The sequence below is a fragment of the Streptomyces sp. NPDC053541 genome (genome assembly GCF_044544705.1).
GTDB lineage: Bacteria > Actinomycetota > Actinomycetes > Streptomycetales > Streptomycetaceae > Streptomyces.
In genome coordinates, this window is the sequence record NZ_JBITXM010000002.1 from 339,434 (window position 1) to 454,776 (window position 115,343).

Annotated in this window: 90 protein-coding genes, 2 pseudogenes and 1 riboswitch (2 of these 93 running past the window's edge); of the genes and pseudogenes, 48 read left to right on the forward strand and 44 right to left on the reverse strand. The window is 72.9% G+C overall.

The window, feature by feature from the left end; all coding sequences use genetic code 11:
* Positions 1-852, reverse strand: the 5' portion of a protein-coding gene (locus tag ACIGW2_RS05665) for a DMT family transporter (protein WP_391652550.1). It extends 90 nt beyond the left edge of the window; the window shows 852 of its 942 coding nt (coding positions 1-852); its start codon is at positions 850-852; its stop codon lies off the left edge, out of view.
* Between the two features lie 221 nt (positions 853-1,073).
* Between ACIGW2_RS05665 and ACIGW2_RS05670 the strand changes: the two genes are divergently transcribed.
* The 3 genes from ACIGW2_RS05670 (at position 1,074) to ACIGW2_RS05680 (ending at position 5,292) form a co-directional block, all read left to right on the forward strand.
* A complete protein-coding gene (locus tag ACIGW2_RS05670) occupies positions 1,074-1,922 on the forward strand; it encodes a 3-hydroxyacyl-CoA dehydrogenase family protein (RefSeq protein WP_391652551.1) in 849 nt (282 codons plus the stop codon).
* A gap of 194 nt (positions 1,923-2,116) precedes the next feature.
* Complete coding sequence (locus ACIGW2_RS05675; RefSeq protein WP_265868495.1) at positions 2,117-2,440, forward strand: STAS domain-containing protein; 324 nt, start codon at positions 2,117-2,119, stop codon at positions 2,438-2,440.
* A gap of 206 nt (positions 2,441-2,646) precedes the next feature.
* Positions 2,647-5,292, forward strand: coding sequence for an ATP-binding protein (locus ACIGW2_RS05680; protein WP_399841308.1), 2,646 nt, complete (start codon positions 2,647-2,649; stop codon positions 5,290-5,292).
* 79 nt (positions 5,293-5,371) lie between these two features.
* Here ACIGW2_RS05680 and nucS read toward each other — a convergent pair whose 3' ends face one another.
* Entirely contained in the window at positions 5,372-6,043 is a 672-nt protein-coding gene (nucS, locus tag ACIGW2_RS05685) for an endonuclease NucS (protein ID WP_356064129.1), read from the reverse strand.
* A gap of 275 nt (positions 6,044-6,318) precedes the next feature.
* Between nucS and ACIGW2_RS05690 the strand changes: the two genes are divergently transcribed.
* Entirely contained in the window at positions 6,319-6,711 is a 393-nt protein-coding gene (locus tag ACIGW2_RS05690; protein WP_356064132.1) for an SCO5389 family protein, read from the forward strand.
* 97 nt (positions 6,712-6,808) lie between these two features.
* On the opposite strand, the gene ACIGW2_RS05695 is transcribed toward ACIGW2_RS05690, so the two are convergent.
* The gene (locus ACIGW2_RS05695) at positions 6,809-7,843 is read right to left on the reverse strand and encodes an LLM class flavin-dependent oxidoreductase (protein WP_391652553.1); all 1,035 of its coding nucleotides are present in this window, start codon (positions 7,841-7,843) and stop codon (positions 6,809-6,811) included.
* Between the two features lie 220 nt (positions 7,844-8,063).
* Here ACIGW2_RS05695 and ACIGW2_RS05700 point away from each other — a divergent pair, with 220 nt between their 5' ends.
* Positions 8,064-8,390: an ATP/GTP-binding protein gene (locus tag ACIGW2_RS05700; protein ID WP_356064136.1), complete on the forward strand. Its 327-nt coding sequence runs from the start codon at positions 8,064-8,066 to the stop codon at positions 8,388-8,390.
* A gap of 30 nt (positions 8,391-8,420) precedes the next feature.
* Here the strand turns inward: ACIGW2_RS05700 and ACIGW2_RS05705 are convergent, their stop codons facing one another.
* The 7 genes from ACIGW2_RS05705 to mce all read right to left on the reverse strand — a co-directional run bounded on the left by ACIGW2_RS05705 (position 8,421) and on the right by mce (position 18,436).
* On the reverse strand, positions 8,421-9,275 hold the full coding sequence (locus tag ACIGW2_RS05705; RefSeq protein ID WP_399841312.1) for an ABC transporter permease: 855 nt from the start codon (positions 9,273-9,275) through the stop codon (positions 8,421-8,423).
* Positions 9,272-10,366, reverse strand: coding sequence for an ABC transporter ATP-binding protein (locus ACIGW2_RS05710; RefSeq protein ID WP_391652555.1), 1,095 nt, complete (start codon positions 10,364-10,366; stop codon positions 9,272-9,274). The genes ACIGW2_RS05705 and ACIGW2_RS05710 overlap by 4 nt, the downstream gene beginning before the upstream one ends.
* Before the next feature lie 156 nt (positions 10,367-10,522).
* On the reverse strand, positions 10,523-11,302 hold the full coding sequence (locus ACIGW2_RS05715) for an ABC transporter permease subunit (protein WP_391652556.1): 780 nt from the start codon (positions 11,300-11,302) through the stop codon (positions 10,523-10,525).
* 3 nt (positions 11,303-11,305) lie between these two features.
* On the reverse strand, positions 11,306-12,286 hold the full coding sequence (locus ACIGW2_RS05720) for an ABC transporter ATP-binding protein (protein ID WP_391652557.1): 981 nt from the start codon (positions 12,284-12,286) through the stop codon (positions 11,306-11,308).
* 76 nt (positions 12,287-12,362) lie between these two features.
* Entirely contained in the window at positions 12,363-13,298 is a 936-nt protein-coding gene (locus ACIGW2_RS05725; RefSeq protein WP_356064150.1) for a cellulose-binding protein, read from the reverse strand.
* A 114-nt stretch (positions 13,299-13,412) separates the two neighbouring features.
* Complete coding sequence (gene scy, locus ACIGW2_RS05730; RefSeq protein ID WP_399841697.1) at positions 13,413-17,771, reverse strand: polarized growth protein Scy; 4,359 nt, start codon at positions 17,769-17,771, stop codon at positions 13,413-13,415.
* A gap of 212 nt (positions 17,772-17,983) precedes the next feature.
* The gene (mce, locus tag ACIGW2_RS05735) at positions 17,984-18,436 is read right to left on the reverse strand and encodes a methylmalonyl-CoA epimerase (protein WP_361579527.1); all 453 of its coding nucleotides are present in this window, start codon (positions 18,434-18,436) and stop codon (positions 17,984-17,986) included.
* Positions 18,437-18,573: 137 nt separating this feature from the next.
* On the opposite strand from mce, the gene ACIGW2_RS05740 reads away from it, so the two are divergent.
* Positions 18,574-19,776, forward strand: a complete 1,203-nt coding sequence (locus tag ACIGW2_RS05740) for an acetyl-CoA C-acetyltransferase (protein WP_361579529.1) — start codon at positions 18,574-18,576, stop codon at positions 19,774-19,776.
* Between the two features lie 25 nt (positions 19,777-19,801).
* Positions 19,802-20,758, forward strand: coding sequence for a methylmalonyl Co-A mutase-associated GTPase MeaB (meaB, locus tag ACIGW2_RS05745; protein ID WP_356068216.1), 957 nt, complete (start codon positions 19,802-19,804; stop codon positions 20,756-20,758).
* 116 nt (positions 20,759-20,874) lie between these two features.
* On the opposite strand, the gene ACIGW2_RS05750 is transcribed toward meaB, so the two are convergent.
* The 4 genes from ACIGW2_RS05750 to ACIGW2_RS05765 all read right to left on the reverse strand — a co-directional run bounded on the left by ACIGW2_RS05750 (position 20,875) and on the right by ACIGW2_RS05765 (position 23,514).
* Positions 20,875-21,351, reverse strand: coding sequence for a MarR family transcriptional regulator (locus ACIGW2_RS05750; RefSeq protein WP_361579533.1), 477 nt, complete (start codon positions 21,349-21,351; stop codon positions 20,875-20,877).
* Positions 21,352-21,431: 80 nt separating this feature from the next.
* A complete protein-coding gene (locus ACIGW2_RS05755) occupies positions 21,432-22,202 on the reverse strand; it encodes an AIM24 family protein (protein WP_356068288.1) in 771 nt (256 codons plus the stop codon).
* A 23-nt stretch (positions 22,203-22,225) separates the two neighbouring features.
* Positions 22,226-22,876: an AIM24 family protein gene (locus ACIGW2_RS05760; RefSeq protein WP_361579535.1), complete on the reverse strand. Its 651-nt coding sequence runs from the start codon at positions 22,874-22,876 to the stop codon at positions 22,226-22,228.
* Positions 22,876-23,514 carry an AIM24 family protein gene (locus ACIGW2_RS05765; RefSeq protein WP_265864803.1) on the reverse strand — a complete coding sequence of 213 codons (639 nt, stop codon included), beginning with the start codon at positions 23,512-23,514 and terminating at the stop codon, positions 22,876-22,878. Before ACIGW2_RS05765 ends, ACIGW2_RS05760 begins: the two co-directional genes overlap by 1 nt.
* A gap of 115 nt (positions 23,515-23,629) precedes the next feature.
* Here ACIGW2_RS05765 and ACIGW2_RS05770 point away from each other — a divergent pair, with 115 nt between their 5' ends.
* Both ACIGW2_RS05770 and ACIGW2_RS05775 read left to right on the forward strand, forming a co-directional pair.
* Complete coding sequence (locus tag ACIGW2_RS05770) at positions 23,630-23,974, forward strand: DUF3817 domain-containing protein (protein ID WP_356068222.1); 345 nt, start codon at positions 23,630-23,632, stop codon at positions 23,972-23,974.
* Positions 23,971-24,264 (forward strand): MTH1187 family thiamine-binding protein, encoded by a 294-nt coding sequence (locus ACIGW2_RS05775; protein WP_361579539.1) that lies wholly within the window; start codon positions 23,971-23,973, stop codon positions 24,262-24,264. Before ACIGW2_RS05770 ends, ACIGW2_RS05775 begins: the two co-directional genes overlap by 4 nt.
* A gap of 33 nt (positions 24,265-24,297) precedes the next feature.
* Here ACIGW2_RS05775 and ACIGW2_RS05780 read toward each other — a convergent pair whose 3' ends face one another.
* Positions 24,298-24,738 carry a MarR family winged helix-turn-helix transcriptional regulator gene (locus ACIGW2_RS05780; RefSeq protein WP_399841323.1) on the reverse strand — a complete coding sequence of 147 codons (441 nt, stop codon included), beginning with the start codon at positions 24,736-24,738 and terminating at the stop codon, positions 24,298-24,300.
* 93 nt (positions 24,739-24,831) lie between these two features.
* Here ACIGW2_RS05780 and ACIGW2_RS05785 point away from each other — a divergent pair, with 93 nt between their 5' ends.
* The 3 genes from ACIGW2_RS05785 to ACIGW2_RS05795 all read left to right on the forward strand — a co-directional run bounded on the left by ACIGW2_RS05785 (position 24,832) and on the right by ACIGW2_RS05795 (position 29,293).
* Positions 24,832-25,317, forward strand: coding sequence for a MarR family winged helix-turn-helix transcriptional regulator (locus tag ACIGW2_RS05785; RefSeq protein ID WP_391652560.1), 486 nt, complete (start codon positions 24,832-24,834; stop codon positions 25,315-25,317).
* Positions 25,318-25,423: 106 nt separating this feature from the next.
* A complete protein-coding gene (locus ACIGW2_RS05790) occupies positions 25,424-27,304 on the forward strand; it encodes a glycosyltransferase family 2 protein (protein ID WP_399841326.1) in 1,881 nt (626 codons plus the stop codon).
* A gap of 3 nt (positions 27,305-27,307) precedes the next feature.
* Positions 27,308-29,293 (forward strand): galactose oxidase-like domain-containing protein, encoded by a 1,986-nt coding sequence (locus tag ACIGW2_RS05795; RefSeq protein WP_399841329.1) that lies wholly within the window; start codon positions 27,308-27,310, stop codon positions 29,291-29,293.
* Between the two features lie 3 nt (positions 29,294-29,296).
* On the opposite strand, the gene ACIGW2_RS05800 is transcribed toward ACIGW2_RS05795, so the two are convergent.
* Both ACIGW2_RS05800 and ACIGW2_RS05805 read right to left on the reverse strand, forming a co-directional pair.
* Positions 29,297-30,319, reverse strand: a complete 1,023-nt coding sequence (locus tag ACIGW2_RS05800) for a glycoside hydrolase family 6 protein (RefSeq protein WP_399841332.1) — start codon at positions 30,317-30,319, stop codon at positions 29,297-29,299.
* A gap of 75 nt (positions 30,320-30,394) precedes the next feature.
* Positions 30,395-31,396, reverse strand: coding sequence for a DUF5937 family protein (locus tag ACIGW2_RS05805; protein ID WP_391652563.1), 1,002 nt, complete (start codon positions 31,394-31,396; stop codon positions 30,395-30,397).
* Positions 31,397-31,524: 128 nt separating this feature from the next.
* Between ACIGW2_RS05805 and ACIGW2_RS05810 the strand changes: the two genes are divergently transcribed.
* The 4 genes from ACIGW2_RS05810 (at position 31,525) to ACIGW2_RS05825 (ending at position 35,845) form a co-directional block, all read left to right on the forward strand.
* Complete coding sequence (locus tag ACIGW2_RS05810; RefSeq protein ID WP_399841335.1) at positions 31,525-33,153, forward strand: MFS transporter; 1,629 nt, start codon at positions 31,525-31,527, stop codon at positions 33,151-33,153.
* Between the two features lie 20 nt (positions 33,154-33,173).
* A complete protein-coding gene (locus ACIGW2_RS05815) occupies positions 33,174-33,683 on the forward strand; it encodes a MarR family winged helix-turn-helix transcriptional regulator (RefSeq protein WP_123455446.1) in 510 nt (169 codons plus the stop codon).
* Positions 33,684-33,738: 55 nt separating this feature from the next.
* On the forward strand, positions 33,739-34,071 hold the full coding sequence (locus ACIGW2_RS05820) for a DUF3817 domain-containing protein (RefSeq protein WP_356068235.1): 333 nt from the start codon (positions 33,739-33,741) through the stop codon (positions 34,069-34,071).
* Positions 34,072-34,144: 73 nt separating this feature from the next.
* Positions 34,145-35,845, forward strand: a complete 1,701-nt coding sequence (locus tag ACIGW2_RS05825; RefSeq protein ID WP_356068236.1) for a methylmalonyl-CoA mutase family protein — start codon at positions 34,145-34,147, stop codon at positions 35,843-35,845.
* Between the two features lie 100 nt (positions 35,846-35,945).
* Here the strand turns inward: ACIGW2_RS05825 and ACIGW2_RS05830 are convergent, their stop codons facing one another.
* Positions 35,946-36,575 (reverse strand): TetR/AcrR family transcriptional regulator, encoded by a 630-nt coding sequence (locus ACIGW2_RS05830; RefSeq protein WP_361579557.1) that lies wholly within the window; start codon positions 36,573-36,575, stop codon positions 35,946-35,948.
* 259 nt (positions 36,576-36,834) lie between these two features.
* On the opposite strand from ACIGW2_RS05830, the gene ACIGW2_RS05835 reads away from it, so the two are divergent.
* From ACIGW2_RS05835 to ACIGW2_RS05860, 6 genes are all read left to right on the forward strand, one after another.
* Positions 36,835-37,800, forward strand: coding sequence for a tetratricopeptide repeat protein (locus tag ACIGW2_RS05835; RefSeq protein WP_391652564.1), 966 nt, complete (start codon positions 36,835-36,837; stop codon positions 37,798-37,800).
* Between the two features lie 589 nt (positions 37,801-38,389).
* Entirely contained in the window at positions 38,390-39,058 is a 669-nt protein-coding gene (locus tag ACIGW2_RS05840) for a DUF6230 family protein (protein ID WP_399841339.1), read from the forward strand.
* Positions 39,059-39,181: 123 nt separating this feature from the next.
* Positions 39,182-39,775 (forward strand): DUF6114 domain-containing protein, encoded by a 594-nt coding sequence (locus tag ACIGW2_RS05845; RefSeq protein WP_399841342.1) that lies wholly within the window; start codon positions 39,182-39,184, stop codon positions 39,773-39,775.
* Positions 39,765-41,066 (forward strand): hypothetical protein, encoded by a 1,302-nt coding sequence (locus ACIGW2_RS05850; protein WP_399841344.1) that lies wholly within the window; start codon positions 39,765-39,767, stop codon positions 41,064-41,066. The genes ACIGW2_RS05845 and ACIGW2_RS05850 overlap by 11 nt, the downstream gene beginning before the upstream one ends.
* A 598-nt stretch (positions 41,067-41,664) precedes the next feature.
* A complete protein-coding gene (locus ACIGW2_RS05855; RefSeq protein WP_399841700.1) occupies positions 41,665-46,389 on the forward strand; it encodes a ricin-type beta-trefoil lectin domain protein in 4,725 nt (1,574 codons plus the stop codon).
* Between the two features lie 12 nt (positions 46,390-46,401).
* Positions 46,402-47,007, forward strand: coding sequence for a hypothetical protein (locus tag ACIGW2_RS05860; protein WP_399841347.1), 606 nt, complete (start codon positions 46,402-46,404; stop codon positions 47,005-47,007).
* Positions 47,008-47,120: 113 nt separating this feature from the next.
* Here the strand turns inward: ACIGW2_RS05860 and pyk are convergent, their stop codons facing one another.
* The 3 genes from pyk to pta form a co-directional block, all read right to left on the reverse strand.
* Positions 47,121-48,551 (reverse strand): pyruvate kinase, encoded by a 1,431-nt coding sequence (pyk, locus tag ACIGW2_RS05865; RefSeq protein WP_361579566.1) that lies wholly within the window; start codon positions 48,549-48,551, stop codon positions 47,121-47,123.
* Between the two features lie 82 nt (positions 48,552-48,633).
* Positions 48,634-49,881 carry an acetate kinase gene (locus ACIGW2_RS05870; RefSeq protein WP_399841350.1) on the reverse strand — a complete coding sequence of 416 codons (1,248 nt, stop codon included), beginning with the start codon at positions 49,879-49,881 and terminating at the stop codon, positions 48,634-48,636.
* The gene (gene pta / locus ACIGW2_RS05875; RefSeq protein ID WP_391652570.1) at positions 49,878-51,959 is read right to left on the reverse strand and encodes a phosphate acetyltransferase; all 2,082 of its coding nucleotides are present in this window, start codon (positions 51,957-51,959) and stop codon (positions 49,878-49,880) included. The genes ACIGW2_RS05870 and pta overlap by 4 nt, the downstream gene beginning before the upstream one ends.
* Before the next feature lie 326 nt (positions 51,960-52,285).
* On the opposite strand from pta, the gene ACIGW2_RS05880 reads away from it, so the two are divergent.
* The gene (locus ACIGW2_RS05880) at positions 52,286-53,311 is read left to right on the forward strand and encodes an ATP-dependent 6-phosphofructokinase (RefSeq protein WP_356068253.1); all 1,026 of its coding nucleotides are present in this window, start codon (positions 52,286-52,288) and stop codon (positions 53,309-53,311) included.
* Between the two features lie 166 nt (positions 53,312-53,477).
* On the forward strand, positions 53,478-54,611 hold the full coding sequence (locus ACIGW2_RS05885; protein ID WP_399841355.1) for a helix-turn-helix domain-containing protein: 1,134 nt from the start codon (positions 53,478-53,480) through the stop codon (positions 54,609-54,611).
* A 10-nt stretch (positions 54,612-54,621) separates the two neighbouring features.
* Here ACIGW2_RS05885 and ACIGW2_RS05890 read toward each other — a convergent pair whose 3' ends face one another.
* The 4 genes and pseudogenes from ACIGW2_RS05890 to ACIGW2_RS05905 all read right to left on the reverse strand — a co-directional run.
* On the reverse strand, positions 54,622-55,374 hold the full coding sequence (locus tag ACIGW2_RS05890; protein WP_391652573.1) for a tyrosine-protein phosphatase: 753 nt from the start codon (positions 55,372-55,374) through the stop codon (positions 54,622-54,624).
* A gap of 4 nt (positions 55,375-55,378) precedes the next feature.
* Positions 55,379-55,993 (reverse strand): helix-turn-helix domain-containing protein, encoded by a 615-nt coding sequence (locus ACIGW2_RS05895; RefSeq protein WP_391652934.1) that lies wholly within the window; start codon positions 55,991-55,993, stop codon positions 55,379-55,381.
* A 223-nt stretch (positions 55,994-56,216) separates the two neighbouring features.
* A complete protein-coding gene (locus tag ACIGW2_RS05900) occupies positions 56,217-56,924 on the reverse strand; it encodes a response regulator (RefSeq protein ID WP_391652574.1) in 708 nt (235 codons plus the stop codon).
* Between the two features lie 518 nt (positions 56,925-57,442).
* Positions 57,443-59,122 (reverse strand): annotated as a pseudogene (locus tag ACIGW2_RS05905) (ATP-binding protein); the annotation flags it as partial.
* A gap of 164 nt (positions 59,123-59,286) precedes the next feature.
* Between ACIGW2_RS05905 and ACIGW2_RS05910 the strand changes: the two are divergent.
* Positions 59,287-60,645, forward strand: a complete 1,359-nt coding sequence (locus tag ACIGW2_RS05910) for a cation:dicarboxylate symporter family transporter (RefSeq protein ID WP_391652575.1) — start codon at positions 59,287-59,289, stop codon at positions 60,643-60,645.
* 128 nt (positions 60,646-60,773) lie between these two features.
* Here the strand turns inward: ACIGW2_RS05910 and ACIGW2_RS05915 are convergent, their stop codons facing one another.
* Both ACIGW2_RS05915 and ACIGW2_RS05920 read right to left on the reverse strand, forming a co-directional pair.
* A complete protein-coding gene (locus tag ACIGW2_RS05915) occupies positions 60,774-61,685 on the reverse strand; it encodes an aldo/keto reductase (protein ID WP_399841359.1) in 912 nt (303 codons plus the stop codon).
* Positions 61,685-62,602: an NAD-dependent epimerase/dehydratase family protein gene (locus tag ACIGW2_RS05920; RefSeq protein ID WP_361579584.1), complete on the reverse strand. Its 918-nt coding sequence runs from the start codon at positions 62,600-62,602 to the stop codon at positions 61,685-61,687. The genes ACIGW2_RS05915 and ACIGW2_RS05920 overlap by 1 nt, the downstream gene beginning before the upstream one ends.
* A gap of 45 nt (positions 62,603-62,647) precedes the next feature.
* Here ACIGW2_RS05920 and ACIGW2_RS05925 point away from each other — a divergent pair, with 45 nt between their 5' ends.
* Complete coding sequence (locus ACIGW2_RS05925; RefSeq protein ID WP_361579586.1) at positions 62,648-63,163, forward strand: Lrp/AsnC family transcriptional regulator; 516 nt, start codon at positions 62,648-62,650, stop codon at positions 63,161-63,163.
* 11 nt (positions 63,164-63,174) lie between these two features.
* Here the strand turns inward: ACIGW2_RS05925 and thrS are convergent, their stop codons facing one another.
* Entirely contained in the window at positions 63,175-64,479 is a 1,305-nt protein-coding gene (gene thrS / locus ACIGW2_RS05930) for a threonine--tRNA ligase (protein WP_391652578.1), read from the reverse strand.
* A 359-nt stretch (positions 64,480-64,838) separates the two neighbouring features.
* On the opposite strand from thrS, the gene ACIGW2_RS05935 reads away from it, so the two are divergent.
* Positions 64,839-67,076, forward strand: coding sequence for a HelD family protein (locus ACIGW2_RS05935; RefSeq protein ID WP_399841364.1), 2,238 nt, complete (start codon positions 64,839-64,841; stop codon positions 67,074-67,076).
* On the opposite strand, the gene glgB is transcribed toward ACIGW2_RS05935, so the two are convergent.
* From glgB to ACIGW2_RS05960, 5 genes are all read right to left on the reverse strand, one after another.
* A complete protein-coding gene (gene glgB, locus ACIGW2_RS05940; protein ID WP_399841367.1) occupies positions 67,063-69,330 on the reverse strand; it encodes a 1,4-alpha-glucan branching enzyme in 2,268 nt (755 codons plus the stop codon). The two genes, ACIGW2_RS05935 and glgB, sit on opposite strands and share 14 nt — an antisense overlap.
* Positions 69,331-69,481: 151 nt before the next feature.
* The gene (locus ACIGW2_RS05945; RefSeq protein WP_391652582.1) at positions 69,482-70,831 is read right to left on the reverse strand and encodes a maltokinase; all 1,350 of its coding nucleotides are present in this window, start codon (positions 70,829-70,831) and stop codon (positions 69,482-69,484) included.
* A 211-nt stretch (positions 70,832-71,042) separates the two neighbouring features.
* The gene (treS, locus tag ACIGW2_RS05950) at positions 71,043-72,755 is read right to left on the reverse strand and encodes a maltose alpha-D-glucosyltransferase (RefSeq protein ID WP_391652583.1); all 1,713 of its coding nucleotides are present in this window, start codon (positions 72,753-72,755) and stop codon (positions 71,043-71,045) included.
* The gene (locus ACIGW2_RS05955; RefSeq protein WP_361579596.1) at positions 72,752-74,746 is read right to left on the reverse strand and encodes an alpha-1,4-glucan--maltose-1-phosphate maltosyltransferase; all 1,995 of its coding nucleotides are present in this window, start codon (positions 74,744-74,746) and stop codon (positions 72,752-72,754) included. The genes treS and ACIGW2_RS05955 overlap by 4 nt, the downstream gene beginning before the upstream one ends.
* Positions 74,747-74,991: 245 nt before the next feature.
* Complete coding sequence (locus ACIGW2_RS05960) at positions 74,992-75,642, reverse strand: dihydrofolate reductase family protein (RefSeq protein ID WP_391652935.1); 651 nt, start codon at positions 75,640-75,642, stop codon at positions 74,992-74,994.
* Positions 75,643-75,791: 149 nt separating this feature from the next.
* Here ACIGW2_RS05960 and glgP point away from each other — a divergent pair, with 149 nt between their 5' ends.
* Positions 75,792-78,359 (forward strand): alpha-glucan family phosphorylase, encoded by a 2,568-nt coding sequence (glgP, locus tag ACIGW2_RS05965; protein ID WP_391652584.1) that lies wholly within the window; start codon positions 75,792-75,794, stop codon positions 78,357-78,359.
* Between the two features lie 200 nt (positions 78,360-78,559).
* Here glgP and ACIGW2_RS05970 read toward each other — a convergent pair whose 3' ends face one another.
* The 5 genes and pseudogenes from ACIGW2_RS05970 to ACIGW2_RS05990 form a co-directional block, all read right to left on the reverse strand.
* Positions 78,560-80,071 (reverse strand): sensor histidine kinase, encoded by a 1,512-nt coding sequence (locus ACIGW2_RS05970; protein WP_399841374.1) that lies wholly within the window; start codon positions 80,069-80,071, stop codon positions 78,560-78,562.
* A 244-nt stretch (positions 80,072-80,315) separates the two neighbouring features.
* A pseudogene (locus ACIGW2_RS05975) lies at positions 80,316-80,963 on the reverse strand (response regulator); the annotation flags it as partial.
* A 118-nt stretch (positions 80,964-81,081) separates the two neighbouring features.
* Positions 81,082-83,112 carry a M4 family metallopeptidase gene (locus tag ACIGW2_RS05980; protein ID WP_391652586.1) on the reverse strand — a complete coding sequence of 677 codons (2,031 nt, stop codon included), beginning with the start codon at positions 83,110-83,112 and terminating at the stop codon, positions 81,082-81,084.
* Between the two features lie 469 nt (positions 83,113-83,581).
* Positions 83,582-85,513 carry an ABC transporter ATP-binding protein gene (locus tag ACIGW2_RS05985; RefSeq protein ID WP_399841377.1) on the reverse strand — a complete coding sequence of 644 codons (1,932 nt, stop codon included), beginning with the start codon at positions 85,511-85,513 and terminating at the stop codon, positions 83,582-83,584.
* Positions 85,510-87,351, reverse strand: coding sequence for an ABC transporter ATP-binding protein (locus ACIGW2_RS05990; RefSeq protein WP_399841380.1), 1,842 nt, complete (start codon positions 87,349-87,351; stop codon positions 85,510-85,512). The genes ACIGW2_RS05985 and ACIGW2_RS05990 overlap by 4 nt, the downstream gene beginning before the upstream one ends.
* Before the next feature lie 125 nt (positions 87,352-87,476).
* Here ACIGW2_RS05990 and ACIGW2_RS05995 point away from each other — a divergent pair, with 125 nt between their 5' ends.
* Positions 87,477-88,721 carry a hypothetical protein gene (locus tag ACIGW2_RS05995; RefSeq protein WP_399841383.1) on the forward strand — a complete coding sequence of 415 codons (1,245 nt, stop codon included), beginning with the start codon at positions 87,477-87,479 and terminating at the stop codon, positions 88,719-88,721.
* A 7-nt stretch (positions 88,722-88,728) separates the two neighbouring features.
* Here the strand turns inward: ACIGW2_RS05995 and glgX are convergent, their stop codons facing one another.
* Positions 88,729-90,927 (reverse strand): glycogen debranching protein GlgX, encoded by a 2,199-nt coding sequence (gene glgX / locus ACIGW2_RS06000; RefSeq protein WP_391652591.1) that lies wholly within the window; start codon positions 90,925-90,927, stop codon positions 88,729-88,731.
* Between the two features lie 158 nt (positions 90,928-91,085).
* On the opposite strand from glgX, the gene ACIGW2_RS06005 reads away from it, so the two are divergent.
* From ACIGW2_RS06005 to ACIGW2_RS06030, 6 genes are all read left to right on the forward strand, one after another.
* Positions 91,086-92,306, forward strand: a complete 1,221-nt coding sequence (locus ACIGW2_RS06005) for an Ig-like domain-containing protein (protein WP_361579613.1) — start codon at positions 91,086-91,088, stop codon at positions 92,304-92,306.
* A 194-nt stretch (positions 92,307-92,500) separates the two neighbouring features.
* Complete coding sequence (locus ACIGW2_RS06010) at positions 92,501-93,751, forward strand: Ig-like domain-containing protein (RefSeq protein ID WP_361579615.1); 1,251 nt, start codon at positions 92,501-92,503, stop codon at positions 93,749-93,751.
* Positions 93,752-93,837: 86 nt separating this feature from the next.
* Positions 93,838-94,605 (forward strand): enoyl-CoA hydratase/isomerase family protein, encoded by a 768-nt coding sequence (locus tag ACIGW2_RS06015; RefSeq protein ID WP_391652592.1) that lies wholly within the window; start codon positions 93,838-93,840, stop codon positions 94,603-94,605.
* A gap of 161 nt (positions 94,606-94,766) precedes the next feature.
* Positions 94,767-95,270: an ATP-binding protein gene (locus ACIGW2_RS06020; protein ID WP_391652593.1), complete on the forward strand. Its 504-nt coding sequence runs from the start codon at positions 94,767-94,769 to the stop codon at positions 95,268-95,270.
* Positions 95,271-95,658: 388 nt separating this feature from the next.
* Positions 95,659-96,426 (forward strand): polysaccharide deacetylase family protein, encoded by a 768-nt coding sequence (locus ACIGW2_RS06025; RefSeq protein ID WP_391652594.1) that lies wholly within the window; start codon positions 95,659-95,661, stop codon positions 96,424-96,426.
* On the forward strand, positions 96,426-97,607 hold the full coding sequence (locus ACIGW2_RS06030; RefSeq protein ID WP_391652595.1) for a YncE family protein: 1,182 nt from the start codon (positions 96,426-96,428) through the stop codon (positions 97,605-97,607). Before ACIGW2_RS06025 ends, ACIGW2_RS06030 begins: the two co-directional genes overlap by 1 nt.
* Positions 97,608-97,651: 44 nt before the next feature.
* On the opposite strand, the gene ACIGW2_RS06035 is transcribed toward ACIGW2_RS06030, so the two are convergent.
* Entirely contained in the window at positions 97,652-98,290 is a 639-nt protein-coding gene (locus tag ACIGW2_RS06035) for a GNAT family N-acetyltransferase (protein ID WP_391652596.1), read from the reverse strand.
* Positions 98,291-98,364: 74 nt separating this feature from the next.
* Between ACIGW2_RS06035 and ACIGW2_RS06040 the strand changes: the two genes are divergently transcribed.
* Together ACIGW2_RS06040 and ACIGW2_RS06045 are read left to right on the forward strand one after the other, a co-directional pair.
* Positions 98,365-98,580 carry an EF-hand domain-containing protein gene (locus ACIGW2_RS06040; RefSeq protein WP_356068135.1) on the forward strand — a complete coding sequence of 72 codons (216 nt, stop codon included), beginning with the start codon at positions 98,365-98,367 and terminating at the stop codon, positions 98,578-98,580.
* Positions 98,581-98,681: 101 nt separating this feature from the next.
* Positions 98,682-99,590 (forward strand): CopD family protein, encoded by a 909-nt coding sequence (locus ACIGW2_RS06045; RefSeq protein ID WP_399841389.1) that lies wholly within the window; start codon positions 98,682-98,684, stop codon positions 99,588-99,590.
* A 39-nt stretch (positions 99,591-99,629) separates the two neighbouring features.
* Here the strand turns inward: ACIGW2_RS06045 and ACIGW2_RS06050 are convergent, their stop codons facing one another.
* The 4 genes from ACIGW2_RS06050 to gcvT form a co-directional block, all read right to left on the reverse strand.
* Complete coding sequence (locus tag ACIGW2_RS06050) at positions 99,630-101,000, reverse strand: L-serine ammonia-lyase (RefSeq protein WP_391652598.1); 1,371 nt, start codon at positions 100,998-101,000, stop codon at positions 99,630-99,632.
* 148 nt (positions 101,001-101,148) lie between these two features.
* Complete coding sequence (glyA, locus tag ACIGW2_RS06055) at positions 101,149-102,408, reverse strand: serine hydroxymethyltransferase (RefSeq protein ID WP_356068140.1); 1,260 nt, start codon at positions 102,406-102,408, stop codon at positions 101,149-101,151.
* A 24-nt stretch (positions 102,409-102,432) separates the two neighbouring features.
* Entirely contained in the window at positions 102,433-102,810 is a 378-nt protein-coding gene (gene gcvH / locus ACIGW2_RS06060) for a glycine cleavage system protein GcvH (protein ID WP_391652600.1), read from the reverse strand.
* 136 nt (positions 102,811-102,946) lie between these two features.
* On the reverse strand, positions 102,947-104,071 hold the full coding sequence (gene gcvT / locus ACIGW2_RS06065; protein ID WP_361579633.1) for a glycine cleavage system aminomethyltransferase GcvT: 1,125 nt from the start codon (positions 104,069-104,071) through the stop codon (positions 102,947-102,949).
* Between the two features lie 172 nt (positions 104,072-104,243).
* A riboswitch (glycine riboswitch) is annotated at positions 104,244-104,344 on the reverse strand.
* Between the two features lie 166 nt (positions 104,345-104,510).
* On the opposite strand from gcvT, the gene ACIGW2_RS06070 reads away from it, so the two are divergent.
* The 11 genes from ACIGW2_RS06070 to ACIGW2_RS06120 form a co-directional block, all read left to right on the forward strand.
* Positions 104,511-105,215 (forward strand): AAA family ATPase, encoded by a 705-nt coding sequence (locus tag ACIGW2_RS06070; RefSeq protein WP_361579635.1) that lies wholly within the window; start codon positions 104,511-104,513, stop codon positions 105,213-105,215.
* A gap of 92 nt (positions 105,216-105,307) precedes the next feature.
* Entirely contained in the window at positions 105,308-106,045 is a 738-nt protein-coding gene (locus ACIGW2_RS06075; protein WP_361579637.1) for an enhanced serine sensitivity protein SseB, read from the forward strand.
* A 76-nt stretch (positions 106,046-106,121) separates the two neighbouring features.
* On the forward strand, positions 106,122-106,913 hold the full coding sequence (locus tag ACIGW2_RS06080) for an enhanced serine sensitivity protein SseB C-terminal domain-containing protein (protein WP_356068149.1): 792 nt from the start codon (positions 106,122-106,124) through the stop codon (positions 106,911-106,913).
* Between the two features lie 226 nt (positions 106,914-107,139).
* Entirely contained in the window at positions 107,140-108,810 is a 1,671-nt protein-coding gene (locus ACIGW2_RS06085) for an ABC transporter substrate-binding protein (protein ID WP_391652601.1), read from the forward strand.
* A gap of 93 nt (positions 108,811-108,903) precedes the next feature.
* The gene (locus ACIGW2_RS06090; protein ID WP_361579641.1) at positions 108,904-109,899 is read left to right on the forward strand and encodes an ABC transporter permease; all 996 of its coding nucleotides are present in this window, start codon (positions 108,904-108,906) and stop codon (positions 109,897-109,899) included.
* Positions 109,899-110,858: an ABC transporter permease gene (locus tag ACIGW2_RS06095; RefSeq protein ID WP_391652602.1), complete on the forward strand. Its 960-nt coding sequence runs from the start codon at positions 109,899-109,901 to the stop codon at positions 110,856-110,858. Before ACIGW2_RS06090 ends, ACIGW2_RS06095 begins: the two co-directional genes overlap by 1 nt.
* A 2-nt stretch (positions 110,859-110,860) precedes the next feature.
* Positions 110,861-111,853, forward strand: coding sequence for an ABC transporter ATP-binding protein (locus tag ACIGW2_RS06100; protein ID WP_356068157.1), 993 nt, complete (start codon positions 110,861-110,863; stop codon positions 111,851-111,853).
* On the forward strand, positions 111,850-113,145 hold the full coding sequence (locus ACIGW2_RS06105) for an oligopeptide/dipeptide ABC transporter ATP-binding protein (protein WP_399841395.1): 1,296 nt from the start codon (positions 111,850-111,852) through the stop codon (positions 113,143-113,145). The genes ACIGW2_RS06100 and ACIGW2_RS06105 overlap by 4 nt, the downstream gene beginning before the upstream one ends.
* Positions 113,146-113,224: 79 nt before the next feature.
* Complete coding sequence (locus ACIGW2_RS06110; protein WP_391652604.1) at positions 113,225-113,905, forward strand: trimeric intracellular cation channel family protein; 681 nt, start codon at positions 113,225-113,227, stop codon at positions 113,903-113,905.
* A gap of 41 nt (positions 113,906-113,946) precedes the next feature.
* Entirely contained in the window at positions 113,947-114,822 is an 876-nt protein-coding gene (locus ACIGW2_RS06115) for a thioesterase family protein (protein ID WP_391652936.1), read from the forward strand.
* Between the two features lie 183 nt (positions 114,823-115,005).
* Positions 115,006-115,343, forward strand: the beginning of a protein-coding gene (locus ACIGW2_RS06120) for a cysteine desulfurase family protein (RefSeq protein ID WP_391652605.1). Its footprint extends 826 nt past the window's final position; the window shows 338 of its 1,164 coding nt (coding positions 1-338); it begins with the start codon at positions 115,006-115,008; its stop codon lies off the right edge, out of view.

Here is a 115,343-nt window from a genome sequence, read left to right on the forward strand (position 1 = left end):
GGCGTCCGGCGCGCCGGTGCCGGTGCCGACGGCGGCACCCACGACGCACAGCACGGCGGCCCACTGGGCGGCCGAGAGGTGCTCGCCGAGCAGGGCGAGGCCGGCGAGCGCGGCGACGACCGGCTCGACGGTGGAGAGCACGGCGAAGACCCGGGGCGGCAGCCGGCGCAGCGCGGCGAACTCCAGGGAGAACGGGATCACCGTGGTCAGCACGGCCACGGCGAGCGCGGTGCCGAGCACGGCCGGCTCCAGGAGGGTGCCGGGCGGCGGGATGCCGAGCAGCGGGGCGGCGGGCAGCGCGAGCACGGCGGCGACGGTGAGCCCGAGGGCCAGGCCGGCGCCGCCCGGCACGGCCCGTCCGACCCGGGCGCCCAGCAGGATGTAGCCGGTGAGGGCGGCGCCGGTGAGCAGCGCGGCGGCGAGCCCGACCGGGTCGTCCAGGCCCCGGGTGCCGCCGAGCACGAGCAGTCCGGCGGCGGCGAGCAGCACCCACAGGCGGTCGAGGGCGCGGCGCGAGGTGAGCGCGGCCAGCAGCAGCGGCCCGCTGTACTCGACGGTGACGACCACGCCGAGGGGGAGCCGGGAGGTCGCCTCGTAGAAGGCGAACTGCATCACGGCGAAGACCGCCCCGTACGGCAGGAGCAGCCGCCAGTGACTCCGCAGCAGCCGCACGGCGGGCCGGGAGAGCAGACAGAGCAGGACGGCGGAGATCAGCAGCCGCAGCAGGGTCGCGGCGTGCGGGCCGGTCTGCTCGAAAAGCGTCTTGGCGAAGGCCGTGCCGCACTGGAGGCTGACCATGCCGGTCACCAGCAGCAGCGGCGCCGGGACGGCACCCGGGGCGAACCGGCGCATGGCGCTCCCCTCCCGTTCGTCACTCGACTCCCACCCGACTCTATACCCCTGGGGGGTATATGGCGACGCGGATCCGGCCAAGCCGGGGGTGTCGCGCGTGTGACGTCCGTCAAAGCGGGCGTGACGTGCCTTACTTAGCGGTCACATGGCGCCCGCCGCCCGCTAATCTCCGCCGAAGAGCCGTACGTGAACAGCCGTCAAGGCGATGAGGGGTGGAAGAAGTGGCCAGGAAGCTCGCCGTCATCGGGGCCGGACTCATGGGGTCCGGCATCGCGCAGGTCTCGGCCCAGGCAGGCTGGGACGTCGTGCTGCGCGACGTCACCGACGCCGCGCTGGCCCGGGGCACCGACGCCGTCAAGGCCTCCTACGAGCGCTTCGTCGCCAAGGGGAAGATGACCGCCGACGAGGCCGAGGCCGCGCTCGGGCGGATCACCGCCACCACCGAGCTCGACGCCGTCGCCGACGCGGACGTCGTGGTCGAGGCGGTCTTCGAGAAGCTGGAGGTCAAGCACGAGATCTTCCGCTCCCTCGACAAGATCGCCAAGGACGGCGCGGTCCTCGCGTCCAACACCTCCGCGATCCCGATCACCAAGATCGCCGCGGTCACGCAGCGCCCGGAGTCCGTCGTCGGCGTCCACTTCTTCTCGCCCGTGCCGATGATGCAGCTCGTCGAGCTGGTCCGCGGCTACAAGACCAGCGACGAAACCCTCGCCACCGCGCGGGAGTTCGCCGAGTCCGTCGGCAAGACCTGCATCGTCGTCAACCGCGACGTGGCCGGCTTCGTCACCACCCGCCTCATCTCGGCGCTCGTCGTCGAGGCCGCCAAGCTCTACGAGTCGGGCGTGGCCACCGCCGAGGACATCGACACCGCCTGCAGGCTGGGCTTCGGGCACGCCATGGGCCCGCTCGCCACCGCCGACCTCACCGGCGTCGACATCCTCGTCAACGCCACGAACAACATCTACACGGAGTCCCAGGACGAGAAGTTCGCGCCGCCGGAGCTCATGCGCCGGATGGTGGACGCGGGTGACATCGGCCGCAAGAGCGGGCAGGGCTTCTACACGTACTGACACGCGACCGACCCGGCGCCGGGGAGACGGACCGATTCCGCACAGGGGTCCGACCGCCCCGGCGCCATCGCCCCCAGGGGTGAATTTCGATATCGGTTCGCTTACAAGGCGCAACGCTTCTGCCGATGCGGCAGTCAGACAGTCAAGCGTTGCGAAGACGGGCACACGACACGGAGCACTCTCGGGGAGCGCATATGCACATCAGGGGCGACGACGCCGAGCTGGTCGTCGGGGGCCGCCTCGACGTCCGCAGCGCGGCGGACGCCCGAACGGTCCTGCACACCGCCGTCGACGACGGAGTCGGCGACCTCGTGCTCGACCTGACCGGCCTCGACTCCTGGGACGCCACCGGACTCGGCGTCATCATGGGCGCCCACCGCCGGGCCGGCCGCTGCGGCCGCCGGCTCGTGCTCCGCGGGGTGCCCCCGCAGATGCAGCGCCTCCTCGTCGCCACCCGGCTGCACCGCATCCTCGCCATCGAGGGCGGACTCGCCGCCGAATCGCTTCCGCGGGTCTGACCGGGCCGGGCCCGGAACACCGCGCGACGCGCAGGTCACGGCCGCGACACGCGGCTGTGAAGCACCTGTGCGAACCAGGCGTCACACCCAATCCTCACAAGACCGTGACGTCTTGGTCTCCACCGCACCCCGGATGTTCCCGAGGCCCGGACAACCGTCTAGGGTCGGCTCGCCTGCACATCGCCCGCCGCTTGGGAGCTTGGACCATGGACCCGATCAACCGGGGACCGGAGGAGTACGGTCACGCCGCCGAGGGCGAGGACGCCCGCCCCGGCCCCGCCGCACCCGCCCCCGTGTCCACCGCCCCCGCCCGCGTGCGCACCGCCCGGCTCGTCTCCGGCGGCCTCCTGCTCACCGTCAACCCGCTCGACGGCAGCGAGATCGAGACCTGCCCGCCCGAGGAGCAGCCCGCGGCCCCGCGTCGGCGCACCCCGCAGGAGCGCGCCGAGACCGCCCGCGCCGCCGCCCCGCCCGTACCACCGGGCCCCGCGGCCCCCGCGCTGCCGCTCCTCGAACGGCGAGAACAGCACGACACCCTCGTCCAGCACCTCACCCGAGGCCGCTCCGCCCGGCTCACCGGACCCGCCGGCTCCGGCCGCTCCCGGCTCCTCGACGCCGTCGCCGCCGACTGCGCCGAGACAGCCCCCGACGGCGTCGTCCGCCTCTCCGGCCTCCAGCGCACCCCCACCGACCTCCTCTACGAGCTCTTCCACGCCGTCCAGCACGCCCCCGGCTTCCGCCCCGACCGCGAGGAACTCCTCCTGGAGGTCCGGCGCATCGGCGCCATCGTCGTCGTCGACGACCTGGAGTTCGGCGGCGCCGCCCTCGACGAGCTGCTCGCCGCCACCCCCGACTGCGCCTTCCTCTTCGCCGCCACCCCCGACACCCCCGCGCCCTCCGCCGAGGCAGGCCTCGAAGAGGTCGCCCTGCCCGGACTCGGCCGGGCCGCCGCCGTCGAACTCCTGGAGCACGCCACCGGCCGCGCCCTCACCGACGACGAGGTCAACTGGGCCGGCGACCTCTGGTTCGAGTCCGAGGGCCTGCCGCTCCGCTTCGTCCAGGCCGGCGCCCTGCTCCGGCAGCGCGACCGACTGCGCGTCGGCCCCGCCGAGTTCGACGCCTTCGGCGCCCTGGAGGAGGCCTTCGGCAGACCCGGCACCGGAACCGGCACCGTCACCGGCGGCACCCCGGCCGCCGCCGACGACCCCGACGTCGAACTGCGCGAGGTCCCCCTGCCCAGCCTCGGCGAGGGCGCCGCCCCCGCCGTCCTCCTCGCCTCCCGGCTCAGCCGCGCCGCCCAGGACACCCTGCGGCTCGCCGTCGCCCTCGGCGGCGAGGTCCCGCACCAGGCCCACCTCCCCGCGCTCGTCGGCGACACCCACGCCGACGCCGCCGTCGGCGAACTCATGGCCTGCGGACTGCTCTCCCCGGCCGGACCCCGCTACCGCCTCGCCGCCGGCGTCCTCACCCAGCTCGTCGCCCAGAACTACGAGCCCGACCCGCTCGGCCGCGCCCACGCCGTCGCCCAGCACTACGCCTGGTGGGCCGGCCACCCCTCGGTCACCCCCGAACGCGCCACCGCCGAGGCCGACTCGCTGCTCGCCGCCCTCACCGCGCTGCTCCCCGGCACCGCCTCCGAACACCCGGCCACCGCCGTCCTGCTGGCCCGCGCCGCCGCCCCCGCCTTCGCCGCCGGGCTGCACTGGAGCGCCTGGGAGCGGGCCCTACGCGGCGGCCAGGGCGCCGCCCGCCAGGCCGGCGAGGTCGCCGAGGAGGCCTGGTTCCACCACGAACTGGGCATCCTCGCGCTCTGCCGCGGCAGCCTCCAGCGGGCCCGCGCCGAACTGGAGGCCTCCATCGGCATGCGCGGCGCCCTCGCCGACAAGCGCGGCACCGTCGCCGGCCGCCGCGCCCTCGCGCTGGTCGCCGACCTCACCGGCGAGACCGCACCGGCCGACGCCGCGCCCGCGGCCCCGGCCGAGACCTCGCCGTTCACCACGACCGCCCCCGTGCCGCAGCCCGGGCAGTCCGGCCGGACCGACCCGGCCGCCCGCACCGTCGCGCTCCCGCGCCGGGAGGGCCCGCGCCGCGAGGGCCCGGCCTCGCCGCCGCGCGGCATACCCGCGGCCGCCCCGCTGCCCGTGAAGCCGGCCTTCCCCGACCTCGCCCCGCCTGCCCCGGTGCGCCCCGCCGCCACCGCGCCGGCCTCCCTCGACGCCTTCGCGCCCTTCACCGACGAGCCCGCGACCGTCGTCGGCCCGCCCGCCGGCGACCGGGAGCCCGACCGGCGCGGCGGCCTGCGCAAGGGCGTCCTCACCGGAGCCCGCCGCAACCTCGCCGCCGTCGGCGCGGGCGCCGTGCTCGTCGCCGTCCTCGGCACCGTGGTGACCCTCGGCCTCACCTCCGGCGACGCCGAGGACCCCGGCACCGGCACGGTCACCTCCGACAGCACCGCGACCCAGGACCCCGGCACCGACGACGGCGGCGAGGACACCGAGCCCACCGACCCCGCCACCACCGGCCCCGCCGACCCGTCCTCGCCCACCCCGACCGGCACCCCGAGCCCCGGCGAGACCGCCACCGGCAGCGCGACCACGTCCCCGAGCGACTCGCCGTCGGCGACGGGCAGCCCGACGCCGACGGGGACGACGACGAAGCCGACGGTGCCGAGGCCGACGCTGTCGCCGACCCGGACGACGCCGCCGAGCCCGACGAAGACCTCGCCGCCGCCGACGACTACTCCGTCCACGACGCCGCCGACGACGACCACCCCGCCCACGACGGATCCCACCGGCACGGCGGAGGGCCCCAGCAACTCCGCCTCCACCGACTCCACCGTCCCCACCGTCTGAGCGGGTACGCCGAGGGCCCGGGCGCGATCCACGCACCCGGGCCCTCGTCCGTACCGTACGGAAGGCGGCGGCACCCGCCTCAGAACAGACGCAGCTTGTCGTCCTCGATGCCCCGCAGCGCGTCGTAGTCGAGCACCACGCAGTCGATGCCGCGGTCGGTCGCGAGCACCCGGGCCTGCGGCTTGATCTCCTGCGCGGCGAAGATGCCCTTCACCGGCGCCAGGTGCGGGTCGCGGTTCAGCAGCTCCAGGTAGCGGGTCAGCTGCTCCACGCCGTCGATCTCGCCGCGCCGCTTGATCTCCACCGCGACCGTGGCGCCGTCGGCGTCCCGGCACAGGATGTCCACGGGGCCGATCGCCGTCGGGTACTCGCGGCGGATCAGGGTCCAGCCCTCGCCGAGGGTCTCGATGCGGTCGGCGAGCAGCTCCTGGAGGTGCGCCTCCACGCCGTCCTTGATCAGACCCGGGTCGACGCCCAGCTCGTGCGAGGAGTCGTGGAGGATCTCCTCCATCGTGATGATCAGTTTCTCGCCCGCTTTGTTGATCACGGTCCAGGTGCCCTCCTCGCCGTCGACGCCCTCCTTGAGGGTGCACGGCGGGGACATCCAGTTGAGCGGTTTGTACGCCCGGTCGTCCGCGTGGATCGAGACGCTGCCGTCGGCCTTGACCAGGATCAGACGGGGGGCGGAGGGCAGGTGGGCCGTGAGCCGGCCCGCGTAGTCCACGGAACAGCGGGCAATGACGAGACGCATGGTCCGCAACGCTACAAGACGGACGAGCCTCCACGCGATTCGGGCGCCGGGCGGGCGCCGGGGGTCCGCCGGCGTCCGCCCGGCGCCCGCGCCGTGTGCGCCCAACACCCGTCACTTATTGGCCGGTTGTGCGCCCATTCTCCTGGTGCGGGCAGGACCCGGCGCTTAACGTGGAGGACAGGAGGTCGTCGTCCGTGCACGCTGCGTGCGCGACGTCTGCCGCCCGTCCCTGCCCGCAAGACCCCGCCGCCCGCGGGGTCGCGAGAGGAGAACCCATGTCGCTCGACGTCTCACCGGCCCTGTTGGAACAGGCCGAGCGAGGCGAGGTCGACGAAGCCGCCTTCGTCGACTGCGTCCGGACCTCCCTGCCCTATGCCTGGGAGATGATCAGTTCTCTGGTGGCCCAGCTGAAGGTCGACGGCGGAGACTTCGCCGACAACCAGACGCCGCCGCCGGACGAGCAGGCACGTGGTCAGCTGCTGCGCGCGCTCGCGAGCGATGCCATCCGTGGTGCGCTGCAGCGGCACTTCGGGGTACGCCTCGCCTTCCAGAACTGCCACCGCGTGGCGGTCTTCCCGCTGGACCCGTCGGTCGACGAGCGGCTCGCCCGCTTCACGTCCGTACGGGCGCAGCTCCTCAACCAGTCGCCCGAACTGCGCGACTGCTGACAGGCCTGGTGCCGTCGCTCCGCGTCGCGGGAGAGCGTCACTGATCGCGGAAGCGGCGGCACGGTCGGCACCCCCGGGAGTCACCTCGCAGGACATGTCAGACGAGCAGCGGAAGCACCTCGGAGCCGAGCCGCCGCAGGTTCTCCTCCGTGGCCGCCAGGTCGCCGGAACCCTCGGCGAGCAGCGCGAAGCGGGTGATGCCCGTGCGCTCCGCCGTCGCCGCGAGCCGGTCCGCCGCGAGCCGGGGGGTGCCCACCGGGTGCAGCCCGCAGAGCAGCTCCGTGTACGCCACGGGGTCGCGCATCGAGCGGAAGCGCCCGTCCACCGTCACATGGGCGTCGAGACCCTGTTTCAGCCAGCCCGGCATCGCCTTCACCAGGGCCTCCGAGGCCTCCTCCGGCCGGTCCGCCAGCTGGACCACGCCCGCCGAGACATGGCCCGCGCCGATCCGGGCGATCTCGTCCGGGCGGTGCCCGGCCGCCCGCGCCGCCCGCGTCCAGCAGGCCACCATCTCGGCCTTCTCCTCGTCCCCGCAGTGCATGCCGAGCAGCATCGGCAGCCCGCGCGCGGCCGCCAGCTCCACGCTGCTCCTGGAGGTGCAGGCGACCACGACCTCCGGGGCCGCCGGACCGCCGATCAGCTCGCCGGGACGCGGCACGACCGCCACCTCGCGGAAGGAGAACCGCTCGCCTTCGACCCCCACGCGGGGCTCGGTGAGCCAGCGCAGCAGCAGGTCGAGGGACTCGGGGAAGCCCTTCTCGTACGCGGCGAGGCCCGCGCCGAACACCTCCAGGTCGATCCACGGGCCGCCGCGGCCCACCCCGAGGGTGAACCGCCCGCCCGAGGTCACGTGCAGCAGCGCGGCCTGCTCGCCGAGCGCCACCGGGTGGACACTGGGCAGCACGCTGACCGCCGTGCCCACCCTGATCCGGCGGGTCCTGCCGAGCAGCAGGGCGGCCAGGGTCACGGCCGAGGGACACACCCCGTACGGCACGAAGTGGTGCTCGGCCAGCCAGACCGAGTCGAGGCCCGCCTCCTCGGCGACCTCGGCGCTCCGCACCGCCCGGTGCAGTGCCTCACCCTGGCCCTGCCCGGGGAACTGGGCGGCCAGCACGAACGTACCCACGCGCATCGCTTCTGCCTCCTCGCGGCCGGCGCGGTCTCCCTCGCGGACGTGGCCCGCGCCCCCTCGTACCGGCATCAACGTCTGACACGTGCCAAAGGCAACGGCCCCGCATGAAGTTCTTGCGATTTTCCGTTGATCCGCCACCGGCCCCGTGCCGGGCCACCCCGTCGCGGCCCGTACGCTGGACGGAACCGTCCGTGTCCCCGAGCCCGAGCGAGGTGCCGAAGTGTCCCCGCGCCACAACCGCCCCCGAGGCGGCGCGAAGCCCGACCGCCCGGTCGAGCAGGGCGACCGGTACGGCGGTGTGCAGAGCACCGAGACCTGGCAGGGCGAGGAGTGGTACGTGCGCCACGTGGCCGGCGCCAGCGCGCCCGGCAAGCACTACCGCTGCCCCGGCTGCGACCAGCCGATCCCGCCGGGCGCCCCGCACCTGGTGGCCTGGCCCGAGTACGGCGGCGTCGACGACCGCCGGCACTGGCACAAGGCCTGCTGGAACGCGAAGGACCGCCGCACCACCCGGGTGCAGCGGTCCCGCAACGCGCCCCGCTACTGAGCGGGCGCCGCCGTCCGGCGCCGGACGGTCTCAGACGTCCCGGCTGCCGAGCAGCGCGAACGCGCCGCCGAGCACGGCCGCCGTCAGTCCGAACAGGATCAGCACCGGCTCCCAGCCGGCCGGGCCCCTGCCGTCGAACGGGGCGGTCTCGCTGTAGAGCGCGATCATCTGCGAGGGCAGCGCGTACGTCAGCAGTGCCTCCTGCACCGAGCGCAGCGCTTCCGAGAACATGAACATCGCGGCCACCAGCGGCAGCAGCAGCACACCGATCATCACGGTGATGGCGCCCGCCGAGTGCCGCACGATCGCGCCGACGCCCATCGCCAGCAGCCCGAGCAGCGACAGGAAGAGCCCGGCGCCCACGGTGGACCGCAGCCACTCGCCGCCGGACGGCTCGACCGCCTCGACCATCGCCACCTGCGCTGCGCCGACCACCGCCGCGAGCAGCGTCACCAGCGAGAAGACCAGCACGAAGAAGACGATCGCCTTCGCCGCGAGGACCCGGCCGCGGCTCGGGCACGCGGTCAGCGTGGTGCGGATCATGCCCGTGCCGTACTCGGAGCTGATGGTCAGCACGCCCAGCGTGATCACACAGATCGAGGCCGGCAGCATCCCGAAGAAGCCGAGCCCCAGCACCGGCTCCTCGGACATCTCCGGCGTCGAGGCGGCGGCGATCGCGCCGACCGCGAGCCCGATGCCGAGCAGCAGCAGCACCATCACCCCCAGCGTCCACATCGTGGAGCGCACCGAGCGGATCTTGGTCCACTCCGAGGCGAGCGCGTCACCGAGGTGCGCCCGGCGGACCGGGATGGGGGAGACGTAGGCGTACGGGCCGGGCGTCGGGCCGCTCGTCGTCGGTCCGCTCATCGGCGTGGGGCTGCTCATCGGGGGTCCTCGGGGTTCGGCCGGCTCGGGGGCTCCTGCGCGTACGGGTTCTGACCGGGCGGCGGCGGGGCGTACCAGCCCTGCTGCGGCACCTCCGGGACCACGTACTGCGCCTGCGGGTCCGGCGGCAGCTGGTGCGGCGGCAGCGGCGGCTGGAGGTGCGCGAGCCGGTCGTCGGTGGAGCGGTAGTCCACGGCGCCCTGGGTCATCCGCATGTACGCCTCCTCCAGGGAGGCCTGGTGCGGGGAGAGCTCCCACAGCCGGACGTCCGCCTCGTGCGCCAGGTCGCTGATCCGGGGGAGCGGCAGGCCGGTCACCCGCAGCGCTCCGTCCGGCTCCGAGAGCACCCGGCCGCCCGCCTCGGTGAGCACGGCGGTCAGCTTCTCGCGCTGCTGCGGCTCGGTCTGCGGGGTGCGCACCCGGGCGAAGTCCGCCGAGTTCGCCGAGATGAAGTCCTTGACGCTCATGTCCGCGAGCAGCCGGCCGCGGCCGATCACGATGAGGTGGTCGGCGGTCAGCGCCATCTCGCTCATCAGATGGCTGGAGACGAAGACGGTCCGGCCCTCGGCGGCCAGCTTCTTCATCAGGTTGCGCACCCAGAGGATGCCCTCGGGGTCCAGGCCGTTGACCGGCTCGTCGAAGAGCAGCACCTGCGGGTCGCCGAGCAGCGCCGCCGCGATGCCGAGGCGCTGGCCCATGCCGAGCGAGAAGCCCTTGGAGCGGCGCTTCGCCACCTCCTGGAGGCCGACGACACCGAGCACCTCGTCGACCCGCTGGGCCGGGATGCCGGCCAGCTGGGCGAGCGAGAGCAGGTGGTTGCGGGCGCTGCGCCCGCCGTGCACGGCCTTCGCGTCGAGCAGCGCGCCGACCTGCCGGGGCGCGTTCGGCAGCTGCCGGAAGGGGTGCCCGCCGATCGTCACATGGCCGGAGCTGGGCATGTCCAGACCGAGGATCATGCGCATGGTGGTCGACTTGCCCGAGCCGTTGGGGCCCAGGAAGCCCGTGACATGGCCGGGTCTCACCTGGAAGGAAAGGTTGTCCACGGCCGTCTTCGCGCCGTAGCGCTTGGTCAGGCCGACTGCCTCGATCATTCTCCAGCCCCATCGACAGGTCAGGTCGCGTCGTCGGGGCGTCCAGGCCGGCGGCCGGAGCCCCCCGTACGAGCGAAGAGCTTATCCAGCCGTTTACGGTTCCGCCGAAGCGGAATCGAGACCTAGGGGTCGGTTCGGGGAAAAGTCAGGGACCGGTCAGGCATCGCGCCGCTTCAGGACCAGATAGCCGCCGAGCAGCGCCACCGCCACCCACAGCACCATGATGCCGAGGCCGCCCCACGGCCCGTACGGTGCCTTCTCCGAGCCCAGCGCGTCCGGCACCACCTGCATGATCTTCGAGCCGGCCTGGTCCGGGAAGTAGCGGGCGACCTCCTTGGCCTTCGGCACCGCCGACAGGATCTGCGAGATCAGGAAGAAGAACGGCACGAGGATGCCCAGCGACAGCAGCGAGGAGCGCAGCATCGTGGCCACGCCCATCGAGAACAGGGCGATCAGGGCCATGTAGAGGCCGGCCCCGACCACCGCCCGCAGCACATTGTCCGCGCCGAGCGTGGTGCGGTGCTCGCCGAGCAGCGCCTGCCCCAGGAAGAAGGACAGGAAGCTGGTGACCAGACCGACCACCAGCGCGAGGGCGCCGGCCACCGCGATCTTCGAGAAGAGGAAGGCGGCCCGCTGAGGGACGGCCGCCAGCGAGGTGCGGATCATGCCCGAGGAGTACTCGGTGCCCACCACGAGCACCCCGAACACCACCATCGCCAGCTGACCGAGCACCATCCCGGAGAAGCTCACGAAGGTCGGGTCGAAGGTCTCCCGTTCCAGCTCGGACAGGTCGTCGAAGGTGGACCGGAACAGCGCGGACAGCGCGGCGCTCATCGCCACCGTCACCACCAGCGCGCTCGCGAGCGTCCACACCGTCGACGAGACGGTGCGGATCTTCGTCCACTCCGAGCGCAGGACCGCGGATGCCGCCGCCATGGATCAGACCCCCTCGTAGCTCTCGCCCCAGCGCGGCCCGGCCGGCCCGCTGCCTCCGGGGCCGCCGCCCCGCGCGTCCGTGCCGTGCGCGTGGTACTCCACCGCCGCCGCCGTCATCTGCATGAAGGCCTCCTCCAACGAGGCCTGCTGGGCGCTCAGCTCGTGCAGCACGATCTGCTGCGAGGCCGCCAGCTCGCCCAGCTTCTCCGTGGTCGCGCCGTCCACCTCCAGGGCCCCGCCGCCGACCTCGACGGCGACGAAACCATTGGCGTGCAGCACGTCGAGGAGGCGCTCCCGCTGCGGCGAGCGCAGCCGCACGTAACTCCGGGAATTCTGCTGGATGAAATCGGCCATCGAGGTGTCCGCGAGCAGCTTTCCCTGCCCGATGACGATCAGGTGATCGGCCGTCAGCGCCATTTCACTCATCAGATGACTGGAAACGAAGATCGTCCGGCCCTCGGCGGCCAGCGCCTTCATGAGATTGCGGATCCAGTGAATTCCCTCGGGGTCCAGACCATTGACGGGTTCGTCGAACATCAGGATCTCCGGATCGCCCAGCAGCGCCGAGGCGATTCCCAGCCGCTGGCCCATACCGAGCGAGAAGCCCTTCGACTTCTTCCGCGCCACCGGCGTCAGACCCACCAGGTCGAGCACCTCGGCGACCCGCTGCTCCGGAATCCGGTTGGACTGCGCCAGACACAGCAGGTTGTTGTACGCGGAGCGCCCGCCGTGCATCGCCTTGGCGTCCAGCAGGGCGCCGATGTACTTCAGCGGCTCCTGGAGCTCCCGGTAGTGCTTGCCGTCGATCCGGACCGTGCCGCTCGTCGGGTTGTCCAGGTCGAGCATCATCCGCATCGTCGTCGACTTGCCCGCCCCGTTCGGACCGAGGAAGCCGGTGATCATCCCGGGCCGCACGGTGAAGCTGAGGTGGTCGACCGCCGTCTTCGCTCCGTAGCGCTTGGTGAGGCCCTCCAGCTCGATCATGCGTACCAACCTAAGGGCACGCGAAACCCCCCGCCACCGGAGTGACGGGGGGTCTCGTACGGGTGTGGGGCCGGGCTCAGCGGGTCTGCTGGGCCGGGACGCCCGCGGTGCGCTCGTCGTCGATCGGCGAGCCGGCCGCCGCCACCGCGGCACCGGTCAGCGTGGCCAGCATCTCGCGGACGTTGGTCAGCTGCGCGTTGATCGAGTCGCGGCGGTTCGTCAGCGCCGCCAGCTCGCGCTCCGATTCCGAACGGATCCGGTCCGCCTTGGCGTTCGCGTCGGCCACGATGTCCTCGGCCTGGCGCTGCGCGGTCTCCACGGTCTGGCGGGCCCGGCGCTCGGCGTCCGTGCGCAGCTTCTCCGCCTCCAGGCGCAGCTGCTCGGCGCGGTGCTCGATCTCCGCGAGGCGCTTCTCGGCCTTGGCCTGACGGGAGGCCAGGTCGCGCTCGGACTGCTCGCGGCGCTTGGCCAGGTTGGTCTCGAAGTCCGCGGCGGCCTGGGCGGCCTTGGCGCGGGTCTCCTCGAAGAGGGCGTCCGCCTCCTCGCGCTTCGACTGCGCGTCCTTCTGCGCCTCGGCGCGCAGCGAGTTGGCCTCGCCCTGGGCCTTCTCGACGATCCGGACGCCCTCGTCCTCGGCCTTGGCCTTGCGCTCGGCCGCGAACGCCTCGGCGTCGTTGCGGACCTGCTGGGCCGCCGACTCGGCGAGCTCACGGTGCTGTTCGGCGGCGCGACGGGCCTCCTCGCGCAGGTCCTTCGCCTCCTCCTCGGCCAGCCGGAGGATCTTCTCGACGCGCGCGCCGAGACCGGCGTACGACGGCTCGGCGTCGGAGACCTGGGCCTGGGCGTTCTGCGTCTCGAGGTGCAGCTCCTCGATGCGCTTTTCCAGAGAGGTGATTCGGGCCAGAGCACTGTCACGGTCGGCGACGAGCTTGGTAATGCGGTCGTCCACCTGACCGCGGTCGTAACCACGCCGCACGAGCTCGAAGCCGAAGGGGGAGGAAGTGTCGCTCATGGGGTTCCTGTCGAATGAGACCGGTGAGGTGTTAGGGGGAATCCTAGGGGTCGAAGCGGCGTGTCATCGAGCGTATGCCCGTTTGATCTGGAGAATGTCCAGCCTTTTGAGTGGCTAGCTCCCGGAGGACTTGCCCCCCGATCGGGTGGACCCCGTCGAAGCGCCCGCCTTCACCCCGTCCCGGCCGTCGGACTTCCCGCCGGCCGACGGGGTCTCGAAAGACTCCAACGCCTCCAGAACGTCCTGGACACGGGAGATCTCGGCATTGATGTTCTCCCGCCGGCGCACCAGGACGTCCAGCTCGCGCTTGCCCTCGGCGACGGTCCGCTCGGCCTCCCGCTCGGCCTCGGCCTTGATCCGCTCCGCCTCCGCGACCAGCGAGGCCTTCTTCTGCTCGGCCTCCTTGAGCAGCGCCTCGGCCTTCTTCACCGCGGCGATCCGGACCTTGCTCGCCTCCGAAGTCGCCTCCGACACCAGCTGCCTGGCCTTCTCCTCGGCGTCCGCGCGCTGTTCCTCGGCGGCCTTCACCAGCTTGTCCACGCGCTCGCCGGCCGTCTTCATCTGCTCGGCCGTCTCGCGCCGCGCCCGCTCGTGCAGCTCCTCGATCTCGCCCTCGATCCGGCCGCGCAGCTCCTCCGCCCGCTCCCTTATCGCGGTCGCGTCCGAGCGCGCGCCGACCAGCAGCTCGTCGGCGTCCGTCCGGGCCTTCTCCACCAGGGAGTTGCCCTCGATGGTGGCCTCGGCGACGATCCGCTCGGCCTCCTTGCGGGCCGCGCCCACCATGGTGTCCGCCTGCTCCTCGGCCTCGGTGGTGGCGCGCAGCGCCTCCTCCTGGGCCTTGGCGATCAGCTGGTCGGCCTGCTCGGCGGCGTCCGCGCGCTTCTTCGCGCCCGCCTCGCGGGCCTCGTCGAGCGTGCGGTCGGCCTCCGCGCGCGCCTCGGAGCGCATCTCCTCGGCCGCCGCCTCGGCGTCCGCCCTGACCCGGGCCGCCTCGGCGGCGATCCGCTCGGCCTCGGCCGTCGCCTCGCCGACCAGGGTGTCGGCCTGTTCGGCGGCGTCGGCGCGCCGCTTGTCGGCGGCCTCGCGGGCCTCGTCGAGGACCTGCTCCGCCTCGGCGGCGATCCGCTCGGCCTCCGCGCGGGCCTCGCCCACCAGGGTGTCGGCCTGCTCGGCCGCGTCGGCGCGCCGCTTGTCCGCGGCCTTGCGGGCCTCGTCCAGGATCCGGTCGGCGTCCGCGAGCGCGGCACTGCGCAGTGCCTGCGCGTGCGCCTCGCCGTCCACCTTGACCTGCTCGGACTCGGTACGGATCCGCTGCGCCTCCTGCTCGGCCGCGTCCAGCAGCTCCGTCGCCTCGGTGACGATCCGCTCGGCCTCGGCGCTCGCCTCACCGACCAGGGTGTCGGCCTGCTCGGCGGCGTCCGCGCGCCGCTTGTCCGCGGCCTTGCGGGCCTCGTCCAGGACCTGCTCGCCGTCGGCCCGGGCGGCCGCCCGCAGCGCCTCCGCCTCGGCCTCGCCCTCGGCCTTGACCTGCTCGGCCTCGACCTTGAGCCGCTCCGCGTCCGCGGTGAGCCGCTCCGCCTCCGCCGTCGCCTCGCGGACCAGGGTGTCGGCCTGTTCGGCGGCGTCGGCGCGCCGCTTGTCGGCCGCCTTGCGGGCCTCGTCGAGGACCTGCTCCGCCTCGGCGCCGATCCGCTCGGCCTCCGCGCGGGCCTCGCCCACCACGGTCTCGGCCTGCGCGGCCGCCTCGGAACGAATGCGGTTGGCGTCCTCGCGGGCGTCCGCGCGGGTGCGGGCGGCGTCCTGCTCGGCCGAGGCCAGCGCGTCCGTCGCCTCGGTCCGTACCCGCTGCGCGTACTCGGCGGTGTCCGCGCGCAGCTTCTCCGACTCGGCGAGCGCGTCCGTGACCGTCCGCTCGGCCAGCGCCTTGGCGGCCTCGGACTCCTCCTGGGCCCGCTCGCGGACCCGGGCCGCGTCCTCGGACGCGCGCTCCCGCTCCTCGTACGCGTCGGCGCGGACCCGGTCCGCCTCCTCCTGTGCCTCCGTGCGGGTGCGCTCGGCCGCGTGCTCGGCGGCACTGCGCAGCCCGGCGATCTCCTCCTCGGCCGTCTCGCGCAGGCCCGCGACCGAGTCCCGCACCTCCTGCGCGGTGGTCTCGGCCGCCGACACCATCTCGGTGGCGCGGGCGTCCGCCTCCTCGACCAGGCGGTGCGCCTCGGCCTGGGCCTCCTCGACCCGCTTGCGGGCGGCGGCGAGCAGCTCCTCGCTCTGCTCGCGGGCGAGTTCGCGCTCCCGGCCGGCCTCGCCGCGCGCCGACTCCAGGGTCTCCTCGGCCTCCCGGCGGCGCCGGTTGGCCTCCTCCTGGGCGGCGGCCAGCGCCTCGGCGGCCTCCTGGGCGACCCGCTCGGCCGCGGCGGCGGCCTCGGCGCGCACCCGGTCGGCGGTCTCCTGGGCCTCGGACCGGAGCCGCTCGGCCTCCGTCTCGGCCTCGGCGCGCAGCGCGCCGGCGGCCGACTCGGCCTCGGTCCGGGTCGTGGTCGCGTCGGCGGCGGCCTCGGCGCGCAGCCGCTCGGCCTCCTTCTCGGCCTGGGCCTGGAGGGTCCGGATCCGCTCGGCGGCCTCGGCGCGCAGCCGCTCGGTCTCCTCGGCGGCCTCGCGCCGGATCCGCTCGCCCTCGGCGCGGGCGTCGGTCAGCTCCTCGCCGGCCGAGGCGAGCTTGGCCTCGGCCTCGTCGTGCAGCCGGGTCAGCTCCTCGGCGGCCTCGGCACGGCGGGCCGCGGCGGCCCGCGCGGCCTCCTCGCGGGTCTCGGCCGCCTCGCGGTCGGCGGCGGCCCGGAGCGCCTCCGCCTGCTCCTCGGCCTCGGCGCGCAGCCGCTCGGCCTCGGCCCGGGTGCGCTCCAGGGTCTCCTCGGCCTGGGCGCGCAGGGTCTGCGCCCGCTCCATGGCCTCGGAGCGCACCCGCTCGCTCTCCGCGCTCGCGCTGCCGCGCAGCTCGTCGGCGTCGGTGCGGGCCTTGGTCAGCAGCTCCTCGGCGGTCTTCGCCGCCTCCTCGATCTGGCCGACGGCCTCGCGCCGGGCCTCGCCGCGGATCCGCTCGCCCTCGGCGATCGCCTCGGCGCGCAGCTGCTCGGCCTCGCCGCGCAGCCGGCGGGCCTCCTCCTGCAGCTCGACCGTCTTGGCGCGGTACTCCTTGGTGTCGTCCTTCGCCGAACCGAGCAGCTCGTCGGCCTGCTCCTCGGCGGTGGACCGCAGCCGGTCGGCCTCGGCCTCGGCCTCGCGGCGGATCCGCTCGGCCTCCTCGGCGGCCTTGCGGGTGGTCTCCTGGGCGTCCGCGGAGGCCTTGGTCAGGACCTCCTCGGCGCTGCGCGCGGCCTTGGCGAGCGCGGCGGCGGACTCCTCGGCGGCGACCGTACGGGCCTTCTCGGACGCCTCCGAGACCAGCTTCTCGGCCGCCGCGGTGGCCTCGCGCAGCTGCTCCTCGGCCTGCTCCTTGAGGGCCTCGGCCTCCTTGGTGGCCTCGCCGACGAGCCGGGCGATCTCGGCCTTGGCGGTGCGGGTGCGCTGCTCGTTGACCGACTCGGCGCTCGCCAGCTGCTTGGCGGCGGCCTCCTTGGCCTCGGCGAGGGTGCGCTCGGCCTCGACCCGGGCCTCGCGCAGCCTGAGCTCGGCCTCCTGGACGCGCACCTCGGCCGTACGGGACAGCTCGGCGGCCTCGCGGCGGGCCTGGTCGGTCTCGGCGGTGGTGCTGCTGCGCAGCCGCTCGGCGTGGCTGGTGGCCTCCTCGGCCTGGCTGGAGGCGGCGGCCAGCATCCGCTCGGCGTCCTTGCGGGCGCGCAGCAGAATCGCTTCGGCCTCGGCGCGCGCGGTCTCCGCCTCGGTGCCGGCCCGGCGGCGGGTCTCCTCGGCGATCCGGGTGGCCTCGGCGCGGGCGGCGGCCAGCGCCTGCTCGGCCTCGGTGCGGGACTCCTCCAGGAGGCGGCGGGCCTGGGACTCGGTGCGGGCGCGCAGCTGTTCGGCCCAGGCCACGTTCTCGTTGACGTGGGCCTCGACGGTCTGCCGGCGCTCGTTCAGCTCCTGGTCGAGCTGCTGGCGGCGCTGCACGGCCTCGTTGTGGAGCTCGGCCTGGAGCCGGGCCTGCTGCTCGGCGTGCTCCTGGAGGATCCGCTGCGTCTGGGCGCGGGCCTCGCGCAGTTCGCGCTCGGCGTCCTGGCGCATCTGCTCGGCCTGCATCTGCGCGTTGCGCAGCAGCTGTTCGGCCTGGTAGCCGATGTCCGCGCTGTCGTACGCGGGCCTGGACGCGATGGTGCGGCGCGCCTCGTGGAGCTTGGCGCGCAACACCTCGACCTGGTAGCCGAGGTCCTCCGCGTGCTGGACGGCCTTCTCTCGCTCCTTCTTCAGCCGGTCCATCTCGGCTTCGAACCGCGAGAGATGGTCGTCTTCAGCTCGGTGGCTCTCCTGGCGTTCGTAGCCCCGCACTGCGCGGTCCATCCTTCCCCGAGCTCTGCGAGCAGGGGAGACCCCTAACCCTGGTCGCGACTTTCCGACGACCGTTCACCGGACAGAACGGCCCCCCGGGGAATCGTGGCAGATCGGACGACCCCGACATCCCGACTTCGCAGCCGCGCGCGGACGGCCCCGACCGGCCCCGGCCCGGAGTTGCCCACTCTACCGGGCCGGGAATCCGGAGGTCAGTGCTCCGCTGAGGAGTGGTCAGCCGCGGACGGTGCCGAGGTGACCAGTTCCGTCAGGACGCCGTGGCAGTCCTTGGGGTGGAGGAAGGTGATCCGGGATCCCATCGAGCCGATCCGCGGCTCGTCGTAGAGCACCCGCACGCCCTTGCCGCGGATGGCCTCGGCGTCGCCGTCGACGTCCGCGGTGCCGAAGGCGATGTGGTGGACGCCCTCGCCGTTCTTGGCCAGCCACTTGCCCACGGCGGAGTCCTCGCGGGTGGGCTCCAGGAGCTGGAGGTAGGAGGCGCCGCCGTCGGAGGTCTCGTTGATCTTGAGCATGGCCTCGCGCACGCCCTGCTCCTCGTTGACCTCCTCGTGGAACACCTCGAAGCCGTAGGTCGCCCGGTAGAACTCCACGGTCTCGTCGAGGTTCCGGCAGGCGATCCCGATGTGGTCGATACGCGTCAGCATGCCTCCAGTGCAGCGCCGAAGGGATGGTTACGCAACGTGCGCGCCGTCACACCGGCAGGCCGGTGACCCGGTGCGCCACGGCTCAGTACATTGGCGGTAAACCCTCGTTCACTCCTCATCCCAAGGGGCCGTGCCTCATGTCTGGAACGACCGGTACCACCTCAGTGATCGTCGCGGGCGCCCGCACGCCCATGGGCCGCCTGCTCGGCTCGCTCAAGTCCTTCTCGGGCGCCGACCTGGGCGGATTCGCCATCAAGGCGGCCCTGGACCGGGCCGGCATCGGCGGCGACCAGGTGCAGTACGTGATCATGGGCCAGGTGCTCCAGGCGGGCGCCGGGCAGATCCCCGCCCGCCAGGCCGCCGTCAAGGCCGGCATCCCGATGAACGTGCCCGCCCTCACCATCAACAAGGTGTGTCTGTCGGGCCTGGACGCCATCGCGCTGGCGGACCAGCTGATCCGCGCGGGCGAGTTCGACATCGTCGTGGCCGGCGGCCAGGAGTCCATGACGAACGCCCCGCACCTGCTGCCGAAGTCCCGCGAGGGCTACAAGTACGGCGCCATCGAGATGCTCGACGCCATGGCGCACGACGGCCTCACCGACTCGTTCGAGGGCATCGCGATGGGCGAGTCCACGGAGAAGCACAACACCCGCCTGGGCATCCCGCGCGACGTCCAGGACGAGATCGCCGCCCTGTCGCACCAGCGCGCCGCCGCCGCCCAGAAGAACGGCATCTTCGAGGCCGAGATCACCCCGGTCGAGATCCCGCAGCGCAAGGGCGAGCCGGTCGTCTTCTCCCAGGACGAGGGCATCCGCGCCGAGACCACCGTCGAGTCCCTCGGCAAGCTGCGCCCGGCCTTCGCCAAGGACGGCACCATCACCGCCGGCACCTCCTCGCAGATCTCCGACGGCGCCGCCGCCGTGGTCGTGATGAGCAAGGCCAAGGCCGAGGAGCTGGGCCTGGAGTGGATCGCCGAGATCGGCGCCCACGGCAACGTGGCCGGCCCGGACAACTCGCTCCAGTCGCAGCCGTCCAACGCGATCCTGCACGCCCTCAAGAAGGAGGGCCTGGAGGTCGCCGACCTCGACCTGATCGAGATCAACGAGGCCTTCGCCGCCGTCGCCCACCAGTCAATGAAGGACCTCGGCGTCACCTCCGAAAAGGTGAACGTCAACGGCGGCGCCATCGCGCTCGGCCACCCCATCGGCATGTCCGGCGCCCGCGTGGTGCTGCACCTGGCCCTGGAGCTCAAGCGCCGCGGCGGCGGCGTGGGCGCGGCGGCCCTGTGCGGCGGCGGCGGCCAGGGCGACGCCCTGATCGTGAAGGTCCCCGGCAAGTAATCCGTCACCTCAAGGAGCAGCGCACATGGTGGACGTCCCCGCACTGGTCGACCAGGCACGGGAGGGCCGGCCGCGCGCCGTGGCCCGGCTGATCTCGCTGGTGGAGGGGGCGTCCCCGCAGCTGCGCGAGGTGATGGCGGCGCTGGCCCCGCTGACCGGCAACGCCTACGTGGTGGGCCTGACCGGCTCGCCCGGCGTCGGCAAGTCGACCTCGACCTCGGCGCTGGTGGCCGCGTACCGCCGGGCCGGCAAGCGGGTCGGCGTGCTCGCCGTCGACCCGTCCTCGCCGTTCAGCGGCGGGGCGCTGCTCGGCGACCGGGTGCGGATGTCGGAGCACGCCTCCGACCCGGGGGTCTACATCCGCTCGATGGCGACCCGCGGGCACCTCGGCGGCCTCGCCTGGGCCGCCCCGCAGGCCATCCGGGTCCTGGACGCGGCCGGCTGCGAGGTGATCCTGGTGGAGACCGTCGGCGTCGGCCAGTCGGAGGTGGAGATCGCCTCCCAGGCCGACACCTCGGTGGTGCTCCTCGCCCCGGGCATGGGCGACGGCATCCAGGCCGCCAAGGCGGGCATCCTGGAGATCGGCGACGTGTACGTGGTCAACAAGGCCGACCGGGACGGCGCGGACGCCACCGCCCGCGAGCTCAACCACATGCTGGGCCTCGGCGAGGCCCGCGCGCCCGGCGACTGGCGGCCCCCGATCGTCAAGACCGTGGCCGCCCGCGGCGAGGGCGTCGACGAGGTCGTGGAGGCCCTGGAGAAGCACCGCGCCTGGATGGAGGAGCACGGGGTGCTCGCGGAGCGCCGGCGGGCCCGGGCCGCCCGAGAGGTCGAGACGATCGCCGTCACGGCCCTGCGGGAGCGGATCGGCGACCTGCGCGGCGACCGCCGGCTCGACGCGCTCGCGGAGCGCATCACGGCCGGCGAGCTCGACCCGTACGCGGCCTCCGACGAACTGATCGCGAGCCTGACCGGCCACTGAGCCGGCGGCGCACCGACGGAGAGGGCCCGGCACCTGGTTCAGGTGCCGGGCCCTTCCCGTACGGTCGTGACGCGGGTCCGGTCGGGAGGCGCGGGTCCGGGGGCGGGAGGTGCGGCCTACGGCTTGCCGCGCAGGCCGCGCAGCTGCTCCGCCACCGGCTTGAGCGAGTCGTGGAGGTCGGTGAGCGCCTCCGGGCCGATCTGGTCGATGAAGTGCCGGCGCACCGAGGCGACGTGGTGCGGGGCGACCTTGTGCATGGTGGCCATGCCCTCGTCCGTGAGCACGGCGTAGAGCCCGCGCCGGTCGGACTCGCAGTTCTCCCGGCGCACCAGGCCGGCGTTCTCCATCCGGGTGATCTGGTGGGAGAGCCGGCTCTTGGACTGCAGGGTGGCGGCGGCCAGGTCGCTCATGCGCAGCCGCCGCTCCGCCGACTCCGAGAGGTTCACGAGGATCTCGTAGTCGTTCATCGTCAGGCCGAAGGGCTGGAGGTCCTTCTCCATCTGGTACGTCAGCATTCTGTTGACGTCCAGGTAGGTGCGCCAGGCGCACTGCTCCGCGTCGGTGAGCCAGGGGGTGGCGGTCTCGGTCTCCATGTATGGATTCTACCTAAGAAGTTGAATACTTGACGAGTTCTGGGAGTGTGTTCGAGGCGTCACGCTCCGCAGACTACCGCTCACAGACCGAAGCGACGCTGCAGGTCTCCCAGCTGTCCGGGAAGGCGCGGTACCGAACCCAGCGGTCCCTGGCCGGAACCGTGCGCCCCCGGCACCCCGTGACCGGCACCCGGCACGCCCGGACCCGCCCCCGGCGCGCCGATCTCCCGCTCCGGCATCAGCAGCTCCGTGGACTGCAGCAGCACCGTACCCGCGCCCACGAACTCGAACTGGTGCTCCTCGCCCGACGAGCCGCCGATGCCCGTGAGGGCGCGCACACCGCCCATCACGCCGGTCAGGTACCCGTGATCGTAATGGTGACAGGGGGACGGGCAGTCCGCCCAGCCGACCAGCGCCTGCGGGTCCACCCGCAGCGGCGGCTCCATGAACACCACCGGACCGTTGGACGCCGCCACGAACTTGCCCGTGCCGATCAGCGTCACGAAGCCCGGCACGATCGACTGCTTCAGCGCCAGCGAGGGCTGGTAGGCCAGCAGGTTCCCCGAACGGATCGTCAGATTGCCCTCGTCCAGGTCGTACGAGTTCACGTCGAAGGCCCGGTCGGCCAGCAGCATCTTGCCGCTGCCCTCCGCCACCACCCAGTCGCTCGCGTGCAGCGGCGAGTGGAACGAGGTCCGCACCAGCCGGTCGAGCCGGCCGTGCCCGATCCCGTTGAACTCGATCCGCCCGTAGTAGGCGATCATCTTCCCCTTCTGCAGGAACCACTGGGAGCCCTTCAACTCCACGCAGAAGGTGTACGGATTGACGTTGTCGTCCGAGGGCAGCGACATCGGGTCGTGGATCACAGGGGTGCTCACAGCTTCTCCTCCGAGGCCTGGACGTAGACCGCGCCACTGCCGCTCAGCTCCAGCTGGAACGCCTCGCCCGAGCCGCGGCCCACCATGTCGCGCCAGCCCAGCGCGGTGGACAGCTTGTTGCGCACGTCGCCGTGGTGCGCCACGTACGCCTGCGGGTCGACGTGCACCGGACGGCCCGGCGTGATCGGCAGCTCGATCACCCCGCCGTGCGCCATCACGGCCACCGAGCCGTGGCCCTTGAGGGTCGTGGTGAACAGGCCCTGGCCGGTGACCTGGCCGCGCACCAGGCCCATCACGCCGCCCTGCGAGCCCATGAACATCGTGCCCTGCTCCAGGGTGCCGTCGAAGGCGAGCAGCCGGTCCGCCTCCACGTAGAGGGTGTCGCCGGTCAGCGCGATCACCTGGATGTGGTGGCCGCCGTGCCCGAACATCACGGTGCCGCTGCCCTCGACGGTCATCAGCGGCGTCGCCTCACCGGCCACCCGGCGCCCGATCATCGACATGAGGCCGCCCTGGCCGCCGGCGATGTTCGGCGTGAAAGTGACCTCGCCGCGGTACGCGAGCATCGCGCCGCGCTGGCTGAAGAGCCGCTGCCCCGGGATCACCGTGGCCTCGACCATCTTGGAGTTGATCTCCCGGAACGGCATCAGACGTCGCCCCCGATCGTGTTCCGCTCGGACGGCTGGACGTACACGAGTCCGTCACCTTCGAAGCGGATCTGGAAGGCCTCGCCGCCGCCCTCGCCCAGGAAGGTGCGGAAGGTCACACCGGACTGGAAGCTCTGCTGGAGGTTGCCCTGGTGCGCGATGTACGCGCCGGGGTCGACCGACAGCGGGTACTGCGGGCTCACCCGGAGCACCACCGCCGGACCGTCCGACATGATCGCGGCCTGGCCGGTGCCCTCCACGGTCGTCGTGAACAGCCCGTTGCCGGTCGCGCCGCCGCGCAGCCCGGTGAAGGTGGTGCCGGTGCGCAGCCCGGCGTCGGTGCAGAGCAGATTGCTCGCCTCCACCCACAGCTTGTCGCCGTGCAGCTGCACGAGGTTGATCTCGGAGGCGCGGTCGGCGAACCAGCAGGTGCCCTGCCCGCGGACCTCCATCACCTCCATCTGCTCACCGGTCAGCCGGCGCGTCACCATCCCGCGCAGGCCCTCACCGCCGCCGGACATCTTCTTGAAGGCCATCTGCCCGTCGTACGCCACCATCGACCCGTTCTTCGCCTTCACGGCGTCACCGGTCATGGTCACGGCGAGCACTTTGCTGCCCTGGAGTCGGAACGTTGCCACGGAAGGAAGGTACTGGGGCCCCGGATAAAGAGACAGCAAAGTCGCCGTGCACAATGGAACGGCCCTTGTGCATCCGTTCACAAGATCCAGGATCCGAACGAAGGTGACCCCTCCCGTGGACATCAAGACCGCCTCCTCCCTGCACCGGCTCCGGCTCGTCTCCGCACCGGAAGCCGTCTCGTTCCTGCTGCTGCTCGTCTGCTCGGTGCTCAAGCGGACGACGGACTTCAACGCGGTGCCGGTGATGGGCGCGGTCCACGGCATCCTCTTCGTCGTCTACGTCCTCTTCTGGCTGGACGCCTGGAACAAGACCAAGTGGAGCTTCGGCACCGCCGCGCTCTACTTCGTCCTCTCCGTGCTGCCCTTCGGCGGCTTCGTCGCCGAGCGCAGGCTGAAGCGCGAGGCCGAGGCCGCGGTCATCGCGTCCCGCGCCCGTCGCGAGGGCGTGGTGAACGCATGATCCTCGCGTTCTCGGTGACCCCGCTGGGTGTGGGGGAGGAGGTCGGCGAGTACGTCGCCGACGCGGTGCGGGTCGTGCGCGAGTCCGGGCTGCCGAACCGCACCGACGCCATGTTCACCTCGATCGAGGGTGAGTGGGACGAGGTCATGGACGTCGTGAAGCGCGCCGTCGCGGCCGTGGAGGCGCGCGCCCCGCGCGTCTCGGTGGTGATGAAGGCGGACCTCCGTCCCGGTGTCACGGACGGCCTGACGAAGAAGGTCGAGACGGTCGAGCGGCACCTGGCCGGCTGAGCGCGCGAGCGCCCGTCACGGAGCCCCGGACCCTCACGCGGTCCGGGGCTCCGTCGCGTCCAGGTGCTCCCCGACCCGCCGCAGCAGGCTCATCAGGGTGCCGAACTCCTCCGGGGTCAGGCACTCCGTCGCGCGGGTGCGCAGTGCGGTGACCCGGGCCGCGAGGCGGGTGTGGGCGGCGCGGCCCGCCTTGGTCAGGGCGACGGTGCCCCCGGGCCCGGCGGCGGCCCAGCCGCGGTCGACCAGGTCGTCGACGTACGGGCGGAGGGTGGGCTCCTCGGCGGAGCGGAAGGGGGCCAGCAGCTCGTCGACGCGGTCCGGGGCGGCCGGCTCGTACGCGAGGGCGTTCAGGACCTGCCAGCCGCGCCGGCTCAGGCCGTCGGCGGCGAACAGGCGGGCCATGCCCCCTTCGAGCGTGCGGTCGATGTGCTTGAGCCAGTACCCGAACGGGCGCTGGGTGCGGACGTCTTCCATGGTGTCCCCCTGACGGATCCGTGCCGCGGGTGTGCCACCCGGCCGCGCGGCACTCGATACATGTATTCTTACAACAGTTGTACGCTAGCATGCATGCCCGACAAGCAACAGCAGGACGCCCTCACCGCCGTCGAGCGCGCCATGGTCGCCATCCGTCGCAGCCAGACCCGCCGCTCGCTCGGCCGGCTCGCCCCGCCCGGCGAGGAGCGCCCGGTCGACCCCACGCTCTTCGGCGTGCTCGACGCCGTCGAGGACCGCGAGGGGACCTGCTCCGTCACGGACGTCGCCGCCGCCCTCGGGGTGGACCAGCCGCGGGCCAGCCGGCTGGTGCTGCGGGCGGTCGAGGAGGGCTGGGTCAGCCGCCGGCCCGACCCCGCCGACGCGCGGCGCGCGCTGCTCGCGCTGACCGCGGACGGCCGCGAGCGGGTCGACCGCACCCACCGCTTCCGGCAGCAGGTGTTCGCGCGGGCGATGGCGGGCTGGCCGGAGGCCGACCGGGTCGAGTTCGCCCGGCTGCTCACCGCCTTCGTCGAGGGCTTCGGGCGCGAGACCAACTCGGGTGCCGGGCAGGCGGATTGAGGGGCCGTGGGGCGGGCCGCCGGGGGCCCGCCGTCACCCGTTGCGCGTAAGGGGCCCTCCTCCGGAAAAACCCTCACTCGGACGCTTCCAGTCGACACGCCGATGAATGTCCCCTTTTGTGGGGCTATCGACAGGTTCGACGACAGCTGGAGGCACCGTGCGGCCGGGAGGCTACGACTACGACACCTACAGCCGACTCGCCGGTCCCCTCACGGAACCGGATCGGGCGGACGGGCCCTACCAGGTGCAGTACCGCAGTCTGCTCTCGAAGGAGCCGCACCGAATACGAGCCGTCCTCCTCATGGGCCTCGCCCCGCTGCTCTCGGCCCTGCTGCTGGCCTACCTCGTCTGGCCCACCCACTGGACCGTGCGCGAGGGCGACGACGTCTGGCGGGTGCCGTACGACACGGTGATGCTCGTCGCGATCGGGCTCATCTGCTTCTTCATGCTGGTGAACGTCACCTCGATCGCGCACGCCACCCTCGTCGCCCGCGACCCGATACCCGTCCACCCCGCCCCCGGCACCCGGGTCGCCTTCCTCACCACCTACGTCCCCGGCAAGGAACCCCTCTCCATGGTCCGGGCCACCCTCGAAGGCGCCGTACGGCTCCGGCACGACGGGCCGCTCGACGTGTGGCTGCTCGACGAGGGCGACGACGCCGACGCCAAGGCGCTCTGCGAGGAGCTCGGCGTCCGGCACTTCACCCGCGCCGGCGTCCCCGAGTGGAACCGCCGCAAGGGCGCCCACAAGGCCCGCACCAAGCACGGCAACTACAACGCCTGGCTCGCGATGCACGGCGACGCCTACGACTTCTTCGCCTCCGTCGACACCGACCACGTGCCGCTGCCGAACTTCCTGGAGCGGATGCTCGGCTACTTCCGCGACCCCGACATCGCCTTCGTCGTCGGCCCGCAGGTCTACGGCAACTACACCTCCGCCGTCACCAAGGCCGCGGAGTCCCAGCAGTTCCTCTTCCACGCGCTCATCCAGCGGGCCGGCAACCGCTACCGCGCCCCCATGTTCGTCGGCACCAACAACGTCGTGCGGATCTCCGCCCTGAAGCAGATCGGCGGCCTGTACGACTCCATCACCGAGGACATGGCCACCGGCTTCGAGCTGCACCGCCGCAGGAACCCGCTGACCGGCCGCTTCTGGCGCTCCGTCTACACCCCCGACGTGCTCGCGGTGGGGGAGGGCCCGGCCTCCTGGACCGACTTCTTCACCCAGCAGCTGCGCTGGTCCCGCGGCACCTACGAGACGCTCCTCAAGCAGTACTGGAAGGCACCCTTCCGCACCCCGCCCGGGCGGCTCCTCAACTACACGCTGATGCTCGTCTACTACCCGATGACGGCCGTCAACTGGCTGCTCGGCATCCTCTCCTGCGTCCTCTTCCTGTGGCTCGGCGCCTCCGGCACCCAGGTCTCCTCCTCGGTCTGGCTGATGATCTACAGCGACGCCGTCGCCCTCCAGATCGGCCTCTACCTCTGGAACCGCCGCCACAACGTCTCGCCGCACGAACCCGAGGGCTCCGGCGGCCTCGCCGGCATGGCGATGTCCGCGATCTCCGCGCCGATCTACCTCAAGTCGCTGGGCTCCGCGCTGCTGCGCACCCGCGGCCGCTTCGTCGTCACCCCCAAGGGCGGCGAGGCCAGCCCCGACCGGGTCCTCACCTTCCGGATCCACCTCTTCTGGGCAGCCGTCCTCGTCGCCTCGCTCGTCGCCTCCGTGCACTTCGGCCACACCCACGCGGCCATGCGCACCTGGGCCGTGCTCGCCCTGGTCATCGCGCTCGCCCCGCTCACCGTGTGGGCCTTCACCAGCCGCCGCGAGAAGCGCCGGCTGCGGGTGCGCGCCGCGGCCAGGGCCAGGACCCGCGCCCGCGGCCGCGCGGACGCCGCCGAGGGCCTCGCCCTGGTCTCCACCCCGGCCAAGGCCGGACCCGCCCCCACCACCGCTCCCGCCCCCACGACGACCGGAGGGAACTGAGCCATGGCCTACCGGCCGTCCAAGCAGTTCAAGAAGACCCTGTTCGGCAGCGGTGCCGTCCTCGTCCTCGCGGCCCTCAACGCCCCGGCCGCCGTCTCCTTCGCGACCGAGAAGTACCACGCGTACAAGATCGCCCAGCCCGGCTACATGAAGAAGTACGGCTCCTGGGACGTGGTCGACGTCCCCGAGCAGTACCAGGTCAACGCCATCCACGCCGCCCTGCTGCACACCGGCAAGGTGCTGCTCATCGCCGGCTCCGGCAACAACCAGCAGAAGTTCGACGCCGGCACCTTCGACACCGTCCTGTGGGACCCGGTCAAGAACACCTTCAAGAAGATCGACACCCCGGAGGACTTCTTCTGCTCCGGCCACACCCAGCTCCCCGACGGGCGCCTCCTGGTGGCCGGCGGCACCGCCCGCTACGAGATCCTCGACGGCAAGGTGAAGAAGGCCGGCGGCGGCATGCGGGTGAAGAACGAGAGCCCGGACAAGGCCGTCACCCTCAGGAAGGGCACCGTCTTCCGCTCGCCCTCCGGCGTCGAGTACGTGTCGAAGTTCGACGTCACCGTGCCCAAGGCCAAGCGCGAGTTCGAGATCTCGTACTTCAAGAGCGGCCAGATGAAGCCCTGGAAGACCAAGGTCACCGCCGCCGAGGCGCGGGTCTTCGTCGAGGCCGTCAAGGAGGGCCCGCAGGCGCTCACCACCGAGGCCGCGCAGTACGAGGTGGTCGGCCTCAAGGGCGAGGACGCCGACAACGTCTACGGCCTCGCCCAGAAGCTCACCACCGAGAAGCAGGACTTCCAGGGCATCAAGGCGGCCTACGAGTTCGACCCGAAGGCCGAGCGGTACGTCCCGGTCGCGCCCATGAAGGACGCCCGCTGGTACCCGACCCTGGTCACCCTCCAGGACGGCAGGGTGCTCGCGGTCTCCGGGCTCAACGACGTCGGCGACGTCGTCCCCGGCGACAACGAGATCTACGACCCGAAGACCAAGAAGTGGTCCAAGGGCCCCTTCCGCTACTTCCCCACCTACCCGGCGCTCTTCCTCACCAAGGGCGGCAAGCTGCTCTACACCGGCTCCAACGCCGGCTACGGCCCCGCCGACAAGGGCCGCGAACCGGGCCTGTGGGACCTGGAGAAGAACTCCTTCACCAAGCTCCCCGGCCTCTCCGACCCCGACCAGCTGGAGACCTCCGCCTCCCTGATGCTGCCGCCCGCCCAGGACCAGAAGGTCATGGTGCTCGGCGGCGGCGGGGTCGGCGAGTCGCCCAACTCCACCGCCCGCACCTCCGTCGTCGACCTGTCCAAGGACAGCCCCGTCTTCACCGACGGGCCCTCGCTGCCCCAGGGCACCCGCTACCTCAGCAGCGTGCTCATGCCCGACGACACCGTCTTCACCAGCGGCGGCTCCGAGCAGTACCGCGGCTCCAGCGGCAGCGACATCCTCAAGGCGCAGTTCTACGACCCCCGCAGCAACGCCTTCCGCGAGGCCGCCGAGCCGACCGTCGGCCGCAACTACCACTCCGAGGCGCTGCTGCTGCCCGACGGCCGGGTCGCCACCTTCGGCTCCGACCCGCTCTACGCCAACAAGGACAACACCAAGCTCGGCACCTTCGAGCAGCGCATCGAGGTCTTCACCCCGCCCGCGCTGCACCGGGCCGGCGGCGACCGGCCGGTGCTCGGCGAGGGCCCGCAGGAGCTCGACCAGAACGGCCGGGCCACCTTCAAGACCCGGGACGCGGCCCGGATCACCACCGCCCGGCTGATGCGGCCCAGCGCCGTCACCCACACCACCGACGTCGAGCAGAGGTCCATCGAGCTGGGCCTGACGAAGGGCGCGGACGGGGTGACCGTCACGGTCGAGGTCCCCAAGGACCCCACCCTGGTCCCGCCCGGCTGGTACATGCTCTTCGTCACCGACCAGGACGGCATCCCGTCCGAGGCCAAGTGGATCCAGGTGAGCCCGCCGGCCGAGGAGCCCGGGGCCTGAGGCCTAGCTCTTGGCCCGGCGCGCGAGGCCCAGCGCGTAGTCGGGCCACCAGGTCCCGGCGGCCGGGCCGCCCCGGCAGGTGCCGTCCGAGTCGCCGGGCCGCTTGATCCACAGATAGGCGTCGACCAGCTCGTCCCCGGTCCGGTCCGTCGGCGGCACGCCGAGCGCCCGGCCCGGGGGATTGCACCAGGCCTCCGCCCGGTTCCCCGGGAGGGGGCCGTCGCCGTTGCGGCTGGTGTCCACCGTGAAGTGGGCGCCGCCGAGCAGCCGGGACAGACCCGCGCCGAAGCCCCGTACGACGTCGTTGGTCTGGAAGTTGGAGACGTTCAGCGCGAAGCCGTCGGCCCGGGCGATGCCCGCCCGGCGCAGCGGCTCCACCAGCTTGTTCGGGTCGTCGATCCAGGCCGGGTTGCCGGCGTCCAGATAGACCCGGGTGCGCGGCTGCCGCTTGAAGCGCTCGACCGCCTCGGAGAGCAGCTGGAGCCGCTCCTCGTGGTACTCGGCCGGGGTGCAGCCGTCCACGACGTGCGGCACCGCGTCCGGCTCCAGGACGACGACCGCGGGCGCGTCCCCGATCGCCGAGGCGAAGGCGTCCACCCAGTTCCGGTAGGCCTGCCCGTCGTGCGCCCCGCCGGCCGAGTACATCCCGCAGTCGCGGTGCGGGATGTTGTACGCCACGAAGACCACCGTGCGCCCGTCGGGCGCCGCGCCCTTCACCGCCCGGGTCACGTCCGGCACCGGGTCGTCACCGGCCGGCCAGTCGGCCACCGGACGCTCGGAGATCCGCCGCAGCACCTTGGCGTCCTCCGTGCGGCCCTGGGCCTCGTACTGCCGCACCTGCCGGGCCGCGTCGCTCTCCGGGTCGACCCAGAAGGGCGAGCCGCCGGTCGGGGGTGCCGCCTCGCCGCGCATCCCGGGCGGGCCGACGGGGGAGGACGGGCCGTCCCCGCCCGTGCCGCACCCGGCCAGCAGGAGGGCGGTGGCGAGGCCGAGGGCGGCGGTGGTGACACAACGGCGGCGGAGCATCCGGCCCCCAGGGTCGGTGACAGGTCGGTGACAGGGCGACGACACGTGACAGGCCGGACCATCGTGACATAACGGTCAGTCGGGGCCCGGCTGCGACACCGCGAGCGCGATCCCGAGCGCCGTCCGCTCGTACAGCACCTGGTGCCCGTACCGCCGCGAGGTCAGCAGCCCCGCCGCCCGCAGCACCGACAGGTGCGCCGAGACCGAGGAGGGCGCGAGGCCGAGGCGGTGCGCGAGCGCCGAGGTGCCGGCCGGCTCGTCGAGGGCGCACAGCACGTCCGCCCGCGCCCGGCCGAGCAGCCGGGCCAGCGCCTCCGGGGTGCGCTCGCGCGGCTCCGTCCACAGCGCGCCGATCCCGCGCGCCGGATACGCCACGGTGGGCTGCCACGGCGGGTCGAAGCCGCTCACCACCTCCGGCCAGATGAACACCGACGGCAGCAGCACGAGCCCCTGGCCCTCCAGCGCCCGCACGTGCTCGCCGCGGTAGTGGTGGACCACCAGCGTGGCCGTCTCCTCCGACCAGGCGAAGGCCGGGTGCAGCTCGTCGAGCAGCCGCTCCAGACCGCCCTCGGCCAGCCGCCGCGAGTGGTACGCCACGTCCGCCTCCAGGAGCGCCCGCAGCCGCGGCCACTCCGGCTCGACCAGCGTCTCCCAGGCCCGTTCGAGCAGGTCCGCGAGCCGGGCCAGCGAGGCCGCCGGGTCCGCCAGGATCCGCCGCCCCTCGGCGCTCCCGGTGGCCCCCGGGGTGTCCGCGAGCGCCCGCGCGAAGTCCGCGGCGGCGACCTCCGGCGCCGTGGCCCGCACCGCGGCGATCTCCTCGGCGAAGCTCGCCGACGGGGTGAGCGGCGGCGGATAGAGGCAGTCGGGGCTGTGCCCGCGCCGCGGCATCAGCAGGTGCAGCGGCGCCAGGTCGAGCCCGCCCGCCGCCCGGGCGATCCGCCGCAGCCACGGCAGGTGGTACTTCTGCTGCCGAGGCCGCGCGAGCACCCGCACCGCGGACTGGGTCTCCCAGAGCGGCGAGATGGCGAAGCGGATGCGGAGCGGATCGGCCTCGCCGAAGTGCAGGTGGTACGGCACGGGGCCTCCAGGGGCGGATCCGGCGGGGTCCGGGGCGGCGGGCTTTCGGCAGGGGACTCTCGGCAGGGGACTTTCGGCTGGAGCCGAAAGTCTAGGGCCCGGCGCCCGCCCGGCCGCACGCTGCGGTCATGCCCACGAACGACACCCGGGCGCGCACCGGCGCGCCCGCGCCCACCCCTGCCCCCGCGCCGCCGTCCGGGCCCCGACCGGAGCCCGCACCGGGCCCCGAGCGCGTCCTCGCGGCCGCTTCGGCGCCTGGCTCGGAGCCCGTGTCCGCCCCCGCGCCCGAGCTGGTCCTCGCGGCCGCTTCGGCGCCTGGCTCGGAGCCCGTGTCCGCCGCCGCGCCCGAGCTGGTCCTCGCGGCCGCTTCGGCGCCTGGCTCGGAGCCCGTGTCCGCCCCCGCGCCCGAGCGCGTCCCCGCCGGTGCTCCCGGTCCCGTGCCGGCCGCCGCCCCCAGTCCCGCCCCCCGTCCCGGATACGGTGCGGTCCTCGCCGTCCGCGAGTTCCGCTTCGTCTTCGCCGCGCACCTGTGCTCGCTGCTCGGCGTCGTCGTCAGCGAACTCGCGCTCACCGTGCTCGTCTACGAGCTCACCCGCTCGCCGCTGCTCTCCTCGCTCACCTTCGCGCTCGGCTTCCTGCCGTACCTCCTCGGCGGCACCCTGCTCGCCGGGCTCGCCGACCGGGTCCCGCCGCGCCGGCTGCTGGTCGGCGCCGACCTGCTGTGCGCCGGCTGCGTCGGCCTGATGACCGTGCCGCTCACGCCGGTCGCCGGGCTGCTCGCGCTGCGCTGCGCCCTGGCCGTCGTGGCGCCCGTCTTCCAGGGGGCCCGGACGGCGACCCTCGCCGACATCCTGGGGGAGGGCGAGCTGTTCGTGCTGGGGCGCTCGCTGCTGCGGATCGTCTCGCAGAGCGCGCTGCTCGCCGGCTTCGCCGCCGGCGGGGTCCTGCTCACCGCCGTGCCCCCGCGCGGCGCGCTCCTCGTCACCGCCGGCACCTTCCTGGGCTCCGCGCTGCTGCTGCGCCTCGGCACCGCCCGCCGCCCGGCCCGCGGCGCCGGGCACCGGGAGGGCCTGGGCGCCACCTGGGGCGTGCTGCGGGACCGCCGGACGCGGGCGCTGCTGCTGATGTTCTGGGTGCCGCCGCTGTTCGCCGTGGTGCCCGAGGCGCTGGCCGCGCCCTTCGCCGACGGGGCCGGCGCCTCCACGGCCGCGCTCGGCCTCCTGATGTGCGCGCTGCCGGTCGGGACCGTGCTCGGCGAACTGCTCGCCGGATCGCTGCTCTCCGCCGCCGCCCGGGCCCGGATCGTGCTGCCGCTGGCCGTGGCCGGCCTGCTGCCCTTCCTCGTGTACGCGACCGGGCCGGGCGTCGCGCTCGCGGCGGCCGCGCTCTTCCTGGCCGGCGCCACCGGCGCGTACACCCTCGGGCTCGACGCCTGGTTCGTCGCCGCCGTCCCGGAGGAGCGGCGGGGCCGGGCGATGACCCTGATGAGCGCCGGCCTGATGACCTCCCAGGGCCTCGGCATGGCCGCGGCCGGGCTCGCCGCCGAGTTCGCGCCCGTGCACACCGTGGTCGCGGGCGCCGGGGTCCTCGGCACGGCCTGTGTGGCGCTGCTGGCCCGTGAGGTCAGGGCGACGGCCCCGGGGCGAGCGCAAGCCGGAGGCCGGAAGCCGAGCCGACCGAAGGCCGAGCGGGCCGAAGGCCGAGCGAGTCGAAAGGCGAGCCGACCGAAAGGCGAGACGCGGCTGACCGACATATGACCAGTGGGTAAGGTCGACGCGTGCCGAAGCCGCTCAGTCTCCCCTTCGACCCCATCGCCCGCGCCGACGAACTCTGGCAGAAGCGCTGGGGCCCGGTGCCCTCGATGGCCGCGATCACCTCGATCATGCGCGCCCACCAGATCCTGCTCGCCGAGGTGGACGCCGTGGTCAAGCCGTACGGGCTGACCTTCGCGCGCTACGAGGCGCTGGTGCTGCTCACCTTCTCCAAGGCCGGCGAGCTGCCGATGTCGAAGATCGGCGAGCGGCTCATGGTCCACCCGACCTCGGTGACCAACACCGTCGACCGGCTCGTGAAGTCCGGTCTGGTCGCCAAGCGGCCCAACCCGAACGACGGGCGCGGCACGCTCGCCTCGATCACCGAGAAAGGCCGCGAGGTGGTCGAGGCCGCCACCCGCGACCTGATGGAGATGGACTTCGGGCTCGGCGCGTACGACGCCGAGGAGTGCGCCGAGATCTTCGCCATGCTGCGCCCGCTGCGGGTCGCGGCGCACGACTTCGACGAGGGCTGAGCCGGAACCGGGCCCCCGCGAAGATCGCCCGGAACGGGTGGTTACGCTCGTAGCCATGAAATCCAGCGTGCTGACCCGCTACCGCGTCATGGCGTACGTGACCGCCGTGATGCTGCTCATCCTCTGCGCGTGCATGGTCGCCAAGTACGGCTTCGGCGTCGGCGAGGACCTGACCTTCGCGGTCTCCCAGCTCCACGGCGTCCTCTACATCATCTACCTGGTCTTCGCCTTCGACCTGGGCTCCAAGGCCAAGTGGCCGTTCGGCAAGCTGCTGTGGGTGCTGGTCTCCGGCACCATTCCGACGGCCGCCTTCTTCGTCGAGCGCAAGATCGTCGCGGAGACGCTCCCGCTGGTCAGCGGCGCGCAGCCGGCGACCGCCAAGGCCTGACACCCGAAGCCCGCGCCACACGGCGCGGGCTTTGCCATCGACATTTACTAGGACGTCCTAGTAAATTCGAAGCATGGACGCAGACGCCATCGAGGAAGGCCGCCGTCGCTGGCAGGCCCGTTACGACAAGGCCCGCAAGCGCGACGCCGACTTCACCACGCTCTCCGGGGACGAGGTCGACCCGGTCTACGGGCCCCGGCCGGGCGACGCCTACGAGGGCTTCGAGCGCATCGGCTGGCCCGGTGAGTACCCCTTCACCCGCGGCCTGCACCCGACCGGCTACCGCGGCCGCACCTGGACCATCCGCCAGTTCGCCGGCTTCGGCAACGCCGAGCAGACCAACGAGCGCTACAAGATGATCCTGGCCGCAGGCGGCGGCGGGCTCTCGGTCGCCTTCGACATGCCGACCCTGATGGGCCGCGACTCCGACGACCCGCGCTCGCTCGGCGAGGTCGGGCACTGCGGCGTCGCCATCGACTCCGCCGCCGACATGGAGGTCCTCTTCAAGGACATCCCGCTCGGTGACGTCACCACCTCGATGACGATCTCGGGCCCCGCCGTCCCGGTCTTCTGCATGTACCTGGTCGCCGCCGAGCGCCAGGGCATCGACCCGGGCGTGCTCAACGGCACCCTGCAGACCGACATCTTCAAGGAGTACATCGCGCAGAAGGAGTGGCTCTTCCCGCCGGAGCCGCACCTGCGCCTGATCGGCGACCTGATGGAGCACTGCGCGGCGAACATCCCCGCGTACAAGCCCCTCTCGGTCTCCGGCTACCACATCCGCGAGGCCGGGGCCACGGCCGCGCAGGAGCTCGCCTACACCCTCGCCGACGGCTTCGGCTACGTGGAGCTCGGCCTCTCCCGCGGCCTCGACGTCGACGTCTTCGCGCCCGGCCTCTCCTTCTTCTTCGACGCCCACGTCGACTTCTTCGAGGAGATCGCCAAGTTCCGCGCCGCGCGCCGGATCTGGGCCCGCTGGATGAAGGAGGTCTACGGCGCCAAGACCGACAAGGCGCAGTGGCTCCGCTTCCACACCCAGACCGCCGGCGTCTCGCTCACCGCCCAGCAGCCGTACAACAACGTGGTCCGCACCGCGGTCGAGGCCCTCGCGGCCGTCCTCGGCGGCACCAACTCGCTGCACACCAACGCCCTCGACGAGACCCTCGCGCTCCCCAGCGAGCAGGCCGCCGAGATCGCGCTGCGCACCCAGCAGGTGCTGATGGAGGAGACCGGCGTCGCCAACGTGGCCGACCCGCTGGGCGGTTCCTGGTACGTCGAGCAGCTCACCGACCGCATCGAGGCCGACGCCGAGAAGATCTTCGAGCAGATCAAGGAGCGCGGTCTGCGCGCCCACCCCGACGGCAAGCACCCGATCGGGCCGATCACCTCCGGCATCCTGCGCGGCATCGAGGACGGCTGGTTCACCGGCGAGATCGCCGAGTCCGCCTTCCGCTACCAGCAGGCCCTGGAGAAGGGCGAGAAGCGGGTCGTCGGCGTCAACGTGCACCACGGCTCGGTCACCGGCGACCTGGAGATCCTGCGGGTCAGCCACGAGGTCGAGTGGGAGCAGGTCCGGGTGCTCGGCGAGCGCAAGGGCCGCCGGGACGAGGCCGCGGTCCGCGCCGCCCTGGACGCCATGCTGGCGGCCGCCCGGGACGGCAACAACATGATCCCGCCGATGCTCGACGCCGTACGGGCCGAGGCCACGCTCGGCGAGATCTGCGACGTGCTCCGCGAGGAGTGGGGCGTCTACACGGAGCCGGCCGGCTTCTAGGACACCTCGGGAACACGCCGTCGGGCGTACGAGGGGCGGTACGGGAACTCCCGTACCGCCCCTGCGTCGTCCGGTCCGTCGGCGCGTCCGGCCCGCTTCCTCAGGGGGCCTCGTCCACCGCTCCCAGGCCGCCGATCAGCAGCGCGGACAGGCGCCGCACCCAGGCGGGGTCGACGGGCTCGGCGCTCACCAGGGCGCGGTGCACCACGGCGCCGGCCACCACGTCGAAGATCAGGTCGTCCCCGGCCGCCACCGTCTCCGGGTCGCGGGCGGCGGGCAGCTCGCCGCGGTCCTGGGCGCGCTGGCGGCCCTGAAGGACCAGGCGCTTCTGGCGGTCCACGATGGAGGCGCGGATGCGCTCGCGCAGCGGCTCGTCGCGGGTGGACTCGGCGACCACGGCCATCAGCGCGGTCTTGGTCTCGGGGCGCTCCAGGAGCGCGGCGAACTGCAGGACGACGTTTTCGATGTCGGCGCGCAGGGAACCCAGATCAGGCAGTTCGAGTTCGTCGAAGAGGACGGCGACGGCGTCCACGACGAGTTCGTTCTTGTTGGCCCACCGCCGGTAGAGCGTGGTCTTGGCGACGCCGGCGCGGGTCGCGACATCGCCCATGGAGAGCTTGGACCAGCCCAGTTCCACGAGGGCCGCCCGGGTCGCCTCCAGGATGGCCGTGTCGGCCTCCGCGGAGCGCGGGCGTCCGGTTCGGCTTCGGGAACGGGTACGGCTACACATGAACGCGACCATACCCGTCAGTAGGTATTGCGCCAGAGGCAGGCGATGTGAGCCAGTTCACCGCCGTCCCCGCCCCGCACCGGCCCCACTGCCATTACGCTACGACCCGTAGCGAAAGGCTTGAGCGGCCTGAGCGACAACCACCGCGCCGGGTGGGGACCCGGCGCAGCACCCGCACGGAACCGCATCGTCCCACCCCGGACGGCGCGGTTCGGCCACGGCTTACCGGTTACGCGCGCGGAGGGGGGAGGATGTAGCCATGCAGCCCCGAAACATGTCCATGAGCGGCGTCGTCGACCTCGCCGCGGTGAAGGCGGCCGGCGAGGCCAAGGCGAAGGCCGAGGCGGCGCGCGCCGAGGCCGCCCGGCACGGCGGCACGACCGCCGTCGCCCCTTCCGCCCTGGTGATCGACGTCGACGAGGCCGGCTTCGAGCGCGATGTGCTCCAGCGGTCCGCCGAGGTCCCGGTCGTCATCGACTTCTGGGCCGAGTGGTGCGAGCCCTGCAAGCAGCTCGGCCCCCTCCTGGAGCGCCTGGCCGTCGAGTACAACGGGCGCTTCCTGCTCGCCAAGGTCGACGTCGACGCCAACCAGATGCTGATGCAGCAGTTCGGCATCCAGGGAATTCCGGCCGTTTTCGCGGTGGTCGCCGGTCAGGCGCTGCCGCTCTTCCAGGGCGCCGCCCCCGAGGCGCAGATCCGCCAGACCCTCGACCAGCTGGTCCAGGTCGCCGAGGAGCGCTTCGGCCTCACCGGCATCCAGGTGGACCCGGACGCGACCGGCGCCGAGGCCGCCGCCGCGCCCGCCGGTCCGTACGACGCGCTCCTGGAGGCGGCCATGTCCGCGCTCGACGCGGGCGACCTGGCCGGCGCCGTCCAGGCGTACAAGAACGTGCTCGCCGACGACCCCGGCCACCCGGAGGCCAAGCTCGGGCTCGCCCAGGCCGAACTCCTCTCCCGGGTGCAGGGCGTGGACCCGCAGCAGGTGCGCAAGGACGCGGCGGACAACCCGGCCGACGTGGCCGCGCAGATCGCCGCCGCCGACCTCGACCTGGTGGGCGGTCACGTGCAGGACGCCTTCGGGCGCCTGGTGGACACCGTGCGCCGCACGGCCGGCGAGGACCGGGACGCGGCGCGGGTCCGGCTCCTGGAGCTGTTCGAGGTGATCGGTGCCGACGACCCGCGGGTGACGGCGGCCCGGCAGGCCCTGGCGAGCGCCCTGTTCTGAGCCCTCGTACCCCTTCCGCAAGGGGACGATTTGGCGACACAGTGACATTCGGCGGCCGCGCTTTACCAAAACTTGGTAATCGCGGCCGCTGTTACTTCCAGTAAATCGAACCCGGCGATCCGTCCGGATTCCTCCTCTTTCCGCACCCCTTGTCCGGTCACCCGGTGGCACCGTGTGTGGCGGTTCGGTGTCGGCCTGTCGTGGCGTGGTTATCAGGCCGTTACTAGCGAGTAACGAGCCCCCTTGTGCGGGCGCCCGTAATGGACCACGATCGGCGACGCTCGGTCCGACACCGCACCAGCCGGCTCCCCGCCGACTGACGCGGCGGAGGGTCCCCACCGAGCGGGCCGGCGGCGACGTCGCCGGTCATGGACAGGGGGGTTCCTGCTCTGACCGGCAGGGCCTGTCCAATCCGGCCGCGCACCGCGTGGCCAGTGGTTGTCGCTCGGGGGTGATCGCCGGTGATTCGGACGCGCGTCGCGCCGCCTGAGCCCTCGGCGCTCTCCTTCCCGAGGACGTAGCACTTCTCCCATCCCAGGACGGGCCCTGGGCCCATCCGGAGATGTACGTCCGAGAAGGAGGAATTCTCATGAAGTCCCAGGTTCGTGGCGGGACCAGATGGAAGCGGTTCGCCGTCGTCATGGTGCCGAGCGTGGCCGCGACGGCCGCGATCGGCGTCGGCCTGGCCCAGGGCGCGCTCGCCGCGTCCTTCAGCATTTCCGGCCAGGATTTCAAGGTCAAGGCCAAGAGCCTTGTCGGCAAGGACTTCGTCCAGTACGGCAGCGTCGACGCCGGCAAGACCCTCGACGGCAAGGACTTCGCCGAGCCCGTCGCGGTCTCCGGCTTCTCCGAGGCCTGGATCACCAACATGTGCCAGTCCGTCGTGACGCCGAACGTCCCGTTCGTCGGCGACGTCACGCTGGTGCTGCGGGCCGGCACCGAGGACCAGAAGCCCGTCTACGCGAAGGGCATCTACCTCGACGTCGCCAACCTGAAGGCCGACGCCGAGTTCGGCAACATCGACATCGGCGTTGCGGCCGGCGACCTCAACAAGGTCAACGGTCAGGTGGTCCCGGGCAAGCCCGGCATCCAGCCGAACACCAAGGCCAACCCGTTCGGCTTCGGCCAGCGGGCCGAGGACGCGAAGCTCACCAACGTCGAGCAGCGGGCGTGGGCGACCACCGCCGCCACCTTCAAGCTGCCGAACCTCGACCTGTCGCTGCACCGCGGCAAGGGTTCCACGGTCGAGTGCTACTGATGCCGACGTCCCTCCGGGACTGACGCGCGCGGGTGCGGGGCCGTCCCGTACGGCCCCCACCCGCGACAGTCGCGCCCCCTTTCACCACGATCTCAGCAACACCGCTTCCAGGGAGCTGTTTCCATGAGCGCCGAGTCCACTGCTTCCCGCGGAGTCCCCCAGCAGAACCGGTTCAAGGTCTGGCGGCAGACCCGGCCCTTCTGGGCGGGCCTCTTCACCATGATCGGCGGCGTACCGATCGCCTATCTCCCGTACGGGGACATGCGGCTCGGCAACATGACGCTCGCCATGCAGACGACGGCCGGAGCCGGCGCGCTGATCATCGGCGTCCTGCTGATCACGCTCGGACTCACCATGTGGTTCCAGCCCGCCGTCCGCGTCTTCGCGGGCGTCGCGACCATCGTGCTCGGGCTCATCTCCATACCCGTGTCGAACTTCGGCGGACTGGTGATCGGCTTCCTGTTCGCCCTCGTCGGCGGCGGAATGTCGGCGTCGTGGGCCCCGGCCCCGCCGGTGGAGGAGACCGACGCGGAGGCCGTCGCGGAGGCCGACGCGGCGGCCGGCGAGACCGAGGCGGCGCCGGTCGCCCCGGGCGAGCACCACGAGCACCACGGCACCACCGGTACGACGCAGCCGCTGATCCCCCAGCAGGGTGCCGAGGTCCCGGTGGCCGAGACCACGACCGAAGCCAAGGGCGGGAGTAACAGTGCGGGGTGACGAAACACAGTCGGCCGGGACGGAGAGAGGACCGCGCCACGCGGCCCCCCGCAAGTCCCTCCTGAACAAGCTCCACGCGCCGGTCGGCAAGGCGATGGCCCTCGCGGCCATGCCCACCGCGGTCATCGTGGGCATGGGCCTGGCACCCCGGCTCGCCCTCGCCGACGACACCAAGGACATCCCCTTCGCGCCCGGCCCGTGCGTGACCCGCTCGGACGAGCCGACGGCCGAGCCCAGCGCCACGCCGGAGACGAGCGAGAGCCCGAAGCCGACCGCGAGCGCCACCGCGACCGCGCAGCCGAGCGGCGAGCCCGCTCCGGACGCCTCCGCGAGCGCCGAGCCGAAGCCGACCGCGACCTCCGGCGCGACCGCGCAGCCGCTGGCGGGCGTCACGGGCACCGCACCGAAGAGCACCACGGCGGCACCGGCCCCGACGCCGACGCCCACCGCGACCAAGTCGGTCAACCCGCTGGACCCGCTGGGCCTGGGCGACGCGCTCAAGGACCTGTTCGACGGACCGGACAAGACCACGGCCCCGGCACCCGCGCCCACCGCGACGGCCACCCCGACGAAGGCGCCCACCGCGACCGCCGCCCCGACGAAGGCGCCGACCGCGCCGACCGGCACGACCGGCACGACCGGGGACAAGGCGGCCGGCGGGACGGACGAGGCCCTGGACCGCACGAAGGCGGCCATCCAGGACGCCGCCGAGAAGGCCGGCGCCACCACCGAGGAGCTGGACGACTCGGCCAAGGGCCTCGAACCCACCAAGGACGAGGCCGTCCCGGACGGCGCCAAGCCCCGCTTCCCCTGCCCGGAACCCGACCCCGAGGCGCTCGCCGCGGCGGAGCTGGAGACCGGCATGCCGCTGCTCCCGGACGAGCCGTGGCGCCTGGAGACGAGCACGCTGGAGCTGCGCGGCCTCAAGTACCACGGCATCGTCGAGGTGAAGACGGGCAGCGGCAAGATCAAGAAGGTCCTGAAGTTCACCGCGGACGAGGTGGACATCTGGAACCTGCACCAGCTGACCGTCCACTCCGACGGCATGACGGGCCACGTCCGCTCGGACCCGGGCTCGAAGTCCACGATCCGCAACGGCACGGTGACCATGTACACGGAGGAGCTGAAGGGCAACCTCTTCGGCCTCATCCCGGTCACCTTCAGCCCCCAGTCCCCGCCGCCGCTCGACGTCCCGTGGGCCGTCTTCACCAGCTGCACGGTGAAGCAGGCCGGCCAGTTCGGCGGCACCCTGAAGGTCCCGGGCCTGCGCAACACGATCGAGCCGAACTGACGGACGGCCGGACGGCCGGACGGCCGGCCGTCCGTCAGTTCGGGACCACGCTGTGGGCAGTATCTCGCCAGAGGTACTGCCCACAGCCGTTTCGCCCCCGAAATCCCTTGCCACGGTCCCCCACGAGATGCCTAAGGTGTGTTGCGTGCGGGCGCGCTCCGACCAAGTGCCCCTGCATGTACGTCCATCAGGCGGCTGGGGGAGCGTTGCCGCCGACCACGGGGGAGGGGTTCTTTCGTCGTGCCGTCGTATCGGCACTCGACATCCGTCGGCAACGCCCGCGTTCCGCGCGCTGCCCCGACGTCTGACCTGGACAACGACTCGGTTTCCCGTGTTCTCCCGGACGGCTCCCCAGCCTGCACCCCCCCCGAACGGAGAAAGGGACACCCCCTTGCGTCTCAGACCAGGGTTGTTCGATCCACGATCCGGCACCGCCCGGATCCTCACCCCGCTCATCACGTCCATCGCCGCCCTTGCGCTCCTCAGCGGCCTCGCCGTCCGGCCCGAGGCCTTCGACTCGAGGGCCGAGCCGGTCGGTTACGACTACGACTGGTACGACGAGACCCCCGCCGAACTGTTGCGGCAGGACCAGTGCCTGATGGCCGACGTGCTGCGGCTCGGCGGGCCGGCCATGGCCGCCACGGCGCAGGACGGGCTCAACCAGCCTGCTGACAGGCTCCGCGTGCTCGCCGACCGGCAGCACTGGCAGGACACACCACTCTCGCAGGCGTTCGCGAAGGACAGGGCGGACGCGGACAAGAAGTTGGCCGCCATCAACGCCCTCCAGGAGGGCTGGAAGGCGCCGGTCGAGGGCCTGCCTGCCCCGGGCGGTATGGGCGACACGGAGTTCCACTGGCCCCCCGGCACCGGGGGAGGCCAGAGCTTCTACAGTCAAACGGGCCTGAGCCGGTGGGTCGCCGACCGGTTCTGGAAGAACGAGAGCGACTTCTACCAGGACGCCACGCCCGAGGCCGATGAGGAGACCCGCAAGGCGGTTATCGACCTGGGCACCCCGCTCTACGGCAAGGACCCGGATTCGAGCACGAGCACCGACTGGTCGCGCGACGTCTCGGAGAACGACGGGTTCAAGTGGCTGACACAAGGCCTGCCAGAGCCCATGGGTGCTGACAACGCCCGGTTGTTCCTCGCCTCCGGCGGCTTCCCCCGCACCGCACCCGAACCAGGCACGGCGGAATTCCGCATCGCGGTCGAGGACATGAAGACCCGTTTCTCGACCTGTGCATGGCGTGACCCCATCGATCCCAACAAGGTGCGCGGCCCGGTCTCCGACACGGCCGCCGCCGAATGGCAGCAGGAGATCGCCTCCCAGTCCGTCCAGCGCAACCAGGTCGTGAACGCCGGCACGGAGGCCACCAAGGCACTCGCCGCCGGCGCCGAGGCGCTGGGGCAGATGCTGGGCCACTCGTGGGTGGCCGACCATCTCACCCGCTGGCAGGACTACTGGACCCCGGGCGGCGTCGGCTGGATCGGCGACTCCAGCAGCGCCATTGAACTGCACGCGGCGAAGGGCAAGTGCCTGGACGTCCAGGGCGGCGGCAAGAACAACGGCACCCCGGTCCAGGTCTACACCTGCAACGGCTCGGCGGCACAGCAGTGGCTGCTCGAACCCGGCAACGGGGGCCTGCAACTCCGCAACGTCAACTCCTACAAGTGCCTGGACGTCAACGGCAACAACGCTGCAAACGGGACGAAGATCCAGATCGTCACGTGCAACAGCACACCGGCGCAGATGTGGGACTACACACCCCGGGCCACCACTCCGCTGAAGAGCATCGGCACGGGCAAGTGCGTGAACTTCCCGGCGTACGACCTCGGCAAGGACGCGGTGCTCTGGGACTGCAACGCCACTGGTCCCCAGCAGTTCGACATCAAGCCGTCCGGGCACAAGGGTACCGACAGCCTCTCGTACCCGGAGAAGGCCGACTTCGACCAGGCGGCGAAGGGCATCACGGACGCCCGTGCGGGCGCGAAGAAGCAGCTCGCCCTGCTCAAGGCGCAGGCCACGGCGGCGAAGAACGCCGCCGCCGCTTCCGACGTCGCACTCCAGGCCGCCTACGCCATCGCCGACAAGAACGGCGCGCCGCGGGGGCGTGGCCTGCTGGTCGGCCTGCAGAAGGCGCAGGTCACCAAGGGTGCCGCCGCCGCGCTCGACGCGATGGTGAAGGCCGGCGAGACCGCCGAGGCCGCCACCCGGGCGGCCGCCGGCGACAGCGAGACCATCACCCAGCGGGCGCTCGCCCAGGCCGCGCAGTCGAAGGCGGAGTTTCGCAAGGAAGCCGCTCGGGCGGCCGAGCAGCAGGCGAAGGCAGCCGCCGACGCGGCCAGGCTGCACCGGGACAAGGCGAAGGCGGACAAGGAGACCGCGGAGGCCAAGCTCACCCAAGCCCTGAAGGCCGAGGGCGACGCCAAGGCCGCCGCCGCCGACGCACACGCCAAGCGGCTCGCCGCCGAGGCTGAGGAAGCCACGGCCAAGGCGGAGAAGGAGACCGCCGCCGTCAAGCAGGCCGAGGCCGCTCAGCACAAGACCAACGCGGAGACCCAGGCCAACAAGGCGGAGGAGGCCAAGCAGGCAGCCGAGGCATCAGAGGCCACCGCGGTCGAGAAGAAGAACGCCGCGGTCAAGGCCCGCGACAAGGCCAAGGCGAAGCGGGACGACGCCTGGGAGGCCGAGCAGCGGGCCGACGCGGCCGCTGCGAAGGCCGCCGCGAAGGAGGCGTACGCCCAGGCGCACGAGTCCGACAGCAACGCCAAGGAGTCCCGCGAGGCCGCGGACCAGGCGTCGGCACACGCCGACTCCGCCGAGGCCGCGGCCCGCAAGGCGCGCGGCGAGGCCGACCTGGCCACCGAGGCGGCAGCGGCGGCGGACGCCGCGGCCACCCGGGCCGAGGCGGCAGCCAAGCGCGCCCGCGCCGACGCGGACGGTGCCCAGGCGGCCAAGCTGAAGGCCGACGCCGCCCTGCGGACCGCGACCAGCGCCGCGGCCGACGCCATCGTCGCGAGCCAGGATGCCGCCGTGGAGGCCAGGACCGCGGTCAAACTGGCCGACGAGGCCGAGGTCAAGGCGAAGGACGCCAAAAAACAGGCGGAAACCGCGGGCAAGGAGGCTGCGAACGCGCGCGCGGCGGCGGCGAAGGCCGTCGGCTTCGCCCACGTCACCGCCCAGGCCGCGGTCGACGCCGGAGCCTCCGCGGCACAGGTCGCCAAGCCCGCCAACGACGCGATCCAGCTCGGTTCCCCGTACGTCACCACGGACTCCACCGCCCCCCTGGTGGTCCTGACGGGCCAGGCGTCGAAGACGATCGCCGAGCAGCAGAAGGCCGTCGCTGACGCCCACGCCAAGAACGCAAAGGAGGAGGCGGCCGCTGCCAAGGCCCTCGCGGACGCGGCGGCCGGCGACGCCAAGCAGGCGTACCAACATGCCGCCAACGCGGCCGGATACGCGGCGGACGCCCGCGGCTACGCCAAGGAGGCCCTCGGCTACGCCGCCGACGCCGCCACCGCGGCCGCCAAGGCCGCCGCGTCACTCGCCCGCACGACGGAGTACGACAGGCAGGCAGCCGCCGACGCCGCGGCCGCCGACAAGGCCGCCAGCCGCGCCGAGGGCCACGCCCGCAGCGCCCGTGAATCGGCCGACCAGGCCGCCCTCGACGCCGAAGGCGCCCGCCAGGCCGCGACCCGTGCCGAACAGGCCGCCAAGGACGCCCGCGCGGCGGCGAACCGCGCCGACGCCGCGGCGACCGAGGCCGAACAGGCCGCGAAGGACGCCCAGAAGTACGCGAAGGAGGCGCAGGAGGCGGCCGAGCGGGCGGAGAACGCACGGAAGAATCAGGTGATCACGGAGGGCACCGACGGTATCGGGGGTCTCTTCTACGTCACCCGGGTCGTCACCGTCGGGGACCCGACGGATGTCACGAAGGACAACTGCAACCCGATCTACCACGTCGGCGACTGCAAGATAACCGCCACCATCCACTTCAGGGTCGATCTCGACATCTATCTGTGCACCGAACCGGACGTTCCGGCCACCCAGGCCGGATGCCCGGCATCGGCGACTCTGTTCCTCGGCACGCAGCAGGGGGACAAGATCCAGAGCAAGACGGTGGTGCGCACGATCACCATGGCCGAGTTCAACGCGGGCATCGACCCCGTGGACGTTCTCATCGGCCACTTCATCGGGTGCGGCGAGAAGATCGCGGCCCTGGTCTCACAGGGTGACGGAGGCAGCTGGGGCGACTGTGGCTGGGCGGCTTTCGACATCGGCACCATGGTGTTCGGCGGCAAGGCCATCAAGGCCGCCACTGACGCGCTCAAGGCCATCGACGCCTCCATGCGGACAGGCATCGCGGTCCGGGACGCGCTCGCGGCGCTGAAGGCGATCGAGGGCGTCAACCCCGCCACGGTCGCCGAAGCCGAACGGATGGTGGAGGTGTACGAGGAGGCCAGGACGGCTTGTCGCACCAACAGCTTCCCCGGCAGCACCCAGGTGGTCCTGGCCGACGGCAGCCGCAGGGCTATCCGTGACGTGCACATCGGCGACCTGGTCATGGCCACCGATCCCGTCACCGGTCGTGTTCAGGGCGAACGGGTCACTCGTACGTTCCAGCACCCGGCCGTTGAGCTGGTGGACATCACGCTGACCGGCGGCGACCGGCTGACGACTACACCGGGACACCGCGTGTTCGTCATCGGCCGTGGCTGGACCCACGCCGATGACCTTCGTGCAGGGGACCGCCTACGTGCACCTGATGGAACGCTCCATACGGTGGCCGGGCTGCTGGACCACCGTGAGCAGGGCCCCCGGATGGTCTACGACCTGACGGTTTCCGGCCTGCACACCTTCTACGCGGTCGCCGGCGCAAGCCCGGTGCTGGTCCACAACTGCAACAACCTCGATCTCGACGAGGCGAAGTTCCCGGGCCAGGCGCACACCCTCGAGCATCACGTGCGCCCCGACGAACAGGCGGCGAAGCAGCTCGCCGCCGAGAAGACCGCTGCGCGCGGCAGGCCCACACCGAACTCCGTGTGGGTTGACCAGAAGACAGCCCAGGCGGTTCTCGACCAGGCACTGAACGACAAGGCGGGCATGATCACGAAGTGGATGAGGGACCCGAAGAGATCCGAGCTGACCTGGAGCGGCACGTATGGCCCGAAGGACTCCTCGTTGGGCAAGGTGTACTGGGGTGATCGCGCCACCGAGAACGCGGGCAACGGCTTCTTCATCAAGCTGGTGAAGGCACCCAAGGGCCCAGGAATACCGAAGCACCCTCGTGGCTACTACGTGCAGACCTTCTATCCGGTGTAGGGGTGACAGGCGGTGAACCGATTCAGTGAGTTCGACTTCGGTCTGTCGTGGATCATGACGCAGTTCCATCAGGACTGGCTCCTCGACGCGGACACGGCTGCCGGCCTCGTCGCCAAGTACCTCGCCCATCCGGCCGAACAGGATGTCGTGGCCGTCCGACGCGATGCCGTGGCGCTCCTCGAGAAGCTCCCCTCGAACACGCTGGAGGTGTTGTGGGACGCAGGTGCGGAGTACTTGCCGAGCCGCCGGCTCATCGGGACCGGCACGGAGTGGACGGCGAAGGTCGTCGAGCTGTGTGACGCCCGCCTGTCGACGATGGCGAACGTGCCGGTGCTCTCGGCGGCGGACACGGAGGACGGCTGGGGCCATTCGGACGCGGTGATCGCCGAGATCGAGGCGACACAGTCCCTGGCGGCCGATGTGAGGGCAGGACTGATCGACTGCGCCCGCCTCTGCGCTCCGGAGCTGGCTTTCCGTCTGCTGCTGCGTGTCATGGTGGTGGACCGTGTCACGTCGCTCACCCCGGAGCGCTACGCGAGGCTGGAGGCCATCGGAGCGGACCTCCACTACGGTGAGTTCGTGGTGGACAACGTCAGGTTCCTGATCGACAGCGAATAGATCGGCGTCGATCGGAGGGGTCCGCGGATCCGCTGGACACCGGGTGAACGAAAGTGGGGTGGGAACCCGGCAAGGCCGGCTCCCACCCCACTGTTCGGTCACTGACCCGCCCGTCAGGCGTTCTCGGCGCCGCCCAGGTGGTGGACGCGGACCATGTTCGTGGTGCCGGGGACGCCGGGGGGCGAGCCGGCGGTGATGACCATGGTGTCGCCCGCGTTGTAGCGCTGGAGCTTCAGGAGCTCCGCGTCGACCAGGTCGACCATGGCGTCGGTGTTGTTCACGAAGGGGACCAGGAAGGACTCCACGCCCCAGCTCAGGGTGAGCTGGTTGCGGGTGCCCTCGTCCGTGGTGAAGGCCAGGATCGGCTGGGCCGCGCGGTAGCGGGAGAGGCGGCGGGCCGTGTCGCCGGACTGGGTGAAGGCGACCAGCGCCTTGCCGCCCAGGAAGTCGGCGATCTCGGCGGCCGCGCGGGCCACCGAGCCGCCCTGGGTGCGCGGCTTCTTGCCCGGGACCAGCGGCTGGAGGCCCTTGGAGAGCAGCTCCTCCTCGGCCGCGGCGACGATCTTCGACATCGTCTTCACGGTCTCGATCGGGTAGGCGCCGACCGAGGACTCGGCGGACAGCATGACCGCGTCCGCGCCGTCCAGGATCGCGTTGGCGACGTCGCTCGCCTCGGCGCGGGTCGGCCGCGAGTTGGTGATCATCGACTCCATCATCTGGGTGGCGACGATGACCGGCTTCGCGTTGCGGCGGCACATCTCGACGAGGCGCTTCTGCACCATCGGGACGCGCTCCAGCGGGTACTCCACGGCGAGGTCGCCGCGGGCCACCATGACGGCGTCGAAGGCGGCGACGACCTCCGCCATGTTGTCGACGGCCTGCGGCTTCTCGACCTTGGCGATGACGGGGACCCGGCGGCCCTCCTCGTCCATCACCTTGTGGACGTCCTTGACGTCGGCGGCGTCGCGGACGAAGGACAGCGCGACCATGTCGCAGCCCATCCGCAGCGCGAAGCGCAGGTCCTCGACGTCCTTCTCGGACAGGGCCGGGACGTTGACCGCCGCGCCGGGCAGGTTGATGCCCTTGTGGTCGGAGATGACACCGCCCTCGACGACGATCGTCTTCACCCGCGGGCCCTCGACCTCGACCACCCGCAGCTCGACGTTGCCGTCGTTGATCAGGACCTGGTCACCCTTGGACACGTCGCCGGGCAGGCCCTTGTACGTGGTGCCGCAGATGGACTTGTCGCCGGGGACGTCCTCGGTGGTGATGGTGAACTCGTCACCGCGGACCAGCTCGACGGGACCCTCGGCGAAGGTCTCCAGACGGATCTTGGGGCCCTGGAGGTCGGCGAGCACGCCGACGGCGCGGCCGGTGTCCGCGGCTGCCCTGCGGAGACGGTCGTACCGCTCCTGGTGCTCTGCCTGGGTCCCGTGGCTCATGTTGAATCGGGCCACGTTCATGCCGGCCTCGATGAGAGCCTTCAGCTGCTCATAGGAGTCGACGGCGGGGCCCAGCGTGCAGACGATTTTGGAACGGCGCATACGGCGGATCCTATCGGTTTGTTTCACTGCGGAATATTCCGTCTGGTGGAAAGTACAAATGGGCGGGGGGCCGCTCAGGCGTTCACTTCTCCGTGTCCTGTTCGTGTGCCCCGGACGAGCCCTCCCGCACCAGCGCGTAGCTCTGCCGGGCGATCTCCAGCTCCTCGTCCGTGGGCACCACGGCCACCGCCACCCGCGCGTACTCCGGCGACACGATCCGGGCCTCGTCGGACCGTACGGCGTTCAGCCCGGCGTCCACCGCGAGGCCCAGCTCCTCCAGACCGGCGACGGCGGCCTCCCGCACCGGCGCCGCGTTCTCGCCGACCCCGGCCGTGAACGCCACCGCGTCCACCCGCCCGAGCACCGCGTAATAGGCGCCGATGTACTTCTTCAGCCGGTGCACGTAGACGTCGAAGGCGAGCGCCGCGCGCTCGTCGCCCTCGTCGATCCGGCGCCGGATCTCCCGCATGTCGTTGTCGCCGCACAGCCCGACGAGGCCGGACCTCTTGTTCAGCAGGACGTCGATCTCGTCCGCCGACATGCCCGCCACCCGCATCAGGTGGAAGGTCACCGCCGGGTCGACGTCCCCGGAGCGGGTGCCCATGACCAGGCCCTCCAGCGGGGTCAGCCCCATCGAGGTGTCCACGCACCGGCCGCCGCGCACCGCCGAGGCGGAGGCCCCGTTGCCCAGGTGCAGCACGATCACGTTCACCTCCTCCGGCGCCTTGCCCAGCAGCCTCGCCGTCTCCCGCGACACATAGGCGTGCGAGGTGCCGTGGAAGCCGTAGCGGCGGATCCGGTGCGCGTCCGCCGTCTCCACGTCGATCGCGTAGCGCGCCGCCGCCTCCGGCATCGTCGTGTGGAAGGCGGTGTCGAAGACGGCCACCTGCGGAAGGTCGGGGCGCAGCGCCGTCGCCGTACGGATGCCGACCAGGTTGGCCGGGTTGTGCAGCGGGGCCACCGGCACCAGGCGCTCGATCTCGGCGAGCACGGCGTCGTCGATCACGGTCGGCGCGGTGAAGCGCAGCCCGCCGTGCACCACCCGGTGCCCGATCGCGGCCAGTTCGGGGGAGTCCAGGCCGAGCCCGTCCGCCGCCAGCTCCTCGGAGACCAGCTTCAGCGCCTCCGCGTGGTCGGCGATCGGCCCCGTCCGCTCGCGCTTCCCGCCGCCGCCCGCGAGCAGCGGGGTGTGGACCAGGCGCGAGGTCTCCTCGCCGATCCGCTCGACGAGACCCTGCGCCAGACGCCGGTCGTCGCGCATGTCGAGCAGCTGGTACTTCACCGACGAGGAGCCGGAGTTGAGGACCAGAACACGGGTGGGGGTGGTCATGCGGTGGGCTCCTGACCCTGGGACTGGATCGCCGTGATGGCGACGGTGTTCACGATGTCGCTGACGAGCGCGCCGCGCGAGAGGTCGTTCACCGGCTTGCGCAGACCCTGCAGGACCGGCCCGACGGCGACCGCGCCGGCCGAACGCTGCACGGCCTTGTAGGTGTTGTTGCCGGTGTTGAGGTCCGGGAAGATCAGTACGGTGGCCTGGCCGGCCACCTCCGAGCCCGGCAGCTTGGTGGCCGCGACGGACGGCTCGACCGCCGCGTCGTACTGGATCGGCCCCTCGATCCGCAGCTCGGGCCGGCTCTCGCGGACCAGCTTCGTCGCCTCGCGCACCTTGTCGACGTCGGCGCCGGAGCCCGAGGTGCCGGTGGAGTACGAGAGCATCGCGATCCGCGGCTCCACCCCGAAGCGGGCCGCGGTGGCCGCCGACTGCACGGCGATGTCGGCCAGTTGCTCGGCGTTCGGGTCCGGGTTGACCGCGCAGTCGCCGTACACCAGCACCTTGTCGGCCAGGCACATGAAGAAGACCGAGGAGACGATCGACGCCTCCGGCTTGGTCTTGATGATCTCGAAGGCCGGCCGGATCGTCGCCGCCGTGGAGTGCACCGAGCCCGACACCATGCCGTCGGCCAGGCCCTCCTCGACCATCAGGGTGCCGAAATAGTTCACGTCCGAGACCACGTCGTACGCCAGCTCCACCGTGACGCCCTTGTGGGCGCGCAGCCGCGCGTACTTCTCCGCGAAGGAGTCCCGCAGCTCCGAGGTCTGCGGGTCGATCAGCTGCGTGTCGCCGAGGTCCACGCTCAGGTCGGCGGCCTTCTTGCGGATCGCCTCGACGTCGCCGAGCAGGGTCAGGTCGCAGACGTCGCGGCGGATCAGCACGTCCGCGGCGCGCAGCACCCGCTCCTCGGTGCCCTCGGGCAGCACCACCCGGCGCCGGTCGGCCCGGGCCTGCTCCAGGAGCTCGTGCTCGAACATCATCGGCGTGACCCGGCCGCTGCGCGCCACCGAGATCCGGCGCAGCAGGTCCGCGGTGTCGACGTGCCGCTCGAAGAGGCCGAGCGCGGTCTCCGCCTTGCGCGGGGTCGCCGCGTTCAGCTTGCCCTCCAGAGCGAAGAGTTCGGCGGCGGTGGGGAAGCTGTTGCCCGGCACCGAGATCACCGGGGTGCCGGGCGCGAGCCGGGCCGCCAGGGTGAGGATCTCGTCGCTGGGCCGCTCGTTGAGGGTGAGCAGCACGCCCGCGATCGGCGGGGTGCCGGCCGAGTGCGCGGCGAGCGCGCCGATCACCAGGTCGGCCCGGTCCCCGGGGGTGACCACCAGACAGCCTGGGGTCAGCGCGTTGAGGAAGTTAGGCAGCATCGCGCCGCCGAAGACGAAGTCCAGAGCGTCGCGGGCCAGCCCGGCGTCGTCGCCGAGGACCACGCTCGCGCCGAGCGCGTGGGTGATCTGGGCGACCGTGGGCGCGGCAAGCGCCGGCTCGTCCGGCAGCACGTAGCAGGGGACCGGCAGCCGCGCGCCCAGCCGCTCGGCCAGGGCGGCCCGGTCCTCGCCCGCGACCCGGTTGACGACCATGGCCAGGACGTCGCAGCCCAGCCCGTCGTACGCCCGGAAGGCGTTGCGCGCCTCGGCGCGCACCGACTCCGCGGTCTGGCCCTTGCCGCCGACCACCGGGATCACGGAGGCGCCGAACTCGTTGGCGAGCCGCGCGTTGAGCGCCAGCTCGTCGGGGAGCTGGGTGGCGGCGAAGTCGGTGCCGAGGACCAGGACCACCTCGTAGTCGCGGGCCACCGCGTGGAAGCGGTCCACGAGCCGGGACACCAGCTCGTCGGTGCCCCGCTCGGCCTGCAGGGCGGAGGCCTCGTGGTAGTCCATGCCGTACACGCTGCCCGGGTCCTGGGCCAGCCGGTAGCGGGCGCGCAGCAGCTCGAAGAGGCGGTCGGGGCCGTCGTGCACCAGCGGCCGGAACACCCCCACCCGGTCCACCTGGCGGGTGAGGAGCTCCATGACTCCCAGCTCGACGACCTGGCGGCCGTCTCCGCGGTCGATCCCGGTCACGTACACGCTGCGCGTCACGCCGTGGTCTCCTGTCCGAATTCCCGTGGCGCCCTGTCAACCGGAGGTGACCGGAAAACGCCGATAGAGCGGCAATGCCCTCTTGACAATACCCCCGCGGCTCGATACGACGCCCGCCGGACGAAGGGCCCGGACCCCCCGGGACCAAAGGCCCGGGAGGACCACCGGAAGATCCCCGCGAGGGTGCCCGCACGATCCCCGCGACACCCCCGGAGGCCTTGACGGGCCGGGGGCGCGGAGTAGCAGCGAGCGCGTCGGTGCCGCCGACCGTGTGAGAATCGACAGCGGCTCACCACGTACCACTACCGAGCAGGAGACACAGCACGATGCGCATCGGAGTCCTGACAGCGGGCGGCGACTGTCCCGGCCTGAACGCGGTGATCCGGTCCGTCGTGCACCGGGCCGTCACGCACTACGGCGACGAGGTGATCGGCTTCGAGGACGGCTACGCGGGCCTGCTGGACGGCCGTTACCGCCCGCTCGACCTGAACGCCGTCAGCGGCATCCTCGCCCGCGGCGGCACCATCCTCGGCTCCTCCCGTCTGGAGCGCGCCCGCTTCGCCGCCGCCTGCGCCAACGCCAAGGAGCTCATCGAGAAGAGCGGCTTCGACGCGCTCGTCCCGATCGGCGGCGAGGGCACCCTCACCGCCGCCCGGATGCTGTCCGAGGCCGGCGTCCCGGTCGTCGGCGTCCCCAAGACCATCGACAACGACATCTCCTCCACCGACCGCACCTTCGGCTTCGACACCGCCGTCACCGTGGCCACCGAGGCGATGGACCGCCTCAAGACCACCGCCGAGTCGCACCAGCGGGTCATGGTCGTCGAGGTGATGGGCCGGCACGCCGGCTGGATCGCCCTGGAGTCCGGCATGGCCGGCGGCGCCCACGGCATCTGCCTGCCCGAGCGCCCCTTCGACCCGGCCGACCTGGTGAAGATGGTCGAGGAACGCTTCGCGCGCGGCAAGAAGTTCGCCGTCATCTGCGTCGCCGAGGGCGCCCACCCCGCCGAGGGCACGATGGACTACGGCAAGGGCGAGATCGACCAGTTCGGCCACGAGCGCTTCCAGGGCATCGGCACCGCCCTCGCGTACGAGCTGGAGCGCCGGCTCGGCAAGGAGGCCCGCCCCGTCATCCTCGGCCACGTGCAGCGCGGCGGCACCCCGACCGCGTACGACAGGGTGCTCGCCACCCGCTTCGGCTGGCACGCGGTGGAGGCCGTGCACCGCGGCGACTTCGGCCGGATGACGGCGCTGCGCGGCACCGACGTCGAGATGGTCCCGCTGGCGGAGGCCGTCACCCGGCTGAAGACCGTCCCGGCGGACCGGATGCGCGAGGCCGAGTCGGTCTTCTGACCCGGCCCCCGTTACGGGAACATCCCCCGGCCCCGATCCTCCCCCCGTGCGGAGGATCGGGGCCGAATCCATGCTTGAGCCCGGCGCCGCGATCAACAAGGCTTGGGCCCGTCCCGGACATGTCCCACCCCGTCCGGGCCGGACTCGCAGCGAGGGAGCGGCACGCATGACCACGGGCGATCAGCTTCCCGATCCGCGGTCGGCCCGCACCGCCGCCGAGTTCGTCGCCCAGCTCCGCCGGCTCAAGACCCGATCCGGCCTCACCTACCGCGAACTCTCCGCCCGCGCCACCGCACTCGGCGAGGTCCTGCCGCGCTCCACCGTGGCCAACATGCTGTCCCGCACGACCCTCCCGCGCGACGAACTCCTCGCCGCCTTCGTCCACGCCTGCGGCCTCGGCCCGGCGGAAGCAGCGCGGTGGGAGGCGGTACGGAAGGAGCTCGCGGTACGGGGCGCGGTCGAGGCGGCGGGGGAGGAAGACCCGGCGGAGGAGGCCCCGGCGGAGGCCGGGCCGGAACCCGGGCCGGAACCCGGGGCGGAAGCCGCGCCGGACCGCGCCCCGACGGGTGCCCAGACCCTGACGCTCCCCGGTCCGGAGACCCTGGCGCCCCCCGGCCCCAGGGCCCCGGCGCCCTCGGGTGCCCCGGCGCTCCCGCCCGCCGCCGACCTCCGGCCCCCACGGCGGCTCGGGCTCGTCGGTGTGATCGGAGTGGCCGGACTGGTGTTCGCCGCCGTCAGTGTCGTGGCCCTGGTGCGGGGCGGCGGGCCGGAGCACCGGGGCGGGCCGGGGGAGGGGGCGGTGCGGATCCGGGCGGTGGACTCCGGGCTGTGTCTGGGGGAGCGGCGCGGCGAACGGTCCGGCCAGGTGCGGCAGCTGGACTGCGCGGAGGCCGGGGTGCCCCGCTACTCGCTGAAACGTCTCGGCGGCGACCGCTGGCGGATCGTCACCGACCACCCCGACTACGGGCCCGGCTGCTCGGGCCTGCCGTCCGGCGGGCGGATACCCGACGCCGCGCTCGAGGACTCCGAGTGCGGCGACCCCACCCGGGTCGAGGCCTTCACCCTCACCCCGCACGGCTCCCGCCCCTCCGCCTACCGGATCGCCCCGGCGGGCTCCGCGACCCCCGGCACGTGCGTCACGGTGACCGGGAGCCCGGCCGGGGAGGGCGCGGCGCTGGCCCAGGCGCCCTGCCGGGCGGACGCGAAGGGCCAGCTCTTCCTCTTCGAGAAGGTCTCCGAGAAGGTCCCCGACAAGGTCCCCGACAAGGTCTCCGAGAAGGTCTCCGAGAAGGCGCAGTAGCTCCGGGCCGTCAGACGGCGGCGCGCTCCACCAGCCGCTCCCGCAGGGCCTCCAGCACGGCCGGGTCCACGGCGAGGTGACCCGTGGCGTAGTCGCGCACCGAGCCGTACGTGGCACGCAGGTCCGCGAGGACCAGCCGCATGACGACGGCCGGGGCGCGGCCGAAGCCGTTCCAGCGCACCTCGCGGTCGGGGTGCGCGGCCTTCCAGTCGGTCAGGAAGCGCTCGGTGGCGAGCTCGGTGAGCGCGAAGTCCGCCACGACGTCCTCGTCCGGGACGTCGAGCAGGGCGAGGACGAGCGCGGCGAGCAGGCCGGTGCGGTCCTTGCCGGCGGCGCAGTGGAAGACGACCGGGCCCTCGGCCGCGGCGATGACCTCCAGGGCCCGGCGGAGTTCGACGGCCCCGTCGAGGGCGACCTCGGCGAACCGGTCGGCGAGGAAGCGCCAGGGGTCTGCGTCGGGCTCGCGGTCCACCTGGTCGTACGGCCGGTGCTCGATGCTCAGGTTGTGCCAGGTCTGCGGCTCGCTCTCGGGATGGCGGCCGCGGGACGCTATCTCCCACGGATAGCGCAGGTCGATCACGGTGTCGATGCCCAGCTCCCGGAAACGCGTCAGATCACAGGCGCGTGCGTCGGGGCCGGCGAGCTTGCCGAGGGAGTCGGAGCGGTAGAGGGTCGCCCACCGCACGCTCCCTCCGTCGGCGGTCGGATAGCCGCCCAGGTCACGGAAGTTGTGGAGCCGTTCGAAGGTGATGTGTCGGTTCACACGGTCACTGTAGGGGCGCGACCGCCGCCCAGAAATGGTCCGTGATCTCGTCCAGATAGGCCCGGCCCTCGTCGCCGGTCGCACCGGACGCGCCCCAGCTGCTCGTCGCGGCCATCCGGGCGTGGTACTCGGAGTGCAGCCGCTGGAGCGCCTGCTCCACCGCCTGCCGGGGCAGCGGCAGCAGCTTGTTGACCGGTTTCGCGTAGGCCTGCCAGCGGGTCGTCGCCGCGTCCCGGAGCAGGCCGTCGAGTTTCTCGTCGCCGCCGGTCGCGGTCAGCAGGGCGCGCGGGCCGAGGCCGAGCACCTCGGCGAGGGCGGCGGTCTGCCGTTCGGTGCCGCGCCAGCGGCCGGTCTGTTCCATGCGCAGGTACGCCCCGGGGTCGAGCCCCACCTGGCGGGCCAGGTCCTCGGGCGTGAGGCCGCGCGCGAGCCGGTGCTCGCGCAGGGTGGTGGCGGCCATCAGCAGCTCGGCGGGGGAACACCACAGCACGCCGGCGAGGGCGGTGAGCTCCTGCGAGGTGGGGGCGGCGCGGCCGCGCTCCCAGGCGACGACGGTCTCGGGGGTGACGAACAGGCCGTACTGGGCGCGGAGTCCGTAGGCGACGTGGCCGTGGGCCATGCCGAGCCCTTCGCGCAGTCGGCGCGCGGCGAGGGCGTTGAAGGGTGGGGAAGGATGGTGCACCCGGCCACGGTAGGAGCGGCGGTTCACTCCTGGCTACGGTGTGTTCACCCAACGCTTTCGCTTGTGGGAACGTCGGAACCGATCAGTAACCGGTCGGGCGCGATCCGTCAGCCCCGTGCGGCCTGACCCGCCCGGCCCGCCCCTTCCCCGCCCCGCGACGTCAGTGCCCGCGGTCCTCCAGCCACCGGTACTGCAGCTCCGGCCGCCCGATCTGGCCGTACTGCGGGGCCCGGGCCGCCCGGCCCGCGGTCACCAGGTGCTCCAGATAGCGGCGCGCGGTGATCCGCGAGATGCCCACGGCCGTGCCCGCCTCGGCGGCCGTCAGTCCGTCCGGCGCGGCCCGCAGGGAGCGGGTCACCGCCTCCAGGGTCGGGCCGCTCAGGCCCTTGGGCAGGGCGGCCGGCTGGGGCGCGCGCAGCGTCGCGAGCGCCCGGTCCACCTCGTCCTGGCCGGAGGCCTCGCCGGCCGTCGCCCGGAACTCCGCGTAGCGCACGAGCCGGTCCCGCAGCGTCGCGAAGGCGAACGGCTTGAGGACGTACTGCACCACGCCGAGCGACACGCCCTCCCGCACGATCGCCAGGTCGCGCGCCGAGGTCACCGCGATCACGTCCGCCGCGTGCCCGGCCGCGCGCAGCGCCCGCAGCAGCTGGAGCCCGTGCCCGTCGGGCAGGTAGAGGTCGAGCAGCAGCAGGTCCACCCGGGTCCGGTCGAGCAGTCGCACCGCCTCGGCCCGCGAGTGCGCCACGCCCACCACCGTGAAGCCGGGCACCCGGCCCGCGTACAGCGCGTGCGCGTCGGCGGCCACCGGGTCGTCCTCGACCACCAGCACCCGGATGTCCCTGGCCGGCGCCCCGGCCGCGCCGCTCATCGGCCCGCCTCCTCCGGAAGCGGGCCGGACACCGACTCGGAGGCGGCCCCGGACGTGGCGGCGGACGTGGCGGCGGCCCCGGACCTGGCCCCGGGCTCACCCGCGGTTCCGGCCTTGGACCCGGTCCCGGCCTCAGTCGCGGTTCCGGCCTCGGACTCAGCCCCGGCCTCGGACCCGGCCGCAGCCGCGGACCCGGTCCCGGCCTTGGACCTGGCCCCGGCCTCAGCCGCGGTCCCCGCCTCGGACCCCGGCTCAGCCGCGGTTCCGGCCTCAGCCTCGGACCCAGCCTCGGACCTGGACCGGTGCCCGGACCCGGAGGCGGCCGCGGACCCGGGCGCAGTCGCAGTCCCGGCCTTGGACCTGGCCCCGGCCTCAGCCGCGGTTCCGGCCTCGGACTCAGCCCCGGCCTCGGACCCGGCCTCAGCCGCGGACCTGGCCCCGCCCTCGGACCTGGCCCCGGCCTCAGCCCCGGTCCCGGCCCCGGTCCCGGCCGTCGCGGCGGCCTCGGTCGCGGGCCCGGGCAGGGCCGGGCCGAGCGGCAGTCGTACGGTGAACTCCGCGCCGCCCAGCGGGGACTCGGTGAGCGTCAGGGTGCCCGAGGCGCGGCGCACGGCCTGCTGGACCAGGGCCAGGCCGAGGCCCCGGCCCGGGCCGCGGGTCGACCAGCCGCGGCCGAGCACGGCGGTGCGGTCCGCCGGGCGCACCCCGGGCCCGCTGTCCCCGACCCGCAGCAGCAGCTCGCCGCCGCCCGGCTGGTCGTCACCGCCCTCCTCGGCGAGCGCGGTGACGACCACCCGGGCGCTGCGGGCGGCCCCGCCGAGCGCCGCCCCGGGGGCCTCGGCGGGACCGGCCGCCTCCACCGCGTTGTCGATCAGGTTGCCGAGGATGGTCACCAGGTCGCGGGCCGGCAGCGACACCGGGAGCAGCCCGTCGTCGATCCGGCTGTCCTCGGTGAGCACCAGCTCCACGCCCCGCTCGTTGGCCTGCGCGGCCTTGCCGAGCAGCAGCGCGGCGAGCACCGGCTCGCCGACCGCCGTGACCACCCGGTCGGTGAGCGCCTGCGCCAGCTCCAGCTCGGCCGTGGCGAAGCCCACCGCCTCCTCGACCCGGCCCAGCTCGATCAGCGAGACCACGGTGTGCAGCCGGTTCGCCGCCTCGTGGGCCTGCGAGCGCAGCGCCTCCGTGAAGCCGCGCTCCGAGTCCAGCTCGCCGGAGAGCGCCTGGAGCTCCGTGCGGTCCCGCAGGGTGACCACGGTGCCGCGGCGCTCGCCGCCGACCACCGGGCGGGTGCTCAGGACGAGCACCCGCTCGTCGGTCAGGTGCAGCTCGTCCACCCGCGGCTCGGCCGAGAGCAGCGCCCCGGTCAGCGGCGCGGGCAGCCCGAGCTCGGCGGCCGAGCGGCCCACCACGTCCGCCCCGGCGAGCCCGAGCAGCTCCCGCGCCCCGTCGTTGATGAGCGCGATCCTGCGCTGTCCGTCCAGCATCACCAGGCCCTCGCGCACCGCGTGCAGCGCGGCCTCGTGGTAGTCGTGCATCCGGCTCAGCTCGGTCGCGTTCATGCCCTTGGTGTGCCGGCGCAGGCGCGCGTTGATCACATAGGTGCCGAGGCCGCCGAGCGCGAGCGCCGCGCCCGCCGTCCCGAGCAGCGCGGTGACCTGCTCCCGTACCTGCGCGCTGATCCGCTCGATGGTGATGCCCGAGCTCACCAGGGCGATCACCCGGCGCCGGCCCGGCGCCGCCGACGGGTCGTCGAAGACCGGCGCGACCGTGCGCACCGAGGGCCCGAGGACGCCCATGTGGGTCTCGGAGAAGGTCTCGCCGCGCACCGCCCGGTCGATGTGCCCGAGGTAGGTGCGCCCGATCTGCTCGGGCTCCGGGTGCGTCCAGCGGGTGCCGTCCGGGGCCATGACCACCACGTAGCTGACCCCCGCGTCCCGGCGCAGGGCCTCCGCGTAGGGCTGGAGCAGCGGCGTCGGGTCCGTGCGGTCCGCGTCCCGGGCCGCCGCCACCACGGCCGGGGAGGCGGCGACCGCCGCGGCCGTCGCCGTGGCCTGCCGGCGGGCGGTCTCCTCGGCCTGGGCGCGGTCCGTCACGTAGGCGTAGACGGCGCAGCCCGCGACGACGGCCGCCACCAGCACGACCTGCATGGCGAAGAGCTGGCCGGCCAGGCTGCGGGGGCGGGGGAGGCGGAGACGCATGTCAGCCAGTGTGCCCCGGCCGCGCGCGAGCGCGGTACCTCGGCCGGCGCCGCAGCACTTCGGCCATGAACGAAACGTACGCAACGGTGACCCCGGTCACAGGGCTGGTGGATAGTCGCGGGGATCCACCGGGACGTGGACGACTCAAGGACGAGGAGGACCCCGTGGCCGCACGACGGGACCGCACCCACTATCTCTATCTGGCCGTGATCGGCGCCGTGGTGCTCGGCATCGCCGTGGGCTTCCTGGCGCCGGAGTTCGCCGTCGAGCTCAAGCCGCTCGGCACCGGCTTCGTCAACCTGATCAAGATGATGATCTCGCCGATCATCTTCTGCACGATCGTGCTCGGCGTCGGTTCGGTGCGCAAGGCCGCCAAGGTCGGCGCGGTCGGCGGCCTCGCCCTCGGCTACTTCCTGGTGATGTCGACCGTCGCCCTCGCCATCGGCCTGGTCGTCGGCAACATCCTGGAGCCCGGCTCCAGCCTGCACCTCACGAAGGACCTCGCCGAGGCCGGCGCCAAGCAGGCGGAGGGCGCGAGCGAGGGCACCGTCGACTTCCTCCTCGGCATCATCCCCAAGACCATCGTCTCGGCCTTCACCGAGGGCGAGGTGCTGCAGACCCTGCTCGTCGCGCTGCTCGCGGGCTTCGCGCTGCAGGCCATGGGCGCGGCCGGCGAGCCGGTGCTGCGCGGCATCGGGCACATCCAGCGGCTGGTCTTCCGCATCCTCGCGATGATCATGTGGGCCGCGCCGGTCGGCGCGTTCGGCGCGATGGCCGCCGTGGTCGGCGCCACCGGCGTCGACGCCCTGAAGTCGCTCGCCGTCATCATGATCGGCTTCTACGTCACCTGCGCGCTGTTCGTCTTCGTGGTGCTCGGCACGCTGCTCCGGCTGGTGGCCGGGGTCAACATCCTCAGCCTGCTGAAGTACCTGGGCCGCGAGTTCCTGCTGATCCTCTCCACCTCCTCGTCCGAATCGGCGCTGCCCCGCCTGATCGCGAAGATGGAGCACCTGGGCGTCTCCAAGCCGGTGGTCGGCATCACCGTCCCGACCGGCTACTCCTTCAACCTCGACGGCACCGCGATCTACCTCACGATGGCCTCGCTCTTCGTCGCCGAGGCGATGGGCAACCCGCTGTCGGTCGGCGAGCAGATCTCCCTCCTCGTCTTCATGATCATCGCCTCCAAGGGCGCGGCCGGCGTCACCGGCGCCGGGCTCGCCACGCTGGCCGGCGGCCTCCAGTCGCACCGCCCCGAACTCGTCGACGGCGTCGGCCTGATCGTCGGCATCGACCGCTTCATGAGCGAGGCCCGCGCCCTGACCAACTTCGCCGGCAACGCCGTCGCCACCGTCCTGGTCGGCACCTGGACGAAGGAGATCGACAAGGCCCGGGTCGACGAGGTGCTCGCCGGCCGCGTCCCCTTCGACGAGACCACCCTCGTCGACGACGGCCACGGCGCCCCCTCCGCCGTACCGGACCAGCGGGCCGACGGCGAGGGCGAGAAGACCCCGGCCGGCGTCTGAACCTCCGTGCCCCGAGCTCCGGGCCCCGGGCCTTGAGCCGGATCCGGGTCCCGGACGCGGAACGCCCCCGCCACACGCGCGACGGGGGCGTTCCGCACCCCATGGCCGGGCCCGGCGGCCCTCCCGGCTCAGTCCTCCGGTACGGCACGCGGCTCCGGTACGGCGTCCAGCGCCGCCGACTCCGCCTCCGTGAGCACCAGGTCCGCGGCCAGCGCCGAGTCCCGCGCGGTCTCCGGCCGGCTGGCGCCCGGGATCGGCAGGACGTGCCCGCCGGGCCGGGCGAGCAGCCAGGCGAGGGCGACCCGCTGCGGCGACACGCCGCGGTCCCGGGCCACCCGGTGGAAGGCCCCGAACCGCGGGTCCTCGCCCAGCGCCGAGCTCCCGTCGAGCGAGCTGCGCGAGAGGCCGCCCAGCGGGCTCCACGGCAGGAAGGCCAGGCCGAGCTCGGCGCAGAGCCGCAGCTCGGGCTCACTGTCCCGGACGGCGGGGGAGTAGCGGTTCTGCACCGAGACCAGACGGTCGCCCAGGATCTCCCGGGCCAGCAGGATCTGCGCCCGGTCCACGTTCGAGATCCCGGCCAGCCGGACCGTGCCCGCATCGATCAACTCCCGTATCGCGCCGAGCGATTCGGCGTAGGGCACGGCCGGGTCGGGCTTGTGCAGCTGGTAGAGCCCGATCGCCCCGCCGCCCAGCCGGCGGGCCGAGTCCTCGGCGGCCCGCCGCAGGTGCTCGGGCCGCCCGTCGACCGTCCAGCCGCCGTCGGCGCTCCGGCCCCGGCCGCCCTTCGTGGCGACGAGCACCGCGTCGCGGTCCCCGCCGTACGCGGCGAGCGCCCGGGCCACCAGCCGCTCGTTGGCCCCGGTCTCGCCGCCCGGCGGGTGGTAGGAGTCCGCGGTGTCGAGCAGGGTCACCCCGGCGTCCAGGGCGGCGTGGACGGTGGCGAGCGCCCGGGCCTCGTCCGGGTGGCCCTCGATGGACAGCGGCATCGCGCCGAGTCCGACGGCGCCGACGGTGCGGTCGCCCAGCGTGCGGTGCCGCATCAGGCCTCCCCGGCGCCGGCCGCGGAAAGGGTCTCGGCGATTGCCCGGCCGAGCCATTCCGAGGAATGCGAGAAACGGAAACCCAGCGATTCCGCGCGGGAATTGTCCATGCCGTACGAGCGGGCGAAGGAGAACGGCGACACCGCCCCGACCTCGACCTCGCGGAAAACGGTCCGGCCGCCGGTGAGCTCCTCGATCCGCGCGCAGATCTCGGCCGTCGTCAGCGGCCCGTGGGAATGCGCGTTCACCGGCCCGGTGAATTCCGTGCCCGTCGCCGCCCACGCCAGGAAGTCCGCGATCTCCTCCACGTAGACATAGGTCGCGGGCCGGTTCACCGGCGGCACGGCGACCGGCTCGCCCGAGCGGATCCGCTCCGCGTAGTGCCCGATCCGCCCGGTGAAGTCGTCCGCGCCGCCGAGCACGTGCGCGACCCGCACCGCCGCCCACGCGAAGGAGGCCCCCCGGTCGGCGGCGAACACCGCCTCCGCCTGCCGCTTCCCCTCCCCGTAGTGCGCCTCCAGGAACTCCGGGTCGTCCCAGGGCAGCTCCGGGTCGACCGCGACGGACGCCGGGTCCACGGCGCCCTCGGCGACCGGGGCCGCCGCGTCCTCGTACTCGTACACCTCGACCGTCGAGGTCATCACATAGCGCCGGGTGCGGCCCGCGAAGACGCGGGTGGCGACGGCCGCCTGGCGCGGGGTGTAGCAGACCTGGTCGACGACGACGTCGAAGCGCCGCCCCGCCAGGACCTCTTCCAGGGCCCGCTCGTCGTTCCGGTCGGCGACCAGTTCCGTCACTCCCGCCGGCGCGGGGGAGGACCCGCGGTGCAGCACCGAGACGGTGTGCCCGGCCTCCAACAGGCGTGTGACCAGGCGCTTTCCGAAGTAGCGGGTACCGCCGATGACCAAGATCTCCATGTCCTCCAGTGTTACGTTGGGGCCTCGCCGACTGAAGGGGGAAACATGGGAGTCCGGGCCGTACCGCCGAAGGAACCTCGGTCGCAGCGGCCGGCCGCCGTCGAAACGACGGCGGCCGCTTTCGACGCCGTGGACCGGCAGATCCTGGACCTGCTGCAGAGCGACGGACGGATCAAGCTGAGCGAGCTCGGCCGCCGGGTCCGGCTGAGCCCGGCCGCCGTCACCGAGCGGGTCCGCCGCCTGGAGGCCTGCGGCGCGATCACCGGCTACGGCGCGCAGGTCGCCCCCGCCCTGCTCGGCTACGGCATCCAGGCCTTCGTCCGGGTCAACCCGCACGGGGGCTACACCCTCAAGAGCCCCCGCACCCTCGAACTCCTCGCCCGCCCCGAGATCCGCGAGGCGCACCACGTGGTCGGCGAGGACTGCTGGATCCTCAAGGTCGCCGTCACCGGCACCGTGCACCTGGAGGAGGTCCTGGAACAGATCTCCGCCCTCGGCCGCACCACCACCTCCATCGTGCTGACCTCCCCGGTGGAGCGGAAGCCGCTCCTCCCTGCCTGACCGGACCGCCGTCAGCCCTCCGCGCCCGGCCCGTCCTGCGGCCACAGCAGGGTGGAGTGCTCCGCCACGAGCCCCCGCACCCGCTCCAGCAGCCCGGCCGCGGGCAGCGGTGCCAGCCGGCGGCCGTCCCGGAGCCGCACGGACACCTGGTCGGCGGCGGCCTCCTTCGCGCCGATGACGACCTGGTACGGGACGAGGCGCGCCCCGCGGATCCGGGCGCCCAGGGTGCCGTGGTGCGGGCCCACCACCTCGGCGCGCAGACCGAGCGCGGCGCAGCGGTCGGCGAACCGGGCGGCGGCCCCGTGCTCGGCGTCGGAGACCGGCAGCACGGCGAGCTGCACCGGGGCGAGCCAGGCGGGGAAGGCGCCGGCGTGCCGCTCCACCAGGTGGGCGACGGCGCGTTCGACGCTGCCGACGACCGAGCGGTGGATCATCACCGGGCGGTGCCGGGCGCCGTCGGCGCCGATGTAGTGCAGGTCGAAGCGCTCGGGCTGGTGGAAGTCGACCTGGACGGTGGAGAGGGTCGACTCGCGCCCGGCCGGGTCGGCGACCTGCACGTCGATCTTCGGCCCGTAGAAGGCCGCCTCGCCCTCGGCCTCCTCGTAGTCGAGCCCGGAGGCGTCCAGGACCTCGCGGAGCAGCGCGGTGGCGCGGGCCCACTTCTCGGGCGCGTCCACGTACTTGCCGCCGGGCCCGGCGAGCGAGAGGCGGTAGCGGGCGGCCTCGACGCCCATCGCGGCGTGCGCCTCGCGGATCAGCCGCAGCGCGCCGGCGGCCTCCTCGGCGACCTGGTCGAGGGTGCAGAAGACGTGCGCGTCGTTGAGCCCGATGGCCCGCACCCGGGTGAGCCCGCCGAGCACCCCGGACAGCTCGGAGCGGAACATGCCGCCCAGCTCGGCCATGCGCAGCGGGAGTTCGCGGTAGCTGTGGGCGCGGGAGCGGAACATCACGGCGTGGTGCGGGCAGAGGCTGGGCCGCAGCACGAACTGCTCGCCGCCGACGTCCATGGGCGGGAACATGTCGTCCTGGTAGTGCTCCCAGTGCCCGGAGATCTCGTACAGCTCGCGCTTGCCGAGCACGGGCGAGTACACGTGCCGGTAGCCGGCCCGCCGCTCGGCCTCCCGTACGTACTCCTCCAGGGCGTGCCGGACGACGGCGCCGTCCGGCAGCCAGTACGGCAGCCCGGCGCCGATCAGCGGATCGGTGTCGAACAGGTCCAGTTCGCGGCCGAGCCGGCGGTGGTCGACGACGTCCTTCGCGAGGTCTCTCGCGACACCCTGCTCGATGTCCTGCGCGATTCCCTGGTCGATTCCCATGGTCACTCCTCGTGCGGTCGGGGGAGGGACGAGGCCCGGACGGCACGACGAAGCCCCGGGGCACTCGCCCCGGGGCTTCGGACAAACTCAGCTGTCAGCGCGCCGGGACACTCTCCGGCGTCGTCGTCTGGAACGCGGCACGCTGCTTCATGCGGTGGAGGCTAGCAGGGGACGGTCCGCCCGCGCACGGGTTTTCTCCGGCCCGCGGGACCGGGACCCGGCTCGTCAGGACACAAAAAAGCCCCGGACTAGAATTGCAGTCAGGGGTGCGTCTCGCGTATATTTCTGGATTCCGTGTCCGCGCACAACAGTGACACGGACTGATTCACTAAACGCACTGTATCGCGCCGGGAGTCGAATTGTCAACCGAAGAATTTCGGAACGAGCAGAAATTCATCACCGAGCTCTACGCACGACTCGACGCCCTGAGGGACCAGGCCGAGGCGGGGGTCGCCCGCGCCCTCGCCACCCCCGGCGAGGGCAGTGCCCAGGCCCGCCTGGAGCGGGACGTACTGGTCGCCGAGCAGTCCGGCCTGCTCGCCGCGCTCAACGCCGGCGAGACCGGACTCTGCTTCGGCCGGCTGGTCTTCCGCGACGGGCGCGACCACCACATCGGACGGCTCGGCATCCGCGCCGACGACGCGCAGCGCACCCCGCTCGTCGTCGACTGGCGCGCCGAGGTCGCCCGCCCCTTCTACCTCGCCACCGGCCACACCCCGATGGGCCTGACCCGCCGCCGGCACCTCACCACCAAGGGCCGCGAGGTGGTCTCCCTGCACGACGAGGTGCTCGACCTCCGCGACACCACCCGCACCGGCCACGAGAACCGGGACGCCGACGAGGTGCTGCTCGCCGCGCTCGACGCCGCCCGCACCGGCCGCATGCACGACATCGTGCAGACCATCCAGGCCGAGCAGGACGCCATCATCCGCTCCCCGCACCGCGGCGTCCTCGTCGTCGAGGGCGGCCCCGGAACCGGCAAGACCGCCGTCGCCCTGCACCGCGCCGCCTATCTGCTCTACGCCCACCGCGAGCAGCTCGCCCGGCGCGCCGTCCTCATCGTCGGCCCCAACCCCGCCTTCCTCGGCTACATCGGCAACGTGCTGCCCTCCCTCGGCGAGACCGGCGTCCTGCTCGCCACCCCCGGCGAGCTCTACCCCGGCGTCCACGCCACCGGTACGGACACCCCGCGCGCCGCCGCCGTCAAGGGCTCCGCCCGCATGGCCGAGGCGCTGGCCCGGGCCGTCGCCGACCGCCAGCAGGTGCCCGAGCGCGGCGCCCCCCTGATCGTGCCGCACGAGGACGGCGACCTGGTCGTCGACTGGGACATGGCCCTGGAGGCCCGGCACAAGGCCCGCGAGACCCGGCTGCCGCACAACCTGGCCCGCCCCTACTTCGTCTTCGCGATCCTCGACGCCCTCGCCGAGCAGCTCGCCGACCGGATCGGCGCCGACCCCTACGGCGGCCCCAACTTCCTCGGCCCCGACGACCGCGCCCTGCTCGCCAAGGGCGTCGCCGCCAACCCCGAGGTGCACGCCGCCCTCGACACCCTCTGGCCGGCCCTCACCCCCGAGGAGTTCCTCGCCGACTACCTCGCCGAGCCCACCCACCTCGACGACGAGGCCGACCTCGCCGCGATCCGCCGCGACGGCGGCGCCTGGACCCCGGCCGACGTGCCGCTGCTCGACGAGGCCGCCGAACTCCTCGGCGAGGACGACTCCGCCGCCCGCGCCGCCGAGGAGGCCGAGCGGCAGAAGCAGATCGCCTACGCCCAGGGCGTCCTCGACGTCTCCTACGCCTCGCGCACCTACGAGTTCGAGGACAAGACCGAACACGACGCCGACGCCTCCGAGGTGCTGTCCGCGCACGACATCATCGACGCCGAGCGCTTCGCCGAGCGCCACGAGGAGGCCGACCACCGCAGCGCCGCCGAACGCGCCGCAGCCGACCGCACCTGGGCCTTCGGGCACATCATCGTCGACGAGGCGCAGGAACTGTCCGCGATGCTGTGGCGGCTGCTCATGCGCCGCAGCCCCACCCGCTCCATGACCCTGGTCGGCGACCCGGCGCAGACCGGCGACCCGGCAGGCGTCGGCTCCTGGCGGGAGATCCTCGCCCCGTACGTCGAGGACCGCTGGGAGCTGGTCCGGCTGGGCGTCAACTACCGCACCCCCGCCGAGATCATGGCCGTCGCCACCGCGGAGCGGCGCGCCGCCGACCCCGGCTTCGAGCCGCCCCGCTCGGTCCGCTCCACCGGCGTCGAGCCGTGGGACCGCGCCGTCGAGGACCCGGTGAAGGAGACTGCCGACGCGGTGGCGGCCGAGCTGCGCCCCGAGGGACGGCTCGCCGTCATCGCGCCGGCGGAGCTGCACCCCGAGCTGGTCGCCGCGCTCCCCGAGGCCGCCCACGGCCCGAAGCCCGACCTGACCCGCCCGGTGGTGCTGCTCGACCCGCGCCAGGCCAAGGGCCTGGAGTTCGACACGGTCCTGGTCGTCGACCCGGAGGGCATCCGGGCCGGCGCCCCGCACGGCGTGAACGACCTGTACGTGGCGCTGACCCGGGCCACCCAGCGGCTGGGCGTGATCAGGCGGGCCTGAGCCAGACCGTCGCGAGCGGCGGCAGCGTCATCCGGACGCTCGCCGACCGCCCGTGCCACGGCACCGACTCGGTCTTCACCGGGTCGGTGCCCACCACGTCACCGCCCCCGTAGCGGGCCGCGTCCGTGTTCAGCACCTCCGCCCAGGCCGCGAAGTCCTCCGGCACGCCGAGCCGGTAGTCGTGCCGCACCACCGGCGAGAAGTTGGACACCGCGAGCAGCGGCGAGCCGAACGCGTCGAAGCGCAGGAAGGCGAAGACGTTGTCCTCCGCCGCGTCGCCGACGATCCACTGGAAGCCCTCCGGCGAGGTGTCCCGCTCCCACAGCGCGGGCGTCGCCGTGTAGACCGTGTTCAGGTCGCGCACCAGGTCCCGTACGCCCCGGTGGTCACCGGCCGAGTGGTACGTCTCGTCCATCAGCCACCACTCGGGGCCGTGCTCCGCCGACCACTCCGCGCCCTGCGCGAACTCCTGCCCCATGAACAGCAGCTGCTTGCCCGGGTGGGCCCACATGAAGCCCAGGTACGCGCGGTGGTTGGCGCGCTGCTGCCACCAGTCGCCCGGCATCTTCGACACCAGCGAGCGCTTGCCGTGCACCACCTCGTCGTGCGAGATCGGCAGGATGTAGTTCTCGCTGTACGCGTACACCATCGAGAAGGTCATCTCGTGGTGGTGGTACTTGCGGTGCACCGGGTCCTTGCCGACGTAGCCCAGCGAGTCGTGCATCCAGCCCATGTTCCACTTCATGCCGAAGCCGAGCCCGCCGAAGCCGCCCGGGCCGACCTGGTCCGTCGGCCGGGTCACCCCGTCCCAGGCCGTGGACTCCTCGGCGAAGGTGACGACCCCGGGGCAGCGCCGGTAGACGGTGGCGTTCATCTCCTGGAGGAAGGCCACCGCGTCCAGGTTCTCCCGGCCGCCGAACTCGTTCGGCAGCCACTCGCCGCCCTCGCGCGAGTAGTCGAGGTAGAGCATCGAGGCGACCGCGTCCACCCGCAGCCCGTCGAGGTGGAACTGCTCGCACCAGTACACCGCGTTGGCCACCAGGAAGTTGCGCACCTCCTTGCGCCCGTAGTCGAACTCCAGGGTGCCCCAGTCGGGATGGGCCGAGCGGCGCGGGTCCTCGTGCTCGTACAGCGGGCGCCCGTCGAACTCGGCCAGCGCCCAGTCGTCGCGCGGGAAGTGCGCCGGCACCCAGTCCATCAGGACGCCGATCCCGGCCCGGTGCAGCGCGTCCACCAGGAAGCGGAAGTCGTCCGGGGTGCCCATCCGCGCGGTCGGCGCGTAGAAGCCGGTGACCTGGTAGCCCCACGAGCCGTGGAACGGGTGCTCGGCGACCGCCATGAACTCGACGTGCGTGAAGCCCAGGTCGCGCACGTACCCGGGCAGCTGCTCGGCGAGCTGACGGTAGGTCAGGCCGGGTCGCCAGGACGGCAGGTGCAGCTCGTACACCGAGATCGGCGACTCGTGGTGCGGGCGGGCGCCGCGCCGGGCCATCCACTCCTCGTCCTGCCACACGTGGTGGTCGGCGGTCACGATCGAGGCGGTGTTCGGCGGGCACTCGGTGCGCCGGGCCATCGGGTCCGCGCGCAGCGTGTGGCTGCCGTCGGGCCGGGTGATGTCGAACTTGTAGACCGCGCCCTCGCCGACGCCCGGCACGAACAGCTCCCAGACCCCGGACGAGCCCAGCGAGCGCATCGGCAGCGCGCTGCCGTCCCAGTACGTCCAGTCGCCGGTCACCCGCACCCCGCGGGCGTTCGGCGCCCACACCGTGAACCGGGTGCCGGACACGCCCTGGTGGGTCATCACGCGGGCGCCGAGCGCCGTCCACAGCTCCTCGTGCCGGCCCTCGCCGATCAGGTGCAGGTCCAGCTCGCCGAGCGCGGGCAGGAAGCGGTACGGGTCGTCGAGCACCAGCTCCTCGGCGTCGTAGCGCACCCGCAGCTCGTACTCCGGCACCTTGCGCAGCCGCGGCACCAGGACCGAGAACAGTCCGTCGCCCTCCGACCGCAGCTCGACCCGGCGCCCCTTCGGCAGGACCGCCGCCACCTCCTTCGCCCAGGGCCGCAGCACCCGGATCACCACCCCGCCCTTCACCGGGTGCGCGCCGAGCAGCCCGTGCGGGTCGTGGTGCTCCCCGGCGATCAGCCGGGCCCGGTCGCCGGGGTCGAGCGGGGGTGCCGTGCGGGTCGGGGGTGCCGTGCGGGCGGTCGTGCCGGCCTTCTTTCCTGCGGGCGTTCCTGCGGGACGGGCGGTCACCGGGGGTGCCTCCTGGGGGTGCGAGAGGGGTACGGGTACGGAACGCGCGGGCGCGCTCCGGGAAACTCGGCCGAACGGGCCCCGTCGGCGTCACCGCAGGCGGGGGGACCGGCCGGGCGGGCGCGCGGTGCGCCGAACGGGGGAGCGGGCCTCACGCTCCCCCCGCGAGCCGTTCGATCGCGGCCATCGGCACCGGCAGCCAGTCGGGCCGGTGCCGGGCCTCGTAGACCACCTCGTAGACCGCCTTGTCGGTCTCGTAGGCGCGCAGCAGCGCCGGGTGGTCGCGCGGGTCGGTGCCGGCGGCCTCGGCGTAGCCCGCGCAGTAGGCGGCGCGGCAGCGGGCCGCCCAGTCGGCGTTCCACGGGCGGTGGGTGCGGGCCGCGTAGTCGAAGGAGCGCAGCATGCCGGCGATGTCACGGACCGGCGGCTGCGGGCTGCGCCGCTCGGCGAGCGGCTTGGCCGGCTCGCCCTCGAAGTCGATCACCGCCCAGGCCCCGTCGGAGCCGCGCAGCGTCTGTCCGAGGTGCAGGTCGCCGTGGATGCGCTGGAGCGGCCCGGCGCCGGCCGCGTCGCCGGCCGCCGCGAACACCGCGCGCAGACCGGGGACGTACGGCAGGAGCGCGGGCACCGCCTGGGCGGCGGCGTGCAGCCGGGCGTCCATCGCGGCGGCCAGGTGCGCGGCCCGGTCGCGCCGCAGGCGCTCGGTGGGCAGCGCGGTCGCGAGCGCCAGGTGCACCTCGGCGGTGGCCCGGCCGAGCGCGCGGGCCTCGGTGGTGAACTCCCGCCCGTCGGCGAGCGCGTCCAGGGCGAGCCGCCAGCCGTCCCGCGACGCGCGCAGGAAGGGCTGGAGGACGCCGAGGGTGGCGTGCTCGGTCTCGAACCAGGCGACCGGCGCCGGGACCCGGGCGCAGCCCGCCCCGGCGAGGGCGAGCGGCAGCTCCAGGTCGGGGTTGGCGCCCGGGCTGACCCGCCGGAAGATCTTCAGGATGAACGAATCTCCGTAGACGAGCGAGGAGTTGGACTGTTCGGCGTCGAGCACCCTGGGGGCGAGGGCGGGCGGCAGCGGGGCGGTGGAGTGGAAGCGCAGCGGACCGATCCGGCCCGGCACGCGCAGCCGTTCGTAGAGCAGTCCGGCGAGCCGTGGATCGCGCAGCGCCTCGTACACGGCCCGCCCGGCCAAGGGGCCCTGGCGGATCCGCCCGATCAGGGCGGGGGCGAGGCGCGGCGGCAGCTGGGCCCGCACCCCGAGGAGCAGCTGGTAGCAGTCGGCGGGGGTGCCGGCCGGGCGGGCGGGCTGCTCGACCCGTACCAGCAGATGGAGGAGACCGGGCCCGGGGCCGTCCAGCGGCAGCAGCTCGGTGGCCGCGTCCAGGGTGAATCCGGTGACCCGACGGCCCTTGCCGGCGAACCAGCGCTGCCGGGGCAGCCAGCTGTGCAGCAGGGGGGTGAGTGACGGAAGGAGGGCGTCCTGGGCCCGGGTGGTGGATGCGGTCTCCGGCATGGCAACGCGTCCTTTCCCCGGGGTGCGCACGGTGGGTTCGTATGCGTTCAAATGCGCAGAGTGTCCCGGATGGCGGCTTCGGCTGTCCGGCTGTGCGGGACGTGTCGGAGGGGAAGATCCGTACGGGCCGGGCAAGATGGCCCGTATGGACCCTCCCGGTGTGAGGCGGGGGAAACCGCCTCACACGGGACAGAACTGAAATGACGGTACTTCAGGATCGCTTGAGGCGGAACCAGTAGAACCCGTGCCCGGTCAGGGTCAGCAGATACGGCAGCTGCCCGATCGCCGGGAACTCCACCCCGCCGATCAGCTCCACCGGCTTCACGCCGTCGAAGCGGCGCAGGTCGAGCTCCGTGGGCTGCGCGAACCGCGAGAAGTTGTTCACGCACAGCACCAGGTCGGCGTCCGTTCCCTCTTCGGGGGCGGACTCCCGCAGGAAGGCGAGCACCGCCGGGTTGCTCGACGGCAGTTCGGTGTACGAGCCGAGTCCGAAGGCCCGGTTCTGCTTACGGATCTCGATCATCCGCTTCGTCCAGTGCAGCAACGAGGACGGCGAGGCCATCCCCGCCTCCACGTTGGTCACCTGGTAGCCGTGCACCGGGTCCATGATGGCCGGCAGGTAGAGCCGGCCCGGATCGCAGGACGAGAAGCCCGCGTTGCGGTCCGGGGTCCACTGCATCGGGGTGCGCACCCCGTCCCGGTCGCCCAGCCAGATGTTGTCGCCCATGCCGATCTCGTCGCCGTAGTACAGCACCGGCGAGCCCGGCAGCGAGAACAGCAGCGCGGTGAACAGCTCCATCTGCTTGCGGTCGTTGTCGAGCAGCGGGGCGAGCCGCCGCCGGATGCCGATGTTGGCCCGCATCCGCGGGTCCTTGGCGTACTCGGCGTACATGTAGTCGCGCTCTTCGTCCGTCACCATCTCGAGCGTCAGCTCGTCGTGGTTGCGCAGGAAGATGCCCCACTGGCAGCCGGACGGGATCTCCGGCGTCTTCGCCAGGATCTCCGAGACCGGCAGCCGCGACTCGCGCCGCACGGCCATGAAGATCCGCGGCATGACCGGGAAGTGGAACGCCATGTGGCACTCGTCGCCGCCCGAGCGGAAGTCGCCGAAGTAGTCGACCACGTCCTCCGGCCACTGGTTGGCCTCGGCGAGCAGCACCGTGTCCGGGTAGTGGTCGTCGATCTCCTTGCGGACCCGCTTCAGGAAGGCGTGGGTGGCGGGCAGGTTCTCGCAGTTGGTGCCCTCCTCCTGGTACAGGTACGGCACCGCGTCGAGCCGGAAGCCGTCGATGCCCAGGTCCAGCCAGAAGCGCAGCGCCGACAGGATCTCCTCCTGCACCCGCGGATTCTCGTAGTTGAGGTCCGGCTGGTGCGAGAAGAAGCGGTGCCAGTAGTACTGCTTGCGCACCGGGTCGAAGGTCCAGTTGGAGGTCTCGGTGTCGACGAAGATGATCCGGGCGTCCGGGAACTGCTTGTCGTCGTCGGCCCAGACGTAGTAGTCCCCGTAGGGGCCGTCCGGATCGCTGCGGGACTCCTGGAACCACGGGTGCGCGTCGCTCGTGTGGTTCATGACGAAGTCGATGATCACGCGCATGCCGCGGGCGTGCGCCGCGTCCACGAACTCCACGAAGTCGGCGAGGTCGCCGAACTCCGGCAGCACCGAGGTGTAGTCGGCCACGTCGTAGCCGCCGTCGCGCAGCGGCGACTTGAAGAACGGCGGCAGCCAGAGGCAGTCGACGCCGAGCCACTGCAGGTAGTCGAGGCGCGACGTGATGCCCTTCAGGTCGCCCACCCCGTCTCCGTTGCTGTCCTGGAAGGAGCGGACCAGGACCTCGTAGAAGACCGCCCGCTTGAACCACTCGGGATCGCGGTCCCTGGCGGGGGTGTCCTCGAAGGTGTCGGGGACGGGTTCGTTGACTGTCATGATGTGGGTGACCCTCCGGTCTGCGGGGACGGTCGCAGGACGAGCACGTGCGCGGGCGTCACACCCGGTTCCAGACGCACGTAGTTGGCCCTGCCCCAGTGATAGGTGTCGCCGGTGAGCTCGTCGCGCACCGGCACGGTCTCGTGCCAGGCGAGGCCGAGTTCCGGCATGTTCAACGAGACCGTGGCCTCCTGGGTGTGGTGGGGGTCGAGGTTGGCGACCACCAGGACGGTGTTCGGCCCGGAACGCTTGGAGTACGCGAGGACGGCGTCGTTGTCCGTCGCGTGGAAGGTCAGGTTGCGCAGCCGGCGCAGCGCCGGGTTGCGCCGCCTGATCCGGTTCAGGCGGGTGATCAGCGGGGCGATCGAGGCGCCCGAGCGCTCCGCCGACTCCCAGTCGCGCGGCCGCAGTTGGTACTTCTCCGAGTCCAGGTACTCCTCGCTGCCCTCGCGCAGCGGGGTGTTCTCGCACAGCTCGTAGCCCGCGTACATCCCCCAGGTCGGGGAGAGGGTCGCCGCGAGCACCGCCCGCACCTCGAAGGCCGGCCGGCCGCCGTGCTGCAGATAGGCGTGCAGGATGTCCGGGGTGTTCACGAACAGGTTGGGCCGCATCTGCGCGGCGGCCTCCCCGGACAGCTCCGTCAGGTACTCGGTCAGCTCGGCCTTCGTGTTGCGCCACGTGAAGTACGTGTACGACTGCTGGAAGCCGACCGCGCCCAGCGTGCGCATCATCGCCGGCCGCGTGAACGCCTCCGCCAGGAAGATCACGTCCGGGTCGGCGGCGTTGATCTCGCCCAGCACCCGCTCCCAGAACACCACCGGCTTGGTGTGCGGGTTGTCCACCCGGAAGATCCGCACCCCGTGGTCCATCCAGTGCCGCAGCACCCGGACCGTCTCGGCGACGATCCCGTCCATGTCGTCGCCGGCCGCGTCGAAGTCGATCGGATAGATGTCCTGGTACTTCTTCGGCGGGTTCTCGGCGTACGCGATCGAGCCGTCCGGCCGGCGCCGGAACCACTCCGGGTGCTTCTCCACCCACGGGTGGTCCGGCGAGCACTGCAGCGCGAAGTCCAGCGCGACCTCCAGGCGCAGCTCGCGGGCCCGCGCCACGAAGGCGTCGAAGTCCTCGATCGTGCCCAGGTCCGGGTGGACCGCGTCGTGCCCGCCCTCCGGCGAGCCGATCGCCCACGGCACGCCCACGTCCTCCGGACTCGCCGACAGCGAGTTGTTCGGGCCCTTGCGGTGGGTCACGCCGATCGGGTGGATCGGCGGCAGGTACACCACGTCGAAGCCCATCGCGGCGATCGCCGGCAGCCGCTCGGCGGCGGTGCGGAAGGTGCCCGGGACGGTGCGCCCGCGGACCGTGCGCACCCCCTCCGAGCGCGGGAAGAACTCGTACCACGAGCCGAACAGGGCCCGCTCCCGCTCGACCCGCAGCGGCAACGGGTCCGAGGCGGAGACCAGTTCGCGCAGCGGATGGCGGTCCAGGGTCTCCACCACCCGGGGCGCCAGCGCCGCCGCGAGCCGCACCGCGGCCGGCCGGGACTCGTCGCGCAGCACGTCCGCCACCGCGAGCACCGCCTCCCGGCCGCCGCCCTTCTTCGGCACGCCCTTGGCCGCGCGCTCGTGCAGCAGCGCGCCCTCGGCGAGGACCAGTTCGGAGTCGATCCCGGCCGGGATCTTGATCCGCGCGGTGTTCCGCCAGGTCGTCAGCGGATCGCTCCAGGCCTCGACGGTGTACGTCCACAGGCCCTCGGCGTCCGGGGTGACCTCGGCGCCCCAGCGGTCCGTGCCCGGCGCCAGCTCGCGCATCGGCGTCCAGGGCCCGGGCCGCCCGGACGGCCCGCGCAGCACGACATTGGCGGCGACGGCGTCATGCCCCTCCCGGAAGACGGTGGCCGTGACCTCGAAGGTCTCGCCCACCACCGCCTTCGCGGGGCGGCGGCCACGATCGACCGAAGGGCTGACGTCGAGGACGGGAATGCGTCCCATGAGCGGATTCACGGCATCACCTGACGGTTCGCGAGGGTGCGGGTGGTGTGTGCGCTCTTTCTAGCTCCGCCGACGGCCGGGGAGTTGCGGGCATGGCCGGTCCGGTGCGCGTTCACTCGGATGGCGGGTCTCGGAGGAGTACGGCGGGGTACGAGGAGGAGCCTTCCCCCGAGATTCGGGTGGGCAATCCGGGGCTTTGTTAACTACTAGGACGTAGCGTTCCGGACGGCAAGCGCACGGACCGGTCACTTCCGCCAGAAGAGGTGGTGCACCACCCCGCTCGGGCTCGGCACCACGTCCAGGTGGAAGCGGTCGGTGAGGTCCTCGGGGGAGTCCCACAGACGCAGGCCCGAGCCCGCCGTCACCGGCGAGACCGCCACGTGCAGCGTGTCGACCAGGTCGGCGTCCAGGAACGCGCGGACCGTGGTGACCCCGCCGCCGAGCCGCACGTCCTTGCCGCCGGCGGCCTCCTTCGCCATCTCCAGGGCGGTGGCCGGATCGGCGTCCACGAAGTGGAAGGTGGTGTCCGAGAGCGTGATCGAGGGCCGCGGGTGGTGGGTCAGCACGAAGACCGGCGTGTGGAACGGCGGCTCGTCGCCCCACCAGCCCTGCCACTCCAGGTCCTGCCACGGGCCGCGCTGCGGACCGAACTTGTTGCGGCCCATGATCTCGGCGCCGATGTTGTGCGAGAAGTCCCGGACCAGGTAGTCGTCCAGGCCCCGGCTGCCGCCCTCCTCGGTGCGCGTCGGCCAGCTCGCGGTGGCCCCGCCCCAGGCGAACAGCTCCCGCGGATCGATGGCGTGCCCGAACGGGTGCTCCAGGGACTGGTCCTCGCCGGCGGCGACGCCGTCCGCGGTGACGTTGAAGTTCTGGACCTTGAGCAACTGACGTGCCATGGGTGTGCCCTCCTGTGGCGTGTGCCGGGCGGTGCCGGTGATGGTCGTGACGATCATGTGACTCCCGGGGACGGGAAAAGTCATCGGCACGCCCACCGATCGCGTGGTGCTTCCGCGTCGCCCCGCCCCCTCCTGCGAAGGTGGACCACGTGAAGGCAATCCGTCGATTCACCGTGCGTCCCGTCCTCCCCGACACCCTCCGACCGCTCGCCGACCTCGCGTGCAACCTGCGCTGGTCCTGGCACGACCCCACCCGCGCGCTCTTCGAGTCGGTGGACCCCGAAGGGGTCCGTGACGCCGACGGCGACCCCGTCCGCGCGCTCGGCGCCATCGACTCCGGGCGGCTCGCCTCCCTCGCCGCCGACCCCGACTTCCTGGCCCGGCTGCGCGCGGCGGCCGAGGACCTCGACCGCTATCTGACCGAACCCCGCTGGTACCAGCGGCAGCCCGGCGAACCGCCCGCCGCCGTCGCCTACTTCTCGCCCGAGTTCGGCATCACCGCCGCCCTCCCGCAGTACTCCGGCGGCCTCGGCATCCTGGCCGGCGACCACCTGAAGGCCGCCAGCGACCTCGGCGTGCCGCTGATCGCCGTCGGACTCCTCTACCGGCACGGCTACTTCCGCCAGTCGCTCTCCCGGGACGGCTGGCAGCAGGAGCACTATCCCGTGCTCGACCCCGGCGAACTCCCGCTCTCGCTGCTGCGCGAGCCCGACGGCGGCCCCGCCCGGGTCACCCTCGCGCTCCCCGGCGGGCGCAGCCTGCACGCCCACGTGTGGATCGCCCGGGTCGGCCGCGTCCCGCTGCTCCTGCTCGACTCCGACGTCGAGGAGAACGCCCCCGGCGAACGCGAGGTCACCGACCGGCTGTACGGCGGCGGCAGCGAGCACCGGCTGCTCCAGGAGATGCTGCTCGGCATCGGCGGCGTCCGCGCGCTCCGCACGTACTGCCGGCTCACCGGCACCCCCGCCCCCGAGGTCTTCCACACCAACGAGGGCCACGCCGGCTTCCTCGGCCTGGAACGCATCCGCGAGCTCGCCGAACCGGCCGCGGACGGGCGCCCCGGGCTCGACTTCGACGCCGCCCTGGAGGCCGTCCGCGCCGGGACCGTCTTCACCACCCACACCCCCGTGCCCGCCGGCATCGACCGCTTCGACCGGGCCCTGGTCGCCCGCCACCTCGGCGAGGACGGCGCGCTGCCCGGCCTCGACACCGCCCGGATCCTCGCGCTCGGCGACGAGACCCCGCTCGGCGGCGAACCCGGGGTCTTCAACATGGCCGCCATGGGCCTGCGGCTCGCCCGCCGCGCCAACGGCGTCTCCACCCTGCACGGGCACGTCAGCCGCGCCATGTTCGCCGGCCTGTGGCCCGGCTTCGACCCCGAGGAACTGCCGCTCACCTCCGTCACCAACGGCGTCCACGCCCCCACCTGGACCGCCCCCGAGGTCGCCGCGCTCGGGCCCGGGGCCACCGACCGGGAGCTGTGGGAGGTGCGCCGCACCCTGCGCGAACGCCTCGTGCTCGACGTACGGCAACGGCTGCGGGCCTCCTGGCGGCAGCGCGGGGCCGCGGCCGCGGAGCTCGGCTGGACCGACTCCGTCCTCGACCCCGACGTGCTCACCATCGGCTTCGCCCGCCGCGTCCCCTCGTACAAGCGGCTCACCCTCATGCTGCGCGACAAGGAACGGCTGCGGTCCCTGCTGCTCCACCCCGAGCGGCCGGTCCAGCTGGTCGTCGCGGGCAAGGCGCACCCGGCCGACGAGGGCGGCAAGCGGCTGGTGCAGGAGCTGGTGCGGTTCGCCGACGACCCGCGGGTGCGGCACCGGATCGTGTTCCTGCCCGACTACGGCATGGGCATGGCCCGCGGCCTCTACCCCGGCTGCGACGTCTGGCTCAACAACCCGCTGCGGCCCCTGGAGGCGTGCGGCACCAGCGGGATGAAGGCCGCGCTGAACGGCTGCCTCAACCTGTCCGTCCTGGACGGCTGGTGGGACGAGTGGTTCGAGCCCGACTTCGGCTGGGCCATCCCCACCGCGGACGGCGCCGCCGCGCTCGACGAGGAGCGCCGCGACGACCTGGAGGCGGCCGCGCTCTACGAGCTGATCGAGCGCCGGGTCGCGCCGCGCTTCTACGACCGCGGCGCGGACGGGGTGCCGGCCGACTGGACGGCGATGGTCCGCCGCACCCTCACCGACCTCGGACCGAAGGTGCTCGCCGACCGCATGGTCCGGGAGTACGTGGAGCGGCTCTACGTCCCCGCGGCCGAGGCCCACCGGGCGCTCGGCCCGGACGCGGCCCGCGAACTCGCCGCCTGGAAGGCCCGGGTACGGGCCGCCTGGCCGCGGGTATCGGTCGACCACGTCGAGGTCGGCGACGACCTGCGCGACGCGGAACTCGGCGCCACCCCGGCCGTCCGCGTCCGGGTCGCCCTCGGCGACCTGCTCCCCGAGGACGTCGAGGTCCAGGTCGTCACGGGCCGCGTCGACGCCGACGACCGCCTCCTGAGCCCCCGCACCGCCGTCCTCAAACCCGCCGCCGGCCCCGACCTCGACGGCCGCCACCCCTACACGGGCGCCCTCTCCCTCGACCACACGGGCCCCTTCGGCTGCACGGTCCGCGTCCTCCCTTCCCACCCCCTCCTCTCCCACCCCACGGAACTGGGCCTGGCGACCCTCCCGTCGGAGACGACGGGCGAGGGCGCGGGCGTCCTGCTCCGCTGAGCGCGGGGGCCCTGGGGGCCGGGGGCTCTGTGAGCGGCCCCGCGGCCCCGCCCGTGGCGGGGGCGGCCTCGGCTTTGCCGGGAGCGCCTGCGGCGGTGCTCCGGCAGCCGGCTCGGCCGTCCGGCCGGGCCACGGCCGGCCCGCCCACCGGCCCCCAGGACGGGGGCGGGGGACAAGGCTCCCCGCCCCCGGAGGGTCCCTCAGCCCAGGCGGTCCTTCGTCGTCAGGCGGCCGTTCGTGAAGCAGAGGCGGTAGACCGGGGTTTCGGCGAAGACCGTGGCGCGGTAGTAGCGGCACTCGTCGGTGGGCTTCGGTTCGGGAGGGAGGCCGGGGGGAGGGGTCGGGAGGGGGTGGTCGGGGAGGTCCTCGGCGAGGGCCTCGTAGGGGCGGCCCGGCAGGAGGCGGGCGTAGTCGTCGGGTTCGAGGTAGGCGCGGGTGCTGGTCCAGAGGGCGACGCCGCCGACCAGGGCGGTCAGGACGGCGAGCAGGGCGAGCGGGATCCAGATGGCGCGGGCCAGGTCGCGGCGGACCTCGCGGCGGTGGCGGTCCAGTTCGCGGGCCGAGGTCGGGGCGGCGGGCGCCGCCGCCGGGGCGCGGCGCGGGACGGTGGCCGTCAGCAGGAAGCCGCCGTCCTCGGACGGGCGGTGGGCGAGCGAACCGCCCACCAGGCGCAGCCGTTCGTCCAGGCCCACCAGGCCGGTGCCGGCACCGGTGCGCCCCGGCTCCGCGCCGGGCCCGTTGGCGATCCGTACCCGCACCGCCTCCGGTGTCTCCTCGACCGTCACCGTGACGGCGGCGCCCGGCGCGTGCCGGGCCGCGTTCGTCAGACCCTCCTGCACCACCCGGTGCAGCGCCCGCCCCGGCATGCCCGCGAGCACCGGCACCGGGCCGCCCGCCAGGGTGACCGCGAGGCCCGAGGCGCGGGCCCGGTTGAGCAGTTCGGCGACCGTCTCGTCCGGGGGCGCCGTCGGCGCCGCCGCGCCCTCCTCCCGCAGCACCCCGATCACGTCCCGCAGCCGCTCCGTCGCGTCGGCCGCGGCCCGTCGCAACTCGCCGGCCGCCCGCTGCTGCTCCGGCCCGAGCCCGGGATCGACCTCGAGCGCCCCGGCCCGGATCGCGATCAGCGCCAGGTCGTGGCCGAGCGAGTCGTGCATGTCGCCGGCGATCCGCGACCGTTCGCGCAGCCGCTCCCGGTCCGCGACGGCAGCCTGCTCCCGCTCCATCCGGTCCGCCAGCTCCCAGCCGCTGCGCACCAGCCGGTCGTACTGCCGCACGTACCGCCCGATCAGCCACGGCGCCACGATCGCCAGCGCGATGGCGAGCAGCAGGGTGAACCACGGCCCCAGCGAGGTCCCGGTGAGCCGGGTGAGCACCAGGCCGACCGCCGCGACCGCGCCGAACAGCCACCACGCGCCCCGGCTGTGCTCCTGCCGCCGTCCGGCGAGGTAGCCGAAGACGACGAGGGCCAGGCTGTACGAGGGGGTGAACAGCTCCAGGGTGGCGGGCAGGCTGGCCGCGACGGTGACCGCGAGCGACAGCAGCGGCCATCGGCGGCTGACCGCGACGCAGCCCGCGAGCACCACCACACCGACCGCCACCTGGGTCCACGAGCCGCCGTCGTTGGGGTCGGAGCGCAGCAGCACCGGGACGCACAGCAGCAGCCACAGGCCCAGGTCGAAGAGGCGCTCGCGCAGCGGGGACGGCTCACGCATGCGAGGCATCCGGCGCGCCCGCCGCACCCGTCCCGCCGGGCGCGCCTGCCGCACCCGTTCCGCCGGGCGCGCCTGCCGTACCCGTTCCGCCGGGCGCGCCTGCCGTACCCGTTCCGCCCGGCGCGCCTGCCGTACCCGTTCCGCCCGGCGCGCCTGCCGTACCCGTTCCGCCCGGCGCGCCTGCCGTACCCGTTCCGCCCGGCGCTCCCGCCGCTCCCGCCGTGCCCGTCCCGCCCGCCGCGTACGCCACCAGCCCCGCCTCGTGCGCCAGGACCGCGAGCTGCACCCGGTTGCGCAGGCCCAGCCGGCCCAGGACCGCGCTGACGTGGGCCTTGACGGTCGCTTCCACCACATGGAGCCGCTCCGCGATCTCCTGGTTCGACAGGCCCGCGGCCAGCAGCGCGACCACCTCCCGCTCGCGGCCGGTGAGCGGGGCGAGCCGCTCCCGGGCGTCGGCGGCCCGGCCGAGGCGTTCGCCGCCGAGGGTGTCGATGACCCGCCGGGCCACGGCCGGCGAGAGCGCGGCCCCGCCGCCCGCGACCGCCCGCACCCCGGCGATCAGCTCGCGCGGGTCGCCGGACTTCAGCAGGAAGCCGCTCACCCCGCTGCCGAGGGCCCGCTCGATGTACGTGTCCTCGGAGAAGGTGGTGAGCACCACGACCGCCGTCCCGGGTGCCGCCCGGCGCAGCTCCTCGGCCGCGTCGAGCCCGTCGAGCCGGGGCATCCGGATGTCGAGCAGGGCCACGTCGGGCCGGTGCAGCCGGGCCAGCTCGACCGCCTCGTGTCCGTCCCCGGCCTCGGCGACCACCTCGATCCCGGGGTCGGTGGCGAGGATCGCCCGTACCCCGGCCCGGATCATCGTCTCGTCGTCGGCAAGCAGCACCCTGATCATCCGACCAGCGTACGGACCCCGCCCGGAACGACGACGCGGACGGTCCCCGGGGCGAAGCCGCCCCGGGGACCGTCCGTGGTGAGTGTGCCGTGCGTGTGCGCGTGGGCGCACGCGTCCCTTACGGGAAGGTCAGCTTGAAGCTGTTGATGTAGCCGGTGTCGATCGACGCCTTGTCCTGGACGCGGAGCTTCCAGGTGCCGTTGGCGACCTCGGTGGAGGCGTTCACGGTGTACGTCTGGTTGATGTTGTCGGCGCTGCCGCCGGCGCGGTTGTGCAGGTTGTAGACCGAGCCGTCGGGGGCGATGAGGTCGACGACCAGGTCACCGATGTAGGTGTGGACGATGTTCACACCGACCTGCAGGTTGCTCGGCGCGTTGCCGGTGACGCCGGTGACGTTGACCGAGGAGGTCACCGCGACGCCGTTGTCCGGGATGGACACGTCGGTGTCGTTGGTGAACACCGTGCCGCCGGGGGTGCCGCCGCCGGGGCGGGTGCCGACGTTGACGGCGGCCCAGGCGTTCTCGACGGCCGCGACCTCGGCGCTGCCGGCCCCGTAGAGCTCGGTGGCGGCGGCGACGGTGCCGGTGCGGGCGCCCGCGTAGTTGGTGTTCGAGGTGAACTTGGTGGTGAGCGCCTTGAACCAGATCAGGCGGGCCTTGTCGATGCCGATGCCGGTGACCGGGAGGCCGTCGGAGGTCGGCGAGTCGTAGCTCACGCCGTTGACGGTCTTGGCGCCGCTGCCCTCGGAGAGCAGGTAGAAGAAGTGGTTCGCCGGGCCCGAGGAGTAGTGGACGTCGATGGAGCCGATGCCCGAGTACCACGCGTCCTTGGACGAGCCGTCCTTGCTCGGCTTGTCCATGTAGCGCAGCGGGGTGCCGTTGCCGCGGATGTCGATCTTCTCGCCGACGAGGTAGTCGCCCTTGTCGTTGGCGTTGTTGGCGTAGAACTCGACGGCCGCCGCCATGATGTCCGAGGTGGCCTCGTTGAGGCCGCCGGACTCACCGCTGTAGACCAGGCCGGCGGTGTTGGAGGTGACGCCGTGCGTCATCTCGTGCGCGGCCACGTCGATCGAGGTCAGCGGCTTGGCGTTGTTGGTGCCGTCGCCGTACGTCATGCAGAAGCACGAGTCGGACCAGAAGGCGTTGACGTACGCGTTGCCGTAGTGGACCCGGGAGTACGCGCCGACGCCGTCGCCGCGGATGCCGGAGCGGCCGTGCACGTTCTTGTAGTAGTCCCAGGTGAGCGCGGCGCCGTAGTGGGCGTCGGCGCCGGCCGTCTCCTTGTTGGAGGGCAGGCCGTTGCCCCAGGTGTCGGTGGTGTTGGTGAAGAGCGTGCCGGTGCCGGACGTACCGCCGTTGAGGTTGTACGTCTTGTGGTTGCCGCGCGTGGTGTCGGTCAGCGAGTACGAGGGCGCGGTGCCGAGGGTCACCTGGCCGCTGTACATCGTGTTGCCGATGCCGGTCTCGATGGCCTGCCACTCGTAGAGCTTGGCGCCGGTCTTGGCGTCGGTGACGACGTGCAGCTCGTTCGGGGTGCCGTCGTGCTGGAGGCCGCCGACGACGGTCTCGTACGCGAGGACGGGCGTGCCGTTCGCGGCCCAGACGACCTTGCGCGGGGCGCGGTCGGCCTTGGCGGCCTTCGAGCCCTCGGCGTTGGCGCGGCCCAGGGCCTGCTTCTCGGCGGCGGCCGGGGCGACGGTCGCGGCGGCGACGTCGACCTTGGTGATGTCGGCGCGGGTCGCCTTGGTCACCGAGGTGGTGGCGCCGGCCTTGGAGGCCTCGACGACCAGGTCGCCGCCGAGCACCGGCAGGCCCTGGAAGGTGCGCTCGTAGCGGGTGTACGTCGTGCCGTCGACGCTCTGGACGACGTCACGGACGACCAGCTTCTCCTGCGCGCCGAGGCCGAGGCGCTGCGCGGTGGCGGCCGTGTCGGCCTGCGCGGCCTTGATCAGCGCGGCGCGCTGGGCCGGGGAGAGGTCGGCCGGCAGCTTGCCGGGGTTGGCGCCGCGGGCGCTCTGGGCCTGGGGCGCGACGCCCCCGTTGCCGCCGTCGGCGGAGGCGGTGCCGGTCTGGACACCGACGGCGAGCATGGCGGCGGCAGCGATCAGGGCGCCGGTCGCGGTGGCGCGACGGCTGGGCGTGGATCTCACGCAGACTCCTTTTGCGAGGGGGGTACCGGTCGACTGGGTGGGTCGGCCGGGCAGAGCAAGCAGAGAGCTGTGGAGCACGTGCGGGTGAACGGCTGAACGTCTTTGCGAAGAGCCGGGGGAGAGAGTGGCAGGTGTGGACGCCGCCTGTCAGGAGCGCGTCAACAAGTTGGCCGGAATTCGTCCGATGGCCGAAGGAGGGTGTTCGTTAACCGGACGTTTCGCGGAGCGTGACTCGGGTGCCGTCCGGCGTTGTCCGAGGCCGGATCCGGAGGCGGTGCCGGATCGGGAGCCGGGTCGCCGTTCCTGGCCGGAGCACGGGGAACGCCGGAGAGCCGACCGACCGGATCACCTCCGGTCGTGGCTGATTTCTTTCCCTGCGTGCGGCACCCCGGAGCCCCGCCCGCGGCCGGCCGCGATCCTCGCGACCGGCCGCCGTTCCCACCCCTTGGGACGGGCCCCGGAGGGCGGGTCAGCCCACCAGGCTGTCCCGCCACGCCCGGTGGAGGCCCGCGTAGTGCCCGTCGCCGTGCACCAGGGCGGCGGGGGAGCCGTCCTCGGCGATGCGGCCGGACTCCATGACGAGGACCCGGTCGGCGACCTCCACCGTGGAGAGCCGGTGGGCGATGACGACGGCCGTGCGGCCCGCGAGGACGGTGTCCATGGCCCGCTGCACCGCGCGCTCGCCGGGGACGTCCAGCGAGCTCGTCGCCTCGTCCAGGATGAGCACCGCCGGGTCGGCGAGCAGCGCCCGGGCGAAGGCCACCAGCTGGCGCTGGCCCGCCGAGATCCGGCCGCCGCGCTTGCGGACGTCCGTGTCGTAGCCGTCGGGGAGGCCCGCGATGAACTCGTGCGCGCCGATCGCCTTCGCCGCCTGCTCGATCTCCTCGCGGCTCGCGTCCGGCCGCCCGATCGCGATGTTCTCCGCGACCGTCCCGGAGAACAGGAACGCCTCCTGCGTCACCATCACCACCCCGCGCCGCAGTTCCGGCGTCGCCAGGTCCCGCAGGTCCACCCCGTCGAGCAGCACCCGCCCGTCCGTCGGGTCGTAGAAGCGGGCGAGCAGCTTCGCGAGGGTCGACTTGCCCGCGCCGGTCGCGCCGACCACCGCCACCGTCTGCCCGGCCGGGATCGTCAGGTCGAAGCGGGGCAGCACCTCGCCGCCGGTCCGGTAGGCGAAGCGGACGCCCTCGAAGACCACCTCGCGGCCCGGCGCCCCGGTCCGCTCCGGCAGCGGGCGCGGGCTCGCCGTCTCCGGGACGCCCGGCTCCTGCGCCAGCAGGCCCGCGATCTTGGCGAGCGAGGCCGCCGCCGACTCGTACGAGTTGAGGAACATCCCGAGCCGGTCGATCGGGTCGTACAGCCGCCGCACGTACAGCACCGCCGCCGCGAGCACGCCCAGCTCCAGCGTGCCGCCCGCCACCCGGACCGCGCCCCACAGGCACATCCCGGCCACCGCCGTGTTGGCGACCAGGCGCGAACCGACCACATAGCGGGCCATCTCCAGGATCGCGTCGCCGTTGGCGCGCAGGTGCCGCTCGTTCAGGGCGGCGAACTCCCGGTCGTTGGCCCGCTCGCGGCGGAAGGCCCGCACCGGCCGGATGCCGTTCATCGTCTCCGCGAACTTCACGATCACCGCGGCGATCGCCGTCGACCGCTCCGCGAACACCACCGCCGTACGCCGCCGGTAGAGCCGCACGAGCAGGTACAGCGGCCCGAACGAGGCCACCGCCACCGCGCCGATGCCCAGGTCCAGCCAGAGCAGCATCAGCGAGATCGACACGAAGGACAGGACCACGCCGATGAGTTCCTGCAGGCCCTCGGAGAGCAGCTCGCGCAGCGACTCCACGTCCGTGGTCGAGCGGGAGATCAGCCGCCCGGAGGTGTAGCGCTCGTGGAAGTCCACGCTGAGCACCTGCGCGTGCCGGAAGATCCGCCCGCGCAGGTCGAGCAGCACGTCCTGGTTGATCCGGGCCGCCGCGCGCACGAACGCGTACTGCAGCAGACCGCTGCCCGCAGCGCACCCCAGATAGCCGAGCGCCACCGCGATCAGCGGGGTGTGGTTCCCGTCCCGGAAGGCGGGCACGCCCCGGTCGATCGCGTACGCCACGAGCAGCGGGCCCGCCTGGAGCGCGGCCTGCTGCACGAGCAGCACCAGCGCCGCGACCGTCACCCGGGCCCGGTGCGCGGAGAGCAGCGAGCGCAGCAGCCGCCCGGTCGCGCCGGGCGCGGTGGGCAGGTCGTCCTGGTCGAAGGGGTCCGGGGCGGCGGCGGCCGGTGCCCGGACCTTCCCGGTCCCGGTCCCCGCCCCGGTCCCGGTCCCCGCCCCGTCCGCCGTCTTCGCGGTCTTCGCCGCCTTCGCCGTCTTCGTGGCCGGTTTCGCCGTCGGCTCGGTGTCCGTCATCGGGCCCCCTCGTACTCGTCGCGCTCCTCGTCCGCGCCCGACATCAGCCAGGCGTACTCGGCGCTCTCCCGCAGCAGTTCCTGGTGCGTGCCCACCGCCGCGATCCGGCCGCCGGACAGCAGCGCCACCCGGTCGGCGAGCAGCACCGTCGACGGGCGGTGCGCCACCACCAGGGCGGTGGTGTCGCGCAGCACCTCCCGCAGCGCCGCCTCGACCCGGGCCTCGGTGTGCACGTCGAGCGCCGACAGCGGGTCGTCCAGGACCAGGAAGCGCGGCCGTCCCACCACCGCCCGGGCCAGCGCGAGGCGCTGGCGCTGGCCGCCGGACAGGCTCAGGCCCTGCTCGCCGACCTGGGTCGCGGTGCCGTCGGGCAGCCGGTCCACGAAGCCCTCGGCCTGGGCGACGGCCAGCGCACGCCGCAGCTCCGGCTCGCCCGCCTCCGGCCCGGCGCCCATGAGGACGTTCTCGCCGATGCTCGCCGAGAACAGGGTCGGGTCCTCGAAGGCCACCGACACCAGGGACCGCAGCCGGTCGCGGGGCATGAGCGCGATGTCCTCGCCGTCGAGCAGGATCCGCCCGCCGGTGAGCTCGTGCAGGCGCGGTACGAGCGCGGTGAGCGTGGTCTTGCCGCAGCCGGTGGCGCCGACGAGCGCGAGCGTCTCGCCGGGCCGGATGTGCAGGTCGACGCCGTCGAGCACGGGCGGCGCGTCCTGCGGCGCGTCGGGATAGCGGAAGGTGACGCCCTCGAACCGCACCCCGTCCGCCGCGCCGTTCCCGGCGCCTGCCTCCGCTGCGGGGGCGCCGGCGGCCGGGTCCGTCTCCTCCGTCGCGTCCATCACCTCGAAGTAGCGTTCCGTCGCCGTCGCCGCCTCCTGGCTCATCGCGAGCAGGAAGCCGATCGACTCCACCGGCCAGCGCAGCGCCAGCGCCGTCGACAGGAAGGCCACCAGGGTGCCCGCCGACAGCTCGTCGTTCGCGACCTGCACGGTGCCGACGACCAGGGCCGCGCCCACCGCGAGCTCGGGCAGGAAGGTGATGAGCGCCCAGATCCCGGCGAGCAGCCGCGCCTTGGCCAGTTCCGTGCCCCGCAGCCGCTCGGCCAGCGACCGGAAGGCCTCCGCCTGGCTGCGGTGGCGGCCGAAGCCCTTGACGATCCGGATGCCGAGGACGCTCTCCTCGACCACCGTCGTCAGGTCCCCGACCTGGTCCTGCGCCCGCCGCGCCACGACGGCGTACTTCCGCTCGAAGAGCGAGCAGAGGATCACCATCGGCGCCACCGGCGTGAGCAGCACCAGGCCCAGCGTCCAGTCCTGGGCGAGCAGCACCGCGTAACCGACCAGGATCGTCACCGCGTTGACCAGCAGGAAGGTCAGCGGGAAGGCCAGGAACATGCGGACCAGCATCAGGTCCGTGGTGCCCCGCGAGAGCAGCTGGCCGGAGGCCCAGCGGTCGTGGAAGGCGATCGGGAGGCGCTGCAGCCGCCGGTAGAGCGCGGCCCGCATGCTCGCCTCGACCCCGGCCAGCGGCCGGGCCACCAGCCAGCGCCGCAGTCCGAAGAGCAGCGCCTCGGCGATCCCGAGCAGCAGAAGACAGAGCGCGCCGAACCACACGCCCGCCGTGTCCCCGTCCGTGACCGGCCCGTCGACCAGCCACTTCAGGACCAGCGGGATGACCAGCGACAGACAGGACGCGACGATCGCGACGAAGGCGGCGGTGAACAGCCGGGCGCGCACGGGCCGTACGTACGGCCAGAGGCGCAGCAGCGAGCGGACGGCGGACCGGGACTCCGGCGCGGCCTCGGCCGGCCGGTCCTTGGCGGGGGCATGGTGTTCGGGCATCAGGTCCGAGCCTAGGGTTCACCCCTGACATCCCTCATGTGGTTTTCCGGCCACCGGAAACGCGTCGGCGGTCCCGCGCGCCGTCCCGTACGATCGCCGCTCGACGATCAAAAGGGGTGGGGAGAATGAGGAACACGCCTGTCAGATGGGCGGCGCTGCCACTGCTGCTCGCGGCCCTGGCCGGCTGCCAGTCCGGCGACGGTGCGGCCGCGGACGGGAAGGCGCCGAAGCCGACGGGCACACCCGTGTACGAGGTGCGCCTCGACGACCAGCTGTCGGCCGCCTCCCGGGCGACCGCGGCGGCCGGCTCGTCCGCCTTCACCTGGACGCTCAGCTACGGCTCCGCCAGGGGCACGGCCGTGGACCGCACGACCGGCACGCAGGACTACGCGAAGGACACGGCCCACGCCGAGCGCGTCCTGGACATCCCGCGCCGCTTCCCCGAGGACGCCGCCGCCGAACTCGGCGGCCGGCCGGGCGCGAAGCCCGTGCCCGAGGTGTACGAGGTCCAGGGCAACCAGGTCGACTACCGGACGCGGCGGGGCGGCTGGCTGCGCTACTCCTCGCAGGCGGACATGGAGGTCGTCGACCTCTTCGGGCCCGTCCTCGGGCGGGCCGGTGACGCCGCTCCGTACGGCGGGACCCTCGCCGAGGTGGTGCGCGTCTCCGACCCCGAGAAGCAGCCGGCCGAGGGCGCCGACGGCAGCCGCACGTACGAGCTGCGCGTCCCGTGGCAGACGGCCGACGACGCCCTGCCGGCGAGCATCGCCGCCGCGGCCAGGTACAGCGACCGCGGCGGCCTCGTCCCGCTGACCGTCGTGCTCGACGGGCAGGGCCGGCTCACCCGCGCGAGCGCCGACTACACGTCCCTCCTGAAGTGGATGCACGAGGGCGGTGTCCTCAACGGCGTCACCTCCCTCAGGGCGGACTACACCCTCACCGGCCACGGGAGCACCGCCGTCCCCGCCCGGGCCGCGGGGAAGAGCGGCACGCTGGAGGACGCCGAGAAGGCCCTCGCCCCGCTCGCCGAGGTCGAGCCCGGCGCCTGCGCCTCCTCCGACACCGGCCTCGGCGGCAGCCTCGCCCTGGTGCGCGCCCTCCCCTGCGGGAAGGACGCCGACCTGAGGGTCTTCGGCCAGGTGAAGATCAAGGAGACCATCCGGCGGAACCCGACCGGTGTCGCCGACGAGAAGGCCGGGGAGCGCTGCCGCAGTGCCTTCCGGTCCGCGCCGGACGCCTGGGTGGCCGACGCGCGCCCGGCCGGCACGTACTTCACCTCCGGCAGCAGCTCCAGCAGCTCCTCCTACACCGGACCGGACGTCGAGATCGCGGGCGACTTCACCTGCTACGTCCGGCTCTCCGCCCCCTGACCGTTCCTCACCCCCCGACCCGCAGCAGCACCACCGACCGCCCCGCCACCGTCAGCACCTCGCCGCCCCGGTGCACCGTCGCCGGGGCGGCGGACTGCTCCTCGCGGGCGGTGTCCACGACCAGCTCGTACGACTCCGCCCACGGCGGGCCCGGCAGGCGGAAGTCGATCGGGTCGGGGCCCGCGTGGAGGACGGCGAGGAAGCTGTCGTCGGTGATGCGTTCGCCGCGCGGATCGCGGCCCGGGATGTCGCGGCCGGAGAGGTAGAGGCCCAGGGTGGCGGCGGGGGCGTACCAGTCGGGTTCCGTCATCTCCGTGCCGGACGCCGTGAACCAGGCCAGGTCGCGCAGGCCGTCCGCGCCGCGCCGGCCGGAGAAGAAGGCCCGGCGGCGCAGCACCGGGTGGCGGTGGCGCAGGGCGAGCAGCCGGCGGGTGAGCGCGAGGAGTTCGGCGCGGCCCGGTTCCTCCGGCAGGGTCCAGTCGAGCCAGCCGGTCTCGTTGTCCTGGCAGTAGGCGTTGTTGTTGCCGCCCTGGGTGCGGCCCATCTCGTCGCCCGCGACCAGCATCGGCACGCCGGTGGAGAGCAGCAGGGTGGTCATCAGGTTGCGCAGCTGGCGGCGGCGCAGCGCGTTGACGGCCGGGTCGTCGGTCTCGCCCTCCGCGCCGCAGTTCCAGGACCGGTTGTCATGGGTGCCGTCCCGGTTGCCCTCGCCGTTGGCCTCGTTGTGCTTGCGCTCGTAGGTGACCAGGTCGCGCAGGGTGAAGCCGTCGTGGGCGGTGACGAAGTTGACCGAGGCGTACGGGCGGCGCCCGCCCCAGGCGTAGAGGTCGCTGGAGCCGGAGAGGCGGTAGCCCAGGTCGCGCACGTCCGGCAGCGCGCCGCGCCAGAAGTCCCGCACGGCGTCCCGGTAGCGGTCGTTCCACTCCGTCCACAGCGGCGGGAAGGCGCCCACCTGGTAGCCGCCGTTGCCCACGTCCCAGGGCTCGGCGATCAGCTTCACCCGGCGCAGCACCGGGTCCTGCGCGATCACGGCGAGGAACGGGGACAGCATGTCGACGTCGTGCATCGACCGGGCGAGGGCGGCGGCCAGGTCGAAGCGGAAGCCGTCCACGCCCATCTCGGTCACCCAGTAGCGCAGGCTGTCGGTGATGAGCCGCAGCACCTGCGGCTGCACCACGTGCAGGGTGTTGCCGCAGCCGGTGTAGTCCGCGTAGCGCCGGGCGTCCGACTGGAGCCGGTAGTAGCCGCGGTTGTCGATGCCCTTCAGGGACAGGGTGGGGCCGAGCTCGCCGGCCTCCGCGGTGTGGTTGTAGACCACGTCGAGGATCACCTCGATGCCGGCCGCGTGCAGCGCCCGCACCATCCGCTTGAACTCGCCGACCTGCTGCCCGGTGGTGCCGGAGGAGGAGTAGGCGGCGTGCGGGGCGAAGTAGCCCACCGAGTTGTAGCCCCAGTAGTTGCGCAGGCCGCGCCGCAGCAGGTGGTCCTCGTGCGCGAACTGGTGCACCGGCAGCAGCTCGACGGCCGTCACCCCGAGCCGTACGAGGTGCTCGACCGCCGCCGGGTGGGCGAGGCCCGCGTAGGTGCCGCGCAGCCGCTCGGGGACGCCGGGGTGGCGGGCGGTGAAGCCCTTGACGTGCACCTCGTAGAGGACCGAGTCCGGCCACGGCGTCTTGGGCCTGCGGTCGTCGGACCAGTCGTCGTCGTCCTGCACGACCACGCCCTTGGGCACGTACGGGGCGGAGTCCCGCTCGTCGCGGACGGTGTCGGCGACGTGCTGCTGGGGCCAGTCGCGGACGTGCCCGTACACCTCGGGCGGCAGCGCGAACTCTCCGTCGACCGCCCGCGCGTACGGGTCGAGCAGCAGCTTCGCCGGGTTCCAGCGGGCCCCGGTCCACGGGTCCCAGCGGCCGTGCACCCGGTAGCCGTACCGCTGCCCGGGGCCGACGCCGGGCACGAAGCCGTGCCAGATCTCATGGGTCAGCTCGGTCAGCGGCAGCCGGGTCTCCGCGCCGTCCGCGTCGAACAGGCACAGCTCGACGGCCTCCGCCCCGCCCGCCCACAGCGCGAAGTTGGTGCCCGCGACCCCGCCCGGCCCCACCCGGCAGCGCGCGCCGAGCGGCGTGGGCGCGCCCGGCCACACCGCCGCCCCGCGCGGCGCGCGGGCATGCTGACGTACCGCCTCCTGCTCGGCTGCGCTCGACACCGTCCCCGCCTCCCGCGGCTCTCCCCGTGAGCGGAGCCGCGGCGTCCCGGCCGCGGCTCCCCGCACGTGGTCCTCCACCTGTTCTGCCCGCGCGGGCCCGCTCCCAACATGCCCCGCACGCACGTTTCCCCTGGAGGGTGGCCGTCGTTGGGCTGGGCGTGACTCTTGTACTGAAACGGGCGGGGTACGCCCTCGCGGTGGCGGGACTCCTGGTGGGGCTCGCGGGATGCACCGGAGGGGACGGCGGAGGCGGCGGCATCGACCTGAAGCTCCCGGGCACGGCGCGGGCCCCCGGTGACGTGATCCGGGTCAGCCCCGAGGACGGGGCCCGCGCGGTGCCGGCCGACGGGCCGGTGGAGGTGCGGGTCGACAGCGGGCGCCTGGAGCGCGTGACGGTCGTCCAGGTGGAGGACGCGCAGCGGACCGAGGTGGCGGGGGAGATCTCCGCGGACGGGCTGCGCTGGCGACCCCGCCCGGACACCCGGCTCGCGCTCGCCGCCAAGTACAGCGTGGACGCGGTCGCGCTCGACGGGCACGGGCGCCGCTCCGCCCGGCACACCACCTTCACCACCGTGGTCCCCGAGCACCGGTTCATCGGCTACTTCAAGCCGGAGAACCGTTCCACGGTCGGCGTCGGGATGATCGTCTCCTTCTCCTTCAACCGGGAGATCGAGAACCGGGCCGAGGTCGAGCGCGCCATCCGGATCACCTCCGACCCGCCGGTCGAGGTGGCCGGCCACTGGTTCGGCAAGGAGCGCCTGGACTTCCGGCCCCGGGAGTACTGGCGGCCGGGCACCCGGGTCACCGTCGAGCTGGCGCTGCGTGACGTCGAGGGCGCGCCGGGGGTGTACGGCATCCAGCGCAAGACGGTCGGCTTCACGGTGGGCCGCTCGCAGGTCTCCCTGGTCGACGCCGAGAAGCACACCATGGAGATCCACCGGGACGGCGCGCTGCTGACCACGCTGCCGATCACGGCCGGGGCGCCGAAGACCACCACGTACAACGGCAAGATGGTGGCCACCGAGCTGTACGACGTGACCCGGATGAACGGCGCCACGGTCGGCTTCGGCGGCGAGTACGACATCAAGGACGTGCCGCACGCGATCCGGCTGACCGACTCGGGCACCTTCCTGCACGGCAACTACTGGGCCTCCGCCTCGACCTTCGGCTCGGCCAACGTCAGCCACGGCTGCGTGGGCCTGCGGGACGTGAAGGGCGGCGGGTCGGACACCCCGGCCGGCTGGTTCTTCGACCGGACGCTCATCGGGGACGTGGTCGAGGTGGTGAACTCCAAGGACAAGCAGGTCGCGCCGGACAACGGCCTGGGCGGCTGGAACCTGGACTGGGCCCGGTGGAAGGCCGGCTCGGCGCTGGGCTGACCCCTTCGCGTGCCGCCCGGGGCGCCCGCGGCGCCCCTGCTTCCGCCGTATCACGCCAACTGGGACTGAACGGTGACATGTACGAGGAACTTTCGTGTCCTGCGGTGTGATTAATTAACGCCGTGTGCGCGTGAGGATGCGCATTGGGGGTGGGGCCCGGGCGTCGCCGGGTCGTGCGAGGGGAGAACACCATAGTGAACGGGCAGCCGATATCCGCACCGGCCGCGGGCCGACGGCGCCGTGGCGCCCGCGCCCGTCTGGGCGCCCTGGCGACGGGGACGCTGCTCCTCGTCCTGACGGCCTGCGGCGGCGGGGGCACCGACGCCGGGGCGAGCGGGGGCAAGGACGGCGGCGCCGACGGCGGCAAGCAGGAGATCGCGGCCTCCCAGGCGGTCGTGAACATCACGCCGAAGGACGGCGCGGACGCCGTGGCGACCAGCGGGGCGCTGAAGGTGACGGCCCAGCAGGGCAAGCTGACCACGGTCACCGTCGCGGACACCGAGGGCAACCCGGTCGAGGGCCGGCTCGCCGCCGACGGCACGAGCTGGGAGCCGGTGGGCCACCTGGCGGCCAGCACCCAGTACAAGGTGCACGCCATCGCCAAGGACGCCGAGGGCCGCGAGTCGGCGAAGGACACCACCTTCTCGACCCTGACCCCGAAGAACACCTTCATCGGCCACTACACGCCGGAGAACGGGCAGACCGTCGGCGTCGGCATGCCGGTGTCCATCAACTTCACCCGGGGCATCACGAACCCGGAGGCCGTCGAGCGCGCCATCACGGTGACGGCGGAGCCGGCCGTGGAGATCGAGGGCCACTGGTTCGGCAACGACCGCCTCGACTTCCGGCCCGAGGAGTACTGGGCCGCGGGCACCAAGGTGACCGTGAAGCTGAACCTGGACGGCGTCGAGGGCCGCCCGGGCGTCTACGGCAAGCAGAAGAAGACCTTCTCCTTCACCATCGGACGCCGTCAGGTCTCCACGGTGGACGCCTCCGCGAAGACCATGAAGGTCGAGCGCGACGGCAAGATCATCAAGACCCTGCCGATCACCGCGGGCGCGCCGTCCACGACGACGTACAACGGTCAGATGGTCATCAGCGAGAAGTTCAAGGTGACCCGGATGAACGGCGCCACCGTGGGCTTCGGCGGCGAGTACGACATCAAGGACGTGCCGCACGCGATGCGCCTGTCCACCTCGGGCACCTTCGTGCACGGCAACTACTGGGCCTCCGCCTCGACCTTCGGCTCGGCCAACGTCAGCCACGGCTGCGTCGGTCTGCGCGACGCCCGGGGCGCCGGGGACTCCTCGACGCCGGCCGCCTGGTTCTACGACAGCTCGATCATCGGTGACGTGGTCGTGGTGAAGAACTCCAAGGACAAGCAGATCCAGCCCGACAACGGCCTCAACGGCTGGAACATGGACTGGTCGGAGTGGAAGGCCTGAGCGCCTGACGTTCCGTGAGGGCCCCGGTGCGGTTGTGACCAACCGCACCGGGGCCCTTCGCGTTAACGGCGGCTAACCTTCGGACCATGACTGTGAACCTCGAAGTCGCCGAAGGCGTCGGCACGATCCGCCTCGACCGTCCCCCGATGAACGCCCTGGACATCGCCACCCAGGACCGGCTGCGCGAGCTGGCCGAGGAGGCCACCGACCGCGACGACGTGCGGGCCGTGGTCCTCTACGGCGGCGAGAAGGTGTTCGCGGCCGGCGCGGACATCAAGGAGATGCAGGTCATGGACCACGCGGCCATGGTCAAGCGGTCCCGGGCGCTGCAGGACTCCTTCACCGCCATCGCCCGCATCCCCAAGCCGGTCGTCGCGGCCGTCACCGGGTACGCGCTCGGCGGCGGCTGCGAGCTGGCGCTGTGCGCCGACTACCGGATCGCCGCGGACAACGCGAAGCTGGGCCAGCCGGAGATCCTGCTCGGCCTGATCCCCGGGGCCGGCGGCACCCAGCGCCTGTCCCGGCTCATCGGCCCGTCCAGGGCCAAGGACCTCATCTTCACCGGCCGCATGGTGAAGGCCGACGAGGCCCTGCGGCTCGGCCTGGTGGACCGGGTGGTCCCGGCCGCCGAGGTCTACGAGCAGGCGCACGCCTGGGCCGCGAAGCTGGCCCAGGGGCCGGCCATCGCGCTGCGCGCCGCGAAGGAGGCGATCGACCAGGGTCTGGAGGCGGACATCGACACCGGCCTCGCCATCGAGCGCACCTGGTTCGCCGGCCTGTTCGCCACCGAGGACCGCGAGCGCGGCATGCGCAGCTTCGTCGAGGAGGGTCCGGGCAAGGCGAAGTTCGTCTGAGCGGATCCGGCCGGCCCGGTGTCCGGTTCCGGCCGATCCCGACCGCGTACGGACTGACTTTGGCATATGCCGGAGTCAGTCTCGCGGAATTGTCGATTCCGAGGGGGCGAATCCCCCGGAACGGCCCCGCGCCGGGGCTCCGTGCGGCCATGATGGGGGACATGGCGGGCCTGGAGGGTACGGATCAACCGCGGCAGCGCGGCGGCGCGACCGCCGCCCGGTGGGCACCGGGCGCCGAGGACGAACAGGCCGCGGAAGCGCTGCGCTGGTACGGGAATCCGGCCGAGGAGGACGCCCGGCTGCCGTCCCGGCCGGAGTCCGCGGCGGTCGCCCGCCGGCTCACGCAGTGGGTGATACTGCGCCACTGGGGGCTCTCCCCGCAGATCGCCGAGCACGCGGTGCTGCTCGTCTCCGAACTCGTCGGCAACGCCGTCCGGCACACCGGCGCCCGGGTCTTCGCGCTGCGCCTGCAGCGCCGCCGCGGCTGGATCCGGGTCGAGGTGCGCGACCCCTCGCGCGGGCTGCCCTGTCTGATGCCGGTGCACGAACTGGACGTCAGCGGGCGGGGCCTCTTCCTCGTCGACAAGCTCTCCGACCGCTGGGGCGTCGACCTCGCCCCGCGCGGCAAGACCACCTGGTTCGAGATGCGGGTCAGCGACCGCTAGGCCGCTTCTTCCCGGATGCACGAAAGCCCCCGTCCGCCGGGGTACGGCGCCTGGGGGGCTCTCGTGTGGTGCGCCGCGGAATAGGGGGGTGTATCCGCGGCCGCTTCGACGACCTGGCCCGGGTCAATGGGGGTCGTGTCATCGACTATGGCAGACGGGGGACCGCTACGCCAAAAGTCCCTACTGGGGCAGATTCGGGCAAAGCGGGACTATTCATCTATGAATCATTGGTGACGTACAGCACTGACCTTGCAAAGCGTGAATAGGTATGGCGTTCATCGAGTGTTTCCTCGGTGTGTCCGCATGATGGACGGCTGATGGCGACCCGCAAACGTCCTGAAACGGCTCAATCGTCACCTTTCGGTCCCAGGGCTCCTTAAATGGTCCCGTGATGCCGACCGACCGCCGCGGTGCCCTCCGGGCGGGCGCGGCCACCGCCCTCGCGGGAGCCCTCGCCACCGCCTGCGGCACCGAGCCCCGCCCCGCCGCCCCGCCGCCCGAACGCGCTGCCCCCGCGGCCCCCGCCGCCGCGCCCGCGCCCCGCCGCTGGCCCGGCCGGCCCGCCGAGATCACCCATGGACCGCGCACGCACCCCCGGGTCGCCCTCACCTTCCACGGCCAGGGCGACCCCGCCCTCGCCCGCGCGATCCTCGACGGCGCCGAACGGGCCGGCGCCCGGATCACCGTCCTCGCCGTCGGCAGCTGGCTCGACCAGCACCCCGAGATGGCCCGGCGGATCCTCGACGGCGGCCACGACCTCGGCAACCACACCCAGCGCCACCTCGACATCAGCGCCATGACCGAGGACGAGGCCTTCGCCGAGATCGACGCCTGCGCCGGCCGGCTGCGCCGCCTCACCGGCTCCGTCGGCAGCTGGTTCCGGCCCTCCCGCACCCCGCACGCCACCGCGACCGTGCTGCGCGCCGCCCGCCGGGCCGGCTACCCGCACGCCCTCTCGTACGACGTCGACTCCCTCGACTTCACCTCGCCCGGGCCCGCGGCCGTCGTCGCCCACGCCACCGGGCGGATCAGCGCCGGCTCGGTGGTCAGCCTCCACTTCGGCTACCCGGACACCGTCGCCGCGCTGCCCCTCCTCCTCGCCGACCTCGACCGCCGCGGCCTGAAGGCGGTCACCACCACGGAGCTGCTGAGCTGATGCCGAACCCCCCGCGCCGCACCAAGGCCGTCCTCGCCGCCACCGCCCTGCTGCTCGGCCTCGCCGCCTGCGGCGGCCCCCGCCCCGCGCCCCCGCACCCCAGCGCCACCCCCACCAAGGCCGCCGCGCCCAAGCCGGCCGCCGCGCCCGCCGGGCTGCCCGGCATGCCGCCGCCGCTCCGCCCCGACGACGTCTACGCCGCCGACCGGCCGAACGCGCTCTCCCCGGTCGTCAAGGGCTTCCCGTCCCGGGTCTACGTCCCCAACACCAACTCCAACACGGTCTCCGTCATCGACCCCGCCACCTACAAGGTCGTCGAGACCATCCCCGTCGGCACCCAGCCCCAGCACGTCGTCCCGTCCTGGGACCTCAAGACCCTCTGGGTCAACAACAACCGCGGCCACACCCTCACCCCGATCGACCCGGCCACCGGCGTCGCGGGCAAGCCGGTCGAGGTGCACGACCCGTACAACCTCTACTTCACCCCGAACGGGCGGTACGCCGTCGTCATGGCCTCGCTCGACCGCGAGTTGGTCTTCCGCGACCCGCACACCATGGAGCGCAGGAAGACCGTCCCGGTCAGCTGTTACGGCGTCAACCACGCCGACTTCTCGGCCGACGGGCGCTACTTCGTCGTCTCCTGCGAGTTCTCCGGCGAACTCCTCAAGGTCGACACCGAGCGGATGGAGGTCGTCGGCCAGCAGAAACTGCCCTTCCAGGGCGCCATGCCACAGGACGTCAAGATCTCCCCGGACGGCAGGACCTTCTACATCGCCGACATGATGGCCCACGGCATGTGGGTGCTCGACGGCGAGAAGTTCACCACCCCCACCCTGCTGCCCACCGGCAAGGGCTGCCACGGCCTCTACGTCTCCCGCGACTCCCGGGAGATGTACGTCTCCAACCGCGGCGAGGGCACGGTCTCGGTCTTCGACTTCACCAAGAACGCCCTCACCAAGAAGTGGAAGCTCCCCGACGGCGGATCCCCCGACATGGGCGGGGTCTCCGCCGACGGCAAGGTGCTGTGGCTCTCCGGCCGCTACGACTCCGAGGTCTACGCGATCGACACCGCCACCGGCCGCCAGCTCGCCCGCATCCCGGTCGGCAGCGGCCCGCACGGCCTCGCGGTCTACCCCCAGCCCGGCCGCTACTCCCTGGGCCACACGGGCATCTTCCGTTAGTGGGGGAGGCTCGGTTCACCTCCGCCCGGGTGGTCCCAGGTGGCTCAGCCGGCCGTCAGCAGCGCCTCCGAGCCGACCGGGCGGTAGCCGGCCGCCTGGAAGACGCGGACGCTGCGGGCGTTGCCGGGGGACTGCTGGGACCAGACCACCGGGTCCGGGGTGAGGTGGCGGGCCGCCGTGGCCAGGGCGCGGCCCAGGCCCCGGTGGCGGGCGTCCTCGTCGACCTCGATCGCCACCTCCGTCCGGCCCGCCACGCCCCGGCCCAGGGTCAGCAGCCCGCCCTCGGTGGCCCACACCCGCACCTCGTCGCGGTACTTCAGGGCCCTGGCCACCCGCGGGTGGTCCTGGTCGTGGATCTCCCGGAGCGGCAGCTCCGGGGCGCCGGGCAGCGCGTCCGCGACCGTCAGCAGGTCGATCGTGTTCATGGAGCGGCCCGAGCGGGCGGTGAGCGCCGTCAGGAAGCCCGGGGTCATGCTCGCCACCAGCGGGTCCGTCGAGGCCCGGGCGAGCTCCGCCCGGATCCAGTCCGGGTCCTCGTCCAGGAACACCACCGAGTGCGCCGTGAAGGACAGCACCCCGGCGTCCCGCCCGCTCGGCTGCGGGACGATCGTCGTCGAACCGTCCGGCGGGGGGAACTCCCCGCGCGCCGCCGCCGCCAGTATCCGTGCCACCTCGCTGCTCATACCGCCATCATCCGTCACGCGCGCGCCCGCTAATCTGACCCCCGACAATCGAGCACCATGAAGGGGCGGAAACAGTGGCGGACATCGAGTCGGCGCGCACGGCATTCAACAAGTTCGACGTGGACGGGGACGGCTTCATCACGGCCGCCGAGTACAAGCACGTCATGGCCGAGATGGGCGACTTCCACGTGACCGAGACGGTCGCCGAGGCGCTCATCAAGCAGCGCGACGCCAACGGCGACGGCAAGCTCTCCTGGGACGAGTTCTGGTCCCACCTCAGCAAGGCCTGAGCCAGGGCCTGACCCGTCCCGGGGCGCGGGCGGGCGGCTCCGTACGACCATGCGTACGTACGCGAGTTGCCGCCCGTCCGGCCCCCGGTGACGATCGTCCGGTGAGCCTCCCCGGACCCCTCGGCACCCCGATCCGACGGACGGCGGCCGTCCTCGCGTTACTCGCCGTCCTCACCGTCGCCCTGCTCGGCGTCTCGCTGGCCCAGACCGGCACCGGCGAGCTGGAGATCCCCGCCGCCGGCGCGATCACGCTGCTGCGGCTCCTCGTCCTCGTGGCGCTCGCCGTCCAGATCGGCGAGCTCGCCGGCGCCCGGCTGGCCGGTGAGGGCCCGCTGCCGCGCCGCTGGTCCGTCCCGGCCGCCACGACCGGCTGCGCCGCCTCCGCCGGCCTGCTCGTCCTGCTCGCCTGGCTCAGCGGCCTGGGCCTCGGCACCGCCTCCGGGCTCCGTGAGGGCCGGCTCCTGCTGGTCACCGCCAACGCGCTGGGGCTCGCCGCGCTGTGCGCCGCCACCCGGCGCCCCGCCCTCGCCGTCGCGCCGCTCGCGGTCGCCGTCGGCGCCGAGGCGATGCGCGCCCACCCCGAGGCGTACACCCCGGCGATCGGCGTCACCCTCACCGTGGTCCATCTGACCGCCGCCTCGCTGTGGTGCGGCAGCCTGCTCTACGTGCTGCGCACCATGCGGCTGCGCGGCTGGGGCCGGGACGTGCTGATGCGCTACGCCCGGATGGCCGCCGTGGTCTTCGCCGCGCTCGCCGTCACCGGCACCTGCTCCACGCTGCGCCGGCTGCCCCTGGACGGGGTGTTCACCACCGCGTACGGCAGGGTCCTGCTGGTGAAGCTGGCGCTGTTCGGGCTGACCGCCCTGCTCGCGCTGACCGCCCGCCACCGCATGCTGCACGCCGCCGACCCGGAGCCGCCGGCCCGGGTCGAGCTGGCGGTCCTCGGCCTCGTGGTGCTGGTCTCGGCGCTGCTCACCGTGGTCCCGGACCCGCACTGGCTGCTGCCCTGACGGGCCGGGACCGCGGCCCGGCTCAGCGGCCGCGGGTGCTCAGCACTCGATGATGTTGACGGCGAGACCGCCGCGGGCCGTCTCCTTGTACTTGACGGACATGTCCGCGCCGGTCTCCTTCATGGTCTTGATGACCTTGTCGAGGGAGACCAGGTGGCTGCCGTCGCCGCGCATCGACATCTTCGCCGCCGTGACGGCCTTGACCGCCGCCATGCCGTTGCGCTCGATGCACGGGATCTGGACCAGGCCGCCGACCGGGTCGCAGGTGAGGCCCAGGTTGTGCTCCATGCCGATCTCGGCCGCGTTCTCCACCTGCTCGGGGGAGCCGCCGAGGACCTCGGCGAGGGCGCCGGCGGCCATGGAGCAGGCGGAGCCGACCTCGCCCTGGCAGCCGACCTCGGCGCCGGAGATCGAGGCGTTCTCCTTGAAGAGCATGCCGATGGCGCCGGCCGCGAGGAGGAAGCGGACCACGCCGTCCTCGTCCGCGCCCGGGACGAAGTTCATGTAGTAGTGCAGGACCGCCGGGATGATGCCCGCGGCACCGTTCGTCGGGGCGGTGACCACCCGGCCGCCGGCCGCGTTCTCCTCGTTCACGGCCATCGCGTAGAGGGTGATCCACTCCATCGCGTGCGCGGCCGGGTCGCCCTCGGAGCGCAGCTTGCGGGCGGAGGTGGCGGCCCGGCGGCGGACCTTCAGGCCGCCCGGCAGGATGCCCTCGCGGGACATGCCGCGCGAGACGCAGGCCTGCATGACCCGCCAGATGTCGAGGAGCCCGGAGCGGATCTCCTCCTCGGTGCGCCAGGCCTTCTCGTTCTCCAGCATCAGGGAGGAGATCGACAGGCCCGTGTCCTTGGTGAGGCGGAGCAGCTCGTCGCCGGTGCGGAAGGGGTACTTCAGGACGGTGTCGTCCGGGATGATCGGGTTCTCGCCGGCCACCGCGTCCTCGTCGACGACGAAGCCGCCGCCGACCGAGTAGTAGGTCTTCTCCAGGACCAGGGCGCCCTCGGCGTCGTACGCGAAGACCGTCATGCCGTTGGCGTGGTAGGGCAGGGCCTTGCGGCGGTGCAGGATCAGGTCGTCGTCGAACGAGAACGGGATCTCGTGGGCGCCGAGCAGGTTGATCCGGCCGCTCTGCTTGATGCGCTCGAACTCGTCGTCGGCGGTCTCCACGTCCACCGTGCGCGGGGAGTGGCCCTCCAGACCGAGCAGCACCGCCTTCGGGGTGCCGTGGCCGTGGCCGGTCGCGCCGAGCGAGCCGTAGAGCTCGGCCCGTATCGAGGCGGTGTGGGCGAGCAGCCCCTCGTTCTTCAGCCGGCGGGCGAACATCCGGGCGGCGCGCATCGGGCCCACCGTGTGGGAGCTCGACGGACCGATGCCGATCGAGAACAGGTCGAAGACCGAGATGGCCACAGGGGACTCCTTGTGGGGGCTGGACGCCGTTGTCTGCCGGGGTGGAGCAGAAAGGCTGAACACGGGGCGGGGCACCGCGCCCACTGTCCAGTGTGCGCGGTGCCCCGGGGATGTCGTACGAACGAGACCGGAACTAAATCGTACGAAACTACTTCAGGCCGGGGTACAGCGGGTGCTTGTCGGCCAGCGCCGTCACCCGGGCCTTCAGCGCCTCGGCGTCGAAGCCGGGCTTGAGGGTCTCGGCGATCACGTCGGCGACCTCGCGGAAGTCCTCGGCCGTGAAGCCGCGGGTGGCGAGGGCCGGCGTGCCGATGCGCAGGCCGGAGGTGACCATCGGCGGGCGCGGGTCGTTCGGAACGGCGTTCCGGTTGACCGTGATGCCCACCTCGTGCAGCCGGTCCTCGGCCTGCTGGCCGTCCAGCTCGCTGTCGCGCAGGTCCACCAGGAGCAGGTGCACGTCGGTGCCGCCGGACAGCACGGACACGCCGTGCTCCTTGACGTCGTCCTGGACCAGGCGCTCGGCGATGATCCGGGCGCCCTCCAGGGTGCGCTCCTGGCGCTCCTTGAACTCCTCCGAGGCCGCGACCTTGAAGGAGACGGCCTTGGCCGCGATCACGTGCTCCAGCGGGCCGCCCTGGAAGCCGGGGAAGACCGAGGAGTTCAGCTTCTTCGCGAACTCCTTCTTCGCCAGGATGATGCCGCCGCGCGGGCCGCCGAGCGTCTTGTGCGTGGTGGAGGTCACCACGTCCGCGTACTCGACCGGGTTCGGGTGCAGACCGGCCGCGACCAGGCCCGCGAAGTGGGCCATGTCGACCCACAGGTAGGCCTCGACCTCGTCGGCGATCCGGCGGAACTCCGCGAAGTCCAGCTGGCGCGGGTACGCCGACCAGCCGGCGATGATCACCTTCGGGCGGTGCTCCTTGGCGAGGCGCTCGACCTCGGCCATGTCGACCAGGCCGTTCTCGTCCACGTGGTACGCGACCACGTTGAACTGCTTGCCCGAGAAGTTCAGGCGCATGCCGTGCGTGAGGTGGCCGCCGTGCGCCAGGTCGAGGCCGAGGATCGTGTCGCCGGGCTGGGCGATCGCGAACAGCGCGGCCTGGTTGGCGGAGGCGCCGGAGTGCGGCTGCACGTTGGCGTACTCGGCGCCGAACAGGTCCTTGATCCGGTCGATCGCGATCTGCTCGGCCACGTCGACGTGCTCGCAGCCGCCGTAGTAGCGGCGGCCCGGGTAGCCCTCGGCGTACTTGTTGGTGAGGACCGAGCCCTGGGCCTCCATGACCGCGACCGGAGCGAAGTTCTCCGAGGCGATCATCTCGAGGGTGGACTGCTGGCGGCGGAGCTCGGCGTCGACGGCGGCGGCGACGTCCGGGTCCAGCTCGTGGAGAGGGGTGTTCAGAAGCGACATGAATCGATCCCTAGGGGGTCTCGGTTAGCCGGCGGTGAAGGCGGTGTACTCGTCGGCGGAGAGCAGGTCGTCCGGCTCGCCCTCGATGCGCACCTTGAACAGCCAGCCACCCTCGAACGGGGCGGAGTTCACCAGCGACGGGTCGTCCACGACGTCCTGGTTGGCCGCGACGACCTCGCCGGTCACCGGGGCGTACAGGTCGCTGACGGACTTGGTCGACTCCAGCTCACCACAGGACTCGCCGGCGGTGACGGTGTCACCGACCTCCGGGAGCTGCACGAAGACGACGTCGCCCAGGGCGTTGGCCGCGTGCTCGGTGATGCCGACCGTGGCGACGCCGTCCTCGACGGCCGACAGCCACTCGTGCTCCTTGCTGTAGCGAAGCTGCTGGGGGTTGCTCATGACCTGATTCTCCTGGATGCGGGGAGTGCGGATGTACGGGGGTCTTGCGGGGTGAGACGTGTCCTGAGACGAATGCGTCACGTCGGGCGCACCGCGGGGGTCACGCCGGGCGCCGGCGGGGCCGACGCCCCCATGGTCACTTCTGGCGCTTGTAGAACGGCAGCGCCACGACCGCGTACGGCTCGTGGGTGCCCCGGATGTCGACGCCGACGCCCTCGGTGCCCGGCGCGGCGAAGGCCGCGTCCACGTACGCCATGGCGATCGGCTTGCCGAGGGTCGGGGACGGGGCGCCGGAGGTGACCTCGCCGATCACCTCGCCGTTCGCGACCACGGACATGCCGGCGCGCGGCACCCGGCGGCCCTCGGCGACCAGGCCGACCAGCTTGCGCGGCGGGGCGCTCTCGGCGCGCTCGGCGGCCTTCTCCAGCGCCTCGCGGCCCACGAAGCGGCCCTCGTTCGTCGTCTTCTCGAACTTCACGACCCGGCCGAGACCGGCGTCGAAGGGGGTGAGCGCGGTGGTCAGCTCGTGCCCGTACAGCGGCATGCCCGCCTCCAGGCGCAGCGTGTCGCGGCAGGACAGGCCGCAGGGGATCAGGCCGGCGTCCTTGCCGGCCTCGGTCAGCGCCTGCCACACGCCCTCGGCGTCGGCCGGCTTCAGGAACAGCTCGAAGCCGTCCTCGCCGGTGTAGCCGGTCCGGGCGATCAGCGCGTCCACGCCGGCCACGGTGCCCGGCAGGCCCGCGTAGTACTTCAGGCCGTCCAGGTCGGCGTCGGTGAGCTGCTTGAGGATGCCGGGGGACTCCGGGCCCTGGACGGCGATCAGGGCGTACGCGTCGCGGTCGTCGCGGACCTCGGCGTCGAAGCCGGCCGCGCGCTCGGTCAGCGCGTCGAGCACGACCTGGGCGTTGGAGGCGTTGGCGACGACCATGTACTCCGTCTCGCCGAGGCGGTAGACGATCAGGTCGTCCAGGATGCCGCCGTCCTCCTGGCAGATCATCGTGTAGCGGGCGCGCCCGTTGCCCACGGTCGAGATGTTGCCGACCAGGGCGTAGTCCAGGAGGTCCACGGCCTGCGGGCCGGTGACGGTGATCTCGCCCATGTGGGAGAGGTCGAAGAGACCGGCCCGGGTCCGCACGGCGTTGTGCTCGTCGCGCTCGCTGCCGTAGCGCAGCGGCATGTCCCAGCCGGCGAAGTCGGTCATGGTCGCGCCCAGCGAACGATGCAGGGCATCGAGGGCGGTCAGACGGGGGGCAGTGCTCATGGGGTGGCTCCCGGGTCCCAGGCGTGCGGGGCACGACGTGCATGACGGTGAGGACGGATCCTCCCCATCTGTCATGGAACCTGAGAGGTTCACCGAGGGCATCTCGTCACCGAGAGCTTCGGCTTGCACCTTGGGTGGGGACGCGCCAGGGCGACCCGCTTTTCAGATCTGCCTCATCCACGCGGTACGGGGCCTGAGAGATTCAAGGGAGGTGCTTGCTCCTTCGGCGCCCGGGTGACACGAGGTGCCCCGGGACTCTCCCGCGCGGATTCGAGCGGCCGGTATGCGGTTGTGCGCGCTCGGGCGAGCGCGTGGCGCGCTCATCATTGCACGCCCGATCCGCGCGGCAAATCGCTTGTGCCTCATTACCGTCTCTTTACACTTTGTGGGCAGGGGTCCCGCAGTCCCGTCAGGGGGAGACCCGACAGGGGGAGAAGCGATGACGATCCAGCGCACCGGAGTCCCCGCCACGGCCTCGGCCACGGCGGCGGAGGCCGGCATACCGGCCCAGCGGGCGGTCGCCCGGGCCCGCACCCGCGAGCGGGCCCGCACCCGGCGCCGCGCGCGGCTGCTGCGCGACCTGCGCGAGCGGGACGGCCGCAGTCCCCGCGCGCTCACCTACGCCGCCGGAGACGTCGTGGTCGTCTCCGGGCTGCCCGGCGCCGGCAAGTCCACCCTGATGGCCCGCGCCGCCGAGGGCCGCGCCGTCGACTCCCAGGACACCCGGGAGCGCTGGGAGGCCCGGCTGCCCCGCTTCCTGCCCTACGCGCTCTACCGCCCGCTCGCCCGCCTCGCCCACTACGCGGGCCTGCGCCGCGCCCTGCGCACCGGCGCCGGCCTCGTCGTGCACGACTGCGGCACCCAGTCCTGGGTGCGCGGCTGGCTGGGCCGCGCCGCCCGCCGCCGGGGCGCCGCGATGCACCTGATCCTGCTCGACGTGGACCCGGCGACCGCCCGGGCCGGCCAGCGCGACCGGGGCCGCGGCGTGTCCCCGTACGCCTTCGCCCGGCACCGCCGCGCCGTCGCCCGGCTGGTCCGCACCGCCGAGGCCGGCACCCTGCCGCCCGGCTGCGCCTCGGTCACCCTGCTCGACCGGGACGCCGCCGACGCCCTGCGGAGGATCTCCTTCCGGGACCCTTCGTGACGCACTCCGCACCCCTTTCCGGTCACACGGGGCCGACGGCGCCATTAGGGTTCTGATCCGACCGTGTGCCGGGGAAGGGGACGACGAGAACCGTGGACGTGACGTGGCCGGGCAATGAGCTCGAGGAAGTACTGGCCGCCTCCCTCGGCAACCCCTCCGCCGGCGGCCGCCTGGTCGAGGTGCTCGGCCGCAGCCCCGTCTGGGTGCCGCTGCCCAACGGCGGCGGCCCCGACAGCCGGGACCTCGACCTGCCCACCATGGAGATCGACGGCGCCGCCTACGTGCCCGTCTTCAGCTCCGAGCAGGAGTTCCTCGCCGTCGCCGGCGCCCACATGTCGTACACCGTCGCCCCCGCCCGCGACTTCGCCCGCGGCCTGCCCCCGCAGCTCGGCATCGCCGTGAACCCCGGCGGCACCGTCGGCGTCCCGCTGCCCCCGCCCGCCGTCGCCGAGCTGTGCCGGGTCGGGCGCACCGCGCTCGACGGGCCCGCCACCGGCGGCCGGGTGCGGCTCTTCGAGCCCGACTGGCAGGACGACCCGGTCGACTTCCTGGCCGCCGCCTCCGCCGAGTTCGAGGCCACCGGCGTGGTCGCCACCGCCCACCGCGCCCTCGCCAGCGTCGAGGGCACCGAGCCCGCCCTCTTCGTCGGCGTCCGGCTCACCGGCCCCGAGGCCGACCGCAACGCCCCGCTCGACGCCCTGGGCCGCGCCCTCGGCCGGGTCGAGGTCGCCTGGCCGGTCAACCTGATCCTGCTCGACGTCGCCCAGGACCCCGTCGCCGACTGGATGCTGGAGAAGGTGCGCCCCTTCTACCAGCGCGCCGCCGTGTGACGGACCTCCCCCTTAAGCTGAACTGATTCAAGAACCTCCGAGCCGAGTCGTACGACATAGAGGGGCGGGACCCACGGTGAGCGCGTCAGGCACCGCCGCGACCGGACAGGTCGAGCACATGCTGCGCCAGGTGGCACCCGGGCGCCACGACGCCTACGAGCAGCTGCTGCGCGCCCTCGCCGACTCCGAGGTCCGGATGCTGCTGTGGCACGGCACCCCGGGCTCGCCCGACGCCCAGTACGGCAACATGGAGGTCGACGGCTACGGCTACGCGCCCTGCGTGACCTCCGCGCAGGAGCTCGCCGCCTCCGGCTGGACCCGCGGCCACGAGCTCGTCGCCGGCCTGGAGATCGCCCGCGCCCTCTACCCCGACCGCTGGGGCCTCTGGCTGAACCCGCACGCCCCCGGCGGCGGCGTCGGCATCCCCTGGGCCGACCTGCGCCGCATCGCCACCGGCCTCGACCGGATGCCCGCCGGACCGCTGCGGCTGTCCGAACCGGCCCTGGAGATCCCGCAGTTCTACGCCCTGCTCACGCAGAACGCGCACCGCACCCCGGCCGTCCGCTCGCTGCGCCGCGCCTGGGTGCAGCCCGCGCTCGGCTCCCCGTACCTGGCCATCGGCCTCGACCTGTACGACTCCTCGCCGGCCTCCGTCGAGGCGGTGCGGGCGATGATGCACCAGACCGTCGCCGCCGTGCCCGACGGCCTGCCGGTGTCCACGGTGGCCATGTCCGACACGTACGACCCGGTCGCGATGTGGCTGTACGCCCACGCCCGCCCCTTCTACGACCGCGACGCGCACGCCGCGGGCCGCGGCTCCGCGTCTCACCAGCCGGGCTACGGCTACCCGCCCGCGCAGCCGCGCTGAGCCCGCCCGGACACCCCGCCGAAACCCGGGCGAAATCCCTTGCCGAGCTGAGGTTTTGGCTCCGCTTGCGGGCGACGCGGAGGCTCTGTCCCGCAACCGCCCGATTTGCCAACTGTCCGGGTCTCAGGTTGATATCACCGCTATGCGGACTGTTCTCTGCCGCGTCACTCGCCAGTAGCGTTCGGCCGGTCAGACCGACCACACATGGCGACCCAGGGGTGGACCCATGCGAATATTCACGTCCCGGTCAGCCCGGGCTTTGACGGCGGCCCTCGCGGTCGGCCTCATCGCCACCGGCTGCGCGAGCGAGCGGGGCAAGGACGGGGACAAGGACGGCGCGAAGGACACCTTCGTGTTCGGTGCCCCCGGTGACCCGGCCTCCCTCGACCCGGCCCTCGCCTCCGACGGCGAGACCTTCCGCGTCACCCGTCAGGCCTTCGAGGCCCTGCTGGAGCACGAGTCCGGCGGCAGCAAGCTGGTCGGCGGCCTCGCCGAGAAGTGGTCCAGCAACCCCGCCGGCACGGTCTGGACGTTCAACCTGCGTCAGGGCGTGAAGTTCCACGACGGCGAGAAGTTCGACGCCGCCGCGGTCTGCGCGAACTACGACTACTGGTTCAACTGGAAGGGCACGTACCAGTCCAGCGCGGTCTCCTACTACTGGCAGACCATCATGGGCGGGTTCGCGAAGAACGAGGACAAGGAAACCCCGAAGGCCAACTACAAGTCCTGCACCGTCAAGGACCCGAACACGGCCGTCATCGAGGTTCACGAGCCCTCCGCCAACCTTCCGGGCGGCTTCTCCCTCCAGGCCCTCGCGATCCACTCGCCGAAGGCGCTCAAGGAGTACGCGAAGCAGGAGGCGACCGCCAAGGGCGACGCCATCACGTACCCCAAGTACAGCCAGGAGGCCGGCACGGTCGCCGGCACCGGCCCGTACAAGATCACGAAGTGGAACAAGGGCAACAAGGAAGTCACCCTGACCCGCTTCGACGACTACTGGGGCGAGAAGGCCAAGGTCAAGAACCTGGTCTTCCGCACCATCGACACCGAGAGCGGCCGCCGTCAGGCGCTGCAGGCCGGTGACATCGACGGCTACGACCTGGTCGCGCCCGCCGACATCAAGACGCTCGAGGCGGCCGGCTTCAAGGTGCCGACCCGTGACGTCTTCAACCTGCTCTACCTCGGCATGTCCCAGGAGAAGAACCCGGCGCTCAAGAAGCCCGAGGTCCGCCAGGCCATCGCCCACGCCATCGACCGCGAGAACATCGTCAAGACCCAGCTGCCCGCCGGCGGCAAGGTCGCGACCCAGTTCATGCCCGACACGGTCGCCGGCTTCTCCGAGAACGTGAAGAAGTACCCCTTCGACACGAACAAGGCCAAGCAGCTCCTCGCCGCCGCCGGCCAGAGCAACCTCAGCATCGAGTTCTGCTACCCGACCGAGGTCACCCGGCCGTACATGCCGGCCCCGCAGGACATCTTCGAGCTGATCAAGGCCGACCTGGAGAAGGCCGGCATCAAGGTCACCCCGAAGCCCATGAAGTGGAACCCGGACTACCTGGACGCCACCGAGGCCGGCTCCTGCGCCCTGCACATGCTCGGCTGGACCGGTGACTTCAACGACGGCTACAACTTCATCGGCACCTGGTTCGCCGGGTACGACAAGCAGTGGGGCTTCAAGGACGACAAGGTCTTCGCCGCGGTGAAGGCGGGCTCCCTCCAGGGCGACCCGGCCAAGCGCACGGACCTGTACAAGAAGGCCAACGAGGCCATCATGGACTACCTCCCGGGCGTCCCGCTGTCCTCCTCGCCGCCGGCCATCGCCTTCGGCAAGAACGTCAACCCGCCGAAGGTCTCCCCGCTGACGCAGGAGAACTTCGCCGAGGTCTCCTTCAAGTAACACCACCGCCAGCGGTCCGCCCGGCCACGGAAACAGCGTGGCCGGGCGGCTTCGCATCCGACTCCCGAACAACGCAAGAAAGGGGCACGCGGGGTGTTGCGACTCGTCGTACGACGACTTCTCCAGCTGATACCCACCCTGCTCGGCCTGTCGGTTCTCCTCTTCATCTGGCTGAACCGACTGCCCGGCGGACCCGCCTCAGCGATCCTGGGCGAGCGGGCGACCGAAGCCGACGTGGCGCGCATCAACCGCGCGCTGGGACTCGACCAGCCGCTCTACGTCCAGTACGGACGCTTCCTCAAGCGGCTCTTCAACCTCGACCTCGGCACCTCGGTGCAGACCGGACAGCCGGTCTGGGACGAGTTCGTGCTGCGCTTCCCGGCCACCGTGGAACTCAGCGTGGCGGCCATGATCATCGCCACCGTCGTCGGCATCCCGCTCGGCTACCTGGCGGCCCGCAAGCGCGGCGGCTGGCTCGACGTGGCCTCCGTCTCCGGCTCGCTCGTGGGCATCTGCATCCCCGTCTTCTTCCTGGCCGACCTGCTCAAGGGCGCCTTCGGCGGGATCTTCGGCACCTTCGGCCGCCAGTCCACCGGCATCGACGCCACCAGCGTGACCGGCTTCGCCGTCCTCGACGGCATCCTCACCGGCGAGCTCGACGCCTCCTGGGACGCCCTCATGCACCTGGTGCTGCCCGGCATCGCGCTCGCCTCCATCCCGCTCGCCGTCATCGTCCGGATGACCCGCGCCAGCGTCCTGGAGGTGCTCGGCGAGGACTACATCCGCACCGCCGAGTCCAAGGGCCTGGAGCGCCGCGTCGTGCGCGGCCGGCACATCCTGCGCAACGCGCTGCTGCCGGTCGTCACCACCGTCGGCCTGCTCACCGGAAGCCTGCTGTCCGGCGCCGTCCTCACCGAGTCCGTCTTCTCCTTCGGCGGCATCGGCTCCTTCATCAGGACCGCCATCGACGCCCGTGACTACCCGGTGCTGGTCGGCTTCATCATGTTCATCGCCTTGATCTACGTGCTGATCAACATGCTGGTGGACCTCGCGTACAGCGTCATCGATCCGAGGGTGCGGGTGCACTGATGAGCCTGACGAACACCGCTTCCAAGGTCGACCGGCTCGCCCAGCTCACGGCGAGGACCGAGACCTCGACCGGCGCCAGCCTCTGGCGCGAGGCGCTGCGCCGGCTGCGCAACAGCAAGGCCGCGATCATCGGCGCCGTGATCATCGCCGCGTTCGTGCTGCTCGCGATCGTCGGCCCCTGGATCGCCCCGCACGCCCCGACCGACCAGGCCTGGCGCGGCGAGGTCTTCCCCAACCGCGGCGAGTTCGTCGGCGCCCGCGCCGAGAACTGGTTCGGCCTCGACCACCTCGGCCGCGACGTCTTCTCCCGCATGCTCGTCGGCGCCCGCCAGACCCTGCTCGTCGGCGTGGTCTCCATGCTCATCGGCCTCGTCATCGGCGCCGTCGTCGGCGCCGTGTCGGGCGCGGCCGCCACCCTCGGCGGACGGACCGGACAGCGGATCGACGACGCCGTCATGCGCGTCACCGACATCATGCTGGCGCTGCCCTCGCTGCTCCTCGCCGTCTCCGTCGCCGCCGTGATGGGCCAGTCGCTCACCACCGTGATGATCGCCGTCGGCGTGGTGCAGATCCCGGTCTTCGCCCGCCTGCTGCGCGGCTCGATGATCGCCCAGGGCGGCACCGACTACGTCCTCGCGGCCCGCGCGCTCGGCATCCGCAAGCGGCGCATCGTGCTGACCCAGATCATGCCGAACTCGCTGAGCCCGGTGATCGTCCAGGCGACGCTCAGCCTCGCCACCGCCATCATCGAGGCCGCCGCCCTCTCGTACCTCGGACTCGGCAACCCCGACCCGTCGGTCCCCGAGTGGGGCGTCATGCTCTCCCAGGCGGAGCGCTTCTTCGACAACGCGCCCATGATGTCGATGTATCCGGCGGTCGCCATCATCATCACCGCCCTCGGCTTCACCCTCCTCGGCGAGGCCATGCGCGAAGCGCTCGACCCGAAGCTGCGAGGTTAGTCATGCCACTGCTCACCGTGGACGAACTCACCGTCACCTTCGGCGGCCGCGGCCGCAAGGACGTCCGGGCGGTCAACGGCGTCTCCTTCGACGTCGACCAGGGCCAGGTCGTCGGCCTGGTCGGCGAGTCGGGCTGCGGCAAGTCCGTGACCTCGCTCGCCCTGATGGGCCTGCTGCCGTCCAAGGGCGTCACCCTCGGCGGGCGCGCCGACTTCGACGGCACCGACCTGCTGACCCTCAGCCCCGGCAGGATGCGCGACCTGCGCGGCCGGGACCTGGCGATGATCTTCCAGGACCCGCTGTCCTCGCTGAACCCGGTCATCCCCATCGGTCTCCAGGTCACCGAGATCCTCCAGCGGCACCGCGGACTGAAGGGGGAGGCCGCCCGCAAGGAGGCCGCCCACCTCCTGGACCGGGTCGGCATCCCCGACCCCACCCGGCGCCTCAAGGAGTTCCCGCACCAGCTCTCCGGCGGCATGCGGCAGCGCGCGCTCATCGCCATGGCGGTGGCCTGCGCCCCGCGGCTGCTCATCGCCGACGAGCCGACCACAGCGCTCGACGTCACCATCCAGGCCCAGATCCTCGAACTCCTCAAGGAACTGGTCGACCAGGAGGGCACCGCGCTCCTGATGATCACCCACGACCTGGGGGTCGTCGCCGGCCTGTGCGACCAGGTGAACGTGCTCTACGCGGGCAAGGTCGTCGAGTCCGCCGGCCGCCGCGAGCTGTTCGCCCACCCCACGCACCCGTACACCCACGGGCTGCTCGGCTCCATCCCCCGGCTCGACGCCCCGCGCGGCGAGCCCCTGCACCCGATCCGCGGGTCCATCAACGACCAGATCGCCTGGGCCGAGGGCTGCGCCTTCGCCCCGCGCTGCGACCGGTACGAGATGGAGTGCCTCACCGGCACGCCCGAACTGACCGAACCCCGCGAGGCCGGCCACCGCGCCCGCTGCGTCAACCCGGTCCTGGCCACGACGGAGGTCCCGGCATGAGCCTGCTCGAACTGGACGGCGTGAAGGTCCACTTCCCCGTCAAGAAGGGCATCCTCTTCGACCGCACGGTCGGGCACGTCTACGCCGTCGACGGCATCTCGCTGTCGGTGGAGGCGGGCCAGACCTACGGCCTGGTCGGCGAGTCGGGCTGCGGCAAGACGACCCTCGGGCGCGCCGTGCTCCGCCTGGTCGACATCACCGACGGCTCGGTCGTGCTCGACGGCACCGACGTCGCCAAGCTCTCCGAGAAGGACCTGCGCTCCTTCCGCCGCCGGCTCCAGATGGTCTTCCAGGACCCGCTGGGCAGCCTCAACCCGCGGCAGAACATCGAGTCGATCCTCAGCGAGGGCATGGCCGCGCACGGGATCGGCGCGGACCAGGAGGAGCGCCGGGAGAAGATCAAGGAGATCCTGGCGAAGGTGGGCCTGCCCGCCAACGCGCTCTCCCGCTACCCGCACGAGTTCTCCGGCGGCCAGCGCCAGCGCATCGGCATCGCGCGGGCGCTCGTCCTGGAGCCGGACCTGATCATCTGCGACGAGCCCGTCTCGGCCCTGGACGTCTCCATCCAGGCCCAGGTGATCAACCTCCTGGAGGAGCTCCAGGAGTCGATGGGCCTGACCTACCTGGTCATCGCCCACGACCTGGCGGTGGTCCGGCACATCTCGGACGTCATCGGCGTGATGTACCTCGGCTCGCTGGTCGAGGAGGCGCCGAGCGACGCGCTGTACGCGGAGCCGATGCACCCGTACACCCGCGCCCTGATGTCGGCGGTGCCGGTCCCGGACCCGGAGGTCGAGGAGCGCCGCGAGCGCATCCTGCTCCACGGCGACCTCCCGTCCCCGGCCAACCCGCCGGCCGGCTGCCGCTTCCACACCCGCTGCCCGTGGGCGCAGCAGACGCGCTGCGCGACGGAGCGCCCGGAGCTGACGGACGTCGGCGGCGGCCACAAGGTGGCCTGCCACTTCGCCCGGGAGATCCAGGACGGCACGATCACGCGGGCGGGCGAGCCGGAGAAGGCGGCCGGGGCCGCCGAGGCCACGAAGGCCGGGAAGGCCGAGAAGGCCGGGAAGGCCGTGGTGCCGGCGCAGGCGACGGCGGAGCCGGCGGACGCGAAGCCGGAGGCTACGGAGCCGGAGGTCGCGAAGCCCGAGGCTGCGACGTCCGAGGCGGCCGAGCCCGAGGCCACGGAGCCGGAGGTCGCGAAGCCCGAGGCCGCGACGTCCGAGGCCGCCGAGCCGGAGGTCGCGAAGCCCGAGGCCGCGAAGGCCGAGGCCCCGAAGGCCGAGGGCTGACCGGGTCCGGCCGCCTCCCGCCTCCCCACGCGCGCGTGGGGAGGCGGGAGGGCCCCGGTGGAACCGGGACAATGGTTCGGTGCTCCACGATCTGTTCAATCCGTCGGTCCAACACGCGCTGGACCTCGTCGGCATCTTCGTCTTCGCCATCTCGGGCGCGCTGCTCGCCGTCCGCAAGAACTTCGACGTCTTCGGCATCGCCGTCCTCGCCGAGGTCACCGCGCTCGGCGGGGGCCTCTTCCGCGACCTGATCATCGGCGCGGTGCCGCCGGCCGCCTTCACCGATCTCGGCTACTTCCTGATGCCGCTGATCGCGACGGCCTTCGTCTTCTTCCTCCACCCCGAGGTGGAGCGCACCCAGACCGCGGTCAACGTCTTCGACGCGGCGGGCCTCGGCCTGTTCTGCGTGACGGGCACGACCAAGGCGTACGACTACGGGCTCGGGCTCACCTCCTCCGCGGCGCTCGGCCTCGCCACGGCCGTGGGCGGCGGCGTGCTGCGCGACGTGCTGGCCAACGAGGTGCCCTCGCTGCTGCGCTGGGACCGCGACCTCTACGCCGTACCGGCCATCGTGGGCGCGACGATCGTCGTGCTCTCCCTCCGCTTCGACGTGCTCAACGCGTACACCAGCGGCTTCGCCGTGCTGACCGCCTTCGCGCTGCGGCTGCTCGCGATGCGCTACCACTGGCGGGCCCCGCGCGCCTGGAACCGGCGGTCGAACGCGCGCGAGGAACCGGACAACGAAAAAGCTACCGCTTAGTAGCTACTTCGGGTAGCGTTTCGGCCATGAGTACGAGCAGCATGGAGACGGTGAACGGCACGACGAACGGCGCGGCGGACGGGGTCGCGAGCGGCGCCACGAGCGAGTTCGACCGGGACACCGCGGTCACCCTGCGCGAGCCCGGGGTCTACGACGCCGAGCTGTCCGCCGGCTGGACGATCATCCACGCCGTCAACGGCGGCTACCTCCTCGCCCTCCTCGGCCGCGCGCTCGGCGAGCACCTGCCGCACCCGGACCCGTTCACGATCTCGGCGCACTACCTCACGCCGTCCGTGCCCGGCCCGGCCGTGATCCGCGTCGAGACGGTCCGCACCGGCCGCACCCTCTCCACCGGCCAGGCCTCCCTGCTGCAGTTCGCTGAGGACGGCAGCGAGGTGGAGCGGATCCGCGTGCTCGCCTCGTACGGCGACCTGGACGCCCTCCCGGACGACGTCCGCACCACCGCCGCCCCGCCCGCGATCGCCCCGATCGACCAGTGCTTCGGCGCCTCCGACGGCCCCACCCCGGCGATCCCCGGCTCCTCCGCGATCACCGAGCGCCTGGACATCCGCCTCGACCCGGCCACCGTCGGCTGGGCGATCGGCGCGCCGTCCGGCAAGGGCGAGATGCGCGGCTGGTTCGGCCTCGCCGACGGCCGCGACCCGGACCCGCTGTCGCTGCTCCTCACGGTCGACGCCCTCCCGCCGACCTCCTTCGAACTGGGCCTCAAGGGCTGGACCCCCACCGTCGAGCTGACCACCCACGTCCGCTGCCGCCCGGCCCCCGGCCCCCTGCGCGTCTCCATCACCACCCGCAACCTCGCGGGCGGCTTCCTGGAGGAGGACGCCGAGGTCTGGGACAGCGCCGACCGCCTGGTCGCCCAGTCCCGCCAGCTCGCCCGCGCGCCGAGGGGCTGAGTCGAGGGGCCGGGCCGAGGGGCCGGGCCGAGGGGCCGGGCCGAGGGGCCGGGCCCAGGGGTTGACGCGAGGGGCCGGGCCGGGACCGCCCCCTGGCGAGGGGCGCGGCCGGGTCGCGTCGCCGCTGATGGCGCAAGGGCGCCTTCCCGGGTGGGCGGGCCCGCCTCGTAGAATCGACGCACCATGGCTTACCTCGACCACGCCGCGACCACGCCCATGCTTCCCGAGGCGATCGAGGCGATGACCGCCCAGCTCGCCGTCACGGGCAACGCCTCCTCGCTGCACGCGGCCGGCCGCCGCGCCCGGCGGACCGTCGAGGAGGCCCGCGAGAGCCTCGCGGGCGCGCTCGGCGCGCGGCCCAGCGAGGTGGTCTTCACCTCCGGCGGCACCGAGGCCGACAACCTCGCCGTGAAGGGCCTCTTCTGGTCCCGCCGCGACGCCGACCCGCGCCGCACCCGGGTCCTCGCCAGCCCCGTCGAGCACCACGCGGTGCTCGACGCCGTCGACTGGCTCGCCACCCA

What these genes read in the sequence shown, in the direction of transcription:
- ACIGW2_RS05740 (WP_361579529.1), top strand. Translation starts at nt 18,574, where the DNA reads ATGTCTGGAACGACCGGTACCACCTCAGTGATCGTCGCGGGCGCCCGC.
- ACIGW2_RS05775 (WP_361579539.1), top strand. Translation starts at nt 23,971, where the DNA reads ATGATCCTCGCGTTCTCGGTGACCCCGCTGGGTGTGGGGGAGGAGGTC.
- ACIGW2_RS05900 (WP_391652574.1), bottom strand. Translation starts at nt 56,924, where the DNA reads ATGAGCGGCGCGGCCGGGGCGCCGGCCAGGGACATCCGGGTGCTGGTG.
- ACIGW2_RS05780 (WP_399841323.1), bottom strand. Translation starts at nt 24,738, where the DNA reads ATGGAAGACGTCCGCACCCAGCGCCCGTTCGGGTACTGGCTCAAGCAC.
- meaB (WP_356068216.1), top strand. Translation starts at nt 19,802, where the DNA reads ATGGTGGACGTCCCCGCACTGGTCGACCAGGCACGGGAGGGCCGGCCG.
- ACIGW2_RS05845 (WP_399841342.1), top strand. Translation starts at nt 39,182, where the DNA reads ATGAGCGCCGAGTCCACTGCTTCCCGCGGAGTCCCCCAGCAGAACCGG.
- ACIGW2_RS05755 (WP_356068288.1), bottom strand. Translation starts at nt 22,202, where the DNA reads ATGTCGCTGCCCTCGGACGACAACGTCAATCCGTACACCTTCTGCGTG.
- ACIGW2_RS06105 (WP_399841395.1), top strand. Translation starts at nt 111,850, where the DNA reads ATGAGCCTGCTCGAACTGGACGGCGTGAAGGTCCACTTCCCCGTCAAG.
- ACIGW2_RS06085 (WP_391652601.1), top strand. Translation starts at nt 107,140, where the DNA reads ATGCGAATATTCACGTCCCGGTCAGCCCGGGCTTTGACGGCGGCCCTC.
- ACIGW2_RS05695 (WP_391652553.1), bottom strand. Translation starts at nt 7,843, where the DNA reads ATGCGCGTGGGTACGTTCGTGCTGGCCGCCCAGTTCCCCGGGCAGGGC.
- ACIGW2_RS06070 (WP_361579635.1), top strand. Translation starts at nt 104,511, where the DNA reads ATGACGATCCAGCGCACCGGAGTCCCCGCCACGGCCTCGGCCACGGCG.
- ACIGW2_RS06100 (WP_356068157.1), top strand. Translation starts at nt 110,861, where the DNA reads ATGCCACTGCTCACCGTGGACGAACTCACCGTCACCTTCGGCGGCCGC.
- ACIGW2_RS06095 (WP_391652602.1), top strand. Translation starts at nt 109,899, where the DNA reads ATGAGCCTGACGAACACCGCTTCCAAGGTCGACCGGCTCGCCCAGCTC.
- ACIGW2_RS05870 (WP_399841350.1), bottom strand. Translation starts at nt 49,881, where the DNA reads ATGACCACCCCCACCCGTGTTCTGGTCCTCAACTCCGGCTCCTCGTCG.
- ACIGW2_RS05895 (WP_391652934.1), bottom strand. Translation starts at nt 55,993, where the DNA reads ATGGCCCACGGCCACGTCGCCTACGGACTCCGCGCCCAGTACGGCCTG.
- ACIGW2_RS05760 (WP_361579535.1), bottom strand. Translation starts at nt 22,876, where the DNA reads ATGCCGTTCCGGGAGATCAACTCCAAGATGGTCGAGGCCACGGTGATC.
- ACIGW2_RS05705 (WP_399841312.1), bottom strand. Translation starts at nt 9,275, where the DNA reads ATGAGCAGCCCCACGCCGATGAGCGGACCGACGACGAGCGGCCCGACG.
- ACIGW2_RS05690 (WP_356064132.1), top strand. Translation starts at nt 6,319, where the DNA reads ATGTCGCTCGACGTCTCACCGGCCCTGTTGGAACAGGCCGAGCGAGGC.
- ACIGW2_RS05785 (WP_391652560.1), top strand. Translation starts at nt 24,832, where the DNA reads ATGCCCGACAAGCAACAGCAGGACGCCCTCACCGCCGTCGAGCGCGCC.
- ACIGW2_RS05750 (WP_361579533.1), bottom strand. Translation starts at nt 21,351, where the DNA reads ATGGAGACCGAGACCGCCACCCCCTGGCTCACCGACGCGGAGCAGTGC.
- treS (WP_391652583.1), bottom strand. Translation starts at nt 72,755, where the DNA reads ATGACAGTCAACGAACCCGTCCCCGACACCTTCGAGGACACCCCCGCC.
- ACIGW2_RS05725 (WP_356064150.1), bottom strand. Translation starts at nt 13,298, where the DNA reads ATGAGCGACACTTCCTCCCCCTTCGGCTTCGAGCTCGTGCGGCGTGGT.
- ACIGW2_RS05830 (WP_361579557.1), bottom strand. Translation starts at nt 36,575, where the DNA reads ATGTGTAGCCGTACCCGTTCCCGAAGCCGAACCGGACGCCCGCGCTCC.
- ACIGW2_RS05790 (WP_399841326.1), top strand. Translation starts at nt 25,424, where the DNA reads ATGTCCCCTTTTGTGGGGCTATCGACAGGTTCGACGACAGCTGGAGGC.
- ACIGW2_RS06015 (WP_391652592.1), top strand. Translation starts at nt 93,838, where the DNA reads ATGACTGTGAACCTCGAAGTCGCCGAAGGCGTCGGCACGATCCGCCTC.
- ACIGW2_RS05995 (WP_399841383.1), top strand. Translation starts at nt 87,477, where the DNA reads ATGAGGAACACGCCTGTCAGATGGGCGGCGCTGCCACTGCTGCTCGCG.
- ACIGW2_RS05960 (WP_391652935.1), bottom strand. Translation starts at nt 75,642, where the DNA reads ATGGCACGTCAGTTGCTCAAGGTCCAGAACTTCAACGTCACCGCGGAC.
- ACIGW2_RS05925 (WP_361579586.1), top strand. Translation starts at nt 62,648, where the DNA reads ATGGGAGTCCGGGCCGTACCGCCGAAGGAACCTCGGTCGCAGCGGCCG.
- ACIGW2_RS05820 (WP_356068235.1), top strand. Translation starts at nt 33,739, where the DNA reads ATGAAATCCAGCGTGCTGACCCGCTACCGCGTCATGGCGTACGTGACC.
- ACIGW2_RS05840 (WP_399841339.1), top strand. Translation starts at nt 38,390, where the DNA reads ATGAAGTCCCAGGTTCGTGGCGGGACCAGATGGAAGCGGTTCGCCGTC.
- ACIGW2_RS06115 (WP_391652936.1), top strand. Translation starts at nt 113,947, where the DNA reads ATGGAGACGGTGAACGGCACGACGAACGGCGCGGCGGACGGGGTCGCG.
- mce (WP_361579527.1), bottom strand. Translation starts at nt 18,436, where the DNA reads ATGCTGACGCGTATCGACCACATCGGGATCGCCTGCCGGAACCTCGAC.
- ACIGW2_RS06035 (WP_391652596.1), bottom strand. Translation starts at nt 98,290, where the DNA reads ATGAGCAGCGAGGTGGCACGGATACTGGCGGCGGCGGCGCGCGGGGAG.
- ACIGW2_RS05880 (WP_356068253.1), top strand. Translation starts at nt 52,286, where the DNA reads ATGCGCATCGGAGTCCTGACAGCGGGCGGCGACTGTCCCGGCCTGAAC.
- ACIGW2_RS05795 (WP_399841329.1), top strand. Translation starts at nt 27,308, where the DNA reads ATGGCCTACCGGCCGTCCAAGCAGTTCAAGAAGACCCTGTTCGGCAGC.
- ACIGW2_RS05920 (WP_361579584.1), bottom strand. Translation starts at nt 62,602, where the DNA reads ATGGAGATCTTGGTCATCGGCGGTACCCGCTACTTCGGAAAGCGCCTG.
- ACIGW2_RS05675 (WP_265868495.1), top strand. Translation starts at nt 2,117, where the DNA reads ATGCACATCAGGGGCGACGACGCCGAGCTGGTCGTCGGGGGCCGCCTC.
- pyk (WP_361579566.1), bottom strand. Translation starts at nt 48,551, where the DNA reads ATGCGCCGTTCCAAAATCGTCTGCACGCTGGGCCCCGCCGTCGACTCC.
- ACIGW2_RS05720 (WP_391652557.1), bottom strand. Translation starts at nt 12,286, where the DNA reads ATGATCGAGCTGGAGGGCCTCACCAAGCGCTACGGAGCGAAGACGGCG.
- gcvT (WP_361579633.1), bottom strand. Translation starts at nt 104,071, where the DNA reads ATGAGCACTGCCCCCCGTCTGACCGCCCTCGATGCCCTGCATCGTTCG.
- ACIGW2_RS05680 (WP_399841308.1), top strand. Translation starts at nt 2,647, where the DNA reads ATGGACCCGATCAACCGGGGACCGGAGGAGTACGGTCACGCCGCCGAG.
- ACIGW2_RS05800 (WP_399841332.1), bottom strand. Translation starts at nt 30,319, where the DNA reads ATGCTCCGCCGCCGTTGTGTCACCACCGCCGCCCTCGGCCTCGCCACC.
- ACIGW2_RS05855 (WP_399841700.1), top strand. Translation starts at nt 41,665, where the DNA reads ATGGCCGACGTGCTGCGGCTCGGCGGGCCGGCCATGGCCGCCACGGCG.
- ACIGW2_RS05990 (WP_399841380.1), bottom strand. Translation starts at nt 87,351, where the DNA reads ATGCCCGAACACCATGCCCCCGCCAAGGACCGGCCGGCCGAGGCCGCG.
- thrS (WP_391652578.1), bottom strand. Translation starts at nt 64,479, where the DNA reads ATGGGAATCGACCAGGGAATCGCGCAGGACATCGAGCAGGGTGTCGCG.
- ACIGW2_RS05945 (WP_391652582.1), bottom strand. Translation starts at nt 70,831, where the DNA reads ATGCCGGAGACCGCATCCACCACCCGGGCCCAGGACGCCCTCCTTCCG.
- ACIGW2_RS05710 (WP_391652555.1), bottom strand. Translation starts at nt 10,366, where the DNA reads ATGATCGAGGCAGTCGGCCTGACCAAGCGCTACGGCGCGAAGACGGCC.
- ACIGW2_RS05970 (WP_399841374.1), bottom strand. Translation starts at nt 80,071, where the DNA reads ATGCGTGAGCCGTCCCCGCTGCGCGAGCGCCTCTTCGACCTGGGCCTG.
- gcvH (WP_391652600.1), bottom strand. Translation starts at nt 102,810, where the DNA reads ATGAGCAACCCCCAGCAGCTTCGCTACAGCAAGGAGCACGAGTGGCTG.
- ACIGW2_RS05810 (WP_399841335.1), top strand. Translation starts at nt 31,525, where the DNA reads ATGCCCACGAACGACACCCGGGCGCGCACCGGCGCGCCCGCGCCCACC.
- ACIGW2_RS05985 (WP_399841377.1), bottom strand. Translation starts at nt 85,513, where the DNA reads ATGACGGACACCGAGCCGACGGCGAAACCGGCCACGAAGACGGCGAAG.
- ACIGW2_RS05825 (WP_356068236.1), top strand. Translation starts at nt 34,145, where the DNA reads ATGGACGCAGACGCCATCGAGGAAGGCCGCCGTCGCTGGCAGGCCCGT.
- ACIGW2_RS05835 (WP_391652564.1), top strand. Translation starts at nt 36,835, where the DNA reads ATGCAGCCCCGAAACATGTCCATGAGCGGCGTCGTCGACCTCGCCGCG.
- nucS (WP_356064129.1), bottom strand. Translation starts at nt 6,043, where the DNA reads ATGCGTCTCGTCATTGCCCGCTGTTCCGTGGACTACGCGGGCCGGCTC.
- ACIGW2_RS05915 (WP_399841359.1), bottom strand. Translation starts at nt 61,685, where the DNA reads ATGCGGCACCGCACGCTGGGCGACCGCACCGTCGGCGCCGTCGGACTC.
- ACIGW2_RS05955 (WP_361579596.1), bottom strand. Translation starts at nt 74,746, where the DNA reads ATGGGACGCATTCCCGTCCTCGACGTCAGCCCTTCGGTCGATCGTGGC.
- ACIGW2_RS06030 (WP_391652595.1), top strand. Translation starts at nt 96,426, where the DNA reads ATGCCGAACCCCCCGCGCCGCACCAAGGCCGTCCTCGCCGCCACCGCC.
- ACIGW2_RS05715 (WP_391652556.1), bottom strand. Translation starts at nt 11,302, where the DNA reads ATGGCGGCGGCATCCGCGGTCCTGCGCTCGGAGTGGACGAAGATCCGC.
- ACIGW2_RS06020 (WP_391652593.1), top strand. Translation starts at nt 94,767, where the DNA reads ATGGCGGGCCTGGAGGGTACGGATCAACCGCGGCAGCGCGGCGGCGCG.
- glyA (WP_356068140.1), bottom strand. Translation starts at nt 102,408, where the DNA reads ATGTCGCTTCTGAACACCCCTCTCCACGAGCTGGACCCGGACGTCGCC.
- ACIGW2_RS05885 (WP_399841355.1), top strand. Translation starts at nt 53,478, where the DNA reads ATGACCACGGGCGATCAGCTTCCCGATCCGCGGTCGGCCCGCACCGCC.